This is a genomic window from Candidatus Nitrosopumilus sp. bin_6a (assembly GCF_054095695.1).
The window spans coordinates 112,847-224,070 of the sequence record NZ_JBSWSR010000001.1 but is presented as its reverse complement, the minus strand read 5'-3'; the positions used below and the strand labels follow the sequence as shown (position 1 = coordinate 224,070).

The window sequence follows — 111,224 nt, the reverse complement described above, 5'->3', positions numbered from 1 at the left end:
GCTGGAGCAAAGAACGGTATTGTGGAACCAGATCAAAAAGTAATTGATTATCTTTCCCAACGAGGTGCAACTAATATGAATTTGATTAAAGGTGATGCAGATGCAGAGTATGCTAAGATGTTTGAATTTGAGGCATCTGAGATGGAGCCAACTGTTGCTAAACCATTTTCTCCTGAAAACATATGTGTTGTAAGAGAAGCTCCTTCTGTGGAATTAGACAAATCATACATTGGTTCTTGTACTGGTGCAAAATACGAAGATTTGGTAGCTGCAGCAAGCATTCTCAAAGGAAGAAAAGTAAAGATAAGAACCGAAATTTTACCTGCAGCAATTTCTATTTATCAACGAGCTATGGAAAATGGATTGCTAAAGATTTTCTTGGATGCCGGTGTTACGGTTGGTCCTCCAACATGTGGGGCCTGCTGTGGTGCACACATGGGTGTCTTGGCAAAAGATGAAATTTGTATCAGTACAACAAATAGGAATTTCCCTGGCAGAATGGGCCATGTGGAATCTCAGACATATCTTGCATCTCCTCTAGTTGCCGCAGCTTCTGCAGTAACTGGAAAAATCACTGATCCGAGGGATTTACAATGAAAGGCAACATCATAAAATATGCTCGAGACAACATTGACACCGATGTCATCATTCCAGGCCAATATCTCAAAGTACATGATTATGCAGAACTTGCAACACATGCAATGGAAGGATTAGATCCTGATTTTCATTCCAAGGTAAAAGAAGGTGATTTTATTTTATCTGGGAAAAATTTTGGATGTGGTTCATCACGTGAACATGCTCCTATCGCATTATCTCATTCAGGAATAAAGGCAGTACTTGCATTGTCTTTTGCAAGAATTTTTTATCGAAATGCAGTTGATGGTGCATTTTTGTTGCCTATTGAAATCGAACAGGATGCATATGATGGAATTTCAGAAGGCGACGAAGTTACAATCGATATATCATCTAATGAGATTAAAAATATAACAAAAAATCAAACATACAAAATGAAACCTTTTTCAGAAATTATTGGAAAAATAATCGCTGCAGGTGGGCTCTTCAAGTACAAGCCAGACCATGATTAAAATGGGAAAAACACTTTTTGAAAAAATTTGGGAATCTCACGTTGTTGTTGAAAAACAAAACAATCCTTCACTTATTTACATTGACCGACATCTCGTTCATGAAGTAACTTCTCCGCAAGCATTTGATGGATTGCGAATGAATAACAGAAAAGTCAGGCGACCTGATCTTACCATTGCTACAATGGATCATAATGTTCCTACAACAGATCGTTCACTTCCCATTTTAGATCAAACATCCTCGGTACAAATACAAACTCTGGAAAAAAACTGCAAAGATTTTGGAATAAAATTATTTGATATTAACAGCCCAAATCAAGGAATTGTCCATGTAATTGGCCCTCAATTGGGAATCACTTTGCCTGGAACCACAATTGTCTGCGGTGACAGTCATACATCAACACATGGTGCATTTGGAGCTCTTGCATTAGGTATCGGCACTAGTGATGTTGAACATGTGCTTGCATCCCAAACAATGTGGCTAGAAAAACCGACTCCTTTTGAAATCCGAGTTGAAGGAAAAAGAAAAAATCCTCATGCAGTAACTGCCAAAGATATTGTTCTCTCAATTATCAAAAATATAGGAACAGGCGGTGGTACGGGCACAGTAATTGAATATCGTGGAGAAGGAATTACTGATTTATCTATGGAACAAAGAATGACAATTTGCAATATGTCTATAGAGGCAGGTGCTCGTGCAGGCCTGATTGCCCCTGATGAAAAAACATTTGATTATCTAAGAGGTAGAGAATACACTCCAAAAAACTATGAATCCCTAGTTGATTCTTGGAGAGACCATCTCAAAACTGACAGTGATGCAAAGTTTGAAAAAAAATTTACTTTACACATAGATGACATTGCTCCCCAAGTCAGTTGGGGAACAAATCCTGGCATGACTTCTGATGTTACTGCAACTATCCCTACACCTGATGAATTTTCTAAAGGTGATCCAAATCAAAAGAAGGGTGCAGAGAAAGCACTTGACTATATGGATTTGAAATCTGGCACTGCAATTGAAGACATTAAAATCGATAGGGTGTTTATTGGTTCATGCACTAATGCGAGATTAGAAGATCTTATTGAAGCATCAAAAGTAATCAAGGGCCAAAAAATTGCTCCAACTGTCAAAGCTATGGTTGTTCCTGGTTCACAAATGGTAAAAAAACAAGCTGAGGAAATGGGATTGGATAAAATTTTCATTGATGCTAATTTTGAATGGAGAGAAGCTGGGTGTAGTATGTGTCTTGGAATGAACCCTGATATATTATCTCCAGGTGAACGTTGTGCAAGTACCTCAAATAGGAACTTTGAAGGTCGACAGGGGACTGGTGGCAGAACCCATCTGGTCAGTCCAGTAATGGCAGCAGCAGCTGCAATCAAAGGGCATTTTGTAGATGTCAGGAAAATGGATTTGAGTTAACATGGAACCATTCAAACAAGTTTCAAGCATTGCCACTCCTCTTGATAAGGTAAATGTGGATACTGATCAAATTGTTCCCAAACAATTCTTAAAACTGGTTCAAAAATCTGGATTTGGAAAATTCTTGTTTTTTAACTGGCGCTATGATGAAAACGAGAATAAAAAATCTGATTTCGTTCTAAATGATCCAAAATATGAAAATTCAAAAATCTTGATATCTGGAGACAATTTTGGTTGTGGCTCTAGCCGTGAACATGCTGTATGGGCCTTGCTTGACTATGGGTTTTCTGTAATCATTGCCCCATCATTTGCAGATATTTTCTCTAGTAATTGCTTCAAAAATGGAATATTGCCAATTTCACTAGACCAAAAACTAGTGGAAAAATTATTTGAAGAAAAAGGACTGATTAGTGTGGATTTGGAAAATCAAATTATTAAAACTCCTTTTGATGAGATCTCTTTTGAAATTGATTCTTACAAGAAAAAAATCCTCTTGGAAGGATTGGATGACATTGCCCAAACTTTTCAATACGAAGACAAGATTGCTGAATTTGAAAAAAAGTCTAGCGTTCCATCTGTTTTATAATCTTCATAACTGTTTTTTCATTTCTTTCTAATACCATTGGCGATTCTGCATCAATCCATTCACTTTCTCCAATGTCAAACGCACTAATTTTTCCTTCTTTTGATAATTTCTGTAAAATATCATATGACAAATTAATCTCTTTTTTCTTTTTTGCCTTAATTCTATCAATGACGTCTTTTCCAAGCATGTAAATTCCAAGACATTCTGATAACTGTAATTTAATTGTTGGTTTTTCTTTGAATTCTTTAATGATTCCATCTTCGACTCTTGCAAATCCTGTTTCTTCTCTTCTTTTATTTCTGGTTGCAATACATGCTGAACTGTTTTTCTCATTGAAAAAATCTCTCATTTTTTTAAGATCAATTGCACACAAGTTGTCTACAAACCACAATACAAATTCTGATTCGTTTTTGAGTTTGTTTGCAATATGCAACAAATCCCCACCTGTTCCACTTTGTGAGTCTTGAACAAATGTGATGCCTTTTTTGTTTTGATAATAATTCTTGATTTGCCCTCCCAATCCCTCAAAATCTGAAATAACGATAATTTCATTTACAAAACTAAATGAACTTAGATATTTTATGATGTAATCAATCATGGGTTTGCCATTGATTGGGGTCATTGCTTTTGGAAAATATTCAGTATATGGCTTGCCTCTAGTTCCTTTGCCGCCTGCAAGAATTACAGCTTTCACAGCCTAACGGTATGATTTCTGCTTTCTTCTTCTTGCACCAGGTCCACCAAATTTCTTTGGTTCTTTTCTTCTGGCGTCTCCACTGACTAGGTATTTATCAAAATCAGTGATTCGTTTTCTTAGGTCTTCTCTAGTTGATTTTGGGAAAGGATGATCTTTTGGTTCTTTTTTAGATTTTGTCCATCCAGTTAAGGCTCTTGAAATTCCAGTTGCTATTGCACTGGCTTGACCCATAAAACCTCCACCTCTAACTCTAACAGAAATATCTATTTTATCTCTCAAGTCTCCTGAAATTTCTAATGGTGCTAAAATCACTTCACGTGCTGTTTCCTGTGGAATCATTTCTACTGGAACATTGTTTATTCTGACTTTGCCTTTTCCTTTGGTAATGTAAACATGAGCACTAGCTGTCTTTCTTGTTGCAAAATAGATTTCAGTTTTCGGAGTTGTCATTCAGTCCACCCTATTATTCTACATAATTCCCCTAATGCAGTATAGTTTGATGGGGCCTTTCTGATCATAGCTTTTTCAAATTTAATTTTTTCAAGTGATTTAATTTCTTTAGGTGAACCAATGTATGTCCTTAGTCTTTGATGAGCTTCTTTTCCAGATGGTTTTCTATCAAATGGTAACATTTGACGAATCATTTTTGCCATTACCGTATCTGGTCTTCTGTAGTGTACAGGTCCATGTTTTGGATTGATTACACTGTTGATTTCTAAAAATTCTCTTTGTTCTTTAATCTGATTACCTCTGGTTCCACTCATCATTATTTTCTCACAGTTGACTATTGAGACTCTGTTTCCTTGGATTAGTAATTTTGCAACATTTGATGCTAGTCTTCCTGCAATATGATCAGTTGCATCTACAACAATTGGTCTATCAGTTCTTACAACTGTTTGCTGTTTAGCACCAGTGGGTCTGTTAATTCTTCCATTAGCCAAGTAGTACGACTCCTTTTCCAGTTGGGTTTTGTTCAATCAAATCTGAATAGGTGATTATTTTTCCTCCTTGCTCAACAATTTTAGTTGCTGCAGAATTTGAGATTGAAAATGAGAATAATGTAATTTTGTGAGATATGTTGCCTGTTCCAAGTACTTTTCCTGGAAATACTACTATGTCGTTTTCTTTTGTTAGTTGACCAATTCTATTCAAATTTAGATCCCTTCTAGCAATGGATGGCTTTAATGCATATTCTGCTAATTTAGCCCAAATTGGTGCATCATTTTTGGCTGATGCCTTCTTTAGATCTTTGGCCATATGTATAACGACTTGACTAGTCATGTGAATAATGCGGTTTAAAACCCAAATATAATGTCTATGCTTAGATTATTCTTGAATCTGGTCAATCATCTCTTTAAATTGACCTAATCTATTGCTGACTTCATCTACTCCTGAAATAATGATCTGTTCAGGTTTGAGTGCACCTGTTGACTCTACAGTTAGTAATTTTACATCTTCTTTATCTGTATCAGTAAGTGTTGATATTGTTGCAGAATTCCATTTGGCATGTTCTGTTCCACGTCCTAGTCTTGCATAACATTCTACCTTGATTCTCTGTCCTGGTGCTAGATGAACTAGAGGAATTTTATCTGAAGTTGGTTTAATTGAATCATCTTCTGATGATAGTTCATCTGATAGCACTGTTCTAGTGACATCTGAATCCCCAGAATCTAAAACTAGCATTACTCTGCAGTTTGAACAGCCTGTTTCGCTTTGACACTCACATTTTGATGGCTCGTTAAATCTACTCAAATCTGTAGTTAATGGAATAAGTCCTAATCTGTGAGCCAAGCCTTCGTCTGGTAATACGGAGGAATTTTCAATAATGTCTACTGTATCAATGGCAAATACTGGAACTCCGTTGAGGCATACCCGTCTTAGTGCATTTGCATATTGTAATGGAATACCGCTAAGTTTTACTGAAATCTTTTGATTATCTTTACTAACTACATCTAAGGATGACAAATCTTGAACAAAATCTTCAAAGTCCACATAAAAATCTAGCTAGTTTTACGTATAGATAAATAGCAAATACTCATAACTATTTTAGAAATGGCAGATTATACACTAGTCAGATATTCCTTTGAAGGGGAAAAATTTGAGATAATGGTAAAACCTGACCCTGCACTTGATTATCGTTTGGGTAAGAAAAAGGACATTTCAGCAATCTTGGTATCTGATGAAATTTACACTGATGCAAGTAAAGGAACAAGGCCTGCTGCTGAAAAATTACTACATGCTTTCAAAACTGAAGATCCTACTGAAATTGCAGAGATCATTCTCAAAAAAGGTGATCTAAATCTCACAACTGATCAAAGACGAAAAATGATTGAAGAGAAGAAAAAACAGATTGTGACATTTATTGCTAGAACATATGTGGATCCTAGGACTCATCTTCCACATCCTCCACTTAGAATTGAGCAGGCTATGAAAGATGGCAGAGTTTCAATTGATCCTCATAAAACAGTAGATGAACAGGTAAAAGATATTGTTGAAAATTTACGTTCTATCATTGCTCTAAAATCTGAAAGTCTAAAACTTGAAATTGTTGTCCCTGCGCAGTTTGCATCTCAATCATATGCTGTTCTAAAATCAGTTGGAACTCTAAACAAAGAAGAATGGCAAAATAATGGTTCACTAAAAGCAATACTTGAAATACCCGCTGCAGCAAGGCCAAATGTGATAGATAGATTAGGTTCTATAACAAAGGGTTCTGCTACAGTTGAGGTAGTTTCATAATGGATAACAAGAGAAAATACGTAATTCCTGGCGATGTAGTAACTACTGGACCCTTTAGACCTGAACAAAATGTCATTTTAGATGGAAATAAGATCATTTCTACAACTATTGGAATTTCTGAAATTTATGATGACTCTGTTAGAGTGATCCCTTTAACTGGAAAATACATTCCTAAAATTAATGATTTAGTAATTGGAAAAGTGATTTCTCATTCTTCATTGTCTTGGGAATTGGATATCAATTCATGCTATGTTGGATTTTTACCTGCTCAGGATGTATTTGGAAGGGATTTTTCTGCTCATGCAGATGAACTGACCTCCAAACTAAAGTCTGGTGACTTGGTAGCTGCCAGAATCGCCAATTTTGACAGAACCCGAGATCCATTGGTAACCATTTCTGATAGGGATTTAGGAAAAATTGATTCTGGTGACTTAGTGAAAATCTCACCCAGTAAAGTTCCAAGACTCATTGGAAAGAGAGGCAGCATGATTCAGATGATTGAGATGGCAACTAATGCTGCTGTGACTATAGGTCAGAATGGCTGGGTTGTAGTTTCATGTGAGACGCACGAGGGATTATTAAAGGCTAAAAAGGCAATCGAAATGATTAATGAAAAAGCACATGTTGCTAATTTAACTGATCAAGTGAAAGAAATGTTAGAAATAAAGGAAGATGAATCATAATGGGCGGAAGAGACGCAACAATGGTCCTATTGGACGAAAATGGTATTCGTTGTGATGGTCGTAAAGTAGACGAACCACGACGAATCATGATTAGAGCCGGTGGACTAAAAAATGCTGACGGTTCTGCTTACATTGAATTTGGTGATAACAAAATCTTAGTTGGTGTATTTGGTCCGAGAGACGTACATCCAAAACACATGTCAGATACTGATACAGGAATTTTGCGAGTTAGATATCATATGGAACCATTCTCTGTTGGTGAAAGAAAGAATCCTGCTCCATCAAGAAGAGAAATTGAAATATCCAAAGTAATCAAAGAAGCACTAGAACCTGCAGTAATGTTAGATAAATTCCCAAGAACTGCAGTTGATGTGTTTATTGAAGTATTACAAGCTGATGGTGGAACTAGATGTGCTGCCCTTACAGCAGCATCTGTTGCATTAGCTGATGCAGGAATTCCAATGAGAGATATGGTTGCAGCAATTGCAGCAGGTAAAGTCGCAGATACTGTAATTCTTGATGTTAATAATGAAGAAGATCAAGCAGGACAAGCAGATATGCCAATTGGTTACATGCCAAGTCTCAAGAAAATTACATTATTGCAATTAGATGGTGTTCTAACTCCTGAAGAATACAAGAAATGTGTTGATGTTGGAGTTAAAGGCTGTGAACTTGTTTATGAATTACAAAAGAAAGCCCTACATGACAAATACTTTGGAAAGGGAGATGATTAAGATTGACTTCTACTTCTGTTATTGATCAACTAAAGAAAACACAAATTCTTGAACTATTAGAACAAGGAAAAAGAATTGATGGACGTGCATTTGATGAAGCACGTGAAATTAAAATTGAAACTAATGCAATTCCTAAAGCAAACGGTTCTGCAAGAGTTTTCCTTGGTGATACTGAAGTAATATGTGGAGTTAAAATTCAACCTGATAGACCTTTCCCAGATACTGGTGACAAAGGACTTTTCATTTGTACAGCTGAGCTTTTACCATTATCCCATTCTACTGTTGAAACTGGACCTCCGCAACCTCCTGTAATTGAATTGGCAAGAGTTGTAGATAGAGGAATTAGAGAAAGTCATATGGTGGACGTCTCTCAATTAGTAATTGAAAAAGACAAATCCGTAATTGGAGTCTTTGCAGATAATGTTGTAGTTGATTATGATGGAAATCTATTTGATGCATGCTCATATGCTGCTACGGCTGCACTGCTTACATCTAAAACCCCTAAATGGAATTGGACTGATGATTCTCCTGTTCTAGCTGAGGGTGAAGAAACTCCTTTACCAATTACAACAATCCCTGTATCTGTCACTATGGGCAAAATTGGAAACTATATCATAGTTGATCCAAATGGTGATGAATGGGAAAGCATGGATGCCCGTGTTACAATTACAACTGATTCTGATGGAAATATTTGTGCTCTACAAAAAGGAGGCAGCGATGGCTTTACACAGGATGAAATTAATCAATGTGGTGAAATCTCTGTCAAGGTAGGCGCAAAAATAAGAGAAAAATTAAAAGAAGCTCAAAAGGACAGTCAATAAAATGGCAAAAGCAAAAAAATCTCTTAAAGGACTAGGGGCTCGTTATGGAATTAAACTTAGAAAACAATATACGAAAATCCACCTTCAACTAAAAGAAAAAAGAACTTGTCCTGAATGTGGCTCACAAACATTTGGCAGAGATGCCGTAGGAATTTGGTCTTGCAAAAAGTGCAGCTATAAAGTAGCTGGAACCGCATATGACGTCCAACTTTAGTGCAAAAATTACCGTTGATGCAAAAGACAAGTCAAAAGCAATTTTTGATTCTGTAAATGCTGACAATGAGTTTTATCCTGAAAATCCTGTAAAAACCCAGATAACATTTGACAAAAAAATTGTCATTTCCGTAGAAACTGATCAAATTACACATCTTAGAGCAAACTTGAATTCTACACTCCGATTAATTCAGGCCAGCTATGATTCAATCGAATCGGTAAAGATATAATGAAACAAACTTTTTGATCAAACATGTCAGCAGGACAAATGCCTCCATGGCTTCAAGAACAGCTAATGAAATTACAACATTCTCAACAAAGCTTGCAATCAGTAATGACTCAAAAACAACATCTAGAAATTGAAAAAGCAGAAACTGAAAAAGCTCTTGAAGAATTAAGAAAAGTCGCAGATGGAGATGCAGTCTTTAAACAAGCTGGTACTGTTTTGATTAAATCAAAAAAACAAGAATTAATCGATGAATTGGAAGAACGAATCGAGATGGCAAAAACACGTTCTACTGTTCTTGAAAAACAAGAAACTCGTCTAAAAGAAACTCTAAAAGAACAAGAAACAAAAATTACCGAAATGATGAAGGGTGGATCTTCAAATGCTCCTCCAAAATCTCCTTCTGTTGAAGATAATCCGCGAAAATAATTTTTCAGTCATTTCATATAAGATATTAACAATCTATACAGATACTTTTTGTGAAATTAGGAGATCTAAGAATAATCGTGGATGAAAGAGAGCGAAAAAGTGGAATTCCTGATCTTTTAAAATCAATTGGATTGAACTTGGAGATGAAAACACTTCCTATTGGAGATTACATTGTTGCTCCTGAAACTATTGTGGAGAGAAAAAGCATCCGTGACTTGATGGCATCTGTTTTTGATGGGCGACTCTTTGATCAATGTGAACGACTAAAGGAACACTTTGAACATCCCATTGTCTTGATGGAGGGAAATGTTGATGAGATTGAAGAAATCACAGAAAACCCTTTGATATTTTACGGTGCAATCTCTACGGTAGTTTTGGATTTTAAAATTCCTGTAATTCCAACACCTAGTGCAGCTCATACTGCAAAATTATTGGTATCAATGTGTTCAAGAAAAGATAATCCAAAAGGACCTTACTTGAAAAAAATCAAAAAATCTTCTGACTTGGAACGACAACAACTTTCATCTCTTTGCAGTCTTCCAGGGATTGGGGAAAAATTTGCAGTTAGGATGCTTGAAAAGTTTGGAACTCCTCTCAAAGTTTTTACTGCAACAACTGCCGAACTTGCAAAAGTTGAAGGTTTAGGAGATGCAAGAGCCAAGAAGATAAAAAAAGTTTTAGACACTAAAAGTAAACATCTAAAAAATTCAAATCAAAAAACATTGCATGATTCATAAAATCTCTCAAAAAAGTGACTTGATCCTAATGTTCTAATGCTGGAAAATTTTATTCAACTAATTGTTTGAGCAATTTTCTTTTTAATGGAGTTCCGCATGCAGGACACTCTGTTCCTTTTGAGTGATTGGTTTTACATCCTGGACAGTAATGAACCCATTTCCCCACATCTTCAATTCCATTTGTCATGATTGGAAGAATTTTTAAACCTAAATTCTTGGCAACATTTGAAATTGCAAAATCATCGCTGATTATTTGACCCTCTGTTTCAATACATAATGCAATTATTGAAATGTCCTGCTTTGACAATTGTGGAAAATCTCCTGTTTCTTTGGATGCTTGAATTGCTTTTTTAGTTGACTCTGAATCCGGCTCTCTAATCTTTAATCTGTTTGTCTCAAGTAAAGTTCCTAACGCATCGTGATTTTTCTTTATGTGTTTAATCTCATCATAAACTAGTGATGTTGTAAAACAATCCTCTGATGATCTAAAAGGTACTCCTGCATAAAATGCACTAGCGTCTAAAATTCTAAAATCCAAGCTTGCTCATCTGTCTCAGCCCTCTTTTCTTTAATCTTAGAAAGACTGCTGGTTTTTTGTATTTTTTTATGATGATTGGTTCCTCATATCCTGCTGTTTTTACAACTTGTGCATCCATTGCAATATTGCAATCATGCGAACAGGTAATTTCAATTTTTTCATCAGGGACAACTAATGATGCTAATCTATACACCGGTGCAACTGGTGTGATAATTAAAACATCTAAACTTTCATGTAAAATTGGACCTCCTAATGAAAATGAATGTCCCGTTGAACCACTAGGTGTTGCAATAATAACTCCGTCCATTTTTTGCGTTACTGTGTCATCTTGAAATTTAATTTCTATACTTGCAGTTTTAGTCAAATTTGTTCTTGAAATGTAGATTTCATTTAGTGCTGGTGGGAACTCCTTTCCTCCACAAGATGCAACAACTCTTGTTCTTTTATCTAGGAAGAAATTGTCTTTTAAAATCTGTTCAATTGCATCATCAATCTCTTCAATGGTGATTTCTGCCAAAATTCCTCTGTTTCCACCCACATTAATTGTTAAAATCGGTGTTTCATTTTCTAAATTCCTAAAAACTCGAAGTGTGGTTCCGTCTCCTCCGAGTGTAATCACCAAATCTAGTGTTTCGTTTTTTAATTCTTCTAAAGTTTCAAACTGTGTTGCACCTTCAACCTCAATTGGAGAAATTGTAAACACTTTGGATTTTTTTGCTAAAAACTTTTTTGCGACATCTTTGGCGGCTTTCTCTGAATCCTTGGATCCTACCTTGCTTACTATGGCCACTTTTTGTAGTTTCAACCAGTTCTTCTGAATTCTATTTACTTAAAAATGATATTTTTTGCATTTCTTGGAAAAACAAATAAGTATGAATGTGGATTTCTATCCATTATGAGTTACGCCCATCCTGAAGTTTTAGTTGATACAGAATGGGTATCACAGAATCCTCCTAATGAAAATAGAAAATTAGTTGAAGTTGATTATGATCCAGTAAACGGTTATCAAAAAGGCCACATTAAAGGTGCAACACTAATTTGGTGGAAACGTGACATAAATGATCCTGTTAGACGTGACATCATTAGTAAAAAAGAATTTGAAGCATTAATGTCAAAAAATGGAATTACTGCAGATACTGAAGTAATTCTTTATGGTGACTTTAACAATTGGTTTGCAGCATTTGTTTTCTGGGTTTTCAAAATCTATGGACATGAAAATTTGAAAATTATGAATGGTGGAAGAAAAAAATGGGAATTAGAAAATAAAGATTACACTACTGATGAACCTCAAATACCTGCAACAAAATATGTTGCACAACCTCCTGATGAAGGATTACGTGCATATCTATTTGATGTTAGTCGTGCATTAGGAAAAGAAGATACTGTTATGGTGGATGTAAGATCTCCTGCAGAATTCACAGGTCAAATCACTGCTCCTCCAGAATATCCAATGGAGCATGCACAAAGAGGTGGACATATTCCTCATGCAAACAATATTCCATGGGCTACGGCAGTAAATGATGCTGATGGTACATTCAAAGCAGTTGATGAATTGAGACAAAATTATGAACCAAAAGGTGTCACTCCTGACAAAGATGTAATTTGTTACTGTAGAATTGGAGAGCGTTCTTCACACAGTTGGTTTGTACTGAAATATCTCCTTGGCTATCCAAAGGTCAGAAACTATGATGGTTCTTGGACTGAATGGGGAAACATGATAGGAAATCCTGTGGAAAAATAAATTGCTTCTAGACCTTCCTGTTCTAAAGAAAGGCACTTTTTATTTTATCAAAGACGGAGAGTCTGATATTATCATGGAAGACAAAACAAAACGAGGTCTTGAAATTAAAGAAACATCTATTGATGAAAAAATCAATGTAAAATCTGACAAAGGCATGATCCACGATATGGATGGAATTGGACATTGGGTGCCAATAAGATGGTATTTTCCAAAGACATCTTATGATCTCTCCCAAGTAGTGGTACATGCAGAAGCTATGGATAAAAAGTACACCGAACTGCGAGAACTCACATGTCCTGACGATGACGACTGATAACCTTTTTAAATAAAATCACTTCACAAGAGACAGATGTCCCTACTTCTAAAAGATCGAGTATGGTCAATGGAAGCCCCTACTGCAAAACGTGGTGTATACCCATTACATGGATTCAAACTTGGACTATATAGATTACCAATTAAACTCGAAGAAGTCGCTGAGATAAAATCAGTTCATGATGGTCTCAAAAAAGCATTTGAAATGGACATGTATGCTGATAGAATTTTTGCAACATATCGTTGGAAAGAACAAAACATGGATGATCCTGATGCAAAAGGATATGAGGAAGTTGACTTGTCAGTTACAGTTGAAATTGTCACTGGAGAAGTTGTAGATATAATTTATCAAATTTTCCCAATTGAAAAGTTCGGTGATCCAAACTGGGTTAAAGACTATAGAAAGAAAGCAGATCATTTTGCAAAAATGGTTATTGATACTATTTTACGAAATACTATTTTGGCTGATAAGATGATTTCTTATTTTGCTAAAACTGAAAAAATATCTGAAATTGCTGCTATTCAAAAATTAGAAGAACTTACACCTCTTGCAAAAATTGTCCTTGGTGCAAAACCAAAACCTGTTGAGGCAAAAGAAGACGATGATGCTGAAGAAGATGACAGTTCAATTGAAATTCCAGATGGTGCAAAGCCTGGACCAATTGATGTTGATTATAAATCAAAAATGAAGCCTTCAGCAGCATATGATGCTCCAGAACACACAATCAAAACTTGGGGTAGACGTGGTACAAATAATGGTATCATGGGAGTTTGGGGAGAATTTGTTTCAGTAGATTATGATATTTGTATTGCAGATGGTGGATGTATAGAAGCATGCCCTGTAGGTGTTTATGAATGGTTTGATACTCCTGGAAATCCTGCATCTGAACAGAAACCATTAATGTCAAAAGAACCTGATTGTATTTTCTGTCTTGCATGTGAAGGTGTTTGTCCTCCACAAGCAATTAAGATCTTTGAGCAAAAATAGTCTGAATTCTTTACAAGTATAAATAGCGATTAATGATTCCCTGAAACTAGGGACATGGCATTAAACCCTTTTACCACATTTGTATTTGATCTGTTTATTTTTTCAGCTATTATTATCACTGCATATACTGTTAATTTCTACTATCTTGCATTTCTTTCAAGAAAACGAAAAGAAGTTCCAACAACTATTGATTGGGGAACTCCTTCAGTGACAATTCAATTGCCCATATACAATGAAAAGTATGTTGCAAAGAGACTAGTGGATTCTGTTTGTAATTTGGATTATCCTAAAGATAAAATGAGAATTATGGTCTGTGATGACTCTGATGATGATACTGTTGAATTACTTCGAGACGTGGTTGATGATTACAAAAAACAAGGGTTTCAAATTGAACATGTAAGACGTGGAACAAGAAAGGGGTACAAAGCAGGCGCATTAAAACATGCAATGAAAACAACCGATACTGAACTTGTTGCAATATTTGACGCTGACTTTATCCCTCCTACTTGGTTTCTTAAAAAAGCAATTCCACACTTTTCTAAATCCAACATAGGACTTGTTCAGTGCAGATGGGGACATGTAAATGAAAATTATTCTACCATTACACAAGTACAAGCATTGAGTCTTGACTTTCATTTTCTTGTTGAACAAAAAGCAAAAAGCAACTCTCATCTTTTTATGAATTTCAATGGGACTGCTGGAATCTGGAGACGCAGATGCATTGAAAATGCCGGAGGGTGGCACACTGCTACTCTTGTAGAAGATCTTGACTTGAGTTATAGGGCACAAATGAAAGGATGGAAATGTGTATTTTTGCCTGATATTGTAGTTGATGCAGAACTTCCTGCTCAAATGAATGCTGCAAAAAGACAACAGTTTCGCTGGGCAAAAGGATCTATCCAATGTGCTGTAAAATTACTTACTGACGTTGCTCTAAAACGTAAAGTTGCAATTGAAGCAAAAATTCAAGCATTCATACAACTAACACGACATATTGTTTATCCTCTAATGCTGATACAATTTTTGGCATTGCCTATTTTGTTAGCTGGGCAAATCAATCTTTATGTGGTAAGTTTTCTTCCTGCGTTAACTATTGCAACATATCTTGCAATGGGTCCTGGTGCATACATTGTGATTATCCAAGGCATGTATGACAAATCTTGGAAATCAAAAGCAAAATTACTTCCTGCATTACTTGTCTACAATGCAGGAATGTCTGTCAACAATACCGTTGCAGTTTTTGATGCAGTACTTGGCAAGAAAAATGAGTTTCTTAGAACTCCAAAATATGGTATTGTAACTAAAGATGATGATTGGAGGAACAAGGCATACAATTTACCTTTCACACAAACTACTCTTTTGGAAATATTTTTTGGCGTTTATGGAATAATGGGAATTTTTATTTCGATATTTTCAAACAATCCTGTATTTGTTCCAATCATTCTTTTGCAGACACTTGGATTTTTCTATATTGCTTACATGAGCCTGTCTCATACTAGATTTAAAAAACACAAATCTGCTAATGACAAGCCTCTTACAAATAAGGAAAAAAGAGCAAACCGTGTTTATCGACTAGCAATGATTGGAATTCTTGGAATAATTGTTTTTGGCGGCTATATGGCAATTTCTGGTTACAATACTGACATTTACCCCCTGGATAGAGTTAGAGGAAATCTAGATGGAGTTATGGCTTCTTCAGATCCTGATGTAATACGTAATCATTTGGTTGCAATCCAATCTGATTTGAATTTACTTATGATTAATCTCCCTGAAACTATTGATGAAAATGGTAGAGTTGTTGCCAAAAACCCTGTTTGGATATTTGGCACAGAATCCACCAACTTCCTTAGAATTCAAAATAACATAGATACAATGTTTGCAGGATTAGATGAGATATCCTCTCTCTCTAAAGATAACTCTGCATATCATACAGGAATGATGGATATTCATGATAGAGCATCCTTGATACAAATCAACATCATGGATGCAACTCCATACATGTATGTCAGTCCTGCAAACATGATGTTTAGCGCTATTTGGATTGCAGCAATTATCGGAATATTTGCTACATTGAAGCGAAAGAAAGAGCAACTCAAAAAAGTAGATTTGACACATGACCTTCTTTCCGAGACAAAATAGTTCTAGAAATTCCACTGACTTTTTATGTGCATGAGCAGTAATTCTACTGATGCCTGAGTTCGGTACAATTGTAATGGTAGTATTTGCAGTTGCAATTGTAGGAATCATAGCTGTAACTGCAAAATCAAGATTAACTTCAAATAACACAACACTAGATGTTGGTGGTAAAACAACAATGTCTGATAATCTTTACAAACTAGCAATGATTGGAATTCTTGGAATAATTGTTTTTGGCGGCTATATGGCAATTTCTGGTTACAACACTGACATTTACCCCCTGGATAGAATTAGAGGAAATCTTGACGGAATTGTATCTTCTTCAGATCCTGATGTAATACGTAATCATTTGGTTGCAATCCAATCTGATTTGGATTTGGTAATGGTGAATATTCCTGAAACTATTGATGAAAATGGTAGAGTTGTTGCCAAAAACCCTGTTTGGATATTTGGCACAGAATCCACCAACTTCCTTAGAATTCAAAATAACATAGATACAATGTTTGCAGGATTAGATGAGATATCCTCTCTCTCTAAAGATAACTCTGCATATCATACAGGAATGTTAGATATCAACGACAGGGCATTGCTACTAAAAATCAACATCATGGATGCAACTCCATACATGTATGTCAGTCCTGCAAACATGATGTTTAGCGCTATTTGGATTGCAGCAATTATTGGAATTATTGCAATCTTGAAGAAAAAGAAAGAACAGTTACAAAAAGAAGATGAAATAGGAATCTAAGGAATATTTAGGTCTCTTCTGATTTCATCTACTGCTCGGATTCCATAGATGTCTCTTATTTGTTGAATTCTAATTGATTCTTTTAGCATGTCTCTCCCTATGGCGTTTGTTAAAATTGAATATACGTCACTGAATCTTACTTCCCATTTATCTGCACAGTCTAAAATTTTACTCACTGCCCATTGTCTAACCTCGTGTGGTAATGGGATCTTTTCCCCTGATTCGATTGAAATTTTATCAAACAGATTCACAATGTCTGCAGTTTGTGATGCCATCTTTTCAATATCTTCTGCAACACCGTACTTTGATTCTGAATTCATTCTAATGTTTGATTGATATTCTGACAGTTTCAGCAATGCCATCATTTCCTTTGAGGAATCACTGGATGCCTTGCTTGTGACATTTTTGACTGATTGTATCTCTTGGAAGAGTTTTTCAGATTTTTTATGAAACTCTACTGTGGATTCGTCTTGTCTTTTCAGAGTATCTGAAACTGATGATATTTTTTGTTCAATACTGTTTGTTTTGTCATAGACATTCTGTTTGAAATTGGAAAATTCCTCTTGCACTGATTTGAGACCTTCTCCCACAAATGCTGTAGAATCTGCTCTTTGTGCTAATGAATTGATTTCAGTCTCAATTTTATCTATTTTTCCACCTAAACCTCTAATTGATTCTAGGCTCAAATTATCAACAGAATTTGCTTTAGCTGATACTGTGTCAAACTGTTGTTTAAGCCCATCGATGACTCCTCCCAACGAATCAATTTTTGATGCTTTAGCTGATATTGCATCAATTGTTACTTTGATTGCATCTAGCTCTGCATTGAGATTAGAATTGGATGATATCCCTTCGGAAATTCTTCCTAACTCTTGTTTGAGACTCTCAATAATTTGTGAACCTGTATCTAATTTTGCTGTCTTTCCTGATATTTCTTCTATGGTCTTTTTTAGACTATCCATCTCAGAACCAATTTCTAAAAATGAATCTGTCTTTCCGGAAACCTTTCTCAAGTCATCTCTTACTTCGTCAATCCTTTGAGCGATTTTGATAATCATTTGAGAATTGTTTTTAATTGAATTCATACTGTCTTCTACCTGTTGGGATAGTTCTTGAGATTTTGACGCTTTTTGTAATTCTGAAATTCTACTAATCTCTTCTTCGAGTTTTAATGTTTGATCATTGATCTTGTTTACAAGGTTTGATTGCGTTCTTACTTGATTCAGCCCTGCGTACAGTTTTTGGGTGTCATCTTCTATAATGTTGATTTGTTTTGATTGTTTTTGAATATGTTCTAAAGTTGATGTTAATGCATCAATCATCCCTTTCATTGAAACTAACACTTTTTGGTTTTCTCCAAATATTTTTGTCATTACTTTGATCTCTTTTTGTAGTGCTTTGTTAGAATCTGAAACTGATGCTACTTTTTTTAATAATATTGATGGGCTAGGCTCTTTTTTGGTTGTTTTTTTTGCCTTGACTGTATTTTCCTTCTTTGTACTTTTAGTAGCCATGTAAATTCAATTAAAATTTAGAGATAAAAAAGTTGAGTGTAAAATAAAAAATGTAAAGAGTTACTTGTTTACAACTTCTGGTTCATGAAGTAATTCATGAAATGTCTTTTCAGCCAAACCATTTGCTGTTTCAATAAACCCTCGTGGACAGTATTCACATTGAATCATATAGTACGGTATGGTACCGTACTATTAATAGTAAGGTGATTACAAAGTAACCAATAATGCAGTCAGATACCCCAGGTCATATCTCTTCATTTGATTCAGATGACCTAATCATCACTCTGCATATCGATTACAATATCTAGGCATAAAGAGGTTAAAGATTTTGAAAATATTCGAGCCTGAGATTTTTTACTAAATTATTTTTAAATGTTAAATCCGCAATCAATTTTAAACAAAATTGTTTATTCATAATATGCAAAACATTCCGCTTCAATTGGATTCAAGTGGAATTCACAGCTCTCTTAACAATACGGTATCTAGCCTAATCGAGCAAATTACTCCTGAGTTACCTCACACCAGTTTTGTTACTGATTTGGCTTTTATCATGATTATTGGAGCTATAGTGACTCTTGCTTTTTTCAAAATTAAACAACCGTTGATCATAGGATATCTTTTTGCAGGAATGCTGATTGGACCATTTTCACATATTTGGTCTTGGATATTGCCTGAGGGTGGGCCTTCTACTGATGGTCTTGAGAGTGTTGGAATATTATCTGATATTTCTGCGTTGAATCTCTTTGCAGAAATTGGTGTGATCTTGTTGCTTTTTGTAATTGGTATAGAATTTCCTTATGCAAAAATCAAAAGCATTGGTCGTGTAGCAATTGGAGTTGGAACCATAGGACTATTTCTAACACTGGGCGTTGTGTTCTACACTGCTAGTGCCCTTGGTTTGGAATTTATGGATGCATTGTTTATTTCAGCAGCACTGTCTATCTCCAGTACTGCAATTATTGTTAAACTGTTAGAAGAGATGGGAAAAATCAAAAAAGAATCATCTATTTTGGTTCTGGGTATTTTGATTGTAGAGGACGTCATTGCAGTCATTCTGATTTCTTCATTACAGTCAATTGCACTAGTTGGCACTGTCTCTATTGAATCCGTTGTTGTGGTTGTATTGGTTGCAACTGGTCTGATTGTAGGAACATTTACTGTTGGAACTCGTGTAATCCCTCCTTTGATTGATAGAGTTGCAGCCGCAGAACATCGTGAAATTTTACTGCTTAGCGTTCTAGGCGTTTGCTTTGGTTATGCACTATTTGCAAATATTGTAGGATTATCAGTAGCAATTGGAGCCTTTTTGGCTGGGGTTTTAGTTGCAGAATCAAAGTCAGCAGAAGTTGCAAAATTACTATCTAGTCCAATAAAAGACATGTTTGTAGCAATATTCTTTATTTCTGTTGGTGCTTTGATGGATATTTCACAACTTGAAAATTATCTTTTCATAGCAATTGCTTTGATTGCAGTTGCTACGGGGATGAAATTTGGAGGTAACATGCTTGGGAATATTCTTTTCAGACAAAAACGTGGAAAGTCATTGCGTTCTGCATTTACTCTAGCTGCCCCCAGAGGTGAATTTTCTATTGTGATTGTAAAGGCAGGAGTTGACATTGGTGCAGTTAGTTCTTTCTTGTTTCCGCTTATTGGTATTATTTCTATTATCACCGCATTCATTTCTCCATTTTTGGTAAAAGCAGCAGATAAAATAATTCCAAAAATTGAAGAGAAAAAAAATGTCTGATGAATTAAAACGATTTCTAGATCAGGCCCATCAGGGAATTAGCACTTTTGATTTTGATGGAAAAGAAACTCCATGCATAGAAATAGATGAGAAAAAATACGATGAGATGTTATCCAAAGTTGCAGGACAACCTCTGTCTATCAATACAGATTTGAATATTCTGCAAGATGGCTTGGGAAATGTATTCGTTGAGATAATCCTAACTTTTTCTGTGGGTAATATTGCAGAAAAATTCCTTATAGATGCTAAAACACATATTGATTTCTTTAAAGCCCTTGCACAAACATCAATGCTTGCACTTTCTTCACCAAAATCAAATTATGGGAAAGATAATGTGTTTATGATTCAATTACCTCGTCCAGAAAAAGCTCAAGATGCTCTTGATATAATCAATAACGCTTTGATTCCAAAGAATTTATGAAAAGTGGTGCAGTTACCGGGATTTGAACCCGGGTCACGTACTTGGCAAGCACGAGTACTAACCAGACTGTACTATAACTGCAACAACCCACAAGGCTGAATTTGGATATTAAACTGTTTTTAACTATTTCATACAAGATATTCCATGGATAAAATTCTACTAAAGAAAATAGAGCAAAAAATTCAAGACTCTGTTTCAAACAAAGATGAAATCAAAGAATTGATTCAATCACTATCTGTCGTTGATGATTCCAAATCATTTGCTTTGGGAATTGTTGTAGGCAGAATCTATAACACGTTTTATTACCAGTCAAAAAGAATTCTAAAGCGAGATCCTACTCCAGAAGAATTTGAAGAATTTTTAGAATTTGTGAAAAATAAGAAATCTGATTTTAAAGATTTATGGTGACATCTTGTTCCATTCGACCACGTTGATTAGTGGAGTTCCTGGAAGTTTTACACATGATCCGTGAAGTGCTTTCTTTGCAGCTTCCAAATGTGCATCACCATTAACATACAGTTCCATAATGCATTGACCTTGTTTTACTCTTGCAGCTAAACTTACTGCTTTACCCCATGATCTTCTCATTCCTTCTGAAACCCTATCTGCACCTGCAGTAGCAATCTGTTTATTTTCTCGAAGTAGATTATGTGGATAAATTCTGAGTCTTGAATAATAGCCTGATTCACCAGTTGTTTTTTCTAGTGTCTTGTTTGCAGCCAACCTCGTTGACTCTATTGCCATATGTCTGATTTGGATTTTCTCGTTTAGTAATAATTGAACACAGTATTGGTATACGCCTCTTTTGCCACCTTGAAATTTTGCAATTTTAATTTGTGGTTTACCTTTGATGTACTCTTTTCTGGTAAAGACTTGTCCAGTTCCATCTCTGTAGTTGGCGCCATGCATGATACTCTCAAGTCAGAATGCCCATATTTTAACGGTTAGCAGGACCTCCCTCATATTTTCCAATGCTTATATGGAAATCCCCTGATTTTCACTTTATCATGGAAGAGACTCCTCTAGTAAATGGAGAACTAGTTTCAGATCAGACTTGTGTTTCTGATAAGACCATGATCCATGAATTAGACCTAAAGGGATTTGGAGAAATTGAAAAAGAAAAATTATTCCTCAAATCATTTGAAACCCTCTATTTGCTATACACAAAAAGACTGATTCTCAAGAAAAACAAAAAACGGATTGATTTTGATTTTTTTATGAATCACTGCCAAATGACTGATTCTGAAATTCTTACAAAATTTCTGATATATCGGGACTTGAGAAATCGTGGATATGTTGTAAAAGATGGATTTGGATTTGGGTCTGATTTTAGAGTCTATGAGAGGGGTCAATATGGTGAAAAAGGAGCCAAATTTCTAATCTTTGGTCTTAATGAGGGCCAGCAAGAAAAAATGGGAAACCTCCAAAAAAAGATTGAAGATATCACCCAAATGGGAAAAGAACCCATCATTGCAGTAATCGAGAGACGCGGCGAAGTGATTTATTATAAAATTAACAAAATGAATTTTTATGAAAACAAATCTAGGTTAGAAGAATCATTTCAACTTTAATCTTGCAAGACCCATTCTGATGAATATTTCAAAAGATTGTTTTTTTCTGCAAACATGAAATCATAAACTTCTACATACTGCGTCTTGTTATCCCAGAGATCTTGGAAATCCTGCATCTTTCTTTCAACTCTCGATTTGTCATTCCATGATGTAAAAACATCTACTGATTCAAAATCACTTGTTTGATTCGAAAATAACTCTCTAGATGTCCCAGTAAATGCAACTGCTTGGTCATCATCGTCCCTGAAAATTCCGATTCTTTCTGAGAAATGATCTGCAACGTGCTCCGAATTTGGAATTGCGACCTTTAATTCAACTTGCCCATTGTTTACAAAATCTTGTAATTTTTGAATTTTAAAATCTTTGATGAATTTTCCCTCAAATGATTTTGTAAATTTTTCTGAAAACAGTTTTGTAAATAGATTCAAATCACTTGATCTGAATTTATGCCCTGTAATCATTCTCAGTTTTGCTTTTCCTGTTGAAAAATTGTCAAATGCCATTGAAATTGTAGCCAGTGATTTGATTGACAAAAAATTTACACATCTATCATATTCTATGCAGTTACTAAGACACGGATAGAAAAACTCTGTTAAAATATCGTCCTTGTCTGAACGATATTCTTCTTTTAAAACAATATCTCTTAGACCCAATAATCTACGGTGTGGATTTTGGTATTTAAAGAAACAATTTTGAAATTATATTGTCTGTGAAAACTTCGAACCTTGTACTCTTGCAGTCAAGAGTATTAGTTTTCTACAAATGAAAAGGGGAAACGAAGTGCAATTTTTTGCCCTCTGTATATATCTCCAGCACCAGAATTTTTAACCAGATAGAAAAAGCCCTTAAGGGTTTGAGACTACAGAGTTACAGAACGTAGAGGATTTGGAATTTTCTTATTAACTGTTTACGAGAATATTAATGAAATAAAATGAAGTAGAATGATTATATGCCTTCAACAATTATTGGCTTTATACAAGAGAGCTTCAGTAGGACTAATTTTCCCATCATTGATAGCATCCATTTGGTTAAATTCTTCATCCGTACCTGGGAATTCATCTATAGAGATCCGAATATCATCTCCAAAGTATTTTGTTATCCAAAGAAATGCACTTCCAGACTCTTCCAGGTCTCCACATAGATCATACTTTAGGCAATGAGGATTTTTTTCGCCCACTCTACTATTGTCGTTAGCTTTCGTACAACCCTCTGCCCTGCCATTGTTATCCTCTTTGGTTGCCATTGATGGCATAACGGTACCTGAAATCATAACTAAGGCAACTAATACAATTGCAAAAATTGTTAGTTTATTATTCATATTTTCATAATGTTTTGTACTTATTTAAAGAGAGGAGTTTTTTTCACCAATTGGTAATTACATTTTACGCATAAACAAAAGTAGAGTGTTTAACCGATTTGACAAAACTCGGCGGGAGCATTTTACTCTTGCAGGATAAACTCTTAATTTCACACAGGGTTTAATGTAAAATAATGAAAACACTTGTCATAGTTGGAATTTTAATTGCGGGACTAATCGGTACAGTTGCAATCTTTGCATCAATGCCTTCAGAAACTTGGCAAGATAATAGAACAGGTTTTACTGGAGTGCCATTGCCTGATGAAAATAAAGAAAAAATTGATTGTCTATCAAGAGGAGGATTATGGGATGGTGGTTGTAGTATAGAGATGAGAAATGTATCAAATCAAGAAGATATTGGCATGGCTTGTTTAGGTAATGAGAAATGCCTCGCACTAAACGTTAGCAAAATCATTGATGGGGATACAATCTATGCTGATTCATACAAAATTCGATTGTCTCTAGTCAATACTCCTGAAAAAGGAGAGCCAGGATTTACACAGGCAACATCGTTTACTGCAATGTCATGTCCTGTTGGTAGTAGAATCACCGTTGATCAAGATGATGGACAACCATATGATCAATTCGATAGATTGTTGGGCAAAGTGTATTGTGAAACTGGAATTATTAATGAAATGTTGTTAAGAAATGGACATGCAGAAATTTTACCTCAGTATTGTTTTAGAAGTGAATTTGCTGGAGAAAGTTGGGCGCAAGAATACGGATGTATAGAGCCTGATTTTTCTAAAATGAATGAGGACTGTAATCCTGCATATCCTGACTTTTGTATTGATCCGAATCATCCGGATTTGGATTGTGGAGAAATTTCAGAGAGAAACTTTAGAGTGCTACAGCCAGACCCACATGGATTTGATGGGGATAAAAATGGAATTGGTTGTGAAAAATAACTAAAATTTTATCATAGTTTTTGAAGAAAGGTCAAATGACAACCTGTTGTCTATACCCCAAAAGTATAATGCTCCCATCGGGATTTGAACCCGAGTCTTTGGCTTGAGAAGCCAAAATGCTTAACCGGACTACACTATAGGAGCTTGATGAAAAATAATCCAATCTCAATTTAAAGGAAATGTTTTGACTTTGCATGAATTTGTAAAACTTTGTGAGTTGATTCCTTTATAGAAAAATCAACGATATCTCTCTCATGGATATCAAAAAATTCCTCGAAGAAAATGGATTATCTGGGTATCCTGTTGGCCTTGGTGGTTGTAGAATCTTTGATTTATCTTTTGATTCTTGTGATTATGATGTTTTTGTCTTTGATGGAAAATCTGAGTCTGATAAAATTATTCCATGCTCTGGAGAATTTGTAACTCTTCATCATGCATCCCTTTCTGAAAATCGTTCTGATATATTGCTTCAATATGATCAAATGGAAATAATTCATGATGAATCCTGGGATTTGAGAATGATGCTTGCAAAAATTCGTGAAAAACATGTTTCATTATTTTCAGATTTTGCAAAAAACTGTCTTATCGAATCACAATTTTGTTGTCAAAAAACTAGAGAATCTCTTGAATCTTCTGATGCATTTGCATCTTGTTGGCAAAAATGTGCATCTTACTATTTAGCTAACGCTATTTCTGCAATTAATCGCCAACGTTCAAGCCCCTCTCACATGCTGGACTCTCTTCGAAAACTAGAGAAAAATTCTATCAACGAACACATTTCTGTTGTAACCCAGACAGTTGGAATTGAGCGAGCCACTCCAACATTACTTGAGCGCATGCTAAAATCAACCAAAGGATTCTCTGATTTAGTTGAAAAAAATAATCGCTCTGAAATCATTCAGCAAAAACATGATTTCTTTGTAAACAACTCTATGATTTCTGATTGTTATTTTTATCTGGGTTATGTGAATAAAGAAAATTTTGTCAAAATCAAGGACTCCTTAAATCGAGAGCAAGACCTGATTCACATCTTAAAGGTTGCATTTGATGTTGAGGCTGATTCTAATCTTCTCAAACAGCAATCAGAATTGGTGCAAAAATCTTGTCATGAAATTCTTCAAATCATTTCGAGTGCGTAAAGTTCTACTTGGATGTACTAACCTTTTAAAATAAGTAAAATTACCAGTTTATCATGGTAGATCAAGCATGTGGATGCGAAGCTGACAGCGGCGATCCAGATTACTCATGTGATTGTGCAATGCAAGGTCATTGCATATGCAGTTCTGATTGCAAATGTAATACAGACGTTTGTAAAGAAGCAACTAAAGATATGTAATTGGAATAGTTCCAATACTAATTTTTTATTTTTTGATTAATCTTCTTCGTCATCAAAGCCCCATGATTTTACTAATTCTTTTTGGAACTTGTCAGCTTGTTTTTCATCCAGTGAAAATCCGCAGTTCTTATGAGTAGGAACGACAGTCATCCCATCTAACTTGAATTCTACTTCATACAAGTGGACTTTGGAACATTCACACATTTCTGGAATTTCTGTACTTATTCCTCTATATTTGCTTATTTGAATAGATTTTACTCGTTATTTTTCTCATTTGTGTTATATCTGAAAAACCTTTAACTATCCGTTTTGACAATTTTGTACAGATTTGAAAGGAACATTGATGATATTTACTGCAATTACTGTGCTGTTTCTTGGTTTAACTGCCCCATCTGCGTTTGCACAGTTTCAATCTGGAGGTGTTTCATCTGATTCAATTCCAGATGGTAGTGCTTGGTATGCTGGTGAAGGTCTCAAACAAGGTGATTTCTTTTCTTTTTCAATGTGTCATGTTGATTACAAAGAATGCTCAAATTTTGAAATGGATATGTGGATTAAAGGTGATAAACAGGTTGGAAGCGAAACAAAATGGCTGGCCGAAGTTGCAGTCTTTGACGGAAAAAAAGTAATTGTAGGTGAGATGGAACTTGGAAAAATTGCACCTGAACCAACTGGCGGTAGTGTTGAGTTAGGACTCTATCGTGGAGCTTTCAAGTCATCTATTGTCTGGCTATCTGCATTTGCAACATCTGATGATAGCTCAGGTGGAAAAGGACCGAAAAAATTCTCTGCAGCATCGTGGGGAAAAATTGGAAACATTGGTGGAGAGCAAGTGGTTCCAATGAAAATTGAAACAATTACAGTTCCTGCAGGAACTTGGGAAACTGTTCAAGTTGGATGGAAAACTGGTGGTGCAACAAGTAAAGTTTGGATTGTTGATGATTTCCCATTTCCAATAAAAGCTAAAACATACACTCACGTTTCAGAAGGAATTCCTCCAACTGAATATGAATTTTCACTATTAGACTATAAAGAAAATGTCCAAGAATCTCCAATTGCACAATACCATTCTTCTGCAGACGAATACAAAGCTGCTGGATGTGATACTGATTTTGAAAAGGATACAAGTGTCAAAAAACCAACCCAAAACTTTGATTATCAAATCCATGCTTTCTATGGACCTGAAGACCCTGTCAAGGGATGTGAAATGCAATGGCTGATCAAATTTATCAGCAAATACGATGATACTGAATTTTTAAACCAAGTTCAATTTGATTTTCTAGTGGTTGATGATAATCTAAAACCTCTAAGATCAATTGCACAAGAGGAGGGCAGAAATTATCTCTATTCTCCATCAGGACAATACATACTTGACATGATTGTACGAGAGGATCCTGGCACTGTAAATTATGTGATTTGGGTTTATGGATTAGCCCGTGAAGGCATTGTTCCAAATGTTGCATCTGACTATCTGAAAATACCTGTCAAGATTTATGCCCCTGACGGTTATGTTCCGGTAATTGTTCCTGACCCTGTACCAACGCAAGAAATCCCATCTTGGATTAAAAATAATGCTGGATGGTGGGCTGAAGGTGCAATAGATGACAATTCCTTTGTTCAAGGCATACAATTCCTAATTAAAGAAGGAATCATGAAAATTCCTCCAACCTCTCAAGGAACTGGAGGAAGCAATGAAATCCCATCTTGGATTAAAAATAATGCTGGATGGTGGGCTGAAGGTGCAATAGATGACAATTCCTTTGTTCAAGGCATACAATTCCTAATTAAAGAAGGAATCATGAGAGTCTCTTCTTAGACTCATCTACATTCAAATTGTGATAATTTGTTAAAAATTCTGAATCATCATGGTTGGTCTTTTCAAACATCCTAAACGACATCTCAAAAAACTACTCAAAGATGGAGAGTATGACAAAGCAATAGCGTATGGACGGAATTTAGAATCTGAATATTCTGATGATCATGATTTTATGTTCATCATGGGCAGTGCGTTCTTAATTGTTGATGATTTCAAAAGGGCACTACCTTATTTTCAAAAAGCCTTTGAGTTGGATAATGATGATGTTGAAACTTTGACTTTGAAAACCAATACCCATTTGGCTTTGGAGCAAAAGGACGAAGCCATTGATTGCTGTAGACGTATAGTCAAACTTGAACCAAAAAATACAGAGGCTCAATCACTACTTGAAGAGCTAGAGAGTCTTTGATTTTAAAAATTATTTCTTTTTCATCTCGTAAGCATTTTCCATTAACCAATTACAAAATGCTGTAACCTTGTCATCAAATTCAGTCCATATGTGGACTGAGTGAGGCAAAATATCTATTTTCCATTCGTCAGTAAACACTCGTACTCCCTCCTTGTTCTCATACATGTAAGCATCTTCTGTTTTGACATCTCCTAACATTTCCAATGCCTTTTGTTTGATGATTTCTCTGTCCATTGGAAATCTCTTTCTGTCATAATCTATGATCAAACTCAAATCTCTTTTCCCATACATTTCAAAATCTTCTATTCTTCCTTGCTTTGGAAAATTTACAATCAATTTGATGTTGTACAATTTTCCAACTTCTTTGCCAATCTCTACAATTCTTGTATATGCCATCGCTGGATTTTTCTTTAATAGAAATCTAATTTGTGCTAGATCTTTTTTTAACTCTACCTGCAAATCTGCAATTAATTCTGAAAATATCATGGTTGGTCTATGAAAAATTCCTATTATAATCATTAATTTCAGTCAGGATTGGTTTTTTTAGAACTTCAATTATTTGTGGTTATGGCAATGCCTCAAGATTATGATGGTATGAGAACAGATGATGCTTCACTTAGGACTGACAACGTAGATGATTATCGTAGAACCTGTATTGATTTTATCGAAGATATATCTCATGATTATGAAGCCTGGGTTGATTATTACAAATTGCCTGAGGACGAGGATAAGCGAAGACGTGCTGGTATTCATGCAGTAATTGCTAGAACTAACGAATGGATCGCAAAAGTCCCCCAGTCCATCAAAGCAGTAGATGTCGTTATGAATGATGGAATTCAAAAGATGGCCGAGTCCACTGCAGGAAAACCCTTTGAAATTGGAGTCTTTGTAAATAGCACTGCAAGCTATACTGAAGCAAATGCAGGAATAATTGATGTTAACGTAAAAGCAGCTGGACGGAATGGAAGAAAAGTTAGATTGGGGTTTCACTTTAAAGATGATAGATTTAGAATAGAATCCACATGCGGTGCATATTTGGATGAAACAAACTTGCCCCTGCAAGATTTTGATTTGATGGACATTCATTTACAGATTCATGCAGAAGATGCAAAACAGCGTGATGTGATTTCATTTACTGTTACAATTCATGAAATTGAAAATGATGTTGAAATTGAAAAAAGAGGACTAAGTACTATAATTCACATTGTTTAATTTGGAATTCTATCTTACTATCTCTAATTCCATTGCAGGTTCTTCCAAATAATCAATAAACTTGCCAGTGCTTTCAAGTTTTATTGAATTTATTTCATCCAAATCATCAAAGGAGTTCATTTTGAGATATCCTTGTGATGCGGTATACAAGACATCGTCAATGTAAAACGTTCTTGCATTATCTATTCCGTAATATCTCCAATTGTTGTCAGAGTGGGTGATGGTTCCTTTTTCCTCAAATCCCTTTATCTTGTCTAGATCAAAGACGTAAAATCCGCTCCATATGTTATAGTCTGGTGCAAACATTTTGGAACTTGTAACGTCATCTAGACTTTTGGCATCTGCACTGATTGGAATTGATAGAACATTTCTTGTTTTATCAAAGAAAAATGCTTTGTGATTGTGTAATGCTTCAGAGTGGGTGGAACTATCTCCAATCACATAATCATCCACAACTTTGGGATTGCTTACATCTGCTACATTGAATAATGCTATTTTGATTCCTAATTGCTGGACTCTGTCATTGTCTATTTCTTTAGTATCTCTGCCTACTCCGATTATGTGCTCTTCATCATATGGGTGCAAATAGTTTGAAAATCCTGGAATTTTTAATTCTCCCAAAATTTTAGGCGTATCTGTTGATAAATCAATTACAAAGAATGGGTCAATTTGCTGGAATGTCACCATGTATAGTCTGTCTCCCATGAATCTTGTAGAGAATATGCTCTCATCAGGTGCAATCTCTTCTAGTTCTCCAACTATCTCCAATTGCTCATCTAAGACATAGACTGCATTTGAGCGAATAGTTCCCTCATATTGAGTGTAAATTTCGCTAGTTGTTGCAACTCTAAATCTATCTCCGCTCTCATCCATTGAGAATTGATTTAGTAATCTTCCAGGAACTGTTCCCTTTGCAACATATTCTATTTTATCCTCATCAATTGAAATCTTGTGAATTATTGTTTTGCTTGCATCTTCTTGGATTTTTCTATCATATTCATTTAATGCCTTTTTGATTTTTTCAAACAGTTTTTCTTTCTCATTTTTGTCCATTTCGTTGTAAGCGTTTTGCATTAATTCTGAAATCTTTGCCCATTGTGCTGAAGAAGTTAGTGAAGAATCATTTTGTATTGACTTGATTTCATCTTGGATGTTGTTTGGTAATAATGGCATAATCACATCAAAGAATCTGTCTCTTGATGAATCCTCATAAAATCCAAATGGCATGTTTTGCTGATATGTGAGGTAAAAATTATCCTCTGATACATAAAATGAACCAGTATATCCCATAAGGAATGTTTCAGAATTTATGTTGTCCCCGAATATGTCAATTGCAGTTAGTGTGTTAAAGTTTGAGAACTGTTCTACATTATCAAAGTAAAATGCTTCTGGAGTCATTATTCTAACTGAATCTTCCATGATTACTGGCAGTCTTGGGTATTGGTGATCTATGTTGCTATTAGTTACAAAATATGCATAATCTCCAATCATTCTTGCATCTCTGAAATGGCCATCAATGGAATAGTCTTTGAGAATGATTGGGTTTTCTTTATCAGAGACATCTACAATTAATGCATGTGTAACGGAATTGTAAGATCGTCTTGGAACAAAGTCAAATAATGGAATTATTTCATCATCGCTTTGTCCGTTGTAAAATATTACTAGTCTGTCCTCATTGAGGAACATGTTCTGAATATATTGAGATTCAATGTCTAGTGCAATTTTAAGAATTAACTTTGCATCTTCAGCAGGGTATGCATCGATGATTGAAAGTGTATTTTGTGAGACAATGTAAACATACTTTGAATCGTTTTTGAGATAATCTGGCTCATCAACATTTGCGACTTGAACATTTGTTCTTGAATAGTCTGTTCCACCTGCTTGTACTTTAGATGCTCCATCAGTAGGCATTGGAACCGGAGCACCTGTAGATGCATCTGAATCAAACATTACAGATTCTTCTACTGCAAAATTTCTGAGAACTCTGTCATCAAAACCTCCACTAAATGAAGATGCTTCTAAAATTTCCCTTAGTTCTTGCTGTGATGATATTTTCTTTATTTCATTTGTTCCCTCAAAATACTCTGATACCACTTTGTTGACATAGATTATCTCTGGTTCGCTGGTTTCTGTTACTACTTGTATCTCTACGTTTTGCTCCAAAACTGCAAACATGATTCCTGCGGTAGCTAATACTGAAACGATTACTGCAATTGGAATAATTATTTTTGAACTCATTTTATCTCATCTTTTGAATCATCATTTTTAGTGATTACTACCCATTGGTAGTTCTAGATAAAAGGTTTAGTGAAATTTCAATTTCACCAAACAACTTACATATTCTAGAATTGACTCAGAAAACCATTGCCTGATGAACATTCTGATGACCTTACTGAAAAAATCAAAATCCTAGCCACCGATGATGAAAAGATAAAGTCTTTCGGTGAGTTATTCACAAACGACTCTAGTCGTGAAATCCTTCAGTTACTCTTCAATGAGGAATTGACTGCAAATCAAATTGCTCAAAAAACTGGCATTTCTCTGCAATTAGTAAAGTATCATTTAATCAAACTTCAAGATCTTGGAATAGTCAAAATTTCTAAAATTGAGAAAAATTCAAAATCCCAAGACATGAAAATTTACACTGCAACAAAATTCAGCATTGTAATCGTTCCACCAAAATTATCTGAGAAAACCAAAGAAAGTAAATTACTAGTTCGCTCCTTTAGACATATTTACAAAGTTGCAGGTTTAGGAATTGCAACTGGTATTTCAGGTCTATTGTCGCTATCTCAATTTCAAAACAACACAATACCTGTGACTGATTCTGCTGAAAATTTTGTAATGGAGGAATCTGCAAAGAGTATGCAATCTGCACCTGTTGATGAATCTCTACGGTCTCTTCCTGCATCTGCACCTATGATGGCAGAGTCTGAATCCCCCGACCTGTCTGCATCTAGTTTAGAATATGCAAAAACTGTTGCAGAGTCTGTAAACTCTGAATTGTTTTTACCTTTTCTAATCATTACTATAATTCTTGGCGGGGCTACTGTCTACTATTTTTGGAAATCGAGAAAATCTAATTAATTCATTCTAGCGTAATTTCGATTGCGACTCTTTTTTCTTTAGCTCTTTCTTCTCCAGGATACTTTAGAAAAGAAATTTCTTCATTTAGTTTTTCATCTGTAACTAATTTTGCATTTCCTATGAAGATATTGTCATTGTATTGTATTTTTACAAGAGGATTTGTCAATGCATTTTGAAACCAGTCTCCATCCGGTCTGTGTCTTGAAAAGTAAATTTTTCCATTGTGGTTTACTGCTCGAAGCATCACGCCATGCTCCCTGCCTGTCTTTCTTCCCTTTGTTATTAGTATTGGGCGAAATAGCTTTTCTTTAATCTCCACGCGTGGTTTTTGCAGTCAAGTAATTTAACCTCATTGATGGAAATTTCTGATATTCGTTATGATAAGCAAATCTTAGCATTCTCAACCATGTCAGTAAAACTAGAAGGAATGCCTACGAATATGGCCACGGCAGATACCTTTACTGGAAAAAAAGTAATCGATAGAGAGGGAATTGAATACGGCAAAGTCAAACACATTCACATTAACCGCGACACGCTTGTCGTATCTGGTGTAACTATACATCAAGGATTCAACAAAGACTTTTTCCTCTCAGAAGATTACATTGACAAGTTTTCTGAGGAGACATTACTTCTTAGCAGACCTCCTGTGAGAACTGGAATTCCGGTAACTGATATTGATCGACATAAAATTGGCAAAGTCAAACGATTACACAGAAATCCTGAAACCAATGAACTAGAATCAATTGAGGTATCTGATGGATTGGTGCATTCTAAAATCCTATCCAAATCTGAAATTTGGGGAGTGGGAGAAAAAGTCATTTTAAGAATGACAAAAGATGAGTTCAAATCAATTGAATGATTCTTTAACCTATTTTTTCAAAATAATTCTTTTTGATTATTCTGTTTTTTTGGAACATACTTGGCAGACTGGAATTCCTTCTTGAACTGTAACATCTACATTTGAAGAGTGACATTTTTGACATAATCCTTTCATGTCTGGGTTTCTCTATTTGGTCTTTAAATTTTTTGTGAGGATCGACTAAATCAATACTTAGCAATTTATAATTGTCAAATGCGATCAATGTGTTGTATTCAATAGAGACTAAATCTCTCACCAAATCCTTCGGTGATGTAATAGCAGTAAATGACATCTCTTTTTCTGTTAAAAAAGGGGAAATTTTTGGTTTCTTGGGACCTAATGGTGCTGGAAAAAGTACCACAATGATGATCTTGACCACTTTACTAAAACCAACATCTGGCGAAGCTTTGATTTCAGGATTTGATGTAACTGCAAATCCAAAAAAAGTTAGAGAAAATATTGGATATGTTCAACAAGAAACAACTGTCGATGAATATCTTACAGGACGAGAAAATCTCATCTTACAAGCAAAACTAAATCACATTCCAAAAAATGAAATCAACAAAAGAATAGATGATGTTTTAGATCTAATCGAATTGGTAGACAAGCAAGATCAAGCTGTTGTAACTTATTCTGGTGGAATGAGAAAAAGACTAGATATTGCAGGAGGGCTGTTGCATAGACCCAAAGTATTGTTTCTTGATGAGCCTACAGTTGGATTAGACATTCAAACTAGGAGAAAGATTTGGGAGTATATCAAGAAAATTCATACTGAATTTGATATGACTATTTTTGTTTCCACTCATTATATGGAGGAAGCCGACCAATTATGCGACCGAGTTGGAATCATTGATGGAGGAAAAATCCAGATAATTGACTCTCCTGAAAATATGAAAAAAGCAATGGGCAATGAGGTGATTTCCATAATCATTGATGAAGTGGAAAATCGTGATTTGTTATTGACAAAAATTAGAAAAATTGAATTTGTAAATAAAATTAATGAAGATGGAACTAAACTTACATTATTTGCATCTCATGGAACAGAAGTGATTCCAAAGATTTTTCAAATATCTTCAGAACTTGGAATTAAAATAAAATCCATATCTCTGACTCAGCCTACCTTAGATGATGTTTTCATTTCTTACACCGGACACGAAATCAAAGGAGATGAATCTGGATTTAATCGAAAACGTGAACATGCAAAAATGAAGAGGTTGAGAGCATGAATACTATTCTATATGATGCATATACAATTTTTTGGAGAGAACTAAAAAGATACAAAAAATCTCGCAGTGGTGTTTTGATTAGATTAATTCAACCTGCTATTTGGATTATAGTTATTGGAAATACTTTCTCTGGAACTCAACCTTTGATTCAATCAGTTGGGTTTGAAGGGGAATACATTGAATTTATGGCTCCTGGCGTCATTATCCTTACTGCAATTTTCACAAGTATCTTCGGCGGTGTGAATACATTGTGGGATAGAAGATATGGTTTTATGAACAAGGCATTGTCTTCGCCTATCTCTCGTTCTGCAATTGCTTTAGGAAAAATGACTGCAATTTCTTTGATTGCTGCATTGCAAGCTAGCTTGATTTTGGGAATTGCACTTGCGATTGGTGTCAATTTCCCTAATCCAATTATGATTGCACCAATCATGGCAATTGTGATTTTATTTTCATTAGGATTTTCTGGAATTTCTGTAATGATTGCAGCTACTGCAAAGTCTCAAGAAACTTTCTGGGGGATGATCAATTTTCTTGGAATGCCTCTGTTTATGCTAAGCCCTGCATTATTTCCATTGGAATTATTGCCTGACTGGCTTGCAGTTGTTGCAAAACTAAATCCTGTCACTTACACTGTATTGCTGGTAAGAGAGTTAATGACTGGCGTTTCTGAAGGTGGAATTCCAATTATTTTGAGCCTGGGAATTTTGGTGGCTTTTGTGGTTACAATGATTGCACTTGCAAGCTATGTTTTCACGCGTGAAGTAAACAAACCATTTTAACAAAAAGTTGACAATAATTGTAATTTTATCTAACTCTAGATGTGTTTCTCTAATTTTGTCATGATTAATTGTTGAAACCCTCTTTTGTAATAATCACAGTTTTTGTAATGCTATTGTCTGGTTCATTTTCTCAAGCATCCTTTGGCTCTGGTGATTATGATTTGTTGCACAAATGGGGAGAATATGGTCCTACAGAACCCAGTCACTTTGCTCATCCTCAATTTGTTGCAGTAGGTGATGATGGAAGTATCTATGTGACTGATTTTGGTAACAAACGTATTCAAAAGTTTTCAAGCACTGGTGAATATGTAACCCATTGGGGAAATAGCGGAAAACAGTTGGGAGATTTTTACAATCCTACTGGAATTGCAGTAGGTGATGATTCTGTCTTTGTTGCAGACCGTGATCTTAATCGCATTCAAAAATTCTCTTTAGATGGAGAGTTTATTCAAACTTGGGGTAAGAAAGGAACTGGTGATGGACAATTTTTCTATCCTAATGGAATAACTGTACATGATGATCTCGTGTATGTAGTTGATACGGGAAATCAGAGAGTTCAAATATTTTCTACTGATGGGGAATTTGTTTCTTCATTTGGTGCTAGTGGTCTAGGCCCTGGACAATTCCTTAATGTTGTTGGCATTGATTCGGACAAAGATGGAAACGTCTATGTTACTGATAAAGGAAATGGAAAAATCGAAAAATTTGATGCTGAAGGCAAATTTTTACAATCACTTCCTTTCACTTCTTCAAACTATGTGTTTTCTCCTGAGGCAATAACTGTTGATCCTTTAGGAAATCTATTTGTTGCAAATTCCGCAAATGATAGAATTTTACATTTGTCCACAAATTCTAGTTTGAAATTAAGTTTATCTGATCAAGTTGGTCCATACCTTAATTCTTTTGAAAATATTTCTGACATGGCAATTGGAATTAATGGTGAATTACTGGTGATAGATTCTCCAACTCATTCAATACAATCATTTGAAACAGAATTTTTTACATCTCCTGAGGAATCATACTATGTTGCTCCTGCTGAAGTAAGACCGCTGCCTGAAGATCAAACAAAACCTGAAATTATTGCCCCTGACTCTATTGTTGTAGAAGCTGATGATTTGTTAACTCAAATCGATATTGGAAATGCAATTGCTACTGATGAGAGTGGAATTCAAATCATCATAAATAATGCTCCTGAAGGGTTCAAACCCGGAATAAACAATGTGATTTGGATTGCATTTGACAATGCAGGTCATTCTTCAAGTGCATATCAAACCATTATTGTGAACACTTGTGGAAAAACCTATTCTGATTATAATCTTGTTGAAGGAACATCTGGAGATGATGTAATTTCAGGTACTGATGGGGATGATCTAATCTTCGGTCTGGAAGGAAATGACCTGATTTCCGGAGGACTAGGAAATGATTGTATCTTCGGAGGCTCCGGTGATGATATTATATCTGGCGGGGACGGTGATGATATGATTAAGGGCAATTCTGGAAATGATATTTTGAAAGGACAATCTGGAATTGATATTCTTATTGCAAATTCAGGTTCAGATGTACTTGACGGTGGTGCAAACTCTGACAGATGCTATCTTGATTCAGAAAAAGATCTATTGCTAAACTGTGAATAGATTTTTTTCTATATAGAAACAATACTTCTATCTAGACTCTTATTCCATAGTTAGAAAACCATCTAACAGCTTACACTCTAAAATTTATCTTTACAATTTAATGACTTACAAAAACGCAAGAAACATTGTAATCTTTAGTATTGTTACAATATTCACTATTGCCTCATTTGGAATTTCTAATGTATTTGCAGAAGAAACTGAAGAGGGATACAAAATGATAGGTGATGTAAGACCTGTTTTGACATTCACATTTAGAGATGGAGTTGAAACATATGAATTTCCTGTCTTTGAAATGGGTGAAAACTTTGCAGCAAACTCTGGAGTTTCATTTTCTGTAGAAGGAACTGTAACTGATTCTCCTTTATTGCATAAAGCAATGGATGAGGCATACAAGTATAGATTATCAAACGATGCATATGATTATGAATTCAAATTATTTGATGTTGATGTAGATTTTGTAAAAGAGGGTGAATCAATAATCACTCTTGATTACAACACCTGTAGAATCGATAATTATCAAGTTGAGACACTTGATTCAAATGACTATGAAAGCTATTTTGCAAAAGTAGGATTTGCTATTGTGGATAAAATTGACTTTGTATGCAGTGGAGTAAATTCAGAATATGATTATCAGATGACTGCAAATAATTCCTTTACAGACTATGGTGATTCTGGATTTAAATTCGCTAATGATATGAGTACTGCAATAACCTTCAGTTTTGAAAATGGGATGGAAAAAATCCATTTTCCTGTATTCAATCTAGTTTCAGGTTATGAAGAAACCTCTGATAACGTAGTTGCAGAATTTGAAGTAGAGGGAGTTTTAGATTACTATCCTCTATTGTTTAATGCAATAGAGAAATCAAGACAAGTATCTGGACTTTCTACTGCGTCTAATGTGGATTTTGATGCACTAGTAGAATTTGTTGATACTGATTCAACTTTAAGAGGACTTGATTTTACAAGTTGCAGAATATCTGATGCACGAATAGATACTCAAACAGACAAGGAAGAAGGATTCACAGGAAAAAGTGGATTTGTTTTAGTTCTTCAATCTACATTTACTTGCTCTGGTCTTGAAGGAGTGAATATGCATTATGATAAACTGAGAGGAGATCTTCCTATTTGGAAAACAACTCATTTGACAAATTCATACGTTGAATCTATTCAGAATACTGATGGTAATTTGGATGCAATCGCCACTTTTACTTTTGCTGATGGAAACGAAACTGTAGAGTTTTCAATGTTTAAGCAAAGTGAAGTATTGAGTGCAACTGAAGATACTAGTATTCTTAACAAGGCTACATATCCAACTATAGAATTACGTGGAATTGTAGGTGACTATCCAATACTGTACAACTATCTGGATAAAACTCTGGATATTCAAGGTGTTGCAGGTACTGCCAATGCAGACTTGATTGACATTGATGTTGATTTAGTATCTGATGGCAAAGTAATTCGTGGCTTTAATTATGTAAATTGTAGAGCTATCGATTATACTGTTGAAACAAACTCAAACTCTGAAGAGAGCTATGTCAAAAATAAATTTGCTCTAGAAAATATTTTTGACTTTGAATGCCAAGGATATCACCCAAACAATCCTGCATATGATACAATGTTTACTGTAGAAAAAGCAAACACTGAAAGCAGTTCTAATCTGAGAAACACTGACAAATGGGGTCAGGGCTTTACAGTCCGAGAATAATTTTCTCATTTTATTTTTTTATTTTTACGATCATTTTTAGATCTCTTGATTTCCTTGTTTCTATATAGTACAATAGATTGTATGTTCATCACCCTTATGTCCAATTCTGAATCCAATGAATCATGGGACAATGGTTATCTTGGATAAAATCCAACGAAAAAGAACTTTTAAAAATTTTAGATGATCTAGCAAAAAAAGCAGTTGAAACCTCTGAAGCCGTAGTGGTTTTATTTGATGATCTTTCTAATTCTGAACAAACAAAAAAGATTCATGTTCTTGAAACTGAAGCAGATGTACTAACACGTGACATCTTTTCGGAACTGAATAAGACATTCATCACTCCTCTAGATCGTGAGGATATGCAAAGAATTGCATCAAAAATCGACGATGTGATTGATTTTATGGATGGAATTGCAGCAAGGGTTTACAGCTACAAAATCACGACTCCTCCACCATATGCTGTTGAGATGGTTAAAGAATTAGTCAAAGCCACAAAAGAAGTAGAGTACATGATTTCTAAGTTACAACGTATCAATAATCCAAAAGATATGATTGAACATTGTAGAAATACAAGCGATATTGAACATACTGTTGATGATCTGTATAGAGAAGCCATCAAAGAAGTCTTTGAAAGCAATGATGCAATTAAAATCATTAAACTAAAAGATATCTATGAAACAATTGAGACTGCCTCTGACCGTTGTGTAGATGTTGCAGATGTCATTGAAGATATTGTTTTAAAATATACATGAGATGATTAAATGTTAGAAATAGCAATAGGTGCAATTATCGTTGCGTTAATCTTTGATTTTGTAAATGGATTTAATGATTCTGCAAATTCTGTTGCTACTGTAATTGGGACTCGTGTTCTAAAACCTCTACATGCTGTAGGATTGTCTGCAGCGATGAATTTCATTGGCCCTTTTGTTTTCGGTGTTGCTGTTGCAACTACGATTGCAAAAGGAATTGTTAGTCCTGATGACATTACAGTATACATGATTGTAGGAGGACTGACTGGGGCAATTGGTTGGAGTACTCTTTGCACTTATTTTGGTTTGCCTATTTCAAACAGTCATTCTTTGATTGGAGGAATAATGGGTGCAGGCATTGCAGGATTAGGATTTGAAAAATTAGTTTATGGTGGATTAACTAAGGTCTTTGCAGGAATCGTAATTGCACCCGTTGGTGGAATTATTTTTGGTTTATTGTTGACTACTTTGATTATTACAGTATTTGCAAGTCGTAAACCTGGACCTGTCAACAAAACGTTTGGTAAATTACAAATTATTTCTTCAGCATGGTTTGCATTAACTCACGGAGCAAATGATGGACAAAAAACAATGGGAATTATTGTTTTAATTCTATTCTCAGCCGGAATGATTCCTGAACTTGAGATGCCTTTCTGGGTAATTCTTGCCGCTGCATCTGCTATGGGATTAGGCACGTTCTTTGGAGGATACAAAGTCATCAAAACACTTGGCGTAAAAATTACAAAACTTCGACCATATCAAGGATTTGCAGCAGAAACTGGTGGAGGATTAATGCTTGCAATATTTGCAGTATTTGGTATTCCTGCTAGTACTACACATGCAATAACAGGAACCATCATGGGTTCGGGTGCTGCTAGAAGAAAACGTGCAGTTAGATGGAAAGTTAGCAGACAAATTGTATTTTCTTGGATCATCACGATTCCAGGAGCTGCACTTATGGGAATTGGATTTACTTATCTGATTAATCTATTTGTCTAAATAATACCTTGATTTTTATTTCAGCAAAATTTTTTTGAATTGATCAATGGACATTTTACAATTAATTCAGGCTAATCTGCTTACTCCTATAATTCTATTTTTTCTATTTGGAATTATCGCTGCCAGAATAAAATCTGATTTAAAAATTCCTGAAGCAATATCTGAATTTTTGCCAATCTATCTTCTTGCAGCAATAGGACTGCACGGAGGAATAGAAATGCGTAACACCGGATTTGAAAATATGTTAATTCCGATGTTGGCTGCAATCGGCTTGTCATTATTGTTTACATTAAATCACTATCAAATTTTACGAAGGCTAGGAAAGTTTAATCTCTTTGATTCCTATGCCCTGGCATCTACTTATGGTGCTGTAGGTGCAGTTCATTTTTCTGTAGGTTTATCCTTTTTGAAAAATCAGGGAGTTACATCAGAAGGATATATTGCAGCAATTCTTGCAGTGTTAGAACCTCTTGCCTTCATTTTGGCAATATTTATGACAAATATGGCAGTATCAAAACAGATCAAAACAAAGAAACAATCTTTTTCAGATGACGATTATTCAAATATCGATGTTGGTTTAAACCAGACTAAAACAAAAATCACCAAAGTATTACATGAATCCATAACTGGAAAAGCAATTGTAATTCTTCTTGGTAGTATTGTAATTGGTTACATTATTGGTGAGAAGGGATTTGAATCAATAAAGATCGTATTTGATGATATGTTTACTGGAGCAATAGTGATTTTCATGATTGAAATGGGCATTATTGCCGGTCAAAGACTCGATGACATTAAAAAAGTGGGACTTTTTCTTACTGCATTTGCAATAATCATACCGGTATTCAATGGAATAATAGGCGTTCTAGTTTCAACGGCCTTGGGATTGAGCATAGGTGGTGCAGTAATGTTTGGATTGTTGATGGCTAGTGCCTCATTTATTGCAGCTCCTGCGGTTTTACGTCACGCAATCCCGCAAGCAAAACCCAGTCTATACATCACATCTGCATTGGGAATAACATTTCCGTTTAACATCATTGTCACATTGCCAATTTTGTTTACAATATCTACACTTGTTCATAGTGGAGAAGGAACGATAGACTTATTCAATTACATAACTGAGGGACTTTTATGAAACTGTATAATGTTAAACTGCTTACCGTCACTTGTGAGATTTTAGCACAAGAAAATATTATAGAGATTCTCAAAAAACATGAAATCACTGGATACACAACATATGAAGTGGATGGAAATGGTGCACGTGGCATACGTGGGCAAGGTCTTAAAAATGAAAAAAATGTCAAGGTTGAAGTAATTTTGCGTGAGGAAAAACTACAAGATGTTGTAGAGGAAATTTCAAGAACGCTATTTGCTAATTTTGCAATAGTTCTATATGTCAGTGATGTTGGTGTTGTACGAATTGAAAAATTCTAACAACAATTTTCTTCTGAACACAAAATTGGAATTTTTTTACTTGTTCTGGTGACTACTGAAATTAATTCAGATAACTGATTGTTTGCTATTGCATACATTGCTTTTTTACCTTCATCTCGTGATTTGACAACTCCGCATTTCTTTAACGTCTTTAGATGGTGGGATACCAGAGGTTGATCTTTTTCTAATTTTTCTACAAAATCATTTACACAAAGTTCCTTGTTTTTCTGCAATAATTCTAAAATCTCAAAGCGTGTTTCATCGCAAATACATCTTAAGAGGCTGATTCCATTCATATCAATCTAAATTTATATAAACTGATATTTATATGATGATTAAGAATGCCTGAAAATATTCTCTTTGTGTGCGTAGAAAACGCTGGTAGAAGCCAAATGGCTGAGGCTTTTTTTAGAAAACTTGCTCCAACTAAATTCAATGTTTCAAGTGCAGGAACAATCCCTTCGCCACAACTTAATCCAATTGTGATTCAGGTCATGAAAGAAATTGGAATTGACCTAGAAAACCAAAAACCAAAACTATTGTCTGCATCTATGGTTAAAGATTCGTCTAAAACTGTTAACATGGGGTGCATGGATAAGGAATCTTGTCCTTCATTGTTTGTCAAAGATGTACTTGATTGGAATATATCAGATCCTAAAGAAAAAACACTTGATGAAGTAAGAGAAATTCGTGACAAAATAAAGTCTGAAGTGATTGCTCTTATCAAATCCCTTGAGGAAAAAGATTGATGACTTATTCAAATTTACAAATATTTACAGTTGAACTAATTGGAACTTTTATTCTTGTAATATTTGCAACTGGGTCTATTGTTTATGATGCTGAATTTTTTGATGGTCAATTGGGAATTCCCTTTGCAGCAGTGGCTCCTTTTATTGCATTACTCATCGGTGTCTATTCTTTTGGAAAAATATCTCTGGCGCATTTTAATCCTGCAGTTACTATTGGTTACTATATTACAGGACATATCTCAAAAATTCAAATTATTTATTATTTTGCAGCAGAAATAATTGGTGCCATATTGGGATCTCTTTTTGTACTGACATTCATTGGAGACAAGGCAAATCTAGGAGCAAATGCTCCCAATTATGATTTTTCAATCTTTGTAATTTTTCCAGTTGAGGTTTTAGCTTCTGCAATGTTGATGGGCGTTATTTTTTATGTTGTATATACAAAAGGTCTTAGAGGATTCAGCGGTGTTGCAATAGGTGGAATCGTTGGATTGGATATTTTGTTTTTGGCGTTTATCTCTGGCGCATCAATGAATCCTGCTCGAGCACTAGCACCCGCATTACTATCTGAAACGTTTGAAAATTTGTGGATCTATTGGTCTGCTCCATATGTGGGTACAACGATTGTCGCATTTCTGTTCAGAAAGAAATTTCAAGCACAAAGAGCGGCAAATTACGAATAATAATGACCAAAAATACCCCTTGAATGGTGTCTGAATCTAAAAAATTATTCAATATTGCCAAAAAAGTAATTCCATCAGGGGTCAATAGCCCGGTAAGGTATTTTGAGCCATATCCATTTTTTACAAAAAAAGCAAATGGGGCATACATTTGGGATGCTGATGACAAACGCTACATTGATTTTTGCAATGGCTATGGCGCATTACTCTTAGGGCATAGACGTAAAGAAATAATCAAAGCTGTTTCTAATCAGTTATCGAAAGGAACTCTTTACTGTACTCCTACAGAATCTGAGATTGAGCTCTCAAAATTAATCATTAAGAATTTCCCTTCTGTTGACAAAGTAAGATTGATGAATACTGGTGGTGAAGCTACAATGACTGCAATTAGATTAGCACGTGGATTCACAAAAAAGAAAAAAATAATAAAATTTGAGGGATGTTATCACGGTGCACATGATTCTGTTTTGGTAAAAGCTGGTTCTGGCTCTGCACATAATGGAATTTCAGTTTCTGATGGTGGATTAGATGAAGTTTCAAAAAATACTCTAGTTGTAGAATACAACAACATTGAAGATTTACAAAAAACCATCCAAAAAAATAAAGATATTGCAGGAGTAATTGTAGAGCCAATCCTTGCAAACATGGGTTTGATTTTGCCTGAAAAGAATTTTCTTTCCGATTTAAGAAAAATCACTAAAGAAAATAACATCCCTCTAATCTTTGATGAAGTAGTAACTGGTTTTAGAGTTGCACCTGGTGGGGCTCAAGAACATTTTGGAATAAAGCCTGACTTGACTACTATGGCAAAAGCACTCAGTAATGGATTTACCATCTCTGCTGTTGGTGGAAAAAAAGAAATCATGGATTTACTTTCTCCTGGTGGTAAAGTTTACCAAGCAAGTACTTTTGCAGGAAATCCAATTTCTGTAAGCGCTGCAATCAGTTCAATAAAGACAATCAACAAAATCAAAAACAAACTATATTCAAAACTTGAAAGATTCAATCTGTTGTTTTCTACTACATTAGATGATATGGCAACTGACATGAAAATTCCACATCAGATCAATTTTACAGCCTCCATGCTCCAAATTTTCTTTACAAACAAGCCTGTTGTGGATTATCAAACCTCAAAAAATGCAGACGCAAAGAAATTTCAAAAATTGTTCCAGACTTTGCTAAAAAACGGTATTTTTATTGCACCATCTCAGTTTGAAGTAGTTTTTCTCTCTGACGCTCATACTGAAACTGATCTGAACAAAACATTAGATGCATATCATTTGGCATTAAAATCGGTGAAAAATTGAAGTACATAGTAGGGGCTAGAGGAAGTCAGTTATCCGTTGCACAAACTAATTGGGTAATTGCTGAATTGAAAAAAACAAATCCTGACTGTGATTATGAAATCAAAACAATTACTACCAAAGGTGACACTGATGCTAGACCTCTATTCACAATAGATCAAAAAGGAATTTTTGAAAAAGAGATTGATAGGGCAGTTGCTAAGAAAGAGATTGATTTTGCTGTACATAGTTTGAAGGATGTTCCATCCGAACTTGACAAAAATTTGATACTGGCATGTATACCAAAGCGTGAAGCTGTAAATGACGTGTTTATTTCTTCAGATGGTTCTACATTAGATACTATCAAAAAAGGTTCAGTAATTGGAACTAGCTCGTTACGAAGAGCAGTTCAAGTTTCAAGGAAACGACCTGATGTTGTTGTAAAACCAATCCGTGGAAATATTGAAACAAGAATCAAAAAAGCATCTGGAGAAAAATATGATGCAATTGTTTTAGCACAAGCTGGAATATCTCGATTAGGTGTTGATGTAGTTCATACTCCTTTATCTGTTGATGATTTTTCACCTTCTCCTGGACAAGGTGCAATTGCAATTGTTGCAAGAGCAGATGATTCTAAAACAATTGCAATGCTGAAAAAAATTGAAGATGCTGATTCTCGTTTAGAGATAGAGGCTGAGCGTTCACTTTCTGACTATGTTGATTCAGGATGTAGATTTCCATTAGGAGCATACGCAAAATCTACTGGCTCTGAGATGACTTTGACCGTGTATGCATTTTCAGTAGATGGGAAACAATCACTACATGTAAGCAAAACAGGAAAGAAAGATGATCCTGAATCTCTGGGGAAAATTGTGGGAGAAGAACTACGTATGAAAGGAGTAAATGATCTTGCATTAAATTGGAGAGAAAAAGTGGAGGAATGGAATAAGTCATGACTGGAAAAGTGTATCTTGTTGGTGCAGGCCCTGGAGACAGTAAATTAATCACACTACGTGCTGTTGAATTGCTTGAAAAAGCAGATGTTGTTTTGTATGACAGATTGGTAAGCAAAAAAATTATTTCAATGATTCCAAAAAAAACTGAAAAAGTCTATGTGGGTCGTGCAGTTGGAGATGACACAACCCATCAAAATACCACTAATGATCTGATGGTGAAATATGCAAAATCTAAGAAAAATGTAGTCAGGCTAAAGGGCGGTGATCCGATTATTTTTGGACGTGGTGGTGAAGAAGCAGAATTCCTCAAAGAAAACAAAATAAAATATGAAATTGTTCCAGGAATTACTTCTGGAATTGGTTCGGCAACATATGCTGGTATTCCTTTAACTCATAGAAAATATGCCTCATCTGTAGTCTTTGTAACAGGACACGAAGATCCTGAAAAGAAAAAAGAGATTGTCAAATGGAAAAACCTTGCAAAATCAGTCGATACAATCGTCATCATGATGGGATTGTCTCGAATTGATATAATCTGCAAGCAATTAATCGCAGGCGGAATGGATAAAAAAACACCTGTAGCTGTAATCCAAAACGGAACTACTCCTAAACAAAAAATGATCAAAGGAACTGTTACAAATATTGCAAAAAAAGTCAAAGAAAACAAAATTACCCCTCCAACTAACATCATTATTGGAAACGTCGTTGACTTGTCAGATATTATAGGTTGGAAATAATGCTTGACGGAAAGACAATTGCAATTACTCGCTCAAAAGATGACGCATCTGAATTTATTGCATTAGCAGAACAAAACAATGCAAATCCAATTCCGTTGCCTACAATAGAGCTAGTAAGTAAAGGTGAAAAAATTGTTGATGATTTTTTAAATTTGATTGATGCAGAAAATCCGGATTATTCTTTGTTTCTTAGCTCAAAGGCAGTAAAAATCTTGTTTGATACTGCAAAAAATGTTGGCAAGTTTGAAAAATTACAATTGTCAGTAGCAAATACTATGGTAATGTCTGTTGGCCCAAAGACTACACTGTCTCTGAATTCATATGGAATTAAAGTCAATCATGAACCACAAAATAACTCCTCAGTTGGTGTTGGTGAAGAGTTTTCCCAAATTAATGCAGTTGGAAAAAAAGTAATCATTCCTAGAAGCGGAGCATCTAATTCTTTTCTAAAGGACTTGCTAAATAAAATTGGAATTAATGTTGTCGAATTGCATTTGTATGATGTCTGTGCATTTAGAGATACATCTCAATGGAATGGATTTCGTGAATTATTCTCACAAAACAAAATTGACGGAGTGATCTTTACTAGTGCATCTTCTGTGCGTGGATTCCTTGAGATCATGCTACAAGATTATGAAAAAACAGATTTGAAGAATCGTCTTTCAAAATTATCTCTAGTGTGTATTGGTCCTTTTACATCTGAAGAACTCACAAAGTTAGATATTCCCTGCATCGTATCTGAAGTTCACACCGTTGCAGGTGCATTTGATGAGATGAAAAATTCATTGACTGTCACCAATATTTGAGAGTAGCTTAGAATCATTAAATTTTAAAGGATTTGACAAATAGTGATTCTGATATATTTCCAAATCATAAAGCCTCACAAGATCCTGTTTAACTAAACTCTTGGTTTTAGCTCAAGCTATTTAGCTGTGCCTATTTTTCCTCATGTATTTATAATATAACGGGGTTATGACGAACATGACTTCTGAAAATCTAGACATGGATTATTCAAAATATGATTTTAAAGACTCTACAGAAATGTATGTTCACTTAAGCAAGAAAGGACTCTCTAAGGAAACTGTGATCAGTATCAGTAAAATGAAAAATGAGCCACAATGGATGCTTGATTTTAGATTACGTTCCTATGAAATCTTTATGAAAAAACCAATGCCAACTTGGGGTGGAGATCTTAGTGTAATTGATTTCCAAAATATTTACTATTATGCAAAAGCATCTGACAAAGTCGAAAAGAGCTGGGATGATGTTCCAGAAAATGTCAAAAACACATTTGATAAACTTGGAATTCCAGAAGCTGAAAAGAAATTCCTAGCAGGTGTGGGTGCACAATATGAATCTGAAGTTGTATATCACAGTCTAAGAGAAGACTTGGCAAAACAAGGAGTTCTCTTTTTAGATACTGATGCAGCTCTTCATGAACATCCAGAGTTATTCAAAAAATACTTTGGAAAGATTATTCCTCCAGAGGATAACAAGTTTGCAGCATTAAACAGTGCAGTTTGGAGTGGTGGCTCTTTCATCTATGTTCCACCTGGTGTCAAAGTAGACATGCCTCTACAAGCATATTTTAGAATTAACGCAGAAAACATTGGTCAGTTTGAAAGAACACTGATCATTGTGGATGAAGGTGCAGAAGTACATTACATTGAAGGATGTACAGCTCCTGTATACTCTTCTGAATCACTACATTCAGCTGTTGTAGAATTGGTTGCACTAAAAGATTCAAAATTAAGATACACTACAATCCAGAACTGGAGTGCTGATGTTTACAATCTCGTAACAAAACGTGCTTATGCATATGAAGGTGCAACAGTAGAATGGATTGATGGAAACATTGGAAGTAAACTAACCATGAAATACCCTGGTGTATATCTGATGGGTGAAAGAGCTTATGGTGAAACATTATCCATTGCATTTGCTGGTAAAGGACAACACCAAGATACAGGTGCAAAAATGGTTCATCTGGCACCAAACACTACATCCAAAGTCACATCAAAATCAGTAAGTAGATTGGATGGACGTTCCACTTACAGAGGAATGCTAAATGTCGCAAAAGGTGCCACTGGTGTAAAATCTACTGTAAGATGTGATGCATTACTCTTAGATGATACATCAAAAACTGATACTTATCCTTACATGGAAATTAATCAAGAAGATGCAACAATTACTCACGAAGCTACTGTTGGAAAAATTGGTGATGAACAAATCTTCTATCTTATGACTAGAGGATTTACTGAAGAAGAATCACTATCTCTGATTGTTAATGGTTTCATGGAACCATTCACCAAAGAATTGCCAATGGAATATGCTGTTGAACTAAACAGACTCATAAAACTAGAAATGGATGACTCTGTGGGATAAACTCCCAATACCTAATTTCGATTAATCATGTCTCAAGAACTTTTATCAAAACTCAGCACAACAATCATTGATGAGATCTCCTCATCAAGAAATGAACCTGATTGGCTAAAGGATTACAGAAAGAGTTCACTCTCAATATACAATAGTTTGCCAATTGAAATGTCTCCTCTTTACAACAAATACACTGACGCAAAAAAAATGGATCCGGAAAAAGTTACTCTATCTACATCCACCACTGAAACAATTCCTAGTTTCTTAACAAAAAGACTAGGTGAATTAGAAAATCAAGTTTGTATTATTCAAATTGGAACAAATATTCATAAAATCAATCTTCCAGACGATTTAAAATCTAAAGGACTAGTAATCTCTTCTCTATCTGATGCAATAAAAAATAATCCTGAATTGGTAAAAAAAGCACTAGAGGCTTCAAAATCTGGAGAAGATAAATTCACTGCACTAAATAATGCCGCCTTTAATTCAGGCATATTCATTCACATTCCACGCAATCTGGTAGTAGACAGACCAATTCATTTTATGATCTGTCTTTCTGAGGATGGTCATTCCACGATTTCTAGAAATGTAATATTTGCAGATGAAAGTAGTAAAGCAACAATAGTACAGGAACTATACTCTCCTAACATTCAAACTCAACAAGCATACCTTGAATTAATGGATACTAGCCTTGGAGCAAATGCCCATCTTGATGTAACCACTCTTCAAATGATTGATCAACATGCTGTAGCCTTTTCTACAAGAAGGACAGACTTGGCACAAGATGCTAAAGTGAATTGGTATTCTGGCTTGTTTGGTTCTATGTTATCTAGATACAAAATAGAATATTTTCTAAATGGAACCGGTGCATCATGTAATGATTCAGAAGTGATCTTTGGAAATAACGAACAGTCATTTGATATTCAAACTAATGTCAACCATGAAAGTCCTGCAACTGAAGGAAGAGTAGTTGAAAAATCAATTTTAAGAAACAAATCAAAATCTCTTTTCAAGGGAATGATTAGAATCAAAGAGAATGCCGCAAAATCAAATTCATTCTTGTCGGGTCGCTCTATCTTATTAGATAAAGATGCCAAATCTGATGCAATACCCGGATTAGAAATTTTCACTAATGATGTAAAGGCCACACACTCTGCATCTGTTGCCCAAATTGATGAGGAACAGGTTTTCTATCTAAAAACAAGATGTCTCAGTCAGGAAGAAGCTGAAAGAACAATTGTTGAAGGATTTTTAGAACCTCTTTCAAGAAAAATGTCTTTCCAAGTTAGAGCATGGATTGCATATCTAATAGAATCCAAATGGGAAAACAAAGAACTTACAATTAACACTGATGAAGAATTAGCTAAATTTGTTGAAATTGAAGAGACCCGTTACAATGAAGACTCTGAAATAGAACAACATTACAAGTATAGGTGATATTTTGTCTGAATGGGTTAAGGCTTGTAGTATTGAACAGGTAAAAGAAGGTCAACTTTTTGGATTTGTTCATGAAGATAAAAAACTCTTAATTGCAAACCTCAAGGGAAAAATTCACGCAACTGATCTGATATGCACTCATGCTGATGCTGATCTGTCTACTGGATTTCTAAGTGATGAAGGTGTTAGATGTCCTTTACACCTTTCTGTTTTTAATCTAGAAAATGGCGAACCTCAGAATCTCCCTGCTGAAACACCTCTCAAAGTATACAATATTAAAATAGACGCCAACGAAATTTACGTGGAGCTTTAAGATATGCAAAGTACAGAATCTCTATTTGAAAATATACGAAATGATTTTCCAATTCTAAAAAGAACTGTCAGAGACAACAAACCTCTAGTCTATCTTGATAATGCATCAACTACACAAAAACCAAATCAAGTTATTGACTCTATCACTGATTACTACCAAAATCACAATGCAAATATTCACCGAGCAGTTTATGCGTTAGCAGAAGAGGCCACAGAAGCTTACGAAGCAACAAGAGACAAAGTCGCAAATTTTGTCAACATAAAAAATCGCCAGGAAATTATTTTTGTCAGAGGTACCACTGAGGCAATTAATTTAGTTGCATATGCATGGGGTAGAACTCACTTGAAAGAAGGTGACATTGTTGTTACTACTGAATACGAGCATCATAGCAACATTGTGCCATGGCAACTTGTAACTCAAGAAAAGCATGCCAAATTGGAATACATTGGAATGGATGATAACGGTGAATTAATTTTAGATGATCTTGACAAATATTTAGCAACAGGGAAAGTCAAACTTGTTACTTTTAGTTTAATGTCTAATGTTCTTGGAACTATCACTGATGCTCAAGCAATTATTGAGAAATGCAAAGCTGCAGGTGTTCTTACTCTAATTGACGGTGCACAGGCAGTACCTCACATGAAAGTTGATCTTGAAAAATTAGGATGCGATTTTTTTGCGTTTTCTGGTCACAAAATGCTCGGACCTACTGGAATTGGCGTTTTATGGGTTAGAAAATCTGTGCTTGAAACAATGAGCCCATTTCATGGTGGCGGTGACATGATTAGAGAAGTTCACAAGTATGAAACTACATGGAATGATTTACCTTACAAATTTGAAGCAGGCACTCCAAATATCGCAGATGTTGTTGGATTGGGTGCTGCAATTGATTATCTTACCAAAATTGGAATGGATAATGTTCGAGAACATGAAGTTGAATTGACAAAATATGCTATTGAAAAATTATCTGAAGTTAAAGGACTTCATATCTATGGAACAAAAGATCTTTCAAAACGTGGTGGTGTTATTTCATTTAATTTTGCAGATGTTCATCCTCACGATGTTGCTCAAATTATTGATGAGGAAGGAATTGCAGTTAGATCAGGTCACCACTGTGCACAAGTATTGATGGAACGACTAAATGTTGCTGCAACTTCTAGAGCAAGCTTTTACATTTACAATACTAAACACGACATTGATATTCTGGTAAATTCATTAAATATTGTGGCAAAGGTGTTCAAATTATGAGTAGTAATGCAGACATTTACCATGAAATGATTGTTGATTATTCAAGAAATCCAATTAACTATGGAGAAATTGAAAATCATGATGTCACGTTTCATGACTCAAATCCTCTATGTGGTGACAGCATCGACATTGATATGAAAATTGATGAAAACAAAGTCACTGATATTAAATTTCATGGAAAAGGTTGTGCAATTTGTATGGCTTGCTCCTCCGTATTGACTGAAATCACAAAAGGTAAAACCCTTGAAGAAGCAAGAGCAATTGAAAAACATGATGTCCTAAGCGAATTAGGTCTAGAGCATTTGCAGGCTGTTAGGATAAAATGTGCATTGCTTTCCTTGAAGGTGCTTAAATCTGCACTTTATACCTACATTGGCAAGAATCTAAAAGACAATGAAGATGTGGATAAACTAAAAGAAGAGGCAGCCAATCTGTACTAGTATGAGTGGTTTTACTCCTACAGTCCCAATCGCACTTCAGATTAGAAAAATCATCTTTGAAAAATTCAATGACGTTGATACTAATTTTACAAACGATGAAATCTTTGAGATGCTAAAAACAAATGGAGATTTAGATCCTTCTTGGATAATTGATGACACTGAATCTTTTTTCAATGATCTTTGTAACTCTGGTCTGGCAAGAAATATTGCACAAAACTTTACCACAATGTATTTGAAATTGTTTGATCCTGTAGAAAAATCCTATTGCAATGCATGTAACAATGATGTTTATCTGGGAACTTCTGAAGAAAGAATTTGTCCTAACCCTGAATGCAAATCTTCTATTTAGATCTGTATTTTATTGCAGCCTCTTCTAGTGCTTTGATCATCGGTAATTTCTCTCCTGTAAGATAAAGTACCAATGCTCCACCAGCTGTACTGATATGATCAATCTTGTCTACTAGCCCCTGTTGTCTTAGTGCCGTAGTAAGATGTCCTCCACTAACAATTGTCGTTGCCATTGAATTTGCAACTGCATTTAGTAATGCTTTTGTCCCATAACTGAAATTTTCTTTTTCAAAGAATCCTGCAGGTCCACTGATAAACACAGTCCCTGCACCTGCAATTAATTTTGAATAATATTCTACAGTTTTTGGACCCAAATCAAATATTTTGTCTCCTTTGCCCATCTCTCTTACATCCATCTCTACTCTTGCACCGTCTTTGTCTATTGCAATATCTACTGGAGTTGCAAAGACATCTGGATATTCACCAATCAATGCATGTGCTTTTGCAACAACTTCATCTTCACGTTTTATCCCTAAAGGTGATTTAATTCTGGCTTGTGCACGCATGAATACATTTCCAATCAATCCTGTCAAAAGGACATGGTCTGCACGTCCGTTCTGAATTAGTAATTTAATTGCCTCAAGTCTGTCTGGCACTTTTGAGCCTCCTAACACTATGACATGTGGCGCTTTTGCAACTGTCATAATTTCATCAAGGTTTCTCACCTCTCGCTCAACAATTCTTCCTGCACAAGCTGGAAGAACTTGTGGAAATCCTACTATTGATGGATGTGATCTATGCGCACTGGGAAATGAATCCAAAACACAAAGATCGAATAATTTTGATAAACGAGAAACCATTATTGTTTTAGCTGCATTTTCTGGAGCAAACTCGTAATTTTCTTCAGCACATAATCTCAGATTGTCTAAGAGCAAAATTTCACCGTTTTTCAAATTTTTGATTGCATTCTGTGCAGCTTCTCCTATGGTGTCTTCTACATATTTTATTTCTCTGCCCATTAGTTCTTGGAGAACTTTGGCATGTTTGTCCATTCCAGTATATTCGCTGTTGCCAACTCTTCCTTGATGTGATCCTATGACGACTTTGGATTCTTTTAATGAGTCAAGAGTTTCTATTGCCTCTTCAATCCTTCGAGTCCCTGAAATCTCACGTGTCTCAGGATCAATTGGACAGTTCATATCGACTCTCAAAAAAACTGTCTTGTCTTTTAGGTCAAAATCATCTAATGTGAGTACCTTCACGATTTGTCTATTGTTCACTTGGTTAAATTCTTTAAGCCGATCAGAAATATTTTCTCGTTTTATGGATTTCAAAACTTATCTATTGACAAAAATTAAAAGACATGTGTTTGAGGTTTAATTAATTGCAAAATTGGCTTTTTGATATTAGGTCTCGTTCCTTTGTTTTACTCACAATTTTGTTTTTGATTCTTACTGCTATTGTATATTTTGGAATTACAGAAAGTTTTGATCAAAACGTAATTCTATTTTTTTCTGAACATGTTGGAAATCCTACAATTGATCTCATAATGCAATCAATCACAGAAAGTGGTGAAGCACTATGGATGCTTGGATTTGCAATTCTTGCGTTGATTATTCCAAAAACCAGGAGGGTAGGAGTTACTTTGATGATTTTGATTGTGATTTCTACATTGCTTACTGGATATGTAAAATGTGGTGTGGACAGGGATAGGCCTGATTTTGAATATGATGCAGTCTCATTTCCTGTGCCTGTAAGCAAAGATACCTTTGCCTTGTTCTGTGAAGGTGGATATGATGCATCGTATCCGTCTGGACATGCTGCAAGATCCATGGTCTTTGCAATTATTTTGGGATATGCTCTATCTGAGAGATTTCCACGTGGAGCATATCTTATGTTCTTGTATCCTATTTTGATTTCACTAAGCAGATTGTATGTTTTAGAACATTATCCGATGGATGTTATTGGTGGAAGTATTATTGGAATTATGTTGTCTGGAGTTATGGCAAAGAGAACAAAACTCTACAAAATTTTTGATAAATCAAAATTCTGATTCTGGTACGTTATCTCTGTGAATCAAAACTATTGCATAATGATCATCATCATGATGATATGTCCAATACTTGACATCTCTGTCTTCTTTTTTTTGTCTGAGTCCTGTTGTAATTCCTGTTGTTACAGAATAACCAATTCTTTTAGCAGTCTTTGATTCTTTTGGCATTAATACTCTATACCCATCTTTTTTTCCTTTAAAACCGCGTTTTACCATGTCTTCCACTGCCTCCATTGCATCTTTTTCATCTTTTAGATCATATGTCTTTGAAATTGGCAAATCTTTTGGATGAAATTCCATGATATTGCTAGCATTTCTTGACTAATATTTTTTAAAAAATCCTTTTTTGCGATCAAATTAAGTCAATTTTCTTTACATGAAAGTCAAATCATGATTATGTCCACCACTTAACCGACACATCTGTCTTGTTTTTATCATTGGCATCTTTAGAAAAACTAGTAATTCAATTACGTCAAAGGAAACAAGAAGCAACAAAACTTCGCAAAAAAGCTGAAGAACAATTAAAAGAATTCCGTTCTGCAGAAAAACGTTCTTCATCCGGTTTACAATCTCTTGATAAAAAAATAGAATCTGAAAAGGAAGAATCTACTGATGTTTCAACTGTTCTACTTAGGAAAAATTCTCAATTGGAAAGCATTGGAAGACTGATATCTGCCGCAGAAGAAAGACTGGCAAAAGAAAAAGAAGCAATCGAACAGGCTGAACAAGAAATTGAATTTGCTGAAAATCCTCTAGAAAAGCAAAACGCTGAGGCTAGATTACGTTCATTAAATGATCATGTAAATGAATTGGTAGAAGAAATAAAAAGCAGACAAAAAACTGCAAAAAAGATTTCAGGTGATGTGTCTGATTTCTCTGATATCCAATCAAAAATTGTCACAAAAATCCAAAAACAAACCCAATCAAAACCTTCTTTACGTGAAGCAAAGACTGCAAGTCGCAAAGCTGCACAAAAATTCCTTAAGGAATTACAAAAACAAACCAAAGCAGAAGCATCTGCTCAGAACTTGTTAGATAAAGCAATATCCAAATTAGCAGAATCTTTGTCAAAGAAAAAGACTGCAGCTAAAAAGAAACCAGCAAAGAAAAAGACTGCAGCTAAAAAGAAACCAGCAAAGAAAAAGACTGCAGCTAAAAAGAAACCAGCAAAGAAAAAGACTGCAGCTAAAAAGAAACCAGCAAAGAAAAAGACTGCAGCTAAAAAGAAACCAGCAAAGAAAAAGACTGCAGCTAAAAAAAAGTCTAGACGTCGATAATCCTTAATTCATATCTCAAAACTTTTCCATGATGTTAAATTGAGTACTGTACCATTGTTTTAAAATGAAAAAACGTGGATTGATAATTGCAACTGTTGGTTTAGTTTTAGTTGGAATTTCACTTTCTATAGCTGTTTCTGCAGTACCCTCAAACATTACAGGTCCAAATGATTTTTCAGTGGCGTCTTTGTTTGAAGGGATGTTTGATCATATTACTAGTGAAATTCAAATCATGCCTGGTGAATTGGCATATGTGACATACGACGTATCCTCATATGATGCTCCTTTGCTTTGGGGGGTTCAAATAATTAATTATAATTCAGGAGATTCTTTGTCGATTAAAATTTCAAATATTTTTGGAGATGATTATGGTGAATTTGTAATGTTTGAGCCAATTTTATTTGAAGCCTTGGAAATTGCCTCGGCTGATTCTCTTAATTTTGAAATCAAAAACACCGGTTCTGATCTTGTAAATGTGGTCTTGATGTTTTCTACAGATCCTGAAAATTCTGATGCTCTTTCAAATCCCGACTCTCCTATAATGAGCATGATTGTTCCTCTTTTGATTTCTGGATTCTTACTTATTTTAGGAATTATAATTGCAATAATTGGTGTGATTATAATTTTAGTAGATGTGAAAAATAATTTAGATAATAAAAGAAATTACTGAGGATTAATATCCATTTTACCAAATTTGCCTTTGGTTAAGGATACTTCACCTTTGAACTCATTTGTGTATCCATTTGTAATGACAACTTTATCGCCTACATTTACTGCTTTGATGTCGTCGCCCCACAATGTGAGTTTCATTTGGTCATCTTCAGTTTCACCGTTAGAAATAATTGCATCGCAAACATCTACTGTTCCACCACTTTTGAGATTCACAGTTCTAGCGTCTCCTTTGCTTTTAACAACAGCTTCAACATTAACTCCACTTCGCATTTTCTTTGCTTCGGAAATTGGTATGAATTCTGACATTATTTTTGAAACCATTTTACACGATTAAAAGCTTTGTTAAAAAATTGCCAAAATAATGGATCAGATTGTAGATTTGTCAAAATAGTAATTGAGAAATATTGGTCCATACCCCCTCTCATTGCAGAGGTATCGAAGCCCGGTCAACCGAGAGGGACTCAAGATCCATAAAATAGGAAATCCCTTCTCTCAGGAGTTCGTGGGTTCAAATCCCACCCTCTGCACTAAATTTTAATTAAAATTGTCAATTATTGTGAAATTTTAGAAATTATGCAACAATTGCTTTTACTTTAGTAATTGAATGGTCTGAAATTTCCTTATGCATTTTGGCAACTTGATCGTCTTTGAATGATAAATTACATCTAAAACATTTCCAAACCATCTCTGACATGGTTAGACTAGGCATAAATTGCTTATAAGGATATTGCATGATTGATCCAATTTTTTACAATACCTGATCATTGTTTCAAAAAAGATGTAATTTTTATAATTTTTTAGATCATAATGAAATTTTTTTATGACTGTTTTGAAATCCAAGGGTTTAGAAGCAAAAAAAGAGTACATTTTTTGAAAGATGTTAGATATTTTTGAAATTTTTGGAAAATTTTCATATTTTGGAATTTTTCTTGTACTAATTGGAGTAAATGCTTCTCCGATTTTGATGCCGCCAAGCTGGATCATCTTGACCTCGTTTTATCTGCTTGATCCAACTTTGAATGTTGTAATTCTCGCTATGGTTGGAGCTACAGGGGCTACACTTGGAAGATTTGTCTTAAAGCAGATCAGTATTCTCTTTAGAAGATTTGTTGCAGAAGAACAAAAAACCAATCTTGACGTAATTGGTGATTATCTGAACCGAAAAAAATACGGTTATGTAATTGCATCTTTTCTATTCGGGGCAACTCCACTTCCAAGTAATATGTTGTTTATCGCATATGGTCTAATGCGTGCCAAAAGTTTGGGCATCTATGTAGGATTTTGGTTTGGCAGAACTATTTCATATGTTGTTATGATTTATTCTGGTAATGCTGTTTTGACTCCTTTCTTGGACTTGTTTGAGGATCGTTTAATTGGAATTTTGCTGATTGATGGTGCGGGTGTAGCATTGATAGTTCTTTTTGCATCTGTCAATTGGACTCTTTTAATAACTCAAAGAAAAATAAAATTTGTCAAACCAAAAATTTGGAGATTCTAAATGAAAGAGATTGATTCTATAAAACATGAAGTAAAAAAAATCATGGATAATGACTCTGCACATGATTTTGAACATGTGATGAGAGTTTACAAAAATGCTCAAAAAATATGTAAAAAAGAAAAAGCAAATGAAAAACTAGTTCTATGCGCCACACTATTACATGACATTGTTTCATATTCAAAATCTGACAAACGTTCTAAATTATCTTCAATTCATAGTGCAAAAAAAGCAGAACAAATTTTAAAAAAATATAATTTCTCTAAAGATGAAATAATTATTGTTTCTGAAGCAATACGTGATCATAGTTTTTCACAAAACAAAAAATCTCTCACAATTGAAGGAAAAATCCTTCAAGATGCTGACCGACTAGATGCTATTGGTGCAATTGGTATTGCAAGAGTTTTTGCAACCGGCGGTTCTCTTAAGAGGCCTTTTTACAATATTGATGACCCTTTTTGTAAAACAAGAAAACCTGATGATAAAATTTGGACTGTAGATCATTTTTATCAAAAATTACTAAAACTAGATTCACTAATGAATACAAAATCAGGTAAAATTGAGGCAAAAAAGCGAACTAAAGTGCTCATGGAATTTCTAAAACAACTTGAAAAGGAAATTTCTACTTGATCTTCTCAAAACTCTTGTCTGAATTTGATAATTTTTAATGAAAATATTGTTATAAGTTAAAAATTTGAAATAATCCGTTGAATCTATTAGAAAAAATTGAAAAATCTTTTCAGACTACTAGTAATCATAAATTCTCAGAATCTAAAAAAGGGATGGTTTCATCTGCCTTTCCTGATGCCACAAATGCAGGCGTTGAAATACTCAAAAAAGGTGGAAATGCAATCGATGCTGCATGTGCTACTGCTCTAGCATTAGGCGTATGTGAACCTCAAGCTTCTGGAATAGGAGGTCAATCCATGGGAATAATTCACATTAATGGAAAGACAATTTGCATAGATGGCTCTACTAGGGCACCTTCTTTAGCTTTACCTAGTAAATTTAAAAATAAATTGGATAGATCAATAGGCTACAAGTCCACAACAGTTCCTAGCACTGTTGCAGTTATGGGGTTTTTGAATGAGAAATATGGTAATCTTGAATGGGCTCAAATACTAAAACCTGCAATAAGGATTGCAAAAAAAGGATACAAAATTACAGCACTTCAACATGATTTGCAACAACGTGAACTAGAAAGTTTTAACAAAGTAAAGTCTCAATCTGGAGCAAAGTATTTTCTCAAAGATGGAACAACACCCTACGATACAAAAGATCTTTTTGTCCAAGATGATTTGGCAGAATTATTGACATATCTTGCTGAAAACGGATATAGATCATTTTATCATGGAAAAATTCCAAAAATGATAGATGCTGACATGCAAAAAAATAATGGATTACTACGAGAAGAGGATCTAGTTTTAATTCCAAAAATAATTGAACGTGAACCCCTTGTTGGAAAATATAGAAACATGACAGTCAAAACATTTCCCCCTCCCGCAGTGGGCAGAATATTGCTGCTGATTTTGATGCTACTAAATCAACTTCCTGCTAACACTATCAAAAACAACAGATTGGAATTTTATCACTACTTGGTAGAAACATTCAAGAGATCCCTTTCATTTCGTACTCAGCGTCCATATGATGTAGCTACATACAAACAGATTGATGACAAATTATTATTTGACAAGTCTTTTCTCAAACATTTATCCGAATCAATCATTGATGGAATCCAGATATCTAATCATAATGTAAAATTCCATGATGAGGATACTACACATCTTTCTGTAATGGATGATGAAGGCAATTCTGCAGGAATTACTCAATCTGTTGAATTAGTATATGGTTCAAAAGCTGCAGCAGACGGTTTGGGGTTTTTGTATAATTGCTATATGTCATCTTTTGAATATGAAAATATCAATTATCCTCATTATTTGCGTCCAAATTCAAGTCCTTGGACATCAGTTGCTCCTACTATATTGTTTCACAAAAACAAACCCTGGATGACTCTTGGAACCCCTGGCAGTGATAGAATCCCTACTGTAACTGCCCAATTCATATCATCTATGATTGATTCAGGTCTTAGCCCAAATGATGCCATGGACAAACCCAGAATTCATTGTACTGTTGATGGCAAAATTACCATAGAAGCAGAACGATTTGATGATCGTGTAATTCCATATTTGGCAGAATTAGGATATAAAATAGAATTAAAAGAATCTTATTCATATTATCATGGCGCAATTCATGCCGTAATTAAAAAACAAAGTTCCAAAGGATTTCAAGGAATTGCAGAAATAAGACGAGATGGGATTGCAAAAGGGATAGATTGACTGATTCAGATTTTTAAGGCATAAAATTTGTTCTAAATTTTCAGAATCATTTCTGATTATACTCGACAACCTAATATGCTAAAAATTCTGATACGTTCTATTGGTTAACCAGGGAATTTTAATTGGAGTGGCAGTTGGTATATTTTTTGCAGGTCTAGGAATAGGTTATGTTGCTTTACAATCAACAACTTCCACAATGCCAATGATGTCTAATCCCCAACACATGAATCAGATGATGGGACCAATGATGGACACCATGATGAATGATCCTCAAATGCAACAGCAGATGATGAATCAAATGATGAATCATCAAGGAATGATAGATTCCATGATGACAAATCAAGACATGATGAACATGATGATGGGAAGCAACATGATGATGAGTGGAAATATGATGGGTGGTCACATGATGGGCTCAGACATGATGAGCCAAGGAATGATGAGTTCTCAATCTTCTCAAACAATTCCTGCTGATGAAGATCCTCAAACTAGAACATTCCAAATCAGTATGGAAGAAGTAGAGTTCTACGCCGAAGTTGAAAATGAAGGTGGAGAAGAAGTAATCGCATTTGTGGAACTACACAGATGGGAACCAAATATCATAATTGTTAATCAAGGCGATACTGTGGTTCTTGAAATTACTAATCCAAGAAAGCATGCACACACATTATCAATTCCAGCGTTCGGTGTAAATTCAGAAATGCTTGAACCAAGAGAAGGAACAGATATTGTAACTTTTGTTGCAGATACTCCTGGTGTTTTTACATTCTATTGTGGTCTACCATACAATCCAGACAAATTGTATTGTGATCCTGATCATACTATGATGACAGGCACTTTGATTGTATTGGAATAATTTCACTTTTAGCCATAATCTATGTATCTGTCGTAGCGTGTTTCAATCTCTTTGTTTTCTCCTGCTTTGATTTTCTCATATTCTTCGTTTTTTCTAAATTCAATGTACTTGTTAATTGCAGCAAATTCTTCCTCTTTTGGATAAGAGTCAAAGACAGGCTCAACTAGTCGCAAATATTCTATAGTTTTATCTCGAAATTCTTCCCTGGTTGGTTTTTTGATTCCCTTCATTCTAAACCACACCGCAGTCCAGCTTGCCCCTATTACATGTGGCATTAAATCAAATGCTCTCTGAATCTCAAAACGTTCGTCGTTTCTCATGATTCTTGAAGAAATCTTGAAGCTGATTTTGCAAAATATGTTACGATCATGTCTGCTCCTGCTCTCTTAATCGAATGTAGAATTTCTAATGTGATGTCTTTCTCATTTACATATCCTAATTGAGATGCAGCTTTTACTAGAGCATATTCTCCAGAAACACTATAAGCTGAAACTGGAACATTGTGTTTTCTTCTTGTCTCTGCAATTAAATCCAAATATGCTAATGCTGGTTTAATCATTACAATATCTACTCCCTCATCAATGTCTGTTTCTACCTCCATCATTGCTTCTCTGGCATTTGTAAATGGAACTTGGTATGTTTTTCTATCTCCAAATTTTGGTGCACATTCTGCAGCATCTCTAAATGGTGAGTAAAAGTTTGAACGATGTTTTGCAGAGTGTGACATTATTGAAACATCTGTAAATCCCTCATCATCAAGTGCCTTTCGTATTGCTGCAACTTGACCGTCCATCATTGCTGATGGTGACACTGTATCAACACCTGCCTTTGCTTGGCTTACAGCAATTTTTGCAAGTGTTTCTAAACTGATATCATTATCGATTTTATTTCCTTGAATAATTCCACAATGTCCTGTCGATGTAAATTGACAAAGACAAACATCTGCCATTATTACTATTTTATCTCCAAATTTTTCCCTGATTTGCCTAATTGCTTTTTGAACAATTCCATTGTCATCAAAAGCTGAAGTTCCTGCCTCATCTTTTTTAGTTGGAATTCCAAAAAGCATGATTGCAGGTATTCCTAAATCTATTATTGTGCTCACCTCCTCATTTACGTCCTTTAATGGCAATCTTTCGATTTCTGACATTGATTCAACTTTGACTCTTTCATTCAAATCTTCTTGAACAAATACTGGACATATGAAATCTTTTGGAGAAAGAGTTGTTTCTTGAATCAATTCTCTCATTTTATCAGATGTCCTTAATCGACGAAGACGTCTAGTTGGAAATGACATGATGAAATTCTCTCTAGGTAAAATATAATCCTAGTCTACTTGTTTTTGTTTTTTATAGTCAAAGAGTTTGCCTGCCAACTCTACTACATCAGGGTTTCCCTGCTCTGATGCTTTTCTGATATTGTTCATTGGAGTTGACACGATGCTTTCTACAACTGCTTTTGTGAGTTCTTCGATAATTTTGATTTTCTTTTCATCTTTCTCATTGAGCATTTGAAGTGCTTTTTGAAGTTCTTTTTCTCTTAGGTTTTCTATGTTCTTGAACACGTCTGTTACAAGTGGTTCTGCATCTAGTCTTTTCATTGAGGCTTCTAATACAGATACTTCTTCATTAATTATGTTTTCAACTGTTTTGACTTTGTTTAATCGTGCATTCATGTTCTTTTCTACCATTTCTGCAATTTGATCCAAATTCATCAATTTAACCCCTCCAATTGTTGCAACTTTTTCATCGACTGTTCTAGGATTTGACAAGTCTAAAATCATTATTCCGTTGCTTTTGTTTTTCATAGCTTCTGCAATTCTGTCATTTGTTACAAGAAAGTATGGTGCAGTTGTTGCCACAAATATTACATCATAGTGGTTGAATCCTGAAAGAACCTCTTCGAATTTTATCGGGTTTCCTCCCATTGTTTCACAAAATGTTTCTGATCTTCCCATTGTTCTGCTTGTGACATCAAAAGCATAGCCTCTTCTTTGCAATGACTTTGCAACTAGTGTGGATACTTCTCCTGTTCCAATTAGCAATACTTTTTTTGTTTTTAATTCATCGATATTTTCCTCTGCAAGTTTTACTGCCATGGAACCCACTGAAATTCCACCTGCTCCTATCCCACTTGAATTTCTAATTCTAGTCCCTATTCTAATTGCTTTATCAAACAATGTGTTAAGGTGCTGTCCTGATGCTTTCACTTCTCTTGCAGATGTGATGGATTTTTTTATTTGTCCTAAAATTTGCTCTTCGCCTAATACCATAGAGTCTAATCCTGAGGTTAATTTCAACAAATGATGTAATGCTTCCTGATTTTCTACAAATTCCATATTTTCATTAAATGCTTCTTTTTCTAATCCTGTAATTGCTGCCCATGTTTTTTTGATTTTATCTGAGTCATATGTTTTAGATTTTCCAAATAATTCTATTCTGTTACATGTTTGAATAATTACACATTCATCCAACCCTGATTGCTTTTTGAACTCATCATACGCTTTTTCTATGTCTTTTATCGTAAATTGCTCTAGAATGTGAATTGGTGAATTACGAAAAGTAACACGTGCATTGATGATATTTTGATTCATTTCCAATTCCTCAATATTGTAATTGCTCGCTTTTCAGCTTTTTTTACCTGTCCGTCTTTTATTAACTGATCAATCTCATTATCATTTATGATATTATGCAAACATTCTCTTCTTTGCTCTTGAGTGGCTATCATCTCCTTGGCCATCTTCCTTGCCTTTTTTTGGATCTTAATTTGAGCAATGTCCTCATCACTGATGATTTTTTTGAATAATTTCTCTGATCTTTCTTTGATTTTCTTTGACATTGCAGGGCTCTTTCCACCGGTAAAAATTGCAATCTGAATCATATTCTCAAAATTAATTATTGCAGGATTGGAAAAGTCACTTTCATCAGGATTGTCTGAACTGTATGCGATGATTCTTTTCTTTTTGGCATCCTTGATAATTTTTTGATTAATTTTTCTGTCATTTGTTGTTGTGATTACTATGTCTGGTTTGAACTCTGAAAGAAATTTTGTATCTGACATTTTTTGTTTTTTCAATGTAATCTTTTTGGCTTTGGATAGTCTGCTGATTTGTGAATTCACTGAATCGCTGATTACGGTTATGTGACATCCCTGTTTGATTATTGAATTGATTCTCTTTTGGGCTTCGTTTCCCCCTCCTATGATGATTATTTTTTTACCTTGTAGATTTAGATCAACTATCATCGATCAAAGGGACTTGGGTTTCTATTTATGTATTAAAATCAAGGCACAAACTACCAGCTACATTTTTAATTGAATGAGCAAGTTCTTGAATTATTGACTTCTATGGATGATTCTGATAAAGAACTTCTAAATGAGATTCAGTGGACTTTTCCACTTGTAACGAGACCTTTTGATGCTATCGCTAAAAAATTTGATACTACTCCTGAAGACATCAAACAACGATTAAATCAACTTAAAGAAAATGGCATCCTAAGACAACTAAGTGCAATTTTTGATACAAGAAAACTAGGTTACACTAGCTCTCTTGTGGCAATGGAGATTGAAGATGATAAATTAGAACATGTTGCAAATCAAATTAATCGTCACCCTGGAGTTAGTCATAATTATGAACGAGATCATCAATTCAATCTCTGGTTTACTTTGGCTGTTCCTCCTGGCGCTGATTTGAAAGAGGAACTTGAAAAATTCAATGTTTTAAAGGGAATCAAAAAAGTAAGAATGCTTCCAACACTACAACTATTCAAAATTGGTGTCAAGCTTGACATGGTAGATGAGAAAAAACATGATGTTGCACCAAGTGAAGAGAAAAAAGAAATCAAAAATGTAAAATTTACTCCGACTGAAGAAGACAAAAACTTTATCCGCGAATTACAAAAAGATATGGAAATAATTGACGAGCCTTTTGTAAAGGCTGCCAATAATCTTGGAATCACTGAGGATGAATTATTTGAAAAAATGAAATACTATGAAGATATTGGTGTCATGCGAAGATTTGCTGCTATCTTAAGACATAGACAGGTTGGTTTTACTGCTAATGGTATGATTGTATGGAAGGTTCCTGAAGATAGAATTTCCAAAGTGGGTGAAACTCTTGGTTCATTCCCACAAGTAAGTCATTGCTATGAAAGACCAACATATGCTGATTGGCCTTATAATGTATTTTCAATGATTCATTGTAAAACACATGATGAGGCACATGAAATGGCAAAAACAATTCAGGATCAAATACATGTTGATGAATATCAAATCCTCTTTAGTTCTCGTGAATTCAAGAAAACACGTGTGGAATATTTTGTAGAAAACTCTTTCAGCTTGGAAGAAACAATTTCTGCATCTTAGAATTCATTCTCATCATGTCCTACGACATGGATTATGCAAAAATACTGATCATTCATGTTGCAATAAAATTGGGATTCATCACCGCATTCTTTACACGGTGGCTTTTCATCTAGTTCTGAAAGTTTTGTGTGGTATATCTTACTTCTAGGCGTGATGCTTGAATCCTTGTAAATTCTTGTTATGTTTGAATAATACTCTAGTTCTTCTGGATTCAACTTTTGATAATTTTTAATTTTTTTAATTATTGATTCCCATTTTTTGTATTTGCCTATCTTGGCAAACTTCATTCTCTCAATGATTTCTAGTGTTTTTTCAAAATCTATTGGATTGTCCATTTAGAAATTAATTTGCTTGAGGTGTTGCTTTTAATTCGTAAGAAGGCCAAGTCTTGTACAATTCGTCAACTTCTTTCATGTCTGAATCTGAAATGTATTTTCCGTCTGACATCTTTGCATAACTGACGACTTCTTCTTCACTGATCATAGTTGGAAGCACTGTTGCAAATCCTTTCTTTGTCATCATAAATTTCATTGCAAATTCTGTAACACTCAACCCATTTCTGTCTGCGATTGGTTTGAATTGTTCAACTTTTTCCAATGCTGATTTGAGCCACTCTCTTTTTCTAACTGATCTGTGATCATTATCATCAAATTTTGTATCTGCATTAACTTTACCTGTAAGAATTCCAGATGCTTCTGGAACTCTAACTAGAATTCCTACATCTTTTTCCACTGCTTTTTGCATCAATTCGTTTCCTGGAGTTTGTTCTAAAATATTGTAAACTGTTTGAACTGCACTAAGGTTTGGCTTGTCCATTGCCTCCAATCCTTCCTGAGTCCATCCTATTGCAGGACCTAGGGCAATTTGGTATGTCTTAATGGAACCATCTTCAATGAAACTATCTAAAAGATTGAATATTGAATTGTTTCTCACGTCTTTTAGTTTTGGATTATGCACACCATACATGTCGATATGATCTGTTTGTAATCTTTCTAAACTGTTTCTTAATGCCATTCTAGTATAATCTTCATCAAATCTTTGTGGAAGTTCTTTATGTCCTATTTGCTCAACACCGCTAAAATCATAACCGTATTTTGTTGAGATAACAATTTCATCTCTCATGTCTTTGAATACTTCACCAATCAATTTTTCACTTAATCCTTTACCATACAAGTCACCTGTTTCAAAAAAGTTAATTCCTACATCATATGCTTTTTTGAGCATTCTTTTTGCTTCATCTTCTTCAATCTTTTTACCCCACCAATCAAGAGCAATGGCCCATGCTCCAAATCCTATCTCTGAAATCTCAATGTCTGTTTTTCCTAATTTATTATACTTCAAAACTATTTTTTATTTTGAAATTTCATCATTTATGTTTATCCAAGATTTGCATCCCTGATATTTGGATTTTAAAGTGATCAAATCAATTTTTATTTAAAATTATTTTTAAATTCTACCCTAAACTGGAAATCATTGGAACGATATCCTTTTTCACACATACAATCATTGGAATGTCATTTTTAACATATGACGAGACCTGGGTTTCTCTCAAATCCATTATCAGATCTTGAAAATCTCTGATGTTGTCTACCTCGAATGCTAGCATAAAGTCCTCATCATGAATTCCAAAGGAATAGGTTGTATTGAGAACCACTTGTGGGTATTTCTTACTGACTTCGATGTGCTCATCCATTATTTCTTGGCGTTTTTCTTTTGGAAGTAGATACCATTCTCTTGTTTTCGTAAATGGGTAAACTATAACGTGTTTCTTTGGGTCACTACCTGTGACAAAACCATGAGCCTTTTGTTCTTGGACATATAGGGATGGTCTTGTGCATGACAAATAAGTTCTTGATGGGATGATATATTTTCCAAAAACTGTCTTGTATATTTTCTCAATTACCTTTTGAATTTCTTCTACTGATTTTGCAGCAAACCAAATCAAAAAATCTGCATCGTCTCTTAATCCTAAATTTGAATATGTCCTATACATGATTCCTGAATTATTAATTACGTTTTCAACTTCTTTTGCAGATTCTTCTTTTGCAAGGTCTGCCATCCATCTCCATTTAGGATCAACTTTGAAAAATGAGAAATTGAAATAATATTGATTATTATCTTCTGACATGTACCTTTTATTTTTGAAACCCTATTTAAACAAAAACTAGATTATCTGTTCTAGAATCTCGATAATTTTTTCAGATGACTTGTGCCCTGATTTTATTTGAACTAAACTTGTCGATATTTTGAAATGTTTTGCAATTTTTCTAATTATCTCTTTGTTTGCTTCCCCTTTGATGGGTTTTGTTCTTACTCCTATTTTGATTTGATTTTTTTCTATGTCTAAAAATTCCTTGGAAAATTCTACTGTAACTTTGTAAATCAATAGTTTCTGAAAGATTATTCTGATTAAATTTGATTATGCTGATTGTTCTAAAGCCCATTCATAGCCTTCTGCTTCTAGTTTGTCTGCAAGTGATGCATCTCCTGTATTCAATACTTTACCTCTTGCAAATACGTGAACAAAGTCTAACTTGTCTAGAAATTTCAAAATTCTAGCATAGTGGGTAATTATGATTATTGTTGCATCCTTGTCTGCAACTTTGCTAATTGCTTGAGCTACTGCTTGAACTGCATCTATATCTAGCCCTGAATCTGGTTCATCTAAGATAGAAATTTTTGGTTTTAAAACTGCCATTTGTAATACTTCTGCACGTTTTTTCTCTCCCCCTGAGAAACCTTCGTTGAGATATCTTGAAAGGAATTCTTCTTTCAATCCTACTTTTTCCAAATTTTCTTTAAGATATTTCTGAAATTCTCTCACTGTGATGAATACTTCTCTGTTATCTCCTTCAAGTGCTTTACTTAGAGAATTGTATGCTGTTCTTAGAAAGTGAGAAAACCCTACCCCTGAAACTTCAGTTGGATATTGAAATCCTAGGAATAATCCTTTTTTTGCTCTTTCATCTGCTGTTAAATCTAAAATGCTCTCGCCATCTAACAAAATATCTCCTTTTGTGACTTCATATTTTGGATGTGCAAGTAATGTGTATGCTAGTGTACTTTTTCCTGAACCGTTTGGTCCCATGATTGCGTGTACTTCACCAGGACCTGTCTTCAAATTGACGCCTTTGAGAATCTCCTTGCCTTCTCTTGATACGTGAAGATCTTTGATTTCTAAGACTGCCATGTCCCATTTTATTCTGATTCTCTATATAATACCGACGAAATTTAGCTAATCCTAATCTAAATAATAAAATGAAAAGAGGGGGGTGTGATTAGTTGGCCAGAGATGGTCTCAAAGTAATTTTGAGTTTGTAGCATGTCAGAATTTCTTTACATCTATTTCTGATGGTGACTTCTGTGACTCCTGCAATACTTGAAACATCTCTTTGTAGAACGTTCTGTCCAAGTAAAACTGATGCCACATACAGATATGCTGCGGCAATTCCATTTGGAGCCTTTCCATCAGCAATACTGCTGTCTTTAGTTTTTTCTGCAATTTCCAAGGCTAGTCTTTCAACTCTTACCTCTGTATGTGTCATGTTTGCTATCTTTGAGATGTATTTGTCCATGGTAACAACTGGTGCATGTAATTGTCCCATTTCCATTACCATGGTTCTGTAGTATCTAGCTGCAAGTTTTGTTTTTGATTTGACATCTTTTGCTGGACAAATTCCTCGGCAAATCTCTTCTAATGATCTTACTACGTCACATTGTTTACATGCCATGTAAATTGTAGCAGCTGTTATGCTTACTACTGATTTTCCTTTTACATCCACATGTCCATCCAAGTTTCTGTATATCATAGATGCAGTTTCCAAAACATTTTTTGAAAGATTAAGACCTTCACATGTTTCGCCCATTTTTGCTAAAACATTTGCTAATCTTCTTTCTCTTGGTGTGGAAACTCTTACTCTTTGTTGCCACTTTCTGAGATTGTTCATTTGGCCTGCGACTTCGCGGTTGATTGTTTTTCCGCTAAAGTCTTTTGCACTGATTGAAATCTCAGTAGTTATTCCCAAATCATGTTGAGAATAGGTTGTTTGTCCTGTTGCTCTTGCAAGCTTCATCTTGTCTTCGAAGTTTGAGCTTATTGTTTCTGGACCAAAATCTGCAATCTGATCATCGACGACCACGCCGCAACCAGAACAGATTATTTCACCATTCTGCATGTCATCTACTAATGTAGATCTACATTCAGGACAGTTTTGTTTTTCTAGTATGTTCATCATTTTCTTCTCCTAAATTTTTTTGGTTTGTTAGCAGGAGATTCTTGAGATGCGAAAACGTTTTTGCCAATGTATTTTTTGATATTGTTTGTCAATGGCGTTGCTGATGCAAACGGCCTATTTACTGGACCTATCATTTCATTTACTTTTGCAACTCTAGTTCCCTTTTCGTCACAGAGTATCTGTCCTTCAACTAATTCTTTTGATAGTTGAATGATTACCCTGCCACTACCGGCTAGGTGCATTATTTCGCCTACCTCCTGCAATTAGAATTAGTAATTATTGTATTCTTATCATAGACTTCTGTCAACTTTACTTTAGCTAAGAGCTAGATTTGATTTTATTTTGTCTGCTTTGATCTTTTATGCACTAACTTTTCTGAAATTTTGTTAAGAATTTTTGTCTTCGAGGATCCTTTTGGTACAATAACATAGCCTGACCTTACGAACGGTCTTTTTGGGAATCTCACTTTATCATCTGACTCTGTGATTTCAAAACCGCTGGCTTGAGTAGCATCCATCAATTCTTTTAATGAAGGATCAAACACACATCTTTCTAATCCTAATCGTCTGCCTTTAGATTTTTTTAAATTCTTGTTGAAATAATCCAACCAGATTACGACATGCTCGTAATCTTTCATTTTATTCCTTTAGTAAAATTGCGTTGACGATTCCGTTTTGTCCTGGTTTTGAAACTACTCTGCACTTTCCTTCTTGTGTTTCAAGAATTGCACCTTTTGTAATGATGCCTCGTCTTTTGTAATCGTTGTTTGTTGTGTTGTCTAATACTTTGATGATTTTTGTTTTCTTTACTTTAGCATCTCCAGTTGCTAGGTTAACAAAATCAATTGCTTTCAAAGCTGTTTTTTTATTTTTACCTCTAACATCTCTTGTAACTGTTATTTGAGCACCGTTAATTGGTTCATTTGGATATCTATCAGTTTCATATTTTCTTCTGATTCTTAATGGAACTCTTCTTCCTCCAGTAATCTTGCTGGTTGCTAAGTTCTCTACGGATTTTCTCACGAAATGATGTCTGAATCACTCTAATTTATACAAAACGCAAAAAATTAGCCATAAAGTAAAAAATCTACTCAGTTTACTTCTGTAGCAATTTGTGGAGTAGCTGTTTGTCTGCTGGCAGTTTTTCTTACTTTGGAGAATAATCTTTGTTTTAGATCTTCCACGTCTCCTTGAATTCCAAAATATTTTTGGAATTTTTCAGTTGTTGTGTAAATTTTCATTCGTCCAACATTTTGATGACTGACATAGTCTAACTGTCTTAGTTCTTTGAGATGTGCATATACTCCTGATCCTCTTGTTTCAACAAGTTGTTTTGATGATATTGGTTGCATGTATGCTATGTAAGATAATGTTTTGAGTGTTGCATTTGGAAGAACTGGTTTTGACGCATATCTTTTGACAGTAGCACTGTATTCTGGTTTTAATTGCATTACATAAGAGCCATCTGGAAGCATTACAATTTCCAATGCTTTGAATGCCGACTTTGTTTTTTTCATTATGCTTTCAAGTAATTCTAGAGTTTTAGTTCTTGATTCCGTGCCTGATGCTCTTACTATGTCTTCTACTCTTAATGGTCTTCCAGCTGAATACAATGCAGCTTCTATTCTTGCTGTTGCTTCATCTAAATTCTCTATTTTTGCCAATATTTCCCCCCTGATTAATTTACTAACTCATCTTTCATAAGGATGATTTTAATGTCATCGTCAACCTGCTCTAGATCTACTTTTTGGTCTCTTGCTAAAAATAATGCTGCAAAGAAACATCTGATTGAATCTACTTGATCCAAATCTGCAATAATGTCTTGTAATAAACCAAATCCTGTTGCTGCTATTTTTTTCATTATCAAGTCTTCATACTTTCCAATTATGCTTTCAAGTGAAATGAAAAATTCTTGGAAATCTGGTGCTTCAATAGGTTCTATCTCCAATGATTTATTGCGTCTGGATTGTGGGTTTGCAATTGTTCCAATTAGATTTTGTAATAATCCTAACAAATCATCTAATGAGACTGGATATGTGGACTCGTGTCTGTATGGGATATCGATTAATTCAATATCTATGTCTGTTCTTTGGTGCATTGGTTTTTTCTCCATTGCAGCTTTTTGTAATGCAAAAATACTCTCTACTTTCATTCTGTAAATTAATGATGATGACAATGCAGCCATTCCTGCTACCTTTAGATCTTTTTTTCCTGTTTTTTCAAGAATCTTGATCAACAAATTCAAAATCTGAATAAGATCAATTTCCCAAACATCTTTTTTAACAACTGCCGATGGACTAAACAGGATGTTTACTGGTTCCTGAGAAATACTATTGGGAGTTTGGGTTTCACTCACATCATAACTCTTTGTCTATTCAATAATATCTAAGGGCTCTATTTTTTTCTCACATCCAGTCAACTCTTATATTGTTAGTATGAGAAATCGAATTATGAAATCAGCTAGGATCACCGGCCCTAATGAGCCGCTTGCATTATCTGAAACTGAGACTCCTAAACCTCAAGGCCCTCAAGTTCTAGTCAAGGTGTCTTCTGTAGGTGTGTGTCATAGTGATTTACACTTGTGGGAAGGGGGATACGATCTAGGTGATGGTCAATTCATGAAAGTCACTGATAGAGGCGTAAAATATCCTGTAACTCCTGGACATGAAATTGTCGGCACTGTTGAACAAATAGGTGATGGTGTCTCTAATGTTTCAATTGGAGATGCTGTTCTAGTTTACCCTTGGATTGGATGTGGAGAATGTCCTGCATGTAAGGTTGAAAATGAAAATCTATGTGACGCTCCAAGATCTATGGGTGTTTTCCAAGATGGTGGTTATTCTGATTATGCTTTAATTCCTAATTCTAAATATTTAGCAAAACTTGACGGTGTTGATCCTGATGCAGCTACTTCTATTGCTTGCTCTGGACTTACTGCATACACTGCAATCAAAAAGGCAAACCAAAATTCACCCGAGTTTTTGGTGATTGTTGGAGCTGGTGGCCTTGGATTAATGGGAGTTCAAATTGCTAGTGCTATCACTGATGCTAAGATTATTTGTGTCGATTTAGATGATGCAAAATTAGAAACTGCAAAAAATATGGGTGCTCATTTTACTGTCAACTCTAAAGATCCTGAAACTGTCAAAAAGATTCTTTCAATATGTAATGGTAAGGGTGCTGACAGTGTAGTTGATTTTGTCAATGCTCCTCCAACAGTAAAAACAGGTTTAGCTGTTTTAAGAAAAAGAGGAAATCTTGTGTTGGTAGGGCTCTTTGGAGGCTCTTTAGAAATTTCACTAGTTACCATTCCAATGAAATCCATAATCATTCAAGGTGCGTATACTGGAAATTACAATGACATGGTGGAGCTTCTTGATCTTGCACGAAAAGGCACAATCAATCCTGTAATTTCTAAACGATATTCTTTAACTGAAGCAAATAATGCTCTTGAGGATCTTAAAGCCCGAAAAATTCTTGGACGTGCAGTAATCAATCCATAATTCTGTGTGTTGCTCTAAAATTTTATAACAGAAAAAAATTCAGTAATACTGTTGGATACTAAAACAAGTTGTGAAGTCGCACTAACTCATCTTAAAAATAAACAATTCATTACAGCCCATACCTTACTTTTAGAACAAGCTGAATCACTAAAAAAATCTGAATTACTAAAATCTGCTTTATTGTATATGCTTGCTGGCGAATGTAAAACTCGTCAAGGAAAAACGTCTGAAAATGAAATTAAAGAAGCTGGTGAATTATTTCTAAAGTATTCCAATGCAAAAAATTCTACAAATGTAAAAGGTGCATTACTATGTGCTTCTAAATGCTTGTTAAATTTAGGTGAGTTTGACAAAGCTAAAGATGCATATCAAAAAGCAAAAAGTATCTTGTTGGCTCCAATTCAAGTAACTAGACCTATTATGATAATTGATGATAGTGATGCAATTTCTATGAAATTAAAAACATATGTTGAAAAACTAGGCTATTCTGATATTCATGTTTTTAAAAATGGAAAAGAAGGTTTGAAGGGTTGTAAAGAAATTATTTCTAAAAACAAAGAGCCTATAGTGCTTCTTGATATGGGGTTGCCTGATCTTGAAGGTGATGTTGTTGCTACAAAATTGGTCAAAGAAAAAATTGATTTGCAAATCATTGTTATCACAGCTGATGAAAAAACCACTGCACGTGTTCACAATACTTTGAGTACTGGGGTTTCTGCATTTATTCAAAAACCATTCACAATTGATGAGGTTAAAAAAGCAATTGATGTTGCAGAGTCTGAATATTCTATATTACAATAAAAGTAAGGACATGTTTAAAATATTCACATCTTTGATGTCTATTTCATTTATCCTGTAATCTATTAATTCATCTGAAAATTTTTCTACAATTTTTTGAGATGTGTTTGATTTTTCAGAGTTTACTTGTAGCAAAATAAGCATGTTCCATTCCCCTTCCATGTTTGATACTAGAAGATAGTTATCTAATTTCGTGATGAATTCTTTGATAGAATCTTTTACAGCTTCTAGTGATTTTGAAGGTTTTAATTTCATTAACACTGCTTGATATTCATTTATCCCTGATACATCTGTTAGAACAGCTTTGTATCCTTTGATGATTCCGCTTTTCTCTAGTCTTTCTATCCTTTTTCTGATTGTTCTATCTGATACATCATGCCCTGATTTTTTTAATTCTGCTGCAATTTCTTTTGAGGGTGTTCTTGCATTGTCATTTAGAATTTCTATGATTTTTTGATCTACTTTATCTAGATTGGACCATGCATCCTCACTCATAATTATACAAAATTTTAATGCTTTTTGTATTTTTGCTTAAATTCCCTTTGTTTTCTTTATTGTACTGTGTTATTTTTCTAAAATCCACCCTGAATCCATCACTTCTTGGTCTTCGGTCTCTCCAATGTTTGTGGCATATCTCCATATGGCTGGAAATTCAGGAATCATTTTTTCTTTAATTTTTAAAAGAGATTCTATTTCTGAATTTAGATTGGCATCTGCATTTTCATGCTCTTTGCAGAATTTACATTTTTGATCCAGTGTTATTGGATCTGATTCAATCAACGGATATGCTGTACATGCTAATGGTCTTTCATTGTAAATTTTACATGGGTATCCGCCATGCGGTGATTTTTTTCCGCTGATTGTATCTAAAAATGGACATGTATTACCATTTTTTTCAGAGCCCATTAATTGATATGCCAAAATTTTACTTGGACTAGAATCACCTCTTTTAGAAATTCCTATTCTTGGCAAAATTTTGATTTTTAATTTGTTTTTGTTTGCAAGTTGTTCAATTCTGTCTTTTTCCTCTGGAAGAATTAACACTCCTATTTTGCCAAATTTTTTACTTGGATAGTATTCTCTTTCAATACAGCATTGAGCACAATCTTCTATACAATGAAATTCCACATTTAATTTCTGTATCTTGACTAAAAATCTCTTATGAATGGTTTTGTTGGTTTTCTTCCTGAAAACCCTATCAGTTATATGCGTATCATGATGAGAAACATCATGGGTAAGCGCCAAGTAAAAAATGAAAGTGCCTTAAAGGAAATTCGATTGCCTGAAGAAGGAGAACTCTTTGGACGTGTCTTGAAAATGCTTGGAGGAGAAAATGTTATGATCAAATGTGATGATGGTATTACTCGACGTGGAAGAATTCGTGGTAAACTAAAGAGAAGAGTTTGGATCAGGGATAATGATATTGTAATTATTGCTCCTTGGGATTTCAAAGATGCTGAACGTGGTGATATTGTTTGGAGATTTACTTTGCCTCAAGTTGAATGGCTTAAAGAAAATAATCACATTCCAAAAGATTTCTAGTCTCCTACTTAATTTCATTTTGATACCTTAGTTAATATAGTGAGTTAGTTGTTTTAGAATCAAATGGAACAAGGCACAGTAAAGTGGTTTAACCGTACTAAAGGCTTTGGTTTTATTGAAAGAGAAGGTGGAGACGATCTATTTGTTCACAAATCAGATGTTGACGGATTCATCAACGAAGGCGATAAAGTCGAGTTTGTAGTAGGCGAAGGTCAAAAAGGACCAGCAGCACAACAAGTCAAAAAAACAGCATAGGCAATAAGTTTTTTATTTTAAGATTTCATCTTTGTTTTCTTAAACTAGTCTATCTTTTTCTTATTTTTAAAATATTTTCAATTAATCATCTACGCCAACCAACAAAATTGGACAGTGAACATTTTCTTGAACTTGTTTTGCCACACTACCAATCTTAAGAAATGATTTGTAATTGGGAATTTTTCTCTTTTTCCCCATTATGATAAGATCAATTTGTTCCTCGTTTGAATATTTGATGATGGTCTCTGAAGGATTCCCGATTCTGAATATTCCTTTACAGTCTATTCCTTCTTTTTTACATCTCTCTACGCGTTCAGCAAGAAATTCTTTTACATTTTTTTCTACATGAGAAAAGATTTTCTCTATTTGCGTTTTGACATCTTTTTCATCTTTTCTTATCACTCCAAAACTGTGATCATGCCAAGTATGTATTACATATAGAATTATAATTTTTGATGATTCTAATTTTGATATGTGAATTGCATGTTTTAAAGCCTTATCTCCTGTATCTGTACCTCCATGAGGAACCAATATTGTTTTGTACATGTCCTTGATTCAATAAGTGAGATAATTAAGTTACATGGCTGGAAATTTCTTCTGAGTTAAATTCTATCTAGATTTATGTCAAAAACAAACCCCAAAAAATCATTTAGATTAATAATGGCATCCAAAATATGGTAAATAGAAATTAGTGAATATTTTGTTTGAAAATTATTATCTTGTGTTGGTTTCCTTTATTATTTCGATTGCGTTATTTTTCTTAGCCCGATATCTAATCAACAAAAAAATGAAGAATTTGAGTGGCGCTCAAAAACTATTGGGGATAGCATCTCTCCTTATCATAATCTCTGAAATTGCATATTTGGGAGCATCTCTAGGATTGTTTGAAATTGCATTAGAAGTAATTACTTCAATAGGTGTGGGGATGGTGATATTTGGAATTGCATTACAACACCAGCTAAAAAATATCGCTGCAGGCATTGGGGTTTTTTTCAGTTCTGATATTAACATTGGAGATTCAATTACCATCAATGACATACACGGAGTGATAATAGAAATTCACTTGACAAAAATCATTGCATTAACTGAAGATGGTGGAAGAATTATCATCCCGACCCAAAAACTCGCAGAAGATGTTGCAATAGTATACAACAAACAAAGAAAATCTCATTAGATTTACTTGCTGATAATCATGTGTTTTTTGATGAGTTATTCAACCTGATCTTTTGAAAATTTGTGGTCCCGCGGGGCGGAATTGAACCACCGACAACCCGGTTTCTGTATGCCTGATATGCTGTTTTTCGGTCAGCCATCTAAAGCCAACAACTACAGCCGGAAGCTCTACCAGGCTGAGCTACCACGGGACAAAAAAACGAGGATCAATACTATTAAAAAACTATCGTAGATAATCTTCCATATGTGATCGTTAGATTATCTAAAGCATAAATACTCTGAAAAATGGTTAACGTATAATGTCGAAATTAGAATTGTCTTATTCTGGTTATGTATGTGCCCCATATCTGCATAATCATAAATCTGTTGAACTAAAAGAAAATTGGATGAAATCAAAAAATATCGAAAATCTATATTTTGTAACTGGTACTTTTTCTAGTGAAAGTAAACCCTATTTTTCTGACTCTACAAATCATTATCTTTTAGCAAAATTCAATGATGGCGAAGATGTCTCTGAGATTCTTTCTGAACATAACCAAGACAAAACATCTTTTATGTTTAACATGAAAGATGAACTTTTCAAACGAGAGGTTGTAGGAAAAATCAATTTCATCTCTGTATATTATTTGGAATATGGTGATGATGGAGAAGATCTACAAGAAATTGCAAATCTTTTACTAAAAAGAGATAAAATCGAGGTAGCTGGATTGGGAAATATGAATACATTTTGTTCAAAACCTCCAAAATTTACATTTCCTTACTCTGAAAATATCGTAGTAATTGAAGTTGCAAGTGAAAAAAGCCATCAAAGTGTAAAGCAATATTGTGATCAAACTAAACGAGATGCAAATAGAAAAGGGATGGCAATGTCTAATTTATTGAATCTTTCAATTCTTGAACAACTAAAGTAGAAAAGTTAAATATTCGACCAAAAACTGTTTTTCATGAGTAAACCATCTGATCTTGGTTCTTTAAAAATCGGTTCATACATCCTACTACCTCATTCTGATCAACCTAGTGGGGAGCCATGTAGAATTGTTGAATATGATACATCAAAACCAGGAAAACACGGTGCAGCAAAAGCAAGAATTGTTGGAGAAGGAATTTTTGATGGTCAAAAAAGACCTCATGTGGGCCCTGTAAGCATGCAAATTCACGTTCCAATGATTAACAAGAAAGTAGGCCAAATTATCTCAATTAATGGTGATACCATACAAGTTATGGATTCTGAATCATTTGAGACTGTTGATATTTCTTTGATTGATGATGAAGTCAAAGGCAAATTGGAAAATGGTCAAAATGTAGAATACTGGGTTGTAATGGATAGAACTAAAATAATGCGCATTAAGAACTAGTGCGGATGCTGATGATTATCGGAAAAGCCGTCTGATTTATGATGACGATTATGAGTATTGAAGCGTCCTTTTTGAATAAACTTAAAAAATTTCCCCAGTTGTATCTTTTCTAGATTATGAAATTAGCTTCTCTCTTTTCTGGTGGAAAAGATAGCACATATGCAATTTATCTTGCACAAAAACAAGGTCATGAAATAAGATGTCTGTTGAGCATTTTTCCAAAATCTGATGAAAGTCATTTACTGCATCATCCAAATATTCAATGGACAAAATTACAATCAACATCAATGAATATTCAGCAATTAACTATTACATCTAATTCTGATCAAACTGATGACGAACTATCTGTAATGGAAAATTTATTACAAATTGCAAAAGAACAGTTTGAAATTGAAGGAATAGTCCATGGAGGAATAAAAAGTAAATTTCAAAAAGATAAATTTCAAAGTATTTGTTCTAAATTAAATTTAATTGTCATTGCACCATTATGGGGATTGGACCCAGAACAATACATGAATGATTTAATTGATTCTGACTTTGATTTTATTTTGACTACTGTGTCTTCAGATGGATTAAATGATTCTTGGTTGGGAAAATCTATCTCAAAATCTGATGTTGTTACTCTGAAAAATTTATCTGAAAAATTTGGATTTAATCTAAATTTTGAAGGTGGTGAGGCCGAAACATTTGTAATTAATTGCCCTCTTTTTACCAATTCGATCAAAATCAATCAATCTCAAAAACAATGGGATGGATACCGAGGAAGGTTTGAAATAGTGGATGCTGAGTTAAATTATCATGCTTGATGGTCTAAAGAATAGCTTAGGCGACGCAATCAAAAAAATTGTAAAATCTTCTGGAATAGATGAAGAACTTATCAAAGAACTATCTAAAGATGTCCAAAGAGCATTACTCCAATCTGATGTTAATGTACGACTGGTTCTTGAAATCACAAAACACCTTGAGGAACGTGCTCTCAATGAGACACCTCCTCCCGGTCTTTCACGTAAAGATCACATTGTAAAAATCCTTTATGATGAACTATCGAAATTACTTGGCAATGAATCTGAATTTGATTTTAAGCCTGGAAAACAAAACAAGATTATTTTGCTTGGAATTCAAGGTAGCGGCAAAACAACTGTTACGTCAAAACTTGCTAAATTTTTAACCCGACAGGGATACAAAGTTGGCGTTGTGGGGGCTGATACCTACAGACCTGGAGCACTAGTCCAACTTCGAACAATGTGCGAAAAATCCAATGTTGAGGTGTATGGTGAAGAAAATAACAAAGACTCTCCAAATATTGTCAAAAATGGTCTAAAACATTTTGCAGGTCAACCATTAGACGTAGTTTTGATTGATACAGCTGGTCGTCATAAAGAAGAGCAGGACTTGCTTGATGAAATGGATAGGATTAACAAAGTGGCAGAACCTGATTTGGCCTTACTTGTAATTGATGGTACTATAGGGCAACAATGTTTCAATCAAGCTGAAGCATTTCATAAGACTATTCCTGTAGGAGGTGTAATAATTACAAAATTAGACAGCTCTGCAAAAGGTGGTGGTGCTCTCGCAGCATCTGCAGCTACTGGTGCACAAATAATGTACATAGGAACTGGCGAACGAATTGATGATTTAGAAAAATTCTCTCCAACTAGATTTGTCGGTAGATTACTTGGCATGGGTGATATCCAAGCCGTCTTGGATTTAGCTAAACGATTAGAAAATGAAGGTGACGATGTTAGGATGAAAAGAATTTCTAGTGGAAAAATGAACATGGATGATTTCTTTTATCAGTTAGAAGAAGTCACTAAAGTTGGTTCTCTTCAAGGACTTTTAGACAGCATGCCTGGACTTTCTGGAATGGTAAAAGGAGATCAAGTAAATCAAATGGAAGGAAGAGTTTCAAAATGGCGTTACATAATTCAAAGCATGACCAAAGCCGAAAAAGCAGATCCTGATTTGTTAAATTCATCTAGAATCAAAAGAATTTCTCGTGGCTCTGGATGGCCTGAAGGTGAAGTTAAGGAATTGATTAAAAATTACAAAAATTCTAAGAATATGATGAAAGCCTCTAAGGGCCGTCAGATGCAAGGCACTCTTAGAAAAATGGGATTAGGGTAAAATACAAATTCTAATCCAACATGTTAAACTCTCAGCAAATTATTCATACTGTGAATAAAATTAACAAAAAATACACTTTGTGCGATTATTGTTTGGGTAGGTTGTTCTCAAAACAATTACATCTCTCGTCAAATAGACTTCTTGGTAAAAAACTCAATAATTCACAAAACTCTGCAGAAAGATGTTATATCTGTAAAAATTTGTTTGATAATTTAGATCATTTTTTAAAACTAATCCTTGATGCTTCATCTAATTACACTTTTTCTACATTTGGTATTGGTGTAATAATTAAACCATCAATTATTGATAGAGATGATTCTATTAGATCTGAATTCAAACTTAAAGGAATTGATAGCATAAAGGCAGATGTCGCAAAAGAATTGGGAAAATTATTCTCTCGGAAAACTAAAAAAAGAACAACTCTTCTTGATCCTGAAATTATGTTTACGCTGAATCTAAAAGATGAGCTGTGTCAATTGCGTTCAAAACCCATCACTATTTCAGGCAGATATGTTAAACCAAAAAGAGGATTTCCTCAGAAACAAAAGCCATGTGATAATTGTTCAGGAAAAGGATGCCGAGTATGTGATTTTCATGGCATTGCAGAGTTTGATAGTGTAGAAGGAGTAATTTCAAAATTTATTTTTAAGAAATTTGGTGGAATGACTGCAAAATTTACTTGGATTGGTGGAGAAGACAAATCCAGTTTAGTTTTGGGATCTGGCAGGCCTTTTTTTGTCAAAATACAAAACCCTGTCAAGAGAAAATCAAAATTGCCCGATATCACGATTAATTCAATCAATCTGCATAATCTAAAATTGATTAATGAATCTCCAAAAAGATCAATAAAATTCACTTCTACAATTCGCGTAAAAATTTCTACAGGAGACAAAATTAATTCAAAATATCTCACAAAATTAAAAGAACTTGAAACTAATCCTGTAGTGGTTTATGAGAAATCTGGAAAACGTTCTGAAAAGAAAATTTTTGATGTGAAATACAAAAAAGATTCAATGAATTCATTTACTTTAACTATAAAGGCTGAAGGCGGCCTTCCTATCAAACGATTTGTTATCGGCGACGATGTTGTTCCCAATGTTGCCAAAATCCTTGAAACATCATGCATATCCAAAGAATTTGATTTTCTAGAAATCATGGTCAATGATAACAATTAACTAGCGCTATATCTCGTAATTTATCATGCCATTGAGAAAAAAAGGTAAACATCAAAGACATGCTGATCAAAGAGCCGACACACGCAAAAAAAAGAAAGCCGGCAAACCACGTTCCTGATCTAATCAACCTTTTTACATTCAAAACTGTCGAGGGGTAATGTTGGATCCGCTAGTACGTCTAAAAGATGCGCATTCTAAAGGAGTAATTCCTGATGATGTTTTTGATTTAACTATGAAGCGATTCCCTCTTGTAATTGGAGGTATCAATAGAATTGAAAAGGCATCTGGAATACGATATCCTATAGCATACGTTGAACCTTCTCTTGTTGTTTCATCCCCTGATCCTAATTCTTATCAGTATGGAATCTTGTTTGCACGAACTATTCCTGTCGTGTTTGAGGATAAATTTCAAGTTGTAATCCAAATTTCTGCACCTTTGGTTGCATATGGATTAAAGGGAACAATACATGCTATTTTGGCTCATGAGTTTTTACATTTTCTAGATTTGATGCGAAAAATTTCAAAGATGGAATTATTATCTGATGAGATTTCTGGAAATTTGTTTGAAAATGTTTACAGCGATGAAACTAGGTTGTTTGAACCTCGGGCTGTATTCAATGATCGTACACTTCTAAATCATATTACAAAGAAATTTCCTGCTGGATTCCGTGATTTTAAACTTGAGGATAAAGTTATGAAATTTTGGGCCGATAGAAATCTTCCAAAATCTAACATTTCCTTAGATACAAACACAATCAAACTGTCTGCTGAATCTCTTTCTAAGATTAAACTTGACCCTGCTTTTATTTCAAAAATGGAACTATTGGAAGAAAAAAGCTCAAAAATTCACAAAAAGAAATTGTATTAAATAATTTTAAAATAATTTTTTTATTGATTAAACTCTGTTAATCCACATTTACCGCATGTGTTTCTATCTTTATGCTGTGCCATGAAAGTTCCTTTTCCACATCTTGAACAGACTTTTCTTGTTCTTGATGTTTTATCGCCATCAACTTTGTAATAAGATGCAATATTTGGACTAGATCCTTTTTTACCTTTTTTTTCTACTGGCATTATTCAGACTTCTCCTCTTCTTTAGCTTCTGGGGTTTCAGCATCTGCCTTAACCTCTGCATCTTCAGCTGGTGCCTCTTCTGCAGTGGCCTCTTTTGCTGCTGCCTCGGCTTCTGCAATTTTAGCTTTAGTTTTTTCTAGTCTTGAAAATATTGTTGGATTGATGTGTTTTTTTGCCAATCCTTCATCATCATAAACATAGAATGTACCTGTAACGAGAGATTTGCCTACATGAGTTTTCAATCTCATTGGGATTACAACTTTGCCGTCAAGTTTGAATTCTTTTGTAACCATATCTGCAGCTTCAAGGCTTTTGAGCTTACCTCCCAATCCTGCAAAATTACACGTTAACTCTCTTCTTGATAGAAAGCCATTATCTACGTCTGCAATTGTCTCGATTATGGACATGTATCCAAAATCTCTGGATATTTCATATAAACCTTGATTGCAATTACATAAGAGATTTAAGAAAATCCTTCAGAATCATCTTGTGGAACGTTATTTACTGCATTTTAAAAACGAAAAATATCTGCCTCAGAATTGTAGAGAATTAGCATACAGAGCCCGGGATCTTGCTAGTGATATGGATGTCTCAATTAGACTTGCTAGAGTTGCCACAAAATTTATTGAATTTGATGTTGCTGCTAAAAAAGAAGATCTAGATCCACTTGTTGAAAAATTGTCTCCTGTTGGTGAGATTGATAATGTAAGACATGTTGTTGAAGAACATATAGAAAAAGAAAAAGGGATATCAGATGGAATATTTTATTTCAACAATGAAAGATTTTGGGAATGCCATGAAGCATTTGAGGGTGTGTGGAATCAGTGCTATGGACGTGAAAAGGAACTTGTTCAGGGAATTATTCTGGTAGCAGTTGCATTTGCTCATGAACAAGAAAATGAAGAAAATATTGGAATTGGAATGCTACGCAGAGCCTTGGAAAAATTAGGTACATCTCCTTCCATATATTATTCAATAGATGTTGATAAGATTAGAAAACATGTTGTCAATATGCAACAAGCAAACAAGCTTACTAGATTTGAGATTTAATTAATTCTAGAGATTTCTCGACTACTTCTGCCCCTTGAAGTAATCCAATGCTTCCTTTCTTTGCTTGCTGCTCAGTCATTCTGGTCGTGCCATCTTTTTTGATAAAATCGCCTGAAACTATTAGCGGAACAGGATCATCACTATGTCCTTTGTTTATACATGGTGTAGAATGATCTGCAGAAATAATGATTGCAACTTTACTTGAATCAATGTTTTCGACTAATGTTTTGAAAAATCTTTGATCAATTTCTTCTATGTTCTTCATTTTTCCTATCGCATCTCCGTCATGACCAAATTCGTCTGGTCCTTTAAGGTGAACATAAATTGCATTTTGAGTTTCCATTGCTTTTGCAGCCACTTTTGCTTTTTCTTCATAGTCTGTTAATCCTCCTGCTTCAAAGGCCTTCATTTTTAGAACTTCTGAAATGCCTATCTCTACTGGCATATCTACTATGCATGAAAAATTCATATCGTATTTTTCGTTAATTGGAATCACATCTGGATATTTGTTACCTGCGTCTCTAAGCAAAATACAACTCAATTGTTTTTTGTTTTCACTTTGTCTTCTTTTGTTAATTTGACTCTCTTTCATTATTTCAATTGCTTTTTCTGAGAATTCGTTTACGAGATTGGCTGTAAATTTTGAATCATTATTATCTTCAAGCGGTAAACATTTTTCAATTTTTAAAAAGTCCCCTACTGCTTTTGCAACTCCCATACCTCCAATATTGCTGTATGCGGGGTCTGTATTGGTAATTCTGGAAGATAACTTTTGAGAATCTTTTCTAATCCTTACTGTTACTCTGTGACCTATTGTTGGAGACACAACTACAGATACATCTGGGGATGTTAGTTTGATCTTTTCTTCAATTTCTTTTGCAACTCCATTTGCATCATCTTTTTCAATATGTCTGCCTGCTCTTCTGTCGATAATCACTCCTTCATCATTTAATGTGGAATAATTTCCTCTTAGAGCCAAGTCTCCATCTTTAAAATCAATACCAATTCCTATTGCTTCAATTACTCCTCTTCCAACATAATCTGCATGTTTGAATTTGTATCCCAACATATTGAAAACAGCAATGTCTGATTCTGGAGCAATTCCTTTTCCAACTGAAATTACCTCTCCTATTGCCCCATTACTGGCAATCTTATCTAATGTTGGAGTATTTGCAGCCTCAAGCGGTGTCTTTCCATCTAAATCTGGATGTGGAAGATCTCCGACTCCGTCTAAAAGAACGTAAATCATATGGATGTCAGAATTGTTCAAAATACTCCCCGTATATTGGCAATCTGGTGCTCTCCTTTAAATCTTGCAACAAACTTTGCGATCAAATTATCGCCCACTTTTTTAATTTACATCAAATTTGTTTTTGGTGAAAATAGGAATTTCTTATTTTTTAAAATTATTTTTAACTAATTTTTTAAAATTGAATTTTAACAGATCTTAGTAAACGTTTTAACAGACATTTTACTTCCAATAACCATTATGGGCGATATGCGCAAAGATTATGTTTCTGAGCGTTTTATGGTTGTCTCAAAAAAAGACGACAAAGTAATTGATCCAAAAAAATCTCCCTTTGCACCAGGTAATGAAGCCATGACAAATCCTTCTGTCTTATCACTTGTTGCAAAAGACGGTATGCTACAACGTCTTCAAGACAATGAAGATGAAACATATGTTGAGGGTTGGGCAATTCGGGTTTTTGAAAGTAAAAATCCTATAGTTTCAATCGATACTGAGAATTCTTACAGTGACAAACCGTTTTACAGTGAACCTGCATACGGTTACCATTACATTGTTGTTGCATCTCCAAACGAAAAGGATACTTTTGCAACTATTGATACTGAACAATGGTCAAACGTACTAGTAGTCGTTCAAGATAGATTAAGATGGCTTTACACGCAAAAAGGTGTGACCTATGTTTCAATTTATGGAGATCATGGTGAATTGGCAGGTAATTCTAATCCTCACCCTCACCTCAATCTCTTAACCTTCTCTACAATTCCTCCTGTTATTGAAACCGAAGCTGAAGCATCTCACAAAATCTTAAATGAAAAGGGCGTCTGTCCAATGTGTCAAACTGTTAATGAAGAAATTAGTGGACCTAGGCAGGTTCTTCAGACTGAAGGCTTTATTGCATTTTCTCCTTGGGCTCCTTCTTATCCTTACGAGTTCTGGATATCTCCAAAAAAACATGTTACTAGTTTTTCAAAAATCACGCAAAAAGAAATCAATGATTTGTCATTAATTCTTAGGGCGACTCTAGGTGGATTGGCAAAAACCATCAAAAACGTTTCTTACAATATTGTGTTTCATCTTTCTCCTGAAAAGAAAAACAGTAGACAGATTCACTGGCATATTGAAATTTATCCTATAACCAAATCTTGGTCTGGATTGGAGCGAGGATATGGGATTTTCTTAAATGATATCTCTCCTGAAGAAGCTGCAGAAAAACTCGGTGCAGCTTGTAGGAAAGAACTAGCCAATCTAGTTGGCATAGTTTGATTGTTTGAATGGTTTATTTATCAACTAGAATCTGTTAGAATCATGGCAATAGAAAAATGGCTTGCAGTTACTAGTCTTGGATTATTTGCAATGTTTGCAGGTGAGATGATTTCGATTTATTATTTTATGACCAATGTTCCTGAGGCAATTGAGTTTTCAATTATATTTGATGCAGATCCAAAAATATTCCAATTCATTTCTATAGGTGTTGCTCCTGCTGGAATCTTAGCTGCTGTTCCATTCATTATGACAAGACGATATGGTTCAAAACCTATCGGTGCTTTGATTGTAGCAGGTGGGGTGATCATGTTATCTGGAATGATTGTAACTTATTCTATGGTTGACCAAATAGACGAGATTTATCTTACAGACATTGTAAAGTTTGTACCTGTATTGTTTATGATATTATCAATCCCTGTGATTGTTGTAGGTGCTTATTTGACAAAAGAAAAAAAGAAGAGACCAAAAAAAGAATTCTTCTAAATATCATCTAACCTTAATTCATTTGCAACTTGTTTGAAACCCAGTTTTTCATAAAATGGTTTCACGTCCTCTGTACAATTAAGAATTATCTTATAACAACCACGTTTTTTTGAAATCTCAATTAGGAATTTCATAATTTTTTCACCTATTTTTTTACCTTGATATTCTTTATCTACTACTACATCTTCAATATGTCCAACTAGCCCTCCATTATGGATGAATTTTATTTCTATCAGTAGTGTAGTTGAACCTACAATTTGACCGTCTACTTCTGCAACTGCAATAATATGATCTGGGTTGGAATTAATTTTTTTGAATATTGATTTTGCCTTATCTTTGTCAATATTACTTGCTTCTCTTAACGAGTCCAATGATTTTAAAAACCCGTTCCACAAGTCGTCTTCTTTTAATTCTCTGATGATTGGTTCATTCATTTCCGTTCTCGTTTTTTCTTAATTTTCTTAACATGCTCTTCATTTGCATTTTTGTATGATTCTTTGTTACCGATATCTGTAAATCCTTTTTTTGTAATAAAACTACTAACAAATTTCTTCTTATTTATGGCCTTTTTGATAACGTCATCCATTCCATATGCTTTATTCTTTGGAATCATACTGAATATTTCTGGATCCATTACGTAACAACCCATATTGACATTTGCTTTGATTTCTGGTTTTTCCTCCCAACTTTGTACTCTGCCTGTCTTTGAAGTATTAATTACTCCATAAGACAAATTAGTTTTGTATTCGTTTAGACTCATAGTGACAAATGCCTTTTTTGTTTTATGTTGATTGATCATTTTTCTAAGATTGAAATCAAATATCGAGTCTCCATACATGCAAACAAAAGTATCCCCTACAAATTTTTCTGCAGTTTTTAATTGTCCTGCTGTAGCTAGTGGTTTTTCTGAAATTGCATACTCTATATTCACTCCAAATTTTTTACCATCTCCAAAATAATCCTCGATTGTTTTTCTAAGGTGGCTTACACACAAAACAATTGAATTAATTCCATTTTTTTTATTCCATTCAATGAGGTGTTCAAGAATTGGCTTGTCTCCTAGTAGTAACATGGGTTTTGGGGTCTTTTTTGTTAACGGAAGCAATCTTGTACCAAGACCTCCTGCTAAAATTACTGCCTTCACAAATCCTATTTGGAATATGACTATTTATGTTCAAGGATGATTTTAAACTAAAATTTTATTCTATAATTTTTGATAATTTTTTCAAAACAATTTCTGGGGTCTCTCCAAAAATTATGATCATAGGCTCTTTGCCAAAATCACCTTTGTGAAAGATTGCATCTGGCTGTTCTTTTAGATTTTTAATTGCATTTTTAATTCCCCATTCAATTGTAGATCCTTTGTTTTTTACACTGTTTGGCTCTTGCATTCTATCATAGTTTGAAATTTTTAATTTTGATTTTTTTATTTTCATTATTACTGTATTTTGAAATTTAATATTTATTGCAGAATGTATCTCTGGGAATTTTTTATTTACTGTCAACAATGCAGTTGCAACATGTTTTGAGCCTCCATATGACAAATTACCTGCAACAATGATTTCTTTTCCTGCCTTGACAATCCTTCCAGAAATTCCTAAAATATCTTTAGTTGATTTTGGTTTTTGCTTGGAATAGACAAAATTTGTTTGGCATTCAGGAATGTTCTTGTACATGTTTTTCATCTCTACAAATTCATTAATCGCATTTGATAATTCTAAATGTGTCTTGTCTTGTTTTTGAATGTCTGTGATGCTGATTCCTTTGCCTATTTTTTTTGCATTTTTTATGGAATTATATGTAAATTCTTTTGCAAATTTTACTGATTCGCGTATTGTTTTATTGTTGGCTAATGCAAATATCATGGCTGCCGAATAATTACATCCGCTACCATGATTGACGTTTGCAATTTTATCTCCTACTATTGTATACTTTGTATTTTTTTCTAACACAAAATCTACTATTTTGTTATTCTTCTTTTCTATACCTGTAATCACCACGTTTTTTGCTCCCATCTTTTGAATGATTTTTGCACTTTTTTCCATGCTTTTTTCTGAATTGATCTTTGTTTTTGATATAATTTCAGCCTCAAATTTGTTTGGAGTGATTACTGTTGCAAGAGGAAGAATGAATTTTTGAAAATCTGGAATAGCTGTTTTCTGTATCAACTCTCCTCCTGTTGTTGATTTTAAAACAGGATCTACTACAATTGGTATCTTCAATTTTTTTAACTGTTGGTATAATGTTTTGATTATTTGAGAATTGTAAACCATTCCAATTTTAATGCCGTTTATTTTAAAATCTGATATTATTGATTCCAATTGATTTTTCAAAATTCTATCTGATACTGGTTCTATCATTCCAAAACTCGATGTGTTTTGACCTGTAATGGCAGTAATCACTGTTAGTCCATATACGTTAAATTCTGCAAAAGTTTTGACATCGCTTTGAATTCCTGCCCCTGATGAAGGATCTGATCCGCCAATAGAGAGTAAATTCATTGTGATTGTTATTTTTTCAACACTAATCTGCCTTTCTTTTTCAATTAATCATTTTACAGGATATCTATTTTATACTCGAATTCCTTGTTTTGTTTTGATGACTAAAATTCCTGTACTAAATGATGCTCCTCCTGAAACATTGCAATGTACTACTTGCTTGTTACCCATGCAATATCAAACAATGAGGGATGGTAAATTTGTGTGGCAATGTTTCAAATGTGGAAAACAATATCTTGTCTCAAAAAATTTGGATGATTCTATGGAGGAAAGTTGGAGTCCTCCCAGGTAACAAGCATGTCCGAAATAAATTCTGTTAAATCTGAAAATCTAAAATTGCGAAATTATATTTCACTACTTTCTGCAGAAACTGAATTATCTCAAAGACTCTTTGAAATAAAACAAAATTTTACAAACTCTCCTGATTTGGAACGACTAATCGTGCCTATTTTGGACAGGATTTCAAAAATAAAATCAGAAAAAGAAGTTTTGGCCACTGAATTGAAATTGAGTTGATTCGTGTTACTATGACGATTGAGTGACACAATCAAAAGAACAAAATTCATCTTTCATACTATAAAATTCCCTACCGCAATGTCTGCATTCCTTAATGGTTCTCATATGGCATATTGCACATTTCTAACATAAAAGATCGATCATTTTTCTTAATATAGTGCCAAATGTTTTTTCATGAATCTAGAGTTTCCTTGATTTTCACGATTGTTTAAATCAGGTAAAAACCAGAATACATCATGGCAACACAAATGACTTCTGCTCGAAGAGGTGTAGCTACTGATGAAATGAAACAGGTGGCTAAAGACGAAGATGTTTCTCTTGAATGGCTAATTCCAAAAATTGCAAAGGGTTCGATAATTATTCCTAGTAACAATGTAAGACCTCAAAAAATTCACAATGTTGGAATTGGAAAGGGATTAAAAACAAAAGTCAATGTGAATATTGGAACTTCTACATTAAATGTAAACATTGATGAAGAAATTGAAAAAGCTAAAGTTGCAATAAAATACCATGCAGATACCATAATGGATCTTAGTGATGGTGGAGATGTTAAAAAAATACGACAGACTCTTTTAGATGTTGCACCCATTACTTTTGGAACTGTTCCTATCTATGAGGCTTATAATTATGGGGTAGAAGTTCACAAAAATCCTTTGAATTTAACTGAAGATGATTATCTTAATGCATTTGAAAATAATGCAAAAGATGGGGTTGATTATACTACTGTACACTGTGGAATAACAAAAGATATTGCAAAAAGAATTCTTAAAGTTCAAAGATATGGTGGAGTTGTAAGCAAGGGTGGAACAATTACTGCTGCATGGATGTTAAAACATGATAAGGAAAATCCATACATTACTCATTATGATTACATGATGGAGATTGCCAAAAAATACGATGTCACATTTAGTCTTGGTGATGCACTAAGACCAGGCTCAATTTTGGATTCTCATGATGAATTACAAATTCAAGAAATGATTAACATATCTAGATTAACAAAACGTGCACACGAACATGATATTCAAGTGATGGTTGAGGGACCTGGTCATGTTCCATTAAATGAAGTTGCTGCAAATGTAAGATTGGCAAAATCGTTAATTGGAGATGTTCCATATTATGTACTTGGTCCATTAGTAACTGATGTTGCATCTGGACATGATCATATTGCAAGCGCTATAGGAGCTGCTGTTTCTGCAAGTGAAGGTGTGGATCTTCTTTGTTATCTTACTCCTTCTGAACATCTGGCATTACCAAATGCTGAAGAAGTAAAAGCTGGATTAATTGCATATAGGATTGCAGCTCATGCAGGTGATCTTGTGAAGATTCGTGACAAGGTCATCAAATGGGATATGGAGATGACTGAAGCTAGACGTACATTGGATTGGGAAAAACAACTTGCCTTATCTATTGATCCTGAAGAAGCTGCTAAAATTCATAGTAGAACAGGACAACATCCTGGTAATAATGTCCCATGTACCATGTGTGGCGGTGCTTGTGTGTATATGATGTTGCCTCAACAGAAAAAATATGAAAAAGAAAATGAAAATTTACAACAAGTTGAGTAGAACTTTTTGAAGACTAGGTACGGTTTCATACTTGTCCAAATCATCTATAGTGATCCATCTGAATTCTGAATTTTCCCAATTTAGTTTAACCATGGGATTTTTTGATTCAAATAAAAATGGAAATATTTCCCATTCATGATTTTTGTATTGAGGAGAATTAATTCTCATTTCTTCTGTAGTTTTAATTAATGTGATTTCATTCTCTGTTATTCCAACCTCTTCAAAAATTTCAATTTTTGCTCGTTTGAGTGGTTCTTCATCATTTTCAATAATTCCACTAATTCCTGCCCATAACCCTTTCATGGATTTTACTTTGTTACTTCTTTTTAGGATTAATAATTTATCATCATTCCGAATGAATGATGTTACAATCTTTGTTGAGCGCATATCTGCTATTTTTCAACTGCTTTTACCATTTTTGTTAGTTTTTTGTACGATTCGTTAATGTCTGTGTGTTTGGCAAGTCTTTCTTGACATTCTTTGATATATTCTATCACTTCTTCTGTCTTTGACTCTTGTACAGATGTTAGTAGTCTGCCGATGTCTTTCCAGAGTTCTTCTGCAACTCTGCGAATCTCTGGATTTGCGATGATGGTTTCAATCAATTCTGGGGATTCTGTCATAATGCTTTCTGCCAATGTTTTTTGGACTCTGAAAGTTGTTCCTGACATTTTTTCAGTCAGATTCATTTTTTCATCTTTTGAAATAATGTTTGCAAATACTAGGTTCATTAAATGAGTTAATCCTAAAATCACTGCAATCTTTTTGTCATGTTCAACTGCATCAATTGTAACAAAGTTTGCTCCATCAAACAGTGTTTTTGCAATCGTCAATTCTTTTTTGGCATCTCTAATTGGAACAGAAATTACATTCTGACCCTTAATTGATTTAGTTCCTGGGCCAAACATTGGATGTATACAAATTGGATTAATTTTGGTTGGCATTTTTGATAATGATGAAACTACTTTGGATTTTTCTGATGAAATTTCAATAAGATATGTTCCTCGTTTCATTTCTTTTGCAATTAATCTGATTATTTCTGGGGTTCTTCTTGTTGGTGTACACAACACTACGTAATCAGCTTTTAAGATTCCTCCTACCAATGATTCTGCAATTTTGATGTTTTTACCTGAAATCTTGTTTTCTGAATCGTATCCTGTTACTTCAAAACCTTCATCTGCAAAATATTTTGCAAACCATTGACCCATTTGACCTCCTGCACCGACTACTGTGATCTGTTTCATTTACTCTCACTCATTATGTTGCCAAGTATATTCATTCCTTCAATCAATATCTCTTCATTTTGACATGCAGAAAGCCTGATAAAATTCTTGTAATCTCCAAATCCTTCTCCTGGGGCTACTGCCAAACCTTTTTCTAGCGTGGCATTGGCAAATTGAACTCCGTCGAATCCTTCCTGATTAATTCTTGCAAAAAGATACATGGATCCATCTGGAACGATAAAATCTAGACCAATTTCACTTGCTTTTTGTGCCAATACATCTAGTCTTTTTTGTACTGTATTAGTATTGTTGGATATGTCTGCTTCTAGTGCTTTCATGGCTATGTATTGTATTGGTTCGGAGACGTTTGTCAGACATAATGCCTCTAATTTTGCCATTTTCTCAATTATTTTCGAATCTGCAATGGCAAAACCTATTCTAAACCCTGTCATTGCATGTGATTTTGAAAATGATTGAGTAACTATACTTTTTTCATAGTTGTAACTTAGAATACTCTTCCAACTAGTTTTTGCATACTGTGAATAAATCTCATCACTTAACACATAGAGATCATTCTTTTTTGCAATTTCGATAATGCTGTCTTGTAGTTTTTCATTTAATATTTTTCCTGTTGGATTGTTCGGATAATTGAGCACAATCATTTTTGTGTTTGAATTAATTGTGTTTTTGATTTGTTCTAATGATGGTTCCCATTTATCTTCAAAAGTTGTATTGATTGTTCTAACCTTGATTCCTGAATTTAATGCACACTCTTTGTAGGCTGGCCATGCTGGCTCAATCACAATCATTTCATCACCTGGGTTAAGCAGTGTTGTAATTGCCGTAAAAATTGAAAATCTAGCTCCTGGACTTACTATGATGTTTTCTTCTTTGACATTTGTATCGAATTTCTTGCATACATATTTTGCAAGTGCATCTCTGAACACTGGCATTCCTCTAGATTGGCCATACTTTAGAAATCCTTTGTCAAACACTTCTTCTAATGCATCCTTTACAATCTTTGGCGGTAGAAAGTCTGGTTCTCCTACTTCCATATGGATAATTTTTTTCCCTTGTGCTTCAAGTGATTTTGCTTTTAAGAAAATTGATAGATGTGTTTGTTTGTTTACTGATTGTACTTTAACTGATTCATTTAATAGAAAATTCAAAAATTTTGTAGCAATTGATTCATCAAGTCCAATGTTATTCGATAATGAAATCACTTTTGCACGTAGGCTGTCTTCTCTCGTTTCATCAGTTACCCCTTTACCAATATTTTTTTTAACTTCTCCAATCTCTTTTGCAATGTCTGTTCTACTTTTCAACAACTCTATCATTTTTAGAGTGACATCCTCCATCTTATTGCGAAGATTATCTATGTCTGACATTTTCTTATAGTGTTGGATTGATTGCTCCTGAGAGTAGGGCATGATCTGCTATAGTTAATGCCACAAGTGAATCTACTACTGGCGGTGCTCTTGGAACAACACATGGATCGTGTCTTCCCTTGACTTGAAGAACTGTTTCTTTCTTTGTTTTGATGTCTATTGTTTTTTGTTTTTGAGCAATAGATGATGCTGGCTTGAAAGCAATTCTCATAGTTATTGGCATTCCATTTGAAATGCCTCCTAGAATTCCTCCAGATCTGTTTGTTTCTGTGACTATTTTTCCTTTTTTCACTATGTACAGGTCATTGTTTTCTGAACCATAAAGTTCGGAACCTGCAAACCCTGAACCAAATTCTATTCCTTTTACGGATGGGATTGAGAAGATGGCTTTACTCAAATCTGATTCTAATGAACTGAAAATTGGTTCTCCTAATCCTACTGGAACGTTTGTTGTAATTGATTCAATAATTCCTCCAAGTGAATCTCCTTTCTTTCTGGCATCTAGAATATTTTCTCTCATCAATGTCGCTGTTTTGTTTTCAGGACAACGAACTTCATTTTTATAAATAGAATTAATCATTTTTTCATTAAATTCTCGTTCCATCTTTATTTTTCCAATTTGTGTTGTAAATGAATTTGTTTCAATACCTAGTGTAACTTTAAGTAATTTTCTTGCAATTGCACCTCCCATAACATGTGTAGCAGTTAATCTCCCAGAAAATCTCCCTCCTCCTCTATGATCATTGTAATGATTGTATTTTGTCATGGCTGGATAATCTGAATGACCTGGCCTTAGTTTTGTTTTCAAATTTTCATAATCTTTTGATTTTTGATCACTGTTCCAAATCACCATTGTGATTGGAGCTCCCGTGGTATATCCTCTAAAAACTCCTGAAATTATTTCAACTATGTCTCCTTCTTTTCTTTGAGTAGAAATAAGATTTTGTCCTGGCTTTCTAAGGTCTAACATTTTCTGAATGTCTTTTTCATCGATTTCCAATCCTGCTGGACATCCGTCTAAAACTGCTCCGATGGATTTTCCATGGCTTTCACCAAAACTCGTTAAAACAAGACGCTGACCTATAGAACTTCCTGGCAACATACTTTCAAAGTTTGTCGATGTTTATAATTCCTCATTCTGAAATTTCCTTAAAATTTTCTTGATTGGATTGCCTATTTTTAGCAGTTTGATAATACATGTTTAAAAATTATATAAAAATTAAATAAATTATGAAATAATTATAATATATTCTTAAATATTAGAATTACACATACAATATATGGAAAATCGTGTAAATTATAACGAATGATTTGCGCGGCTCTGCGAAAAATACATGTTATCTACGCAAAAGCGTTGTGGGTGAGGAGAATGCTTTTCACTCTATACAGGGTCGCGCCTTTTACCTCTGAAAGTTTTTTTAAACAATTGTTTATTCGATTTGGATTTTTGCACCCATACGATTCATCTCTTCTACGAAATTTGGGTATGATACTTTAACTGATTCTGGATCAGTAACAGTACAATTTCCAACATACATTCCTGCAATGCAAAAAGCCATGAATAATCTATGATCTTCTTCTGAATTCAAATCCGCACCTCTAATTTTTTCAGATGGCTTTAAGATTAATCCATCCTCTTTTTCTTGAATTTCAATTCCAATTTTTACAAGTTCTCTTGATATGATTGCAATTCTGTCTGTTTCTTTTAATCTTGCATGTTTTACATTAAAAATTTCAATGGGGTTTGATGACTTTAGTGCTAATATTGCAAGCGGTGGAAGAAGATCTGGGGAATTACTCAAATCAAACTTTCCTCCGTTTAATTTTTCAGGTGTTTTAATTTTAATTTGTTCTTCTTCTACTGTGACTTGAACTCCTAACTGCTCTAAAATATCTAAAAATATTTCATCCCCTTGTGGCAAGTTTCCTATGCTGCCTTTTATGGTGATGTTTTCTCCACTTAACACATTTGCAGAAAGTAACAATGCAAGACTAGAAAAATCAATTGGAATTGCGAATGTGCATTCTTTGTAGATTTGAGGTGAAATGTTGTATCTTTTGTATGGGATTAGTGTCTGAACTGTGACTCCAAATTTTCTCATTGTAGATATGGTTGCATCAAGGTATGGTTTTGATACTAGATTCCCTTCAATTGTTAAATTGATTCCATTTTCAGTTAATGGAGCACAAATCAATAATGCTGAAATAAATTGACTCGAAAAATTTCCTGGAATTTTAACTTCTCCTCCTGTGATCTTTCCTTTGATTTTGATTGGAGGTTTTCCATCCGTTGAACTACATTCTGCCCCAATACTTGTTAGTGCATCTAAGAGAGGCTGCATTGGTCTTTTTTGCAAGCTAGAATCTCCTGTTAGTGTAATTTCATCAGAAAATAAACTGGCAATCCCTGAGGCTATTCTCATGGTTGTTCCAGAGTTCTCTGTATTGATTTCAGGTACTTTTGTGCCTATTTTGATAGGATTTTTAACAATTATTGACGAATTTTTAATCTCTATGTCTGCACCAAATTTTTTACATGTTTCAATTGTTGCATTTGTGTCTGCTGAAAATAATACATTTTCTACAGTACTATTTTTTCCAGCAAGTGATGCAAGAAAAATTGCTCTGTGTGAATAGCTCTTGTTTGGTGGACAAGTTATTTCCCCTGAAATTTTTGATTTTTCAACTTTACACTTCATGAACTTCTGCCTTTTTGTTGTTGATTTTTGAAACAATTATGTGTCCTTCTAATGTTGAAAACACTTTCTTAATTGCTGCTTCATTTTCTTTTTTTGTAACTGCAGCTATTGATGGTCCATTACCTGACACTGATGCTCCTAGTGCTCCTTTTTCAATTAAATCTGTAATTATTTTTGGTTCTGAATTTAAAATTGATGCGGTAGCCAATCCGTTGAGTATCATTGCATCCCAATAGTTTGCTTTTCTAGACAACTCCCATGCGTTGTCAAATAATGATGAAAGAATTTTTAATTTTTTTAGATTTCCTCTTTTTCTGTTCTTTGGAATGAAAATTACTGCAATCAGATTTGATGGTGCTTTTTCAAATTGGATTCTTTTCTTCTTTGCATTATCTGTTACATTAAATCCTCCATAATAACAAGAACATGCATCATCATATGCTCCTGTGATGCTGACTTTGGATTCAATTGAGGCATCCACTCCTGCCAATAAAATTTGTTGATCAGTAAGTCTAGGTTTGAATATTTTTGCACATGCCATGGCCACTGCTGAAGAAATTGCACTGGAGCTTTTCAATCCATAGCCTGTAGGTATTTCCGAATTAAGAATAATTGATATCTTGTTTTGTTCTAAATCTTTTTTTGAAACTATTTTTTCGACTGTTTTATTGATTAATCTAGAACTAAGGGTCTTGTTTTCTGATTCTATTACTATTCCTTTGCCTGGACTAGTCTCTACAATTGCTTCTACTTTCAATTCTATTCCTAGTGTTGCCCCTTTTTCGTTTGCAATTGCATTTACCAATGAGACTGCTCCGTGAACGGTAGAATGTGCTTTTGCCATCAAAATCCTCCTAACAGTGCTTTTTTCATGGCATTATAAGGTGCTTCTATACCGTGCCAAATCTCAAAAGCTCTAACTGCTTGACCTAGAAGCATTTCATAACCGTAAATTATGATTGCATTTTTTTCTTTTGCTTTTTTGAGAAAGTCTGTATTCATAGGCATATACACAATATCATACACGATTGTTTTTTCATTAATTCCTTCTAAAGAAATCGGACTGGGTTCGTTTTTCAATCCTATGGATGTTGCATTAACAATAATGTCATAATCTTTTGCAGTGTTCTTTACATCTTCGATCTTTATTGAGTTTGCATCTAGACCTATGGTCTTTGCAAATTCTGAAAGTTCTGTTGCTTTTTCTAATGTTCTGTTTGCGATGGTTATGCGTTTTGCTTTTTCTTTTGCAAACCCTGCAACTATTGCTCTAGCAGCTCCTCCTGCACCAAGAAGAAGAACTTTGGCATCTTTGATGTTTAATTCTTTTTTCTTAAATGGTTCTAAAAATCCATCCATGTCTGTGTTGTATCCTTTTAGAACTCCGTCTTTGTTTGATACTGTGTTTACTGCACCAATCAAACTACATGATTCATCTATTTTATCTAGATATTTCATCATCTCTATTTTATGTGGAATAGTGATATTGAATCCGTCTATTTTGATTTTTTTTAATCCTTCTACACCGTCTGCCAATTCTCCCTTTGGAATTCTATATGCAATGTATGATGAATCTAAATTCAATTCTCTAAATGCTGCGCTGTGAATATTTGGAGATAATGAATGATCAATAGGATCTCCGATAACTGCAAATGATTTACTCATATAATTTTTCAAAGTAATATGATTGATTTAAACTCTCAACTACTATTCTATTGTTTTTTTAAATTTGTGATTTTTTTGACTTCATCTACACTGAACTGTCCTGGTGCAACTGCTTTTCCTAGTGACACATAAGTATAGGGACTACCTAAATACAGGCACAAAATTCTTGAAATTCTACCATAATCTCCCATTGCAAAAGAAATGAGATTAGTTTTCCCTTTTTTACTATACAATTCCAACATTCTAGTAGAGTCATCTGTTGATTTTGCAGTGCATACAATTTTCACATTTGATGAAAATTTACTCATTTGATTGATTTTCTTTTTCAATTCTGATGAATTTGGTGTTTTTTTAAAATCATGCCATGAAACAAGTAATTTTGTCTTTGTTGATTTTAGATATTTCACCAAATCTCCATTTCTTTTCAACGTGTTAAATTCTACATCTAACAAGAATGGATTGTATTCTGCAATTAGTTTTAGAATTGCAATTCTCTCTTTTTCATTTCCTGAGAATTTACCTCCTTCTGTTTTCGGTCTTAATGTACAAACTGTTTTGTTTAATTCTTTTTTGATAATCTCCAATGTTTCTGGAATTTGCTCTTTCTTTAAAAAATCAAATCGTACTTCTGCAAAATCTGATTTTAAAAGTGCAATTTTCAATATTTTTTTTGTTTTTATTGGCGTGTATTCTGCAACTGATACACAAGTTTTGTATTTCATTTTTCTAAAATATATTCATCTGAAACTTCCATTCCGAAATGTCTGCCTGTTGCTGGTTTAGAGTGGACCATGACTGTATCTCCTTTTTTGAGGTGAGTCACTGAAACCAATTGCCCATTTGATTTTACAAAACGAATTGTTTCGGCATCCTGTGCTATAATTCCGCCTGTTTCTCCTCCTGCAGTAGCTTTGATCATCAGCATTGGCCTTCTTTCAATCTTTGATCTTCCTACAGTTGCTCTTCTTGCTTTTCCTTTTGAATTAAGAATTAACACTTCAGAACCTGTTTCCACTTCTGAAAGATAGTTTGTAGTTCCATCTGGTGATAATGTATAGCAATGAACTGCACCTGCATTTACTCTAAATGGCCTTGGTGATGTAAATGATGAACCCACTGATTCATTATGTACTAGAAATAGGAAATTGGACCTACTCCCAATCAACATTCCTTCCCCTTTATGGAGCATAGATGCTGTATCTACACATACTCGTTCTCCGTCTCCTACCTCTTTGATTTCTATAATTTTAGCAGGTTTCATGTCAAAACTCTTTGTGCCCAAGTATATCATGACCTCCCTAACTTCGTTAATTGATGAAGTACTGAAGATAACTCCATCCACTCCTACTTCTAAAATTGAAAACATTTTTCTGACTTCTTCTGGTGTTCTTGCTATTGCAAAGATTTTGGTGTGAATCTTGTGTAACTTTGCAATTATGTTCTCCAATGGGATAATTTTCCAATCTTTGACTTCTACGATGACAAAATCTAATCCTTTCTTGGCAATGTTGAGGACGTTTTCAATATCTGAGTTTGATAATATCTGGAATTTCCTACCTATTTTTTTACCCTTTGGTTTTGTTCCTTCTTTATCTACTACTACATAATTTGCTGTACTTGATGGAAATACTGTTTGAAGTTTTGTCTTTTTCTTACCTAGTTTTTTAGGATCCATGTACACCATTTTGATTCCCTCTTCTTCTAATTGAGGCAAAAATTTAGCTAATTGTGTCTGAGACACTTTTGGTGAAATGATTAATTCTCTTGTCTTACTCAATTTTTTTCATTGCTTCCTTTGCGGTTCCTTTTTTGAAAATTATTTCAGCTAGTGCCTCTACTATTTTTTCAGGTGTTTTATGTGCAAAGATGTTTCTACCATATGTAACTCCTTTAGCTCCTGCGGCCATGGCGTCTTCAGTCATTTGAAGAATATCTAAATCTGTTTTTGCTTTAGGTCCGCCTGCAATTACTATTGGAACTGGTGTACTCTTTACAATTTTTGAAAATGAATCAATGTCTCCTGTGTACAACGTTTTAACAATATCTGCACCGCACTCTGCTCCGATTCTTGCAACATGTGCTACAATTTCTGGATCATGTGGGTTCTTGATGTTTTCTCCTCTTGGATACATCATTGCTAAAAGTGGCATTCCCCACTTGTGGCATTGATCAGCAGTCATTCCAAGCTGTTCTAACATCTCTGGTTCTTCTTTACCTCCTATGTTGATATGTAATGAAACTCCATCTGCTCCCATTGCAACTGCTTCTTTTACAGTTCCAGTAAGCATTTTGCGATTAGGTGATAATGATAATGATGTACTGCTTGAAAAATGAACTAAAATTCCCACTTTGGTTGGTTTTGGTAGTGATTTGATGATCCCTTTGTTGATAATTACGCTTGTAAGTCCATGACCCTCGCATTTGTAAATTGTATTTGCTGGGTTTTCAAGGCCTTCAATTGGTCCGTTTGAAATTCCATGATCCATCGGAATGCATAGCATTTTTCCTTTTCTAAGAATTCGATTTAGTCTAATCTGATTTCCTGATACCATGATTTGATCTGCTTTTTGTGCCCTACTTAAAAATAACGTGAATCTTTGAACTTGTTTTTCTCAATAGTTGCGCACAAATCATCATTTTTGTTTAAACACTTTTGTCTGTTATTCCTACCAAGGATTAAATAGAAATTCTGGAGGATGAAGATCACTTGAGTCAGACTACTGAACAAATACAAAAAAGTGATATCAAAGATATTTTGGAAAACTCTCTTAATGGAAAAAGACCTAACTCTGAAGATTGCTTGAGATTATTGGAATCTGACGATGTTCATTTAATGGGTCTGGTTTCAGGACATTTGACAAGAAAACAGTTTGGCAAAAAGGCTTCTTTTGTAAATAATATAATTCTAAATTACACTAATGTATGCATCACTGATTGCAAGTTTTGTGCATTTTACAGATCTCCCGGAGCTGAGGACTCTTACACATTAACACTTAATGAAATTGAAGCTAGAGTAAAAGCTGCATATGAAATGTTTAAGATCCGCCAAGTTTTGATTCAAGGAGGACACAATCCTAATTTGAAGATAGAATATTATGAGGATGCATTTAGAATGATTCGAAAAAAATTCCCACATGTTGGAGTTCATGGATTATCTACGTCTGAAATTGATATGATTGCAAGAGTTGAGAAATCATCAACAAAAGAAATCTTGTCTAGACTAAAAGATGCAGGTCTACAGTCAATGCCTGGAGCAGGAGCTGAAATTCTAACTGATTCAGTTAAAGAAATTATCAGTCCAAAGAAAATTTCTAGCGATGCTTGGATAAGAATAATGGACGAAGCACATGCTATTGGAATTCCATCTTCTGCTACAATGATGTATGGTCATGTAGAAAACAATAATGATATTGTTGAGCATTTCTCCAAACTTGTAAAATTACAAGAAAAAACTAAAGGCTTTATGGCATTTATCCCATGGAATTTTGAACCAAATAATACTTTGATGCATGAAGAAGGCATTGTTGAATATGGTACTGGTGGAATTCAACTTTTGAAAATGATTGCAATTTCTAGACTTATGTTTGACGGGTTAATCCCTCACATACAATCTTCTTGGCTGACTAATGGTGTTGGTATGGCACAGCTTGCATTGCAATACGGAGCTGATGATTTTGGAGGTACTCTGATTGGGGAGGAAGTTGTCTCCTGCACTGGAGCCCGCTCTACTGAACTTACGGATAAAATAATTATAGATGCCATTCACCAGATTGGATATCAGGTAGAAGAGCGAGATAATTTTTACAATCCTATCTCTATACTATAGACCATAACTGGACCATTTAGAATCTACAAGATTTTTTGTATTCTCGTCAACTTTGACTTGTTGTTGGATTTCTCTTTGATATCCTTCTTCTCTTGTTTTTTGAGTTGCATCAATTCCCATTTTAGAACCCAAATTAACCAGTGGTGATGCTGGATCTAAAGTATCTGTTGGTGTGTTGTTGATGATTACTGTGTCTCTTGCAGCATCTGCTCGTGTAGTGATTGCCCATATCACATCATTGATATCGTGGACGTTGATGTCCTCGTCTACAACAACGAACATCTTAGTTAATGATAACTGCCCCATTCCCCAAAGTCCCATCATTACTTTTTTTGCTTGACCTGGATATCTTTTCTTGATTGATATTATTGCAAATCCTTGGAACCATCCTGCAGCCGGCATACTAAAGTCTACAACTTCTGGGTGGAACATTTGGATTAGTGGTAAAAATGAACGCTCGATTACTTTTCCAATGTATGCATCTTCAAGAATTGGTTTCCCTACAACTGTTGTAACATAGATTGGATATTTTCTTCTCATGATTCCTGTTAATGTGAATGTTGGGTATGGTTCGACTGGTGTATAGTATCCTGTATGATCTCCAAATGGACCTTCGTCTCTAATGTCTGCAGGATCCACATATCCTTCTAAAACAATTTCTGCATTTGCTGGAACATCCAAATCAATTGTTTTACATTTTACAGTTTTGATTCCTTCTTTTCTTGTAATTCCTGCAAATAGATATTTGTCCAATCCTTCTGGAACAGGTGCAATCGATGAAAATATTGTTGCAGGTTCTCCTCCTATGATTATTGCAGTGGGAATCTTTTCTCCTTTATCTTTTGAAATATCACTATGATGTGCACCTCTTTTGTGTTTCTGCCAATGCATTAATGCATGAGTTTTATCTACTATTTGCATTCTGTAAACTCCTAAATTTCTAACTCCTGTTTCAGGATGTTTTGTAGCTACTAATCCTAAAGTTATGAATCGCCCTGCATCATTAGGCCATGATTTTAGAATTGGTATGTCATCAAATGATGCATCGGTTGATGTTATCTCAGTTACTGGTCCACTCGTTTCTTGTTTAGGAAATGATGCAGTCATTTTTGTGAGCTCTGGTAATTTTTTGATTTTGTTTAGTAATCCTGATGGAACATCCATCTTTGTCATATCTGCAATACGCTGACCAATTTCTGTAAAGTCTGTCATCTCCAATCCTATCTCTAATCTCTTCATGGATCCAAACGCATTTCCTAAAACTGGCATGTCGTATCCTTTTACGTTTTCAAAAAGTATTGCTGGTCCGTCTGAGTACATTTCCCGTCTCATAATTTCTGCAATTTCTAAATCAGAATCCACTTCTGTCTTGACTCTTTTTAGTTCGCCATGTTTTTCTAACTCTGCAATAAATCCTCGAATATCTTCTATTCCCACATTGATTCTCTAGTCAGATCAAGTATAAGCTTAACTCGATTCTACATTGGTGGAAGCTCAGTTTTTCTGTCATGTCCGCCAGAACCGAATTTACAGTAAAAACACAATTCTGACTCCATGTATTTTAGCTGCTCTACTTGAATTGCTCCAAGCTTCAATGCAATCTTTGTCAAAATTTTATACTTTAACGGCATTGCTGGAATCACTTCATCCATGTATACTCTATAATGATCGGGACAAAACTTCAGGGTGACTTTTGATGGTTCTTTTCCTTTTTCATTAACTTGTTTTGTAAAGTTGATCTGTTCTCGTATGTATTCGTGCTTTGGACATGGACAATCTTTGCCTCCTGGATGTTTGTAGGCTGGAGTATTCTTCCAATCGAAATCTGGAAATTCTTTTTCAAAGTCATCCATGCCATAAAATATGTAAATTAGCATATAAAACTTGATCAAAATTAGTTCTCGTAATCAACCCAAATGTACATAAACCCCGGATTGTCCTTCAAAAATATGGCCGCTGCTAAAAAACAAACAAAAGCAGATCTTGAATCCAAGATTGCTGAATTAGAAGCAAAGCTAAACAAACTTTCTACTCAGCTAGAATCAAAACCAGCTGAAGTAAAACCAGCAGAAACAAAACCTGCTGAGGTTAAACCGGCTGAAACAAAACCAGCTCCAGCAAAACCTGCTGAGAGACCTGCAGCAACTACAAAACCAAAAGGTGTACTACCTAAAGGATTTGAAGAGAAACCTGCAGAGGTTCCAAAACCAGCTGAGACTAAATCACAACCTCCAGCAACTGTACAGGAAGCATTAGAGAATGCATACTATACTGCTCCAATGACATCATTCCATGATTACAGAGCTAAAGTAACTGGTTATTCTCCAGCTCCTAACAGATACTTTGTTAGACGAACTGCTCCTGTAGGAAAAGTTCCAACTAGAAATTGGAATGATCAAAAAGCAACAGTAACTGGTTACACTGCACCATCAAACCAATACTATGCAACAAGAGCAAGAATCGCATACCATCCTGCTGATAAGACATTTGGAAGTTTTAGTGGAATCAATATGACAGTTGAAGGTGTTGCAGCACAAGCACAACAAACTCCAACTCCAGAACCACCAAAGCCTAAAAGAGGCACATTGCCAAAAGGTTTCTAATTCAAAAACATCTTTTATTTTCTATTTTTAATAGTAATATTCTTCTTTGATCATATTCTATATCGTACATGGCTCCAAAAATCAAATGTCCTAACTGTCAACAAAACGAATGGCTTGAAAATCATGAACTAAGTTATCTTCCAACAGTTATGAAAATGGATGATGGAACTTATGCTGCAGATACTGAAAATGGAATTCATGTTAGGTTGTGGCGTTGTAACAACTGTATGTATGTCATGCAATTTTGGGAACCTGATTAATTAAAAACAATTAAAATTTTTACAATCTTTTCTTTATTTTTACCCATTATTTTGAACAAATCTTTTTGATGATCAAAATGTAAATAAACAATGCAGTGTTTACTGTAAAGAATGGCAGCAAAAAGCAAGGCAAAAACGAAAAAGGATCTAGAATCTAAAATTGCAGAACTAGAGGAAAAGTTGACAAAACTATCTTCACAACTTGAAGCCAAAGCAGCACCAAAACCAGCTGAAGTAAAACCAGCAGAAACAAAACCTGCTGAGGTTAAACCGGCTGAAACAAAACCAGCTCCAGCAAAACCTGCTGAGAGACCTGCAGCAACTACAAAACCAAAAGGTGTACTACCTAAAGGATTTGAAGAGAAACCTGCAGAGGTTCCAAAACCAGCTGAGACTAAATCACAACCTCCAGCAACTGTACAGGAAGCATTAGAGAATGCATACTATACTGCTCCAATGACATCATTCCATGATTACAGAGCTAAAGTAACTGGTTATTCTCCAGCTCCTAACAGATACTTTGTTAGACGAACTGCTCCTGTAGGAAAAGTTCCAACTAGAAATTGGAATGATCAAAAAGCAACAGTAACTGGTTACACTGCACCATCAAACCAATACTATGCAACAAGAGCAAGAATCGCATACCATCCTGCTGATAAGACATTTGGAAGTTTTAGTGGAATCAATATGACAGTTGAAGGTGTTGCAGCACAAGCACAACAAACTCCAACTCCAGAACCACCAAAGCCTGCAAAAGGTACTCTACCAAAAGGCATGGCACAAACATCAATACAACAATCTACATCTGACAATGGAAAATCTAGAGAAGAAAAATTAGCCGAATATGAAGCAGATTACTTGCAAAGACTAGAACAACAAAAAATTGATGAAGAAAAAGCATTTGATGAAATGCTTGAAAAAGAAGCAAAAGCTCGTTCTACTGCAAGTAGAGGTACTTTACCAAAAGGCTTTGAACCAAAACCTGAACCTGAAGCACCAAAAACATCTAGAGGCACACTACCAAAAGGTTTCTGAATTTTATAAAACCTTTTTTACTTATTTTTATTTTAGATTTTGAAAATCTTCAAAAACTTCCTTTGAATGTCCTGCGGGTTTTACTTTGGAATAAATTTTAAAAATTTTACCTTTCTCGTTTACAAGAAATGTACTTCTCATCACTCCCATGTATTCTCGACCCATGAATTTTTTCTTACCCCACACACCAAACAAGTTTGAAACTTCTTTGTCTACATCAGCTAATAATGGATATTTGATTCCCATTTTGTCGCAGAATTTTTTATGAGATTCTACATCATCTGGACTAATTCCAATTATCTCAATTCCTTCTTTTTGGAATTTTTTATAATCTTTGGAGAATTCATCAGCTTCTGTGGTACATCCTGGTGTGAAATCTTTTGGGTAAAAGTAGATGGCATGTTTTTTGCCCTTAAAATCACTTGATTTTATCTTGTTTCCATTTGCATCATTTATTGCAAATTTTGGAACAGAATCTCCTTCAGAAACCATGTATTATCAAATAAAATGATCTGTAATTAATTACTTTTTGAGATCATCTGATCACAAACCAAGGTCGAATCTTTTATATGGATATACGCGAGGCTTTAGCTTAATGGTTAATCCAAGAGCCTATCTTGCAGAAGCAATTGCAACTTATGGTTTGGTGTTCTTTGGTCCTCTTTCAGTAATTCTAGCAGTTTCTGCATTTGGCGAAGAATTAACAACGCAGTCTGTATTGTTCATTTCTCTTGGACACGGTGGTGCAATTGCTTTGATGGTTTATGCATTTGGACATGTTTCTGGTGCTCACATTAATCCTGCAGTTACCATTCCTATGATGATTACAAAAAAGATTGGAATCGCAGATGGAATTGGATATATCATTTCACAATTAATCGGTGCAGTAGCCGCAGCTGCAACACTTGCAGCAATATTGCCTGAACTTGGAGCAAAAGTAAACTTTGCAACACAAGGTGGACCAAGTGATTTAATCAATAACAGTATTGGTTCTGGATTTGCAATTGAGGCAATTCTAACATTCTTCTTGGTCACTGTAATCTTTATGACTGCAGTACACAAAAAAGCATCTCCTGGATGGCATGGATTTACAATCGGTGGAATGGTCTTCCTTATTCACTTGATTGCAGTACCTTTAACTGGTGCATCAGTTAATCCTGCAAGAACATTTGGTCCTGCATTAATTTCTGGATTCTGGGAATTCCATTGGTTATATTGGGCAGCACCAATTTTAGGTGGAATCATTGCAGGTTTGATAATGAATTATGTTTACACAAAACCTGCAGAAAAAGAAGCATAATCCTAACATTTTTAAAAATTTGAACTTTTATTTTACTATATGACTTCTGCTGAAGATATTTCTAAAATGTTTGAGGATGAATCCCAGAAAATTGAGAAATTATTTGATGTTGCAGATTCTAAAACTGAAATGAATATTCATGAAATAGTAGAGGCATATTATAAAGTCATGAATGTCTCATCTATGGCAAGTATGTTAAAACAAGTCAATTCTGAGCCTAAATTGAAGGAAAAAATCAGTAAAACTGAAAAATTAATCTCTCAAAGATTTGATTCTATAATTCACCCTAGAATAATGAAAAACTTGTCTACTTCTATCCAGGAATTGACAAAGAAACTACAATCTGGAAATTCTGGTGAAAAATCAAAAGAACAAGCAGAACTTGATACAATGCTCTTTGATGAACTACGTCAAAACATGAGCACTAAAGAATTCATAGAACAATATGAGAATGGACTTTCTCATGATTGATCAACTTGCAAAAAATTTAGTTGAACTAAAAAAAGAATTTGTTAGAGTGTATGATGGTAAAAGTCAAACACACGAAGTTATACCAAAATCAAAATCAGAATTGTTTCCAATCGAAGAATCTCATTTAGAGTTACTCCATGAATTTGCAACAAAAAATCCTATCTATTACAATTCCTTTGAGAAAGAAATTGGCTCTGTTGATTGCATTGTATATGAAGGTGACATTAACAAATATTGGCTAAATAGCATTCAACACGGTTCAAGCAAAGCTCCTTTCTCTCCTACGTGGATAATGTCTAGTTATGTAAACGCATTACTTGCAAAATCATTGGGTTACTCTGAAGTAATCGATATTGGATCTGGCGATGGTCGTATTGCATTTTGCGCTAGAGTTTTGGATATGGCCTCATACAGTATTGAAATTGATGACATGCTGGTTGATTTGCAAAATCGTCTGAATAACATTGTCGACTTTTACTCTTATTGCACTGATGCTGTTTTGTTTGATTACTCGTCATTGAATTTAACAAAGCCTATATTTTTTATCGGAGGCCTTGCACAAATGGGTGGTATTTCTCTTGCATCTGGAGTGTTAAGATCAATTCAATCTGTTTCTCATCTGAAGAAAAAATCTGGCTGGGTTTTTGCTGGAACCTTGTCTCCAAAATATGCCCCTGATCCAAAAAATGAGGCTGGCTGGGGTACTTTGATTGAAGACAATGATCTCAAATCCGTACAACATATCTCATTGCCCACTGCTTGGACATTACATGAACCTGATGAAACACAATACATTTTTGCAGAATCTAACTGATAGCAATCCAAATTAAGCGTGAATTTCCCAAACTTTTTGGACTCGTTGCATAGCTTGGATAGTGCGATTGCTTGCGGAGCAATAGGTCGTCGGTTCGAATCCGATCGGGTCCGTTAATCTTTTTGCCATGAACCATCACATGCAATCCAAATTACATCGCTAATTGAAAATTCAAGCCTGCAAAAACATATGTCTTTACAGGTTTCTTGAAGATATTTGTAATTCTTTTTTCTGATATTTATCCATATGGAAAGACGATTTTCGTGAGTGGTAATTGTCTGGAGTTTTTTATACCTCTCTGATTCTGTTATATTGTGAAGCATGCAAAAGACTATTTGAATAATCCTCGAACCATAAAACTTGAATCTACATTAGACGATGTCTTAAAAAAAATAATCGATGAGAAAAAAAGTAGACTTTTAGTCACTGAAAATGACAAAATTACAGGTCTTGTAACTGAAAAAGATTTAGGATTTTTTCTGTTAACTGACAATACTGAAAGAAAACTAGAGGAAATTCCCTTATCTGAAATTGTTAAAAAAATTATATCTGTAGATGAAAATGCTGGATTAGATCAATGTGCTAACATTATGTTAAAAAATGGAATTGGATCTTTGGTAGTCACGTCTCATAATAATATAGTTGGAATTTTAACTAAAACAGATCTTGTAAGATATTTTACAAAATCTCACCCTGGGGAAAAAATTGTAGGCGAATACATGTCTCCTTATTATGCTTGGATGTATTCTGATACTCCTCTTTACAAAGTAGTCCTAAAAATGATTGAACAAAAAATTTCTAGAGTAATATTACGAAATCATGATGAAATGCCTGTTGGTATTGTAACTTTTAGAGATTTATTCAAACTTGCACTTGATCTAGGTCGACAAGAAGATGTGCTTGATAACACTGATCCTGCCATCTCTGTAATATTTCCTAGAAAGGGATTCATCTCCGAATCTGGTTTTGGTGGTAGTACAAAGATTGAAGAAATAATGAGCAAGGATATTGTTTCTGTAGATTATGATGATGATTTGGCAAAAACAGGAAAAATGTTACTTGATAAAAATATCAATGGTGCTGGTGTTTTGTCTGGACATGGCAACATTATTGGAATAATCAGTAAAACTGACATTGTCAAAGCACTGGCATTTCTGAAATAATCTGAGATTGGGGTTTTTGGGACAGAAATTCTGTGTTTTCATCTAAAACTCTAATAATTCCACATTTCTAATAGATTCATTGGATTATGACAAATTTTGCTCTCAAATTTTAGATGCAGAACCTAAAATTCGATTTGCAACAGTCTATGACGAATGGGCAAATAAGATTGGGGGTGGGATGAGAGATGGTGTGGAAAACTTGCTTTCTCCACATGCTGAAAATGAACTAGTCAATATTTGCACACTTGATTGGAAAGCACGTAAAGATATGTCGAAGTGGCTTGGAAAAACAAAATACACTTTGGCCGAATATGATAAAGTAAAACGTTTTTCATTTTATCTTGGAGATGATCATTTGCTTCTTGTAAGTACTGAAAAAGATTGTGATACTGATGTCGTAGTTGATCAGGTGATTAGTCTATACTACAAAAATCAAAATTAGATATTTTTAATTAATTTCAATTAATTTTAATCGAATTACCTGCTATTCTCTTTGGAATTTTTATTTCTAATCTTCCTTTTTGAAATTTTGCTGTGGCTTTTTTGCTGTCAATTTTTTCAGGCAATGAGATTGATTTTTTAAAATATTCAAATTTTGTAATGGTTCCTAATTTCTCCTCTGAATATTTTTGTTTGAGTTTTGCTTCTACGTTAACATAGTTTCCATCAAAACTTACTTTGATGTCTTTTTTTCCAACCATTGGAAGATCAAATTCTACCATCCAATGGTTATCAAATTCCCTTAAACATGAAAGTGGTGATAATGTTTTATGTTCTATATCATCAAATAATGAACTAATTATTGGGGGTGTAATTCTGAATCTCAAATAATTGTCTTCCATATTATCACTTGTATATTTGTGGGACTCTTGTTTCCTTCCCCTGTTGCTGTTGTATTGCTCGTAGTGTTTCTTCCATTAATCTTCTATGTTGAATTCTAAGTTTTTCTATTCTATTTTGAATATCTCTTGTATCTACTTCTATATCTAAAATTTTTGCAAGTGTTACTATGGCAACAACAGATGCTTCAGGATCCGGAAAAAATGGGTGACATTCTGCATACAAAACTAATGCTGGAATTGTCGTTTTTCTGAACACTGACATTATTGCAGCATCGGTTCCAAAAATAGATCCATCCAAAAATTTTGGAATTTGATTATTGTAAAGTATGTTATCTAATGTTGAATGCGTAACTAATCCATAAATTTTTGGAGACTCTTTTTGTTGGTTTATTGTCTCCATTCCACTAACCATCATTATCTTTTTTATTGCATTTTTTTTACAAAATTCCAAAACTGCAAGTGCAAATCCTTCTGCCAAATATTGATTAAATGGAACATCTGAAATTATTATGAAAATGTTATTTTTATTGTAAACTCTAATTGGTGCTAGAATTTCTCCTCCCTCGACAAATAACGTTGGAGTAAGATCTGGGACCTCAATTTCCCCGATTTGTTTCATTTTGAGATGATGAATAAGATACGAAATAGAAAATGTTCCTACAAGACCATTGCTGGGAAACCCTATGAGCAGTGTATTTTCTAGTGTATCTGGCTTTGCAATTTTCATGTTTTGTTTTTCATACTAATCAACATTAAAAGAAAACCTCGATTATCAAAATTGAATATCGCATATTTCTCAAATCTGTTTAGATCATTTTTCCTGAATGTCTAATAGACAAAACAATACGCTTAATTTTGCATCTTTTTTACACTCTATATGATTAATCCTGAATTAATGGAACTGCTTGAAAAAAATGATATTTTAGACATCCT

The 111,224-nt window shown here is 34.5% G+C and carries 142 protein-coding genes and 5 tRNA genes (2 of these 147 running past the window's edge); 85 read left to right on the top strand and 62 right to left on the bottom strand.

Going from position 1 to position 111,224, the window contains the following annotated elements:
• The 4 genes in view from ACW9XA_RS01410 to leuD are tightly spaced (at most 1 nt apart) and all read left to right on the top strand, a layout consistent with a single transcriptional unit that may run on beyond the window.
• A protein-coding gene (locus ACW9XA_RS01410; RefSeq protein WP_457762658.1) for a 3-isopropylmalate dehydratase large subunit crosses the window boundary here: on the top strand, positions 1-597 show its end. The gene continues 675 nt to the left of window position 1, outside the view; the window shows 597 of its 1,272 coding nt (coding positions 676-1,272); its start codon lies beyond the left edge, outside the window; its stop codon occupies positions 595-597.
• On the top strand, positions 594-1,085 hold the full coding sequence (locus tag ACW9XA_RS01405; protein WP_457762657.1) for a LeuD/DmdB family oxidoreductase small subunit: 492 nt from the start codon (positions 594-596) through the stop codon (positions 1,083-1,085). The genes ACW9XA_RS01410 and ACW9XA_RS01405 overlap by 4 nt, the downstream gene beginning before the upstream one ends.
• A 1-nt stretch (position 1,086) precedes the next feature.
• Positions 1,087-2,502, top strand: a complete 1,416-nt coding sequence (gene leuC / locus ACW9XA_RS01400) for a 3-isopropylmalate dehydratase large subunit (protein ID WP_457762656.1) — start codon at positions 1,087-1,089, stop codon at positions 2,500-2,502.
• A gap of 1 nt (position 2,503) precedes the next feature.
• Positions 2,504-3,088 (top strand): 3-isopropylmalate dehydratase small subunit, encoded by a 585-nt coding sequence (leuD, locus tag ACW9XA_RS01395; protein ID WP_457762655.1) that lies wholly within the window; start codon positions 2,504-2,506, stop codon positions 3,086-3,088.
• Here the strand turns inward: leuD and ACW9XA_RS01390 are convergent.
• From ACW9XA_RS01390 to ACW9XA_RS01370, 5 genes are read right to left on the bottom strand one after another with little or no spacing between them, the layout of a single operon-like run.
• Entirely contained in the window at positions 3,066-3,782 is a 717-nt protein-coding gene (locus tag ACW9XA_RS01390; protein WP_457762654.1) for a nucleotidyltransferase family protein, read from the bottom strand. The two genes, leuD and ACW9XA_RS01390, sit on opposite strands and share 23 nt — an antisense overlap.
• 3 nt (positions 3,783-3,785) lie before the next feature.
• A complete protein-coding gene (rpsI, locus tag ACW9XA_RS01385; RefSeq protein ID WP_300327189.1) occupies positions 3,786-4,235 on the bottom strand; it encodes a 30S ribosomal protein S9 in 450 nt (149 codons plus the stop codon).
• Entirely contained in the window at positions 4,232-4,726 is a 495-nt protein-coding gene (gene rplM, locus ACW9XA_RS01380) for a 50S ribosomal protein L13 (protein WP_457762653.1), read from the bottom strand. Before rplM ends, rpsI begins: the two co-directional genes overlap by 4 nt.
• Positions 4,719-5,066, bottom strand: coding sequence for a 50S ribosomal protein L18e (locus ACW9XA_RS01375; RefSeq protein WP_457762652.1), 348 nt, complete (start codon positions 5,064-5,066; stop codon positions 4,719-4,721). The genes rplM and ACW9XA_RS01375 overlap by 8 nt, the downstream gene beginning before the upstream one ends.
• Positions 5,067-5,111: 45 nt before the next feature.
• Positions 5,112-5,777 (bottom strand): DNA-directed RNA polymerase subunit D, encoded by a 666-nt coding sequence (locus tag ACW9XA_RS01370; RefSeq protein WP_457762651.1) that lies wholly within the window; start codon positions 5,775-5,777, stop codon positions 5,112-5,114.
• Positions 5,778-5,837: 60 nt separating this feature from the next.
• On the opposite strand from ACW9XA_RS01370, the gene ACW9XA_RS01365 reads away from it, so the two are divergent.
• From ACW9XA_RS01365 to ACW9XA_RS01330, 8 genes are all read left to right on the top strand, one after another.
• Positions 5,838-6,524 carry a ribosome assembly factor SBDS gene (locus ACW9XA_RS01365; RefSeq protein ID WP_457762650.1) on the top strand — a complete coding sequence of 229 codons (687 nt, stop codon included), beginning with the start codon at positions 5,838-5,840 and terminating at the stop codon, positions 6,522-6,524.
• Complete coding sequence (gene rrp4, locus ACW9XA_RS01360; RefSeq protein ID WP_457762649.1) at positions 6,524-7,207, top strand: exosome complex RNA-binding protein Rrp4; 684 nt, start codon at positions 6,524-6,526, stop codon at positions 7,205-7,207. The genes ACW9XA_RS01365 and rrp4 overlap by 1 nt, the downstream gene beginning before the upstream one ends.
• Positions 7,207-7,941: an exosome complex exonuclease Rrp41 gene (gene rrp41 / locus ACW9XA_RS01355; protein ID WP_300326894.1), complete on the top strand. Its 735-nt coding sequence runs from the start codon at positions 7,207-7,209 to the stop codon at positions 7,939-7,941. The genes rrp4 and rrp41 overlap by 1 nt, the downstream gene beginning before the upstream one ends.
• A gap of 2 nt (positions 7,942-7,943) precedes the next feature.
• Positions 7,944-8,762, top strand: a complete 819-nt coding sequence (rrp42, locus tag ACW9XA_RS01350) for an exosome complex protein Rrp42 (protein ID WP_457762648.1) — start codon at positions 7,944-7,946, stop codon at positions 8,760-8,762.
• A gap of 1 nt (position 8,763) precedes the next feature.
• On the top strand, positions 8,764-8,976 hold the full coding sequence (locus ACW9XA_RS01345; protein WP_300326892.1) for an eL43 family ribosomal protein: 213 nt from the start codon (positions 8,764-8,766) through the stop codon (positions 8,974-8,976).
• Positions 8,960-9,205 (top strand): KEOPS complex subunit Pcc1, encoded by a 246-nt coding sequence (locus ACW9XA_RS01340; RefSeq protein WP_457762647.1) that lies wholly within the window; start codon positions 8,960-8,962, stop codon positions 9,203-9,205. Before ACW9XA_RS01345 ends, ACW9XA_RS01340 begins: the two co-directional genes overlap by 17 nt.
• A gap of 23 nt (positions 9,206-9,228) precedes the next feature.
• The gene (locus tag ACW9XA_RS01335; RefSeq protein WP_457762646.1) at positions 9,229-9,630 is read left to right on the top strand and encodes a prefoldin subunit beta; all 402 of its coding nucleotides are present in this window, start codon (positions 9,229-9,231) and stop codon (positions 9,628-9,630) included.
• Positions 9,631-9,707: 77 nt separating this feature from the next.
• On the top strand, positions 9,708-10,367 hold the full coding sequence (locus ACW9XA_RS01330; RefSeq protein WP_457762645.1) for an ERCC4 domain-containing protein: 660 nt from the start codon (positions 9,708-9,710) through the stop codon (positions 10,365-10,367).
• A 49-nt stretch (positions 10,368-10,416) separates the two neighbouring features.
• On the opposite strand, the gene ACW9XA_RS01325 is transcribed toward ACW9XA_RS01330, so the two are convergent.
• Positions 10,417-10,905, bottom strand: a complete 489-nt coding sequence (locus tag ACW9XA_RS01325) for an NOB1 family endonuclease (protein WP_457762644.1) — start codon at positions 10,903-10,905, stop codon at positions 10,417-10,419.
• Complete coding sequence (locus ACW9XA_RS01320; protein ID WP_457762643.1) at positions 10,895-11,710, bottom strand: NAD(+)/NADH kinase; 816 nt, start codon at positions 11,708-11,710, stop codon at positions 10,895-10,897. Before ACW9XA_RS01320 ends, ACW9XA_RS01325 begins: the two co-directional genes overlap by 11 nt.
• 90 nt (positions 11,711-11,800) lie before the next feature.
• Here ACW9XA_RS01320 and ACW9XA_RS01315 point away from each other — a divergent pair, with 90 nt between their 5' ends.
• The 5 genes from ACW9XA_RS01315 to ACW9XA_RS01295 are packed head-to-tail and all read left to right on the top strand — an operon-like array spanning position 11,801 to position 16,830.
• Complete coding sequence (locus ACW9XA_RS01315) at positions 11,801-12,646, top strand: sulfurtransferase (RefSeq protein WP_457762642.1); 846 nt, start codon at positions 11,801-11,803, stop codon at positions 12,644-12,646.
• A gap of 1 nt (position 12,647) precedes the next feature.
• On the top strand, positions 12,648-12,959 hold the full coding sequence (locus tag ACW9XA_RS01310) for a hypothetical protein (RefSeq protein ID WP_457762641.1): 312 nt from the start codon (positions 12,648-12,650) through the stop codon (positions 12,957-12,959).
• 36 nt (positions 12,960-12,995) lie between these two features.
• On the top strand, positions 12,996-13,946 hold the full coding sequence (locus tag ACW9XA_RS01305; protein ID WP_457762640.1) for a 4Fe-4S dicluster domain-containing protein: 951 nt from the start codon (positions 12,996-12,998) through the stop codon (positions 13,944-13,946).
• Between the two features lie 54 nt (positions 13,947-14,000).
• Positions 14,001-16,085 (top strand): cellulose synthase family protein, encoded by a 2,085-nt coding sequence (locus ACW9XA_RS01300; protein ID WP_457762639.1) that lies wholly within the window; start codon positions 14,001-14,003, stop codon positions 16,083-16,085.
• Between the two features lie 49 nt (positions 16,086-16,134).
• Positions 16,135-16,830 carry a PEFG-CTERM sorting domain-containing protein gene (locus ACW9XA_RS01295; protein WP_457762638.1) on the top strand — a complete coding sequence of 232 codons (696 nt, stop codon included), beginning with the start codon at positions 16,135-16,137 and terminating at the stop codon, positions 16,828-16,830.
• On the opposite strand, the gene ACW9XA_RS01290 is transcribed toward ACW9XA_RS01295, so the two are convergent.
• Positions 16,827-18,344, bottom strand: a complete 1,518-nt coding sequence (locus ACW9XA_RS01290; protein ID WP_457762637.1) for a chemotaxis protein — start codon at positions 18,342-18,344, stop codon at positions 16,827-16,829. The two genes, ACW9XA_RS01295 and ACW9XA_RS01290, sit on opposite strands and share 4 nt — an antisense overlap.
• Before the next feature lie 418 nt (positions 18,345-18,762).
• On the opposite strand from ACW9XA_RS01290, the gene ACW9XA_RS01285 reads away from it, so the two are divergent.
• On the top strand, positions 18,763-20,091 hold the full coding sequence (locus ACW9XA_RS01285; protein WP_457762636.1) for a cation:proton antiporter domain-containing protein: 1,329 nt from the start codon (positions 18,763-18,765) through the stop codon (positions 20,089-20,091).
• Positions 20,084-20,512, top strand: coding sequence for a hypothetical protein (locus tag ACW9XA_RS01280; RefSeq protein WP_457762635.1), 429 nt, complete (start codon positions 20,084-20,086; stop codon positions 20,510-20,512). Before ACW9XA_RS01285 ends, ACW9XA_RS01280 begins: the two co-directional genes overlap by 8 nt.
• Before the next feature lie 4 nt (positions 20,513-20,516).
• Here ACW9XA_RS01280 and ACW9XA_RS01275 read toward each other — a convergent pair.
• Positions 20,517-20,593: transfer RNA gene (locus ACW9XA_RS01275), tRNA-Gly, on the bottom strand.
• Between the two features lie 63 nt (positions 20,594-20,656).
• On the opposite strand from ACW9XA_RS01275, the gene ACW9XA_RS01270 reads away from it, so the two are divergent.
• Positions 20,657-20,920, top strand: coding sequence for a hypothetical protein (locus tag ACW9XA_RS01270; protein WP_300327029.1), 264 nt, complete (start codon positions 20,657-20,659; stop codon positions 20,918-20,920).
• Here the strand turns inward: ACW9XA_RS01270 and ACW9XA_RS01265 are convergent.
• Positions 20,912-21,421, bottom strand: a complete 510-nt coding sequence (locus tag ACW9XA_RS01265) for a 50S ribosomal protein L16 (RefSeq protein WP_300327030.1) — start codon at positions 21,419-21,421, stop codon at positions 20,912-20,914. The two genes, ACW9XA_RS01270 and ACW9XA_RS01265, sit on opposite strands and share 9 nt — an antisense overlap.
• A 98-nt stretch (positions 21,422-21,519) precedes the next feature.
• On the opposite strand from ACW9XA_RS01265, the gene endA reads away from it, so the two are divergent.
• Positions 21,520-22,083, top strand: a complete 564-nt coding sequence (gene endA, locus ACW9XA_RS01260) for a tRNA-intron lyase (RefSeq protein WP_457762634.1) — start codon at positions 21,520-21,522, stop codon at positions 22,081-22,083.
• On the opposite strand, the gene ACW9XA_RS01255 is transcribed toward endA, so the two are convergent.
• Both ACW9XA_RS01255 and ACW9XA_RS01250 read right to left on the bottom strand, forming a co-directional pair.
• A complete protein-coding gene (locus tag ACW9XA_RS01255) occupies positions 22,080-22,736 on the bottom strand; it encodes a DNA repair helicase (protein ID WP_457762633.1) in 657 nt (218 codons plus the stop codon). The genes endA and ACW9XA_RS01255 overlap by 4 nt on opposite strands.
• Positions 22,737-23,038: 302 nt before the next feature.
• A complete protein-coding gene (locus tag ACW9XA_RS01250; protein ID WP_457762632.1) occupies positions 23,039-23,401 on the bottom strand; it encodes a hypothetical protein in 363 nt (120 codons plus the stop codon).
• Positions 23,402-23,574: 173 nt separating this feature from the next.
• On the opposite strand from ACW9XA_RS01250, the gene ACW9XA_RS01245 reads away from it, so the two are divergent.
• Entirely contained in the window at positions 23,575-24,348 is a 774-nt protein-coding gene (locus tag ACW9XA_RS01245) for a thermonuclease family protein (protein ID WP_457762631.1), read from the top strand.
• Between the two features lie 69 nt (positions 24,349-24,417).
• Here ACW9XA_RS01245 and ACW9XA_RS01240 read toward each other — a convergent pair.
• Positions 24,418-24,492, bottom strand: a tRNA-Glu gene (locus ACW9XA_RS01240).
• Between the two features lie 110 nt (positions 24,493-24,602).
• On the opposite strand from ACW9XA_RS01240, the gene ACW9XA_RS01235 reads away from it, so the two are divergent.
• Together ACW9XA_RS01235 and ACW9XA_RS01230 are read left to right on the top strand one after the other, a co-directional pair.
• Positions 24,603-25,487, top strand: a complete 885-nt coding sequence (locus tag ACW9XA_RS01235) for a hypothetical protein (protein ID WP_457762630.1) — start codon at positions 24,603-24,605, stop codon at positions 25,485-25,487.
• Positions 25,488-25,540: 53 nt separating this feature from the next.
• A complete protein-coding gene (locus tag ACW9XA_RS01230) occupies positions 25,541-25,684 on the top strand; it encodes a hypothetical protein (RefSeq protein ID WP_014964652.1) in 144 nt (47 codons plus the stop codon).
• Between the two features lie 36 nt (positions 25,685-25,720).
• Here the strand turns inward: ACW9XA_RS01230 and ACW9XA_RS01225 are convergent, their stop codons facing one another.
• On the bottom strand, positions 25,721-25,864 hold the full coding sequence (locus ACW9XA_RS01225) for a hypothetical protein (RefSeq protein WP_457762629.1): 144 nt from the start codon (positions 25,862-25,864) through the stop codon (positions 25,721-25,723).
• A 163-nt stretch (positions 25,865-26,027) separates the two neighbouring features.
• On the opposite strand from ACW9XA_RS01225, the gene ACW9XA_RS01220 reads away from it, so the two are divergent.
• Positions 26,028-27,500: a peptidase gene (locus tag ACW9XA_RS01220; protein WP_457762849.1), complete on the top strand. Its 1,473-nt coding sequence runs from the start codon at positions 26,028-26,030 to the stop codon at positions 27,498-27,500.
• A gap of 49 nt (positions 27,501-27,549) precedes the next feature.
• On the top strand, positions 27,550-27,909 hold the full coding sequence (locus tag ACW9XA_RS01215; protein WP_457762628.1) for a tetratricopeptide repeat protein: 360 nt from the start codon (positions 27,550-27,552) through the stop codon (positions 27,907-27,909).
• Positions 27,910-27,918: 9 nt separating this feature from the next.
• Here ACW9XA_RS01215 and ACW9XA_RS01210 read toward each other — a convergent pair whose 3' ends face one another.
• Positions 27,919-28,395, bottom strand: a complete 477-nt coding sequence (locus tag ACW9XA_RS01210; RefSeq protein ID WP_457762848.1) for a hypothetical protein — start codon at positions 28,393-28,395, stop codon at positions 27,919-27,921.
• An 81-nt stretch (positions 28,396-28,476) separates the two neighbouring features.
• Here ACW9XA_RS01210 and ACW9XA_RS01205 point away from each other — a divergent pair, with 81 nt between their 5' ends.
• Positions 28,477-29,121, top strand: a complete 645-nt coding sequence (locus tag ACW9XA_RS01205; protein WP_457762627.1) for a hypothetical protein — start codon at positions 28,477-28,479, stop codon at positions 29,119-29,121.
• Between the two features lie 9 nt (positions 29,122-29,130).
• Here ACW9XA_RS01205 and ACW9XA_RS01200 read toward each other — a convergent pair whose 3' ends face one another.
• Positions 29,131-31,359: a beta-propeller domain-containing protein gene (locus tag ACW9XA_RS01200; RefSeq protein WP_457762626.1), complete on the bottom strand. Its 2,229-nt coding sequence runs from the start codon at positions 31,357-31,359 to the stop codon at positions 29,131-29,133.
• Positions 31,360-31,485: 126 nt separating this feature from the next.
• On the opposite strand from ACW9XA_RS01200, the gene ACW9XA_RS01195 reads away from it, so the two are divergent.
• Positions 31,486-32,208 carry an ArsR/SmtB family transcription factor gene (locus tag ACW9XA_RS01195; protein WP_457762625.1) on the top strand — a complete coding sequence of 241 codons (723 nt, stop codon included), beginning with the start codon at positions 31,486-31,488 and terminating at the stop codon, positions 32,206-32,208.
• A 1-nt stretch (position 32,209) separates the two neighbouring features.
• Here ACW9XA_RS01195 and ACW9XA_RS01190 read toward each other — a convergent pair whose 3' ends face one another.
• Positions 32,210-32,527, bottom strand: coding sequence for a nitroreductase/quinone reductase family protein (locus ACW9XA_RS01190; protein ID WP_457762624.1), 318 nt, complete (start codon positions 32,525-32,527; stop codon positions 32,210-32,212).
• Between the two features lie 36 nt (positions 32,528-32,563).
• On the opposite strand from ACW9XA_RS01190, the gene ACW9XA_RS01185 reads away from it, so the two are divergent.
• From ACW9XA_RS01185 to ACW9XA_RS01145, 9 genes are all read left to right on the top strand, one after another.
• Positions 32,564-33,067, top strand: coding sequence for a PRC-barrel domain-containing protein (locus tag ACW9XA_RS01185; RefSeq protein ID WP_457762623.1), 504 nt, complete (start codon positions 32,564-32,566; stop codon positions 33,065-33,067).
• Between the two features lie 227 nt (positions 33,068-33,294).
• Positions 33,295-34,293: an ATP-binding cassette domain-containing protein gene (locus ACW9XA_RS01180; protein WP_457762622.1), complete on the top strand. Its 999-nt coding sequence runs from the start codon at positions 33,295-33,297 to the stop codon at positions 34,291-34,293.
• Positions 34,290-35,075, top strand: a complete 786-nt coding sequence (locus ACW9XA_RS01175; RefSeq protein WP_457762621.1) for an ABC transporter permease — start codon at positions 34,290-34,292, stop codon at positions 35,073-35,075. Before ACW9XA_RS01180 ends, ACW9XA_RS01175 begins: the two co-directional genes overlap by 4 nt.
• 68 nt (positions 35,076-35,143) lie before the next feature.
• On the top strand, positions 35,144-36,709 hold the full coding sequence (locus ACW9XA_RS01170; protein ID WP_457762620.1) for a 6-bladed beta-propeller: 1,566 nt from the start codon (positions 35,144-35,146) through the stop codon (positions 36,707-36,709).
• Positions 36,710-36,809: 100 nt separating this feature from the next.
• Positions 36,810-38,414 (top strand): hypothetical protein, encoded by a 1,605-nt coding sequence (locus ACW9XA_RS01165; protein WP_457762619.1) that lies wholly within the window; start codon positions 36,810-36,812, stop codon positions 38,412-38,414.
• A 122-nt stretch (positions 38,415-38,536) separates the two neighbouring features.
• Complete coding sequence (locus ACW9XA_RS01160; protein ID WP_457762618.1) at positions 38,537-39,166, top strand: DUF47 domain-containing protein; 630 nt, start codon at positions 38,537-38,539, stop codon at positions 39,164-39,166.
• A 9-nt stretch (positions 39,167-39,175) separates the two neighbouring features.
• The gene (locus ACW9XA_RS01155; protein WP_457762617.1) at positions 39,176-40,162 is read left to right on the top strand and encodes an anion permease; all 987 of its coding nucleotides are present in this window, start codon (positions 39,176-39,178) and stop codon (positions 40,160-40,162) included.
• Between the two features lie 46 nt (positions 40,163-40,208).
• Positions 40,209-41,294, top strand: a complete 1,086-nt coding sequence (locus ACW9XA_RS01150) for a sodium-dependent bicarbonate transport family permease (protein ID WP_457762616.1) — start codon at positions 40,209-40,211, stop codon at positions 41,292-41,294.
• On the top strand, positions 41,291-41,593 hold the full coding sequence (locus ACW9XA_RS01145) for a DUF3240 family protein (RefSeq protein ID WP_300325777.1): 303 nt from the start codon (positions 41,291-41,293) through the stop codon (positions 41,591-41,593). Before ACW9XA_RS01150 ends, ACW9XA_RS01145 begins: the two co-directional genes overlap by 4 nt.
• Here ACW9XA_RS01145 and ACW9XA_RS01140 read toward each other — a convergent pair.
• The gene (locus ACW9XA_RS01140; protein ID WP_457762615.1) at positions 41,590-41,889 is read right to left on the bottom strand and encodes an ArsR/SmtB family transcription factor; all 300 of its coding nucleotides are present in this window, start codon (positions 41,887-41,889) and stop codon (positions 41,590-41,592) included. The genes ACW9XA_RS01145 and ACW9XA_RS01140 overlap by 4 nt on opposite strands.
• A 45-nt stretch (positions 41,890-41,934) precedes the next feature.
• Between ACW9XA_RS01140 and ACW9XA_RS01135 the strand changes: the two genes are divergently transcribed.
• The 12 genes from ACW9XA_RS01135 (at position 41,935) to ACW9XA_RS01080 (ending at position 52,158) form a co-directional block, all read left to right on the top strand.
• On the top strand, positions 41,935-42,342 hold the full coding sequence (locus ACW9XA_RS01135) for an arsenate reductase ArsC (protein WP_457762614.1): 408 nt from the start codon (positions 41,935-41,937) through the stop codon (positions 42,340-42,342).
• The gene (locus ACW9XA_RS01130) at positions 42,342-43,025 is read left to right on the top strand and encodes an MIP/aquaporin family protein (RefSeq protein ID WP_457762613.1); all 684 of its coding nucleotides are present in this window, start codon (positions 42,342-42,344) and stop codon (positions 43,023-43,025) included. Before ACW9XA_RS01135 ends, ACW9XA_RS01130 begins: the two co-directional genes overlap by 1 nt.
• A 23-nt stretch (positions 43,026-43,048) precedes the next feature.
• The gene (hemL, locus tag ACW9XA_RS01125) at positions 43,049-44,329 is read left to right on the top strand and encodes a glutamate-1-semialdehyde 2,1-aminomutase (RefSeq protein ID WP_457762612.1); all 1,281 of its coding nucleotides are present in this window, start codon (positions 43,049-43,051) and stop codon (positions 44,327-44,329) included.
• Positions 44,326-45,261 (top strand): hydroxymethylbilane synthase, encoded by a 936-nt coding sequence (hemC, locus tag ACW9XA_RS01120; RefSeq protein WP_457762611.1) that lies wholly within the window; start codon positions 44,326-44,328, stop codon positions 45,259-45,261. The genes hemL and hemC overlap by 4 nt, the downstream gene beginning before the upstream one ends.
• Complete coding sequence (gene cobA / locus ACW9XA_RS01115) at positions 45,258-45,998, top strand: uroporphyrinogen-III C-methyltransferase (protein ID WP_457762610.1); 741 nt, start codon at positions 45,258-45,260, stop codon at positions 45,996-45,998. The genes hemC and cobA overlap by 4 nt, the downstream gene beginning before the upstream one ends.
• Entirely contained in the window at positions 45,998-46,804 is an 807-nt protein-coding gene (locus tag ACW9XA_RS01110; protein ID WP_457762609.1) for a uroporphyrinogen-III synthase, read from the top strand. The genes cobA and ACW9XA_RS01110 overlap by 1 nt, the downstream gene beginning before the upstream one ends.
• Before the next feature lie 175 nt (positions 46,805-46,979).
• Complete coding sequence (gene sufB, locus ACW9XA_RS01105; protein WP_300325753.1) at positions 46,980-48,380, top strand: Fe-S cluster assembly protein SufB; 1,401 nt, start codon at positions 46,980-46,982, stop codon at positions 48,378-48,380.
• A 27-nt stretch (positions 48,381-48,407) separates the two neighbouring features.
• Positions 48,408-49,808 carry a Fe-S cluster assembly protein SufD gene (sufD, locus tag ACW9XA_RS01100; RefSeq protein WP_457762608.1) on the top strand — a complete coding sequence of 467 codons (1,401 nt, stop codon included), beginning with the start codon at positions 48,408-48,410 and terminating at the stop codon, positions 49,806-49,808.
• A 4-nt stretch (positions 49,809-49,812) separates the two neighbouring features.
• Positions 49,813-50,121, top strand: coding sequence for a Rieske (2Fe-2S) protein (locus ACW9XA_RS01095; RefSeq protein WP_457762607.1), 309 nt, complete (start codon positions 49,813-49,815; stop codon positions 50,119-50,121).
• Between the two features lie 3 nt (positions 50,122-50,124).
• The gene (locus ACW9XA_RS01090; RefSeq protein ID WP_457762606.1) at positions 50,125-51,369 is read left to right on the top strand and encodes a cysteine desulfurase; all 1,245 of its coding nucleotides are present in this window, start codon (positions 50,125-50,127) and stop codon (positions 51,367-51,369) included.
• Positions 51,366-51,809: an iron-sulfur cluster assembly scaffold protein gene (locus ACW9XA_RS01085; protein ID WP_457762605.1), complete on the top strand. Its 444-nt coding sequence runs from the start codon at positions 51,366-51,368 to the stop codon at positions 51,807-51,809. The genes ACW9XA_RS01090 and ACW9XA_RS01085 overlap by 4 nt, the downstream gene beginning before the upstream one ends.
• Position 51,810: 1 nt before the next feature.
• A complete protein-coding gene (locus ACW9XA_RS01080) occupies positions 51,811-52,158 on the top strand; it encodes a hypothetical protein (protein WP_457762604.1) in 348 nt (115 codons plus the stop codon).
• Here the strand turns inward: ACW9XA_RS01080 and ACW9XA_RS01075 are convergent.
• Complete coding sequence (locus ACW9XA_RS01075; protein WP_457762603.1) at positions 52,151-53,359, bottom strand: phosphoglycerate kinase; 1,209 nt, start codon at positions 53,357-53,359, stop codon at positions 52,151-52,153. The genes ACW9XA_RS01080 and ACW9XA_RS01075 overlap by 8 nt on opposite strands.
• A gap of 122 nt (positions 53,360-53,481) precedes the next feature.
• Between ACW9XA_RS01075 and ACW9XA_RS01070 the strand changes: the two genes are divergently transcribed.
• On the top strand, positions 53,482-54,150 hold the full coding sequence (locus ACW9XA_RS01070) for a phosphatase PAP2 family protein (RefSeq protein WP_457762602.1): 669 nt from the start codon (positions 53,482-53,484) through the stop codon (positions 54,148-54,150).
• On the opposite strand, the gene ACW9XA_RS01065 is transcribed toward ACW9XA_RS01070, so the two are convergent.
• Entirely contained in the window at positions 54,139-54,450 is a 312-nt protein-coding gene (locus tag ACW9XA_RS01065; RefSeq protein ID WP_457762601.1) for a hypothetical protein, read from the bottom strand. The two genes, ACW9XA_RS01070 and ACW9XA_RS01065, sit on opposite strands and share 12 nt — an antisense overlap.
• A gap of 137 nt (positions 54,451-54,587) precedes the next feature.
• Between ACW9XA_RS01065 and ACW9XA_RS01060 the strand changes: the two genes are divergently transcribed.
• Both ACW9XA_RS01060 and ACW9XA_RS01055 read left to right on the top strand, forming a co-directional pair.
• Complete coding sequence (locus ACW9XA_RS01060) at positions 54,588-55,427, top strand: hypothetical protein (protein ID WP_457762600.1); 840 nt, start codon at positions 54,588-54,590, stop codon at positions 55,425-55,427.
• A 64-nt stretch (positions 55,428-55,491) separates the two neighbouring features.
• The gene (locus ACW9XA_RS01055) at positions 55,492-56,097 is read left to right on the top strand and encodes a hypothetical protein (protein WP_457762599.1); all 606 of its coding nucleotides are present in this window, start codon (positions 55,492-55,494) and stop codon (positions 56,095-56,097) included.
• Here the strand turns inward: ACW9XA_RS01055 and ACW9XA_RS01050 are convergent.
• Positions 56,091-56,405: a single stranded DNA-binding domain-containing protein gene (locus ACW9XA_RS01050; protein WP_014964687.1), complete on the bottom strand. Its 315-nt coding sequence runs from the start codon at positions 56,403-56,405 to the stop codon at positions 56,091-56,093. The two genes, ACW9XA_RS01055 and ACW9XA_RS01050, sit on opposite strands and share 7 nt — an antisense overlap.
• A gap of 120 nt (positions 56,406-56,525) precedes the next feature.
• Between ACW9XA_RS01050 and ACW9XA_RS01045 the strand changes: the two genes are divergently transcribed.
• A tRNA-Leu gene (locus ACW9XA_RS01045) sits at positions 56,526-56,626 on the top strand.
• A 44-nt stretch (positions 56,627-56,670) separates the two neighbouring features.
• Here ACW9XA_RS01045 and ACW9XA_RS01040 read toward each other — a convergent pair.
• Positions 56,671-56,793 carry a hypothetical protein gene (locus tag ACW9XA_RS01040; RefSeq protein WP_457762598.1) on the bottom strand — a complete coding sequence of 41 codons (123 nt, stop codon included), beginning with the start codon at positions 56,791-56,793 and terminating at the stop codon, positions 56,671-56,673.
• A gap of 183 nt (positions 56,794-56,976) precedes the next feature.
• Between ACW9XA_RS01040 and ACW9XA_RS01035 the strand changes: the two genes are divergently transcribed.
• From ACW9XA_RS01035 to ACW9XA_RS01020, 4 genes are all read left to right on the top strand, one after another.
• Positions 56,977-57,597 carry a hypothetical protein gene (locus ACW9XA_RS01035; RefSeq protein WP_457762597.1) on the top strand — a complete coding sequence of 207 codons (621 nt, stop codon included), beginning with the start codon at positions 56,977-56,979 and terminating at the stop codon, positions 57,595-57,597.
• The gene (locus tag ACW9XA_RS01030; protein WP_457762596.1) at positions 57,598-58,224 is read left to right on the top strand and encodes an HD domain-containing protein; all 627 of its coding nucleotides are present in this window, start codon (positions 57,598-57,600) and stop codon (positions 58,222-58,224) included.
• A gap of 77 nt (positions 58,225-58,301) precedes the next feature.
• The gene (locus tag ACW9XA_RS01025) at positions 58,302-59,930 is read left to right on the top strand and encodes a gamma-glutamyltransferase family protein (protein WP_457762595.1); all 1,629 of its coding nucleotides are present in this window, start codon (positions 58,302-58,304) and stop codon (positions 59,928-59,930) included.
• A 127-nt stretch (positions 59,931-60,057) separates the two neighbouring features.
• The gene (locus ACW9XA_RS01020) at positions 60,058-60,786 is read left to right on the top strand and encodes a cupredoxin domain-containing protein (RefSeq protein ID WP_457762594.1); all 729 of its coding nucleotides are present in this window, start codon (positions 60,058-60,060) and stop codon (positions 60,784-60,786) included.
• Positions 60,787-60,794: 8 nt separating this feature from the next.
• Here the strand turns inward: ACW9XA_RS01020 and ACW9XA_RS01015 are convergent, their stop codons facing one another.
• The 4 genes from ACW9XA_RS01015 to ACW9XA_RS01000 are packed head-to-tail and all read right to left on the bottom strand — an operon-like array spanning position 60,795 to position 64,029.
• On the bottom strand, positions 60,795-61,106 hold the full coding sequence (locus tag ACW9XA_RS01015; protein WP_457762593.1) for a hypothetical protein: 312 nt from the start codon (positions 61,104-61,106) through the stop codon (positions 60,795-60,797).
• Complete coding sequence (hemB, locus tag ACW9XA_RS01010) at positions 61,103-62,083, bottom strand: porphobilinogen synthase (protein WP_457762592.1); 981 nt, start codon at positions 62,081-62,083, stop codon at positions 61,103-61,105. Before hemB ends, ACW9XA_RS01015 begins: the two co-directional genes overlap by 4 nt.
• Before the next feature lie 30 nt (positions 62,084-62,113).
• A complete protein-coding gene (gene hemA, locus ACW9XA_RS01005) occupies positions 62,114-63,379 on the bottom strand; it encodes a glutamyl-tRNA reductase (protein WP_457762591.1) in 1,266 nt (421 codons plus the stop codon).
• On the bottom strand, positions 63,376-64,029 hold the full coding sequence (locus ACW9XA_RS01000) for a precorrin-2 dehydrogenase/sirohydrochlorin ferrochelatase family protein (protein ID WP_457762590.1): 654 nt from the start codon (positions 64,027-64,029) through the stop codon (positions 63,376-63,378). Before ACW9XA_RS01000 ends, hemA begins: the two co-directional genes overlap by 4 nt.
• A gap of 102 nt (positions 64,030-64,131) precedes the next feature.
• On the opposite strand from ACW9XA_RS01000, the gene ahbA reads away from it, so the two are divergent.
• Entirely contained in the window at positions 64,132-65,148 is a 1,017-nt protein-coding gene (ahbA, locus tag ACW9XA_RS00995) for a siroheme decarboxylase subunit alpha (protein ID WP_457762847.1), read from the top strand.
• On the opposite strand, the gene ACW9XA_RS00990 is transcribed toward ahbA, so the two are convergent.
• From ACW9XA_RS00990 to ACW9XA_RS00940, 11 genes are all read right to left on the bottom strand, one after another.
• Complete coding sequence (locus ACW9XA_RS00990; RefSeq protein WP_457762589.1) at positions 65,145-65,483, bottom strand: hypothetical protein; 339 nt, start codon at positions 65,481-65,483, stop codon at positions 65,145-65,147. The two genes, ahbA and ACW9XA_RS00990, sit on opposite strands and share 4 nt — an antisense overlap.
• 7 nt (positions 65,484-65,490) lie before the next feature.
• On the bottom strand, positions 65,491-66,489 hold the full coding sequence (locus tag ACW9XA_RS00985; protein ID WP_457762588.1) for an aldo/keto reductase: 999 nt from the start codon (positions 66,487-66,489) through the stop codon (positions 65,491-65,493).
• 112 nt (positions 66,490-66,601) lie between these two features.
• Positions 66,602-67,276, bottom strand: coding sequence for a chlorite dismutase family protein (locus ACW9XA_RS00980; RefSeq protein ID WP_457762587.1), 675 nt, complete (start codon positions 67,274-67,276; stop codon positions 66,602-66,604).
• 36 nt (positions 67,277-67,312) lie between these two features.
• On the bottom strand, positions 67,313-67,534 hold the full coding sequence (locus ACW9XA_RS00975; RefSeq protein ID WP_457762586.1) for a DUF167 domain-containing protein: 222 nt from the start codon (positions 67,532-67,534) through the stop codon (positions 67,313-67,315).
• Positions 67,535-67,567: 33 nt separating this feature from the next.
• Complete coding sequence (sufC, locus tag ACW9XA_RS00970) at positions 67,568-68,338, bottom strand: Fe-S cluster assembly ATPase SufC (protein WP_457762585.1); 771 nt, start codon at positions 68,336-68,338, stop codon at positions 67,568-67,570.
• An 88-nt stretch (positions 68,339-68,426) separates the two neighbouring features.
• A complete protein-coding gene (locus ACW9XA_RS00965; protein WP_457762846.1) occupies positions 68,427-69,380 on the bottom strand; it encodes a transcription initiation factor IIB in 954 nt (317 codons plus the stop codon).
• Positions 69,380-69,646, bottom strand: coding sequence for an H/ACA ribonucleoprotein complex subunit GAR1 (locus tag ACW9XA_RS00960; RefSeq protein ID WP_457762584.1), 267 nt, complete (start codon positions 69,644-69,646; stop codon positions 69,380-69,382). Before ACW9XA_RS00960 ends, ACW9XA_RS00965 begins: the two co-directional genes overlap by 1 nt.
• Positions 69,647-69,720: 74 nt before the next feature.
• Complete coding sequence (locus ACW9XA_RS00955; RefSeq protein ID WP_457762583.1) at positions 69,721-70,020, bottom strand: signal recognition particle subunit SRP19/SEC65 family protein; 300 nt, start codon at positions 70,018-70,020, stop codon at positions 69,721-69,723.
• A 1-nt stretch (position 70,021) separates the two neighbouring features.
• Complete coding sequence (locus tag ACW9XA_RS00950) at positions 70,022-70,405, bottom strand: 30S ribosomal protein S8e (protein WP_457762582.1); 384 nt, start codon at positions 70,403-70,405, stop codon at positions 70,022-70,024.
• Positions 70,406-70,473: 68 nt separating this feature from the next.
• Complete coding sequence (gene scpB / locus ACW9XA_RS00945; protein WP_457762581.1) at positions 70,474-71,046, bottom strand: SMC-Scp complex subunit ScpB; 573 nt, start codon at positions 71,044-71,046, stop codon at positions 70,474-70,476.
• A gap of 14 nt (positions 71,047-71,060) precedes the next feature.
• Positions 71,061-71,738, bottom strand: a complete 678-nt coding sequence (locus ACW9XA_RS00940; RefSeq protein ID WP_457762580.1) for a chromosome segregation protein ScpA — start codon at positions 71,736-71,738, stop codon at positions 71,061-71,063.
• Between the two features lie 94 nt (positions 71,739-71,832).
• On the opposite strand from ACW9XA_RS00940, the gene ACW9XA_RS00935 reads away from it, so the two are divergent.
• Both ACW9XA_RS00935 and ACW9XA_RS00930 read left to right on the top strand, forming a co-directional pair.
• Positions 71,833-72,885: an alcohol dehydrogenase gene (locus ACW9XA_RS00935; RefSeq protein WP_457762579.1), complete on the top strand. Its 1,053-nt coding sequence runs from the start codon at positions 71,833-71,835 to the stop codon at positions 72,883-72,885.
• 51 nt (positions 72,886-72,936) lie between these two features.
• Positions 72,937-73,686, top strand: coding sequence for a response regulator (locus ACW9XA_RS00930; RefSeq protein ID WP_457762578.1), 750 nt, complete (start codon positions 72,937-72,939; stop codon positions 73,684-73,686).
• On the opposite strand, the gene ACW9XA_RS00925 is transcribed toward ACW9XA_RS00930, so the two are convergent.
• Both ACW9XA_RS00925 and ACW9XA_RS00920 read right to left on the bottom strand, forming a co-directional pair.
• Positions 73,678-74,178, bottom strand: coding sequence for an Lrp/AsnC family transcriptional regulator (locus ACW9XA_RS00925; protein WP_457762577.1), 501 nt, complete (start codon positions 74,176-74,178; stop codon positions 73,678-73,680). The two genes, ACW9XA_RS00930 and ACW9XA_RS00925, sit on opposite strands and share 9 nt — an antisense overlap.
• A 69-nt stretch (positions 74,179-74,247) precedes the next feature.
• Entirely contained in the window at positions 74,248-74,811 is a 564-nt protein-coding gene (locus ACW9XA_RS00920) for a YkgJ family cysteine cluster protein (RefSeq protein WP_457762576.1), read from the bottom strand.
• 102 nt (positions 74,812-74,913) lie between these two features.
• Here ACW9XA_RS00920 and ACW9XA_RS00915 point away from each other — a divergent pair, with 102 nt between their 5' ends.
• Complete coding sequence (locus ACW9XA_RS00915; protein ID WP_300325301.1) at positions 74,914-75,225, top strand: translation initiation factor eIF-1A; 312 nt, start codon at positions 74,914-74,916, stop codon at positions 75,223-75,225.
• Between the two features lie 63 nt (positions 75,226-75,288).
• Complete coding sequence (locus ACW9XA_RS00910; RefSeq protein ID WP_014964711.1) at positions 75,289-75,480, top strand: cold-shock protein; 192 nt, start codon at positions 75,289-75,291, stop codon at positions 75,478-75,480.
• 81 nt (positions 75,481-75,561) lie between these two features.
• On the opposite strand, the gene ACW9XA_RS00905 is transcribed toward ACW9XA_RS00910, so the two are convergent.
• A complete protein-coding gene (locus ACW9XA_RS00905) occupies positions 75,562-76,026 on the bottom strand; it encodes a universal stress protein (RefSeq protein ID WP_457762575.1) in 465 nt (154 codons plus the stop codon).
• Positions 76,027-76,297: 271 nt separating this feature from the next.
• Here ACW9XA_RS00905 and ACW9XA_RS00900 point away from each other — a divergent pair, with 271 nt between their 5' ends.
• Positions 76,298-76,654: a mechanosensitive ion channel domain-containing protein gene (locus ACW9XA_RS00900; protein WP_457762574.1), complete on the top strand. Its 357-nt coding sequence runs from the start codon at positions 76,298-76,300 to the stop codon at positions 76,652-76,654.
• 63 nt (positions 76,655-76,717) lie between these two features.
• On the opposite strand, the gene ACW9XA_RS00895 is transcribed toward ACW9XA_RS00900, so the two are convergent.
• Positions 76,718-76,844, bottom strand: a tRNA-Tyr gene (locus ACW9XA_RS00895).
• A 108-nt stretch (positions 76,845-76,952) separates the two neighbouring features.
• Here ACW9XA_RS00895 and ACW9XA_RS00890 point away from each other — a divergent pair.
• The 6 genes from ACW9XA_RS00890 to ACW9XA_RS00865 all read left to right on the top strand — a co-directional run bounded on the left by ACW9XA_RS00890 (position 76,953) and on the right by ACW9XA_RS00865 (position 82,175).
• The gene (locus ACW9XA_RS00890; protein ID WP_457762573.1) at positions 76,953-77,564 is read left to right on the top strand and encodes a hypothetical protein; all 612 of its coding nucleotides are present in this window, start codon (positions 76,953-76,955) and stop codon (positions 77,562-77,564) included.
• 33 nt (positions 77,565-77,597) lie between these two features.
• Complete coding sequence (locus ACW9XA_RS00885; RefSeq protein ID WP_457762572.1) at positions 77,598-78,008, top strand: translation initiation factor IF-5A; 411 nt, start codon at positions 77,598-77,600, stop codon at positions 78,006-78,008.
• A gap of 116 nt (positions 78,009-78,124) precedes the next feature.
• Positions 78,125-78,814, top strand: coding sequence for a diphthine--ammonia ligase (locus ACW9XA_RS00880; protein ID WP_457762571.1), 690 nt, complete (start codon positions 78,125-78,127; stop codon positions 78,812-78,814).
• Complete coding sequence (locus ACW9XA_RS00875) at positions 78,807-80,132, top strand: signal recognition particle receptor subunit alpha (RefSeq protein ID WP_457762570.1); 1,326 nt, start codon at positions 78,807-78,809, stop codon at positions 80,130-80,132. The genes ACW9XA_RS00880 and ACW9XA_RS00875 overlap by 8 nt, the downstream gene beginning before the upstream one ends.
• A gap of 50 nt (positions 80,133-80,182) precedes the next feature.
• Positions 80,183-81,307, top strand: a complete 1,125-nt coding sequence (locus ACW9XA_RS00870) for a tRNA pseudouridine(54/55) synthase Pus10 (RefSeq protein WP_457762569.1) — start codon at positions 80,183-80,185, stop codon at positions 81,305-81,307.
• Between the two features lie 157 nt (positions 81,308-81,464).
• A complete protein-coding gene (locus ACW9XA_RS00865) occupies positions 81,465-82,175 on the top strand; it encodes a hypothetical protein (RefSeq protein ID WP_457762568.1) in 711 nt (236 codons plus the stop codon).
• Positions 82,176-82,195: 20 nt separating this feature from the next.
• Here ACW9XA_RS00865 and ACW9XA_RS00860 read toward each other — a convergent pair whose 3' ends face one another.
• Positions 82,196-82,381, bottom strand: coding sequence for a 30S ribosomal protein S27ae (locus ACW9XA_RS00860; protein WP_457762567.1), 186 nt, complete (start codon positions 82,379-82,381; stop codon positions 82,196-82,198).
• Entirely contained in the window at positions 82,381-82,788 is a 408-nt protein-coding gene (locus ACW9XA_RS00855) for a hypothetical protein (RefSeq protein ID WP_457762566.1), read from the bottom strand. The genes ACW9XA_RS00860 and ACW9XA_RS00855 overlap by 1 nt, the downstream gene beginning before the upstream one ends.
• An 82-nt stretch (positions 82,789-82,870) precedes the next feature.
• Here ACW9XA_RS00855 and ACW9XA_RS00850 point away from each other — a divergent pair, with 82 nt between their 5' ends.
• Positions 82,871-83,431, top strand: coding sequence for a DUF309 domain-containing protein (locus ACW9XA_RS00850; protein ID WP_457762565.1), 561 nt, complete (start codon positions 82,871-82,873; stop codon positions 83,429-83,431).
• On the opposite strand, the gene ACW9XA_RS00845 is transcribed toward ACW9XA_RS00850, so the two are convergent.
• Positions 83,415-84,701, bottom strand: coding sequence for an alkaline phosphatase family protein (locus ACW9XA_RS00845; protein ID WP_457762564.1), 1,287 nt, complete (start codon positions 84,699-84,701; stop codon positions 83,415-83,417). The genes ACW9XA_RS00850 and ACW9XA_RS00845 overlap by 17 nt on opposite strands.
• Positions 84,702-84,920: 219 nt before the next feature.
• On the opposite strand from ACW9XA_RS00845, the gene ACW9XA_RS00840 reads away from it, so the two are divergent.
• Together ACW9XA_RS00840 and ACW9XA_RS00835 are read left to right on the top strand one after the other, a co-directional pair.
• The gene (locus ACW9XA_RS00840; RefSeq protein WP_457762563.1) at positions 84,921-85,940 is read left to right on the top strand and encodes a galactose-1-phosphate uridylyltransferase; all 1,020 of its coding nucleotides are present in this window, start codon (positions 84,921-84,923) and stop codon (positions 85,938-85,940) included.
• A 42-nt stretch (positions 85,941-85,982) separates the two neighbouring features.
• Positions 85,983-86,423 (top strand): hypothetical protein, encoded by a 441-nt coding sequence (locus ACW9XA_RS00835; protein ID WP_457762562.1) that lies wholly within the window; start codon positions 85,983-85,985, stop codon positions 86,421-86,423.
• On the opposite strand, the gene ACW9XA_RS00830 is transcribed toward ACW9XA_RS00835, so the two are convergent.
• From ACW9XA_RS00830 to thiD, 3 genes are read right to left on the bottom strand one after another with little or no spacing between them, the layout of a single operon-like run.
• Entirely contained in the window at positions 86,420-86,857 is a 438-nt protein-coding gene (locus ACW9XA_RS00830) for a GNAT family N-acetyltransferase (RefSeq protein ID WP_457762561.1), read from the bottom strand. The two genes, ACW9XA_RS00835 and ACW9XA_RS00830, sit on opposite strands and share 4 nt — an antisense overlap.
• Positions 86,854-87,567: a nucleotidyltransferase family protein gene (locus ACW9XA_RS00825; RefSeq protein ID WP_457762560.1), complete on the bottom strand. Its 714-nt coding sequence runs from the start codon at positions 87,565-87,567 to the stop codon at positions 86,854-86,856. The genes ACW9XA_RS00830 and ACW9XA_RS00825 overlap by 4 nt, the downstream gene beginning before the upstream one ends.
• 55 nt (positions 87,568-87,622) lie before the next feature.
• Entirely contained in the window at positions 87,623-88,924 is a 1,302-nt protein-coding gene (gene thiD, locus ACW9XA_RS00820; RefSeq protein WP_457762559.1) for a bifunctional hydroxymethylpyrimidine kinase/phosphomethylpyrimidine kinase, read from the bottom strand.
• 294 nt (positions 88,925-89,218) lie between these two features.
• On the opposite strand from thiD, the gene ACW9XA_RS00815 reads away from it, so the two are divergent.
• Positions 89,219-89,437, top strand: coding sequence for a hypothetical protein (locus ACW9XA_RS00815; protein ID WP_457762558.1), 219 nt, complete (start codon positions 89,219-89,221; stop codon positions 89,435-89,437).
• 236 nt (positions 89,438-89,673) lie between these two features.
• Positions 89,674-91,002, top strand: a complete 1,329-nt coding sequence (gene thiC, locus ACW9XA_RS00810) for a phosphomethylpyrimidine synthase ThiC (RefSeq protein ID WP_457762557.1) — start codon at positions 89,674-89,676, stop codon at positions 91,000-91,002.
• On the opposite strand, the gene ACW9XA_RS00805 is transcribed toward thiC, so the two are convergent.
• From ACW9XA_RS00805 to ACW9XA_RS00760, 10 genes are all read right to left on the bottom strand, one after another.
• Positions 90,985-91,389, bottom strand: coding sequence for an NUDIX domain-containing protein (locus tag ACW9XA_RS00805; RefSeq protein WP_457762556.1), 405 nt, complete (start codon positions 91,387-91,389; stop codon positions 90,985-90,987). The genes thiC and ACW9XA_RS00805 overlap by 18 nt on opposite strands.
• 5 nt (positions 91,390-91,394) lie before the next feature.
• Positions 91,395-92,246 (bottom strand): prephenate dehydrogenase/arogenate dehydrogenase family protein, encoded by an 852-nt coding sequence (locus tag ACW9XA_RS00800; RefSeq protein WP_457762555.1) that lies wholly within the window; start codon positions 92,244-92,246, stop codon positions 91,395-91,397.
• Positions 92,243-93,613: an aminotransferase class I/II-fold pyridoxal phosphate-dependent enzyme gene (locus tag ACW9XA_RS00795; RefSeq protein WP_457762554.1), complete on the bottom strand. Its 1,371-nt coding sequence runs from the start codon at positions 93,611-93,613 to the stop codon at positions 92,243-92,245. Before ACW9XA_RS00795 ends, ACW9XA_RS00800 begins: the two co-directional genes overlap by 4 nt.
• Before the next feature lie 4 nt (positions 93,614-93,617).
• Complete coding sequence (gene aroC / locus ACW9XA_RS00790; RefSeq protein ID WP_457762553.1) at positions 93,618-94,715, bottom strand: chorismate synthase; 1,098 nt, start codon at positions 94,713-94,715, stop codon at positions 93,618-93,620.
• A 328-nt stretch (positions 94,716-95,043) separates the two neighbouring features.
• Positions 95,044-96,312 carry a 3-phosphoshikimate 1-carboxyvinyltransferase gene (gene aroA, locus ACW9XA_RS00785; protein WP_457762552.1) on the bottom strand — a complete coding sequence of 423 codons (1,269 nt, stop codon included), beginning with the start codon at positions 96,310-96,312 and terminating at the stop codon, positions 95,044-95,046.
• Positions 96,302-97,156 carry a shikimate kinase gene (locus ACW9XA_RS00780; RefSeq protein ID WP_457762551.1) on the bottom strand — a complete coding sequence of 285 codons (855 nt, stop codon included), beginning with the start codon at positions 97,154-97,156 and terminating at the stop codon, positions 96,302-96,304. Before ACW9XA_RS00780 ends, aroA begins: the two co-directional genes overlap by 11 nt.
• A complete protein-coding gene (aroE, locus tag ACW9XA_RS00775; RefSeq protein WP_457762550.1) occupies positions 97,156-97,977 on the bottom strand; it encodes a shikimate dehydrogenase in 822 nt (273 codons plus the stop codon). Before aroE ends, ACW9XA_RS00780 begins: the two co-directional genes overlap by 1 nt.
• Positions 97,978-98,024: 47 nt before the next feature.
• The gene (gene aroD, locus ACW9XA_RS00770; RefSeq protein WP_457762549.1) at positions 98,025-98,699 is read right to left on the bottom strand and encodes a type I 3-dehydroquinate dehydratase; all 675 of its coding nucleotides are present in this window, start codon (positions 98,697-98,699) and stop codon (positions 98,025-98,027) included.
• On the bottom strand, positions 98,696-99,754 hold the full coding sequence (locus tag ACW9XA_RS00765) for a 3-dehydroquinate synthase II (RefSeq protein WP_457762548.1): 1,059 nt from the start codon (positions 99,752-99,754) through the stop codon (positions 98,696-98,698). The genes aroD and ACW9XA_RS00765 overlap by 4 nt, the downstream gene beginning before the upstream one ends.
• Positions 99,747-100,529, bottom strand: coding sequence for a 2-amino-3,7-dideoxy-D-threo-hept-6-ulosonate synthase (locus tag ACW9XA_RS00760; RefSeq protein ID WP_457762547.1), 783 nt, complete (start codon positions 100,527-100,529; stop codon positions 99,747-99,749). The genes ACW9XA_RS00765 and ACW9XA_RS00760 overlap by 8 nt, the downstream gene beginning before the upstream one ends.
• A 155-nt stretch (positions 100,530-100,684) precedes the next feature.
• Between ACW9XA_RS00760 and mqnC the strand changes: the two genes are divergently transcribed.
• A complete protein-coding gene (mqnC, locus tag ACW9XA_RS00755) occupies positions 100,685-101,803 on the top strand; it encodes a cyclic dehypoxanthinyl futalosine synthase (protein ID WP_457762546.1) in 1,119 nt (372 codons plus the stop codon).
• Here mqnC and ACW9XA_RS00750 read toward each other — a convergent pair.
• Positions 101,798-103,240, bottom strand: a complete 1,443-nt coding sequence (locus tag ACW9XA_RS00750; protein ID WP_457762545.1) for a menaquinone biosynthesis decarboxylase — start codon at positions 103,238-103,240, stop codon at positions 101,798-101,800. The genes mqnC and ACW9XA_RS00750 overlap by 6 nt on opposite strands.
• 41 nt (positions 103,241-103,281) lie before the next feature.
• Positions 103,282-103,656, bottom strand: a complete 375-nt coding sequence (locus ACW9XA_RS00745; protein ID WP_014964742.1) for a hypothetical protein — start codon at positions 103,654-103,656, stop codon at positions 103,282-103,284.
• 96 nt (positions 103,657-103,752) lie between these two features.
• Between ACW9XA_RS00745 and ACW9XA_RS00740 the strand changes: the two genes are divergently transcribed.
• The 3 genes from ACW9XA_RS00740 (at position 103,753) to ACW9XA_RS00730 (ending at position 105,701) form a co-directional block, all read left to right on the top strand.
• Complete coding sequence (locus ACW9XA_RS00740) at positions 103,753-104,406, top strand: trans-sialidase (protein WP_457762544.1); 654 nt, start codon at positions 103,753-103,755, stop codon at positions 104,404-104,406.
• 68 nt (positions 104,407-104,474) lie between these two features.
• Entirely contained in the window at positions 104,475-104,666 is a 192-nt protein-coding gene (locus tag ACW9XA_RS00735) for a hypothetical protein (protein ID WP_457762543.1), read from the top strand.
• Between the two features lie 111 nt (positions 104,667-104,777).
• A complete protein-coding gene (locus tag ACW9XA_RS00730) occupies positions 104,778-105,701 on the top strand; it encodes a trans-sialidase (RefSeq protein WP_457762542.1) in 924 nt (307 codons plus the stop codon).
• Positions 105,702-105,728: 27 nt separating this feature from the next.
• Here ACW9XA_RS00730 and bcp read toward each other — a convergent pair whose 3' ends face one another.
• Positions 105,729-106,193 (bottom strand): thioredoxin-dependent thiol peroxidase, encoded by a 465-nt coding sequence (gene bcp / locus ACW9XA_RS00725; protein ID WP_457762541.1) that lies wholly within the window; start codon positions 106,191-106,193, stop codon positions 105,729-105,731.
• A gap of 103 nt (positions 106,194-106,296) precedes the next feature.
• Between bcp and ACW9XA_RS00720 the strand changes: the two genes are divergently transcribed.
• The 6 genes from ACW9XA_RS00720 to ACW9XA_RS00695 all read left to right on the top strand — a co-directional run bounded on the left by ACW9XA_RS00720 (position 106,297) and on the right by ACW9XA_RS00695 (position 109,891).
• Positions 106,297-107,001 (top strand): MIP/aquaporin family protein, encoded by a 705-nt coding sequence (locus tag ACW9XA_RS00720; protein ID WP_457762540.1) that lies wholly within the window; start codon positions 106,297-106,299, stop codon positions 106,999-107,001.
• A gap of 39 nt (positions 107,002-107,040) precedes the next feature.
• Positions 107,041-107,472, top strand: a complete 432-nt coding sequence (locus ACW9XA_RS00715) for a hypothetical protein (RefSeq protein WP_457762539.1) — start codon at positions 107,041-107,043, stop codon at positions 107,470-107,472.
• Positions 107,465-108,286 (top strand): hypothetical protein, encoded by an 822-nt coding sequence (locus ACW9XA_RS00710; protein WP_457762538.1) that lies wholly within the window; start codon positions 107,465-107,467, stop codon positions 108,284-108,286. The genes ACW9XA_RS00715 and ACW9XA_RS00710 overlap by 8 nt, the downstream gene beginning before the upstream one ends.
• A gap of 38 nt (positions 108,287-108,324) precedes the next feature.
• Positions 108,325-108,399: transfer RNA gene (locus ACW9XA_RS00705), tRNA-Arg, on the top strand.
• Between the two features lie 201 nt (positions 108,400-108,600).
• Positions 108,601-109,449 (top strand): CBS domain-containing protein, encoded by an 849-nt coding sequence (locus tag ACW9XA_RS00700; RefSeq protein ID WP_457762537.1) that lies wholly within the window; start codon positions 108,601-108,603, stop codon positions 109,447-109,449.
• A 79-nt stretch (positions 109,450-109,528) separates the two neighbouring features.
• The gene (locus tag ACW9XA_RS00695) at positions 109,529-109,891 is read left to right on the top strand and encodes a hypothetical protein (RefSeq protein ID WP_457762536.1); all 363 of its coding nucleotides are present in this window, start codon (positions 109,529-109,531) and stop codon (positions 109,889-109,891) included.
• Between the two features lie 16 nt (positions 109,892-109,907).
• On the opposite strand, the gene ACW9XA_RS00690 is transcribed toward ACW9XA_RS00695, so the two are convergent.
• Entirely contained in the window at positions 109,908-110,291 is a 384-nt protein-coding gene (locus ACW9XA_RS00690) for an Hsp20/alpha crystallin family protein (protein ID WP_457762535.1), read from the bottom strand.
• 4 nt (positions 110,292-110,295) lie between these two features.
• Positions 110,296-111,018 (bottom strand): proteasome assembly chaperone family protein, encoded by a 723-nt coding sequence (locus tag ACW9XA_RS00685; protein ID WP_457762534.1) that lies wholly within the window; start codon positions 111,016-111,018, stop codon positions 110,296-110,298.
• 150 nt (positions 111,019-111,168) lie between these two features.
• On the opposite strand from ACW9XA_RS00685, the gene ACW9XA_RS00680 reads away from it, so the two are divergent.
• Positions 111,169-111,224 carry the 5' end (the start) of a hypothetical protein gene (locus ACW9XA_RS00680; RefSeq protein WP_300325850.1) on the top strand. 364 nt of this gene lie beyond the right edge of the window, so the window shows 56 of its 420 coding nt (coding positions 1-56); the start codon lies at positions 111,169-111,171; its stop codon lies off the right edge, out of view.

What these genes read in the sequence shown, in the direction of transcription:
- ACW9XA_RS01405 (WP_457762657.1), top strand. Translation starts at nt 594, where the DNA reads ATGAAAGGCAACATCATAAAATATGCTCGAGACAACATTGACACCGAT.
- leuC (WP_457762656.1), top strand. Translation starts at nt 1,087, where the DNA reads ATGGGAAAAACACTTTTTGAAAAAATTTGGGAATCTCACGTTGTTGTT.
- leuD (WP_457762655.1), top strand. Translation starts at nt 2,504, where the DNA reads ATGGAACCATTCAAACAAGTTTCAAGCATTGCCACTCCTCTTGATAAG.
- rpsI (WP_300327189.1), bottom strand. Translation starts at nt 4,235, where the DNA reads ATGACAACTCCGAAAACTGAAATCTATTTTGCAACAAGAAAGACAGCT.
- ACW9XA_RS01375 (WP_457762652.1), bottom strand. Translation starts at nt 5,066, where the DNA reads ATGACTAGTCAAGTCGTTATACATATGGCCAAAGATCTAAAGAAGGCA.
- ACW9XA_RS01365 (WP_457762650.1), top strand. Translation starts at nt 5,838, where the DNA reads ATGGCAGATTATACACTAGTCAGATATTCCTTTGAAGGGGAAAAATTT.
- rrp4 (WP_457762649.1), top strand. Translation starts at nt 6,524, where the DNA reads ATGGATAACAAGAGAAAATACGTAATTCCTGGCGATGTAGTAACTACT.
- rrp41 (WP_300326894.1), top strand. Translation starts at nt 7,207, where the DNA reads ATGGGCGGAAGAGACGCAACAATGGTCCTATTGGACGAAAATGGTATT.
- ACW9XA_RS01345 (WP_300326892.1), top strand. Translation starts at nt 8,764, where the DNA reads ATGGCAAAAGCAAAAAAATCTCTTAAAGGACTAGGGGCTCGTTATGGA.
- ACW9XA_RS01340 (WP_457762647.1), top strand. Translation starts at nt 8,960, where the DNA reads ATGACGTCCAACTTTAGTGCAAAAATTACCGTTGATGCAAAAGACAAG.
- ACW9XA_RS01335 (WP_457762646.1), top strand. Translation starts at nt 9,229, where the DNA reads ATGTCAGCAGGACAAATGCCTCCATGGCTTCAAGAACAGCTAATGAAA.
- ACW9XA_RS01315 (WP_457762642.1), top strand. Translation starts at nt 11,801, where the DNA reads ATGAGTTACGCCCATCCTGAAGTTTTAGTTGATACAGAATGGGTATCA.
- ACW9XA_RS01305 (WP_457762640.1), top strand. Translation starts at nt 12,996, where the DNA reads ATGTCCCTACTTCTAAAAGATCGAGTATGGTCAATGGAAGCCCCTACT.
- ACW9XA_RS01300 (WP_457762639.1), top strand. Translation starts at nt 14,001, where the DNA reads ATGGCATTAAACCCTTTTACCACATTTGTATTTGATCTGTTTATTTTT.
- ACW9XA_RS01295 (WP_457762638.1), top strand. Translation starts at nt 16,135, where the DNA reads ATGCCTGAGTTCGGTACAATTGTAATGGTAGTATTTGCAGTTGCAATT.
- ACW9XA_RS01290 (WP_457762637.1), bottom strand. Translation starts at nt 18,344, where the DNA reads ATGGCTACTAAAAGTACAAAGAAGGAAAATACAGTCAAGGCAAAAAAA.
- ACW9XA_RS01285 (WP_457762636.1), top strand. Translation starts at nt 18,763, where the DNA reads ATGCAAAACATTCCGCTTCAATTGGATTCAAGTGGAATTCACAGCTCT.
- ACW9XA_RS01280 (WP_457762635.1), top strand. Translation starts at nt 20,084, where the DNA reads ATGTCTGATGAATTAAAACGATTTCTAGATCAGGCCCATCAGGGAATT.
- ACW9XA_RS01270 (WP_300327029.1), top strand. Translation starts at nt 20,657, where the DNA reads ATGGATAAAATTCTACTAAAGAAAATAGAGCAAAAAATTCAAGACTCT.
- ACW9XA_RS01265 (WP_300327030.1), bottom strand. Translation starts at nt 21,421, where the DNA reads ATGCATGGCGCCAACTACAGAGATGGAACTGGACAAGTCTTTACCAGA.
- endA (WP_457762634.1), top strand. Translation starts at nt 21,520, where the DNA reads ATGGAAGAGACTCCTCTAGTAAATGGAGAACTAGTTTCAGATCAGACT.
- ACW9XA_RS01250 (WP_457762632.1), bottom strand. Translation starts at nt 23,401, where the DNA reads ATGAATAATAAACTAACAATTTTTGCAATTGTATTAGTTGCCTTAGTT.
- ACW9XA_RS01245 (WP_457762631.1), top strand. Translation starts at nt 23,575, where the DNA reads ATGAAAACACTTGTCATAGTTGGAATTTTAATTGCGGGACTAATCGGT.
- ACW9XA_RS01235 (WP_457762630.1), top strand. Translation starts at nt 24,603, where the DNA reads ATGGATATCAAAAAATTCCTCGAAGAAAATGGATTATCTGGGTATCCT.
- ACW9XA_RS01230 (WP_014964652.1), top strand. Translation starts at nt 25,541, where the DNA reads ATGGTAGATCAAGCATGTGGATGCGAAGCTGACAGCGGCGATCCAGAT.
- ACW9XA_RS01220 (WP_457762849.1), top strand. Translation starts at nt 26,028, where the DNA reads ATGATATTTACTGCAATTACTGTGCTGTTTCTTGGTTTAACTGCCCCA.
- ACW9XA_RS01215 (WP_457762628.1), top strand. Translation starts at nt 27,550, where the DNA reads ATGGTTGGTCTTTTCAAACATCCTAAACGACATCTCAAAAAACTACTC.
- ACW9XA_RS01210 (WP_457762848.1), bottom strand. Translation starts at nt 28,395, where the DNA reads ATGATATTTTCAGAATTAATTGCAGATTTGCAGGTAGAGTTAAAAAAA.
- ACW9XA_RS01205 (WP_457762627.1), top strand. Translation starts at nt 28,477, where the DNA reads ATGGCAATGCCTCAAGATTATGATGGTATGAGAACAGATGATGCTTCA.
- ACW9XA_RS01200 (WP_457762626.1), bottom strand. Translation starts at nt 31,359, where the DNA reads ATGAGTTCAAAAATAATTATTCCAATTGCAGTAATCGTTTCAGTATTA.
- ACW9XA_RS01185 (WP_457762623.1), top strand. Translation starts at nt 32,564, where the DNA reads ATGGAAATTTCTGATATTCGTTATGATAAGCAAATCTTAGCATTCTCA.
- ACW9XA_RS01175 (WP_457762621.1), top strand. Translation starts at nt 34,290, where the DNA reads ATGAATACTATTCTATATGATGCATATACAATTTTTTGGAGAGAACTA.
- ACW9XA_RS01165 (WP_457762619.1), top strand. Translation starts at nt 36,810, where the DNA reads ATGACTTACAAAAACGCAAGAAACATTGTAATCTTTAGTATTGTTACA.
- ACW9XA_RS01160 (WP_457762618.1), top strand. Translation starts at nt 38,537, where the DNA reads ATGGGACAATGGTTATCTTGGATAAAATCCAACGAAAAAGAACTTTTA.
- ACW9XA_RS01155 (WP_457762617.1), top strand. Translation starts at nt 39,176, where the DNA reads ATGTTAGAAATAGCAATAGGTGCAATTATCGTTGCGTTAATCTTTGAT.
- ACW9XA_RS01150 (WP_457762616.1), top strand. Translation starts at nt 40,209, where the DNA reads ATGGACATTTTACAATTAATTCAGGCTAATCTGCTTACTCCTATAATT.
- ACW9XA_RS01145 (WP_300325777.1), top strand. Translation starts at nt 41,291, where the DNA reads ATGAAACTGTATAATGTTAAACTGCTTACCGTCACTTGTGAGATTTTA.
- ACW9XA_RS01140 (WP_457762615.1), bottom strand. Translation starts at nt 41,889, where the DNA reads ATGAATGGAATCAGCCTCTTAAGATGTATTTGCGATGAAACACGCTTT.
- ACW9XA_RS01135 (WP_457762614.1), top strand. Translation starts at nt 41,935, where the DNA reads ATGCCTGAAAATATTCTCTTTGTGTGCGTAGAAAACGCTGGTAGAAGC.
- ACW9XA_RS01130 (WP_457762613.1), top strand. Translation starts at nt 42,342, where the DNA reads ATGACTTATTCAAATTTACAAATATTTACAGTTGAACTAATTGGAACT.
- hemL (WP_457762612.1), top strand. Translation starts at nt 43,049, where the DNA reads ATGGTGTCTGAATCTAAAAAATTATTCAATATTGCCAAAAAAGTAATT.
- cobA (WP_457762610.1), top strand. Translation starts at nt 45,258, where the DNA reads ATGACTGGAAAAGTGTATCTTGTTGGTGCAGGCCCTGGAGACAGTAAA.
- ACW9XA_RS01110 (WP_457762609.1), top strand. Translation starts at nt 45,998, where the DNA reads ATGCTTGACGGAAAGACAATTGCAATTACTCGCTCAAAAGATGACGCA.
- sufB (WP_300325753.1), top strand. Translation starts at nt 46,980, where the DNA reads ATGACTTCTGAAAATCTAGACATGGATTATTCAAAATATGATTTTAAA.
- sufD (WP_457762608.1), top strand. Translation starts at nt 48,408, where the DNA reads ATGTCTCAAGAACTTTTATCAAAACTCAGCACAACAATCATTGATGAG.
- ACW9XA_RS01090 (WP_457762606.1), top strand. Translation starts at nt 50,125, where the DNA reads ATGCAAAGTACAGAATCTCTATTTGAAAATATACGAAATGATTTTCCA.
- ACW9XA_RS01085 (WP_457762605.1), top strand. Translation starts at nt 51,366, where the DNA reads ATGAGTAGTAATGCAGACATTTACCATGAAATGATTGTTGATTATTCA.
- ACW9XA_RS01080 (WP_457762604.1), top strand. Translation starts at nt 51,811, where the DNA reads ATGAGTGGTTTTACTCCTACAGTCCCAATCGCACTTCAGATTAGAAAA.
- ACW9XA_RS01065 (WP_457762601.1), bottom strand. Translation starts at nt 54,450, where the DNA reads ATGGAATTTCATCCAAAAGATTTGCCAATTTCAAAGACATATGATCTA.
- ACW9XA_RS01055 (WP_457762599.1), top strand. Translation starts at nt 55,492, where the DNA reads ATGAAAAAACGTGGATTGATAATTGCAACTGTTGGTTTAGTTTTAGTT.
- ACW9XA_RS01050 (WP_014964687.1), bottom strand. Translation starts at nt 56,405, where the DNA reads ATGTCAGAATTCATACCAATTTCCGAAGCAAAGAAAATGCGAAGTGGA.
- ACW9XA_RS01040 (WP_457762598.1), bottom strand. Translation starts at nt 56,793, where the DNA reads ATGTCAGAGATGGTTTGGAAATGTTTTAGATGTAATTTATCATTCAAA.
- ACW9XA_RS01035 (WP_457762597.1), top strand. Translation starts at nt 56,977, where the DNA reads ATGTTAGATATTTTTGAAATTTTTGGAAAATTTTCATATTTTGGAATT.
- ACW9XA_RS01030 (WP_457762596.1), top strand. Translation starts at nt 57,598, where the DNA reads ATGAAAGAGATTGATTCTATAAAACATGAAGTAAAAAAAATCATGGAT.
- ACW9XA_RS01015 (WP_457762593.1), bottom strand. Translation starts at nt 61,106, where the DNA reads ATGAGAAACGACGAACGTTTTGAGATTCAGAGAGCATTTGATTTAATG.
- hemB (WP_457762592.1), bottom strand. Translation starts at nt 62,083, where the DNA reads ATGTCATTTCCAACTAGACGTCTTCGTCGATTAAGGACATCTGATAAA.
- hemA (WP_457762591.1), bottom strand. Translation starts at nt 63,379, where the DNA reads ATGAATCAAAATATCATCAATGCACGTGTTACTTTTCGTAATTCACCA.
- ACW9XA_RS01000 (WP_457762590.1), bottom strand. Translation starts at nt 64,029, where the DNA reads ATGATAGTTGATCTAAATCTACAAGGTAAAAAAATAATCATCATAGGA.
- ahbA (WP_457762847.1), top strand. Translation starts at nt 64,132, where the DNA reads ATGGATGATTCTGATAAAGAACTTCTAAATGAGATTCAGTGGACTTTT.
- ACW9XA_RS00990 (WP_457762589.1), bottom strand. Translation starts at nt 65,483, where the DNA reads ATGGACAATCCAATAGATTTTGAAAAAACACTAGAAATCATTGAGAGA.
- ACW9XA_RS00980 (WP_457762587.1), bottom strand. Translation starts at nt 67,276, where the DNA reads ATGTCAGAAGATAATAATCAATATTATTTCAATTTCTCATTTTTCAAA.
- sufC (WP_457762585.1), bottom strand. Translation starts at nt 68,338, where the DNA reads ATGGCAGTCTTAGAAATCAAAGATCTTCACGTATCAAGAGAAGGCAAG.
- ACW9XA_RS00965 (WP_457762846.1), bottom strand. Translation starts at nt 69,380, where the DNA reads ATGAACATACTAGAAAAACAAAACTGTCCTGAATGTAGATCTACATTA.
- ACW9XA_RS00955 (WP_457762583.1), bottom strand. Translation starts at nt 70,020, where the DNA reads ATGAAAGATTACGAGCATGTCGTAATCTGGTTGGATTATTTCAACAAG.
- ACW9XA_RS00935 (WP_457762579.1), top strand. Translation starts at nt 71,833, where the DNA reads ATGAAATCAGCTAGGATCACCGGCCCTAATGAGCCGCTTGCATTATCT.
- ACW9XA_RS00925 (WP_457762577.1), bottom strand. Translation starts at nt 74,178, where the DNA reads ATGAGTGAGGATGCATGGTCCAATCTAGATAAAGTAGATCAAAAAATC.
- ACW9XA_RS00915 (WP_300325301.1), top strand. Translation starts at nt 74,914, where the DNA reads ATGGGTAAGCGCCAAGTAAAAAATGAAAGTGCCTTAAAGGAAATTCGA.
- ACW9XA_RS00910 (WP_014964711.1), top strand. Translation starts at nt 75,289, where the DNA reads ATGGAACAAGGCACAGTAAAGTGGTTTAACCGTACTAAAGGCTTTGGT.
- ACW9XA_RS00905 (WP_457762575.1), bottom strand. Translation starts at nt 76,026, where the DNA reads ATGTACAAAACAATATTGGTTCCTCATGGAGGTACAGATACAGGAGAT.
- ACW9XA_RS00890 (WP_457762573.1), top strand. Translation starts at nt 76,953, where the DNA reads ATGTCGAAATTAGAATTGTCTTATTCTGGTTATGTATGTGCCCCATAT.
- ACW9XA_RS00885 (WP_457762572.1), top strand. Translation starts at nt 77,598, where the DNA reads ATGAGTAAACCATCTGATCTTGGTTCTTTAAAAATCGGTTCATACATC.
- ACW9XA_RS00880 (WP_457762571.1), top strand. Translation starts at nt 78,125, where the DNA reads ATGAAATTAGCTTCTCTCTTTTCTGGTGGAAAAGATAGCACATATGCA.
- ACW9XA_RS00875 (WP_457762570.1), top strand. Translation starts at nt 78,807, where the DNA reads ATGCTTGATGGTCTAAAGAATAGCTTAGGCGACGCAATCAAAAAAATT.
- ACW9XA_RS00865 (WP_457762568.1), top strand. Translation starts at nt 81,465, where the DNA reads ATGTTGGATCCGCTAGTACGTCTAAAAGATGCGCATTCTAAAGGAGTA.
- ACW9XA_RS00860 (WP_457762567.1), bottom strand. Translation starts at nt 82,381, where the DNA reads ATGCCAGTAGAAAAAAAAGGTAAAAAAGGATCTAGTCCAAATATTGCA.
- ACW9XA_RS00855 (WP_457762566.1), bottom strand. Translation starts at nt 82,788, where the DNA reads ATGTCCATAATCGAGACAATTGCAGACGTAGATAATGGCTTTCTATCA.
- ACW9XA_RS00840 (WP_457762563.1), top strand. Translation starts at nt 84,921, where the DNA reads ATGGGCGATATGCGCAAAGATTATGTTTCTGAGCGTTTTATGGTTGTC.
- ACW9XA_RS00835 (WP_457762562.1), top strand. Translation starts at nt 85,983, where the DNA reads ATGGCAATAGAAAAATGGCTTGCAGTTACTAGTCTTGGATTATTTGCA.
- ACW9XA_RS00830 (WP_457762561.1), bottom strand. Translation starts at nt 86,857, where the DNA reads ATGAATGAACCAATCATCAGAGAATTAAAAGAAGACGACTTGTGGAAC.
- thiD (WP_457762559.1), bottom strand. Translation starts at nt 88,924, where the DNA reads ATGAATTTACTCTCTATTGGCGGATCAGATCCTTCATCAGGGGCAGGA.
- ACW9XA_RS00815 (WP_457762558.1), top strand. Translation starts at nt 89,219, where the DNA reads ATGTCCGAAATAAATTCTGTTAAATCTGAAAATCTAAAATTGCGAAAT.
- thiC (WP_457762557.1), top strand. Translation starts at nt 89,674, where the DNA reads ATGGCAACACAAATGACTTCTGCTCGAAGAGGTGTAGCTACTGATGAA.
- ACW9XA_RS00805 (WP_457762556.1), bottom strand. Translation starts at nt 91,389, where the DNA reads ATGCGCTCAACAAAGATTGTAACATCATTCATTCGGAATGATGATAAA.
- ACW9XA_RS00800 (WP_457762555.1), bottom strand. Translation starts at nt 92,246, where the DNA reads ATGAAACAGATCACAGTAGTCGGTGCAGGAGGTCAAATGGGTCAATGG.
- ACW9XA_RS00795 (WP_457762554.1), bottom strand. Translation starts at nt 93,613, where the DNA reads ATGTCAGACATAGATAATCTTCGCAATAAGATGGAGGATGTCACTCTA.
- aroC (WP_457762553.1), bottom strand. Translation starts at nt 94,715, where the DNA reads ATGTTGCCAGGAAGTTCTATAGGTCAGCGTCTTGTTTTAACGAGTTTT.
- aroA (WP_457762552.1), bottom strand. Translation starts at nt 96,312, where the DNA reads ATGAAGTGTAAAGTTGAAAAATCAAAAATTTCAGGGGAAATAACTTGT.
- ACW9XA_RS00780 (WP_457762551.1), bottom strand. Translation starts at nt 97,156, where the DNA reads ATGGCAAAAGCACATTCTACCGTTCACGGAGCAGTCTCATTGGTAAAT.
- aroE (WP_457762550.1), bottom strand. Translation starts at nt 97,977, where the DNA reads ATGAGTAAATCATTTGCAGTTATCGGAGATCCTATTGATCATTCATTA.
- aroD (WP_457762549.1), bottom strand. Translation starts at nt 98,699, where the DNA reads ATGAAATACAAAACTTGTGTATCAGTTGCAGAATACACGCCAATAAAA.
- ACW9XA_RS00760 (WP_457762547.1), bottom strand. Translation starts at nt 100,529, where the DNA reads ATGGTATCAGGAAATCAGATTAGACTAAATCGAATTCTTAGAAAAGGA.
- ACW9XA_RS00745 (WP_014964742.1), bottom strand. Translation starts at nt 103,656, where the DNA reads ATGGATGACTTTGAAAAAGAATTTCCAGATTTCGATTGGAAGAATACT.
- ACW9XA_RS00740 (WP_457762544.1), top strand. Translation starts at nt 103,753, where the DNA reads ATGGCCGCTGCTAAAAAACAAACAAAAGCAGATCTTGAATCCAAGATT.
- ACW9XA_RS00735 (WP_457762543.1), top strand. Translation starts at nt 104,475, where the DNA reads ATGGCTCCAAAAATCAAATGTCCTAACTGTCAACAAAACGAATGGCTT.
- ACW9XA_RS00730 (WP_457762542.1), top strand. Translation starts at nt 104,778, where the DNA reads ATGGCAGCAAAAAGCAAGGCAAAAACGAAAAAGGATCTAGAATCTAAA.
- bcp (WP_457762541.1), bottom strand. Translation starts at nt 106,193, where the DNA reads ATGGTTTCTGAAGGAGATTCTGTTCCAAAATTTGCAATAAATGATGCA.
- ACW9XA_RS00720 (WP_457762540.1), top strand. Translation starts at nt 106,297, where the DNA reads ATGGTTAATCCAAGAGCCTATCTTGCAGAAGCAATTGCAACTTATGGT.
- ACW9XA_RS00715 (WP_457762539.1), top strand. Translation starts at nt 107,041, where the DNA reads ATGACTTCTGCTGAAGATATTTCTAAAATGTTTGAGGATGAATCCCAG.
- ACW9XA_RS00710 (WP_457762538.1), top strand. Translation starts at nt 107,465, where the DNA reads ATGATTGATCAACTTGCAAAAAATTTAGTTGAACTAAAAAAAGAATTT.
- ACW9XA_RS00690 (WP_457762535.1), bottom strand. Translation starts at nt 110,291, where the DNA reads ATGGAAGACAATTATTTGAGATTCAGAATTACACCCCCAATAATTAGT.
- ACW9XA_RS00685 (WP_457762534.1), bottom strand. Translation starts at nt 111,018, where the DNA reads ATGAAAATTGCAAAGCCAGATACACTAGAAAATACACTGCTCATAGGG.